Below are 113948 nucleotides of genomic sequence, written 5' to 3'. Positions count from 1 at the left end.
GGACCTGCAGCAGGTCGACACGCAAATTCATGCGCGAGAGGGTCGCCGCGATGTCCTGGCGGCTGCGGCCCGCGTGGACCAGCGAGGCCTGCGCGCCGACGCGCGCGACCAGCCGCTTTTCATAGTCCAGGTAATCGCCGGAGGGTTGCGTGGCGGCCGGCTCCCGGGACAGCGCCAGGATGCCGGCGGCGATAGCCCCCGCCACCGGCGTTGCCAGGATGGCGGTCTCTGCCAGCATGACGATCGAGGCTTCGTTGATCTGCCCCAGCAAGGCGGGCACACGGGCGCCGCCGCGGAAGGCTTCGTTCACATCCTTGCCGTGGTAGGCGCTATCGGGATGGTCTGGGCTTATGGACATGGAACGCTCGCAGGGACAAACGACGGCGACTTTGCCCCTCGGCGCTAAATGCTGTCAAATGAATAGTTTGGCACCTTTCATTCCCTGGAAGGAATACAGGCGGGCCCCATGGCGATGACTTTCCAGCAGTTGGTAAGCCTGCGTGAGCTGGTGGCCAACGGCTTCAACGTGTCCAGGACGGCGGACGCGCTGTTCACCACCCAGCCGGGCGTGAGCAAGATGATCCGCGCGCTGGAGCGGGAACTGGGTGTGGAGGTTTTCCTCAGGCGGGGCAATCGCCTGGTGGGCCTCACAGAAGCGGGCCAGGAGGCCTGGCAACTGGCGCGCCGCATCCTCCAGGACGCCAGCACGCTGCGCCAACTGGGGCAGGGGGAGGGGCACGGCGCGCCCACGCGGGGCACGCTAAGGATAGGCACGACGCACATTCATGCGCGCTACCGTCTGCTGGATGTCACCGAACGCTTCCTGCGTGCCCACCCGTATGTACAGATCGAGTACGTAGTAGGCACCCCCGCAGAGATCCATGCCAGCGTGCGGGACGGCAGCCTGGATATCGGCTTGAGCACCATGCCGGATTCCGTACCGCCCGGCATCCTGGCCCTGAAGGCGTATGACATGAAGCGCTGCCTGGTGGTGCCTACCGGCCACCCGCTGCTGGATGTCGCCGAAATCACGCTGGAGGAATTGGCGCGCTGGCCCTGGATCGTCCACAACGAAAGCCTGACCTCCGGTGCCGTGGTGCAGCGGACGTTCCAGGCGCACGGCCTGCAGCCACGCATCGTCATGCGGGCGATGGATGTGGACGTGATGAAAGCCTATATCGCCCGCGGCATAGGTATCGCCGTACTGCAACAGATGGCGATGGACGGGGACGCATGTCCACGCCTGCGGCGCATCGAAGTGGGGAATCTGTTCCCTTCGTCGGCGGCCATGGTGATCGTCCGCAGCGATCACCTGCTGAAAAAATTCGCCTTCGATTTCGTGCGCATATTGATACCGCGCACCAAGCCGAAGGCGATTGCCGAGGCGTTGAATATGGCAGTGATGCGGCCTTAACGGCGCGACATCAGGGCTCCGGCGACGAACCCGATGGCCAGCGCCGCGGCCAGCGTACCCATCGGATTGCTCCTGGCGCAGTCGCGCACCATGTCGAGCGCTTCGCCATAGGATTGCTGTGCCTGGCCCGCGATCTGGCGGGCCTTGCCTTCAATCTGGGTGCCGGCATCGCCCGTGATGCCGCCGATCGCGTCCTGTGCCTTGCCGGCCATTTTTTGCACGGTACCTTCGGTCTTTTCGAGCATGGTGTTTCTCCTTGGAGGGTGGTGTTTGCCCGCGGCCGACCGGCCGGACGGGCCTGGCGAGCGCAGATTGGAATAGCGTTCAGCAAGCCCTGTGCCCCTCCATCGTCCGGCAGGGAGGCCGCGCCTGCCCCGGCGCTCCGGCATGTCCTTATCGGGGCGCCAAGGAAGAGCAACGCGCGCGAGGTCAGCCCACGGGGCCCGCGCCGGCGCGTCGACGGGCTTCCTGCTTCAGCAGGTCGCGTCCGATGATCAACTGCTGGACTTCGCTTGCGCCCTCATAGATGCGCAAGGCGCGGATTTCGCGATACAGGCGTTCCACCGTGGTCCCGCTGCGCACGCCCAGGCCGCCATGCATCTGTACGGCCGCATCGATGACCGATTGCGCATGTTCGGTGGCCGCCAGCTTGGCCATGGCGGCGGCTCGGGTGACGTTTTCGCCGCGATCGCGCAGCCAGGCCGCCCGGTAGACGAGCAGCGCGGAGGCGTCGATGGCGGTTGCCATGTCGGCAAGCTTTTGCTGCGTCAACTGGAAGTCGGCCAGCTTGCGACCGAACATCGCGCGGCCCGTCGCGCGATCCAGCGCTTCGGCGGCGGCGCGCCGGGCGAAGCCCAGCGCCGCTGCGCCGACCGATGTACGAAAAACGTCCAACGTGCGCATGGCCAGCTTGAACCCTTCCCCCGGCAGTCCCAGCAGGCTTTCCGGCCCCAGCCGGCAATCCGTGAAGCGCAGGCGCGCCAGCGGGTGAGGCGCGATGACGTCGATGCGCTCGGCGATTTCCAGCCCTGGCGTGGCGGCGTCGACGATGAATGCAGAAATACCGCGCGTGCCGGCCTCGCCATCCGTCCTGGCGAACACCACGTAGAAGTCAGCGATGCCACCGTTCGATATCCAGGTTTTTTCGCCTTTGAGAATATAGCCCTCGCCGTCGGCATGGGCTCGGCACTGCAGTGCGGCGACATCCGAGCCGGCTTCCGGCTCGGATAGCGCAAAGGCCGCGATGGCCTCCCCGCGCGCCACGCGCGGCAGGTAGCGCTGGCGCTGTACCGCGCTGCCGTCCAGGGATATGGCACCGGAGCCCAGACCCTGCATGGCGAAGGCGAAGTCGGCCAGGCCGTCGTGCCGGGCCAGGGTCTCGCGGATGAGGCAAATGGCTCGCGTATCGAAACCGCCATCGCCGTGGTCGCCGGTCGGTACGCAATAGCGCAGCCAGCCCCCTTCGGCCAGCAGGGCCACGCGTTCCCGGCATGCTGCGTCGACGGCTTGCGTACCGGAGGGGTGGTCCAACCGGCCGAGGCGGTCGGCGGCCCACCGATCCAGCGATTCGCCCATTGCGCGGTGCGCGTCGTCGAAAAAAGGCCAGTCCAGGTGGGAAGTGTCGGTCATGGCATATTCCGTTCGCGAGCCCGGCCCGCATGCGTTTCGATTTTCATACTACTTGGTAGTATAGTCATGGCATGAGCGGGCGGCGTCGCCATGGGGGCTATCGGCCAGCCGGTACACGCCAATTCCACGGGCTCGTGACGGAAACTGGGAGGCAGCCATGGCTTTGCCGCTGGAGGGGGTGTTGGTCATCGCGGTGGAGCAGGCCGCCGCCGCGCCATTTGCGTCGTCGCGATTGGCCGACGCGGGGGCGCGGGTCATAAAGATCGAGCGAGCGGAAGGCGACTTCGCCCGCGGGTACGACCGTGCGGTACATGGGGACAGCACTTATTTCGTTTGGCTGAACCGCGGCAAGGAATCGGTGATCCTGGACTTCGGCAAGCCTGACGACCTCGCATTGCTCAGGGGCATGATCGCGCAAGCCGATGTCCTCATCCAGAATCTGGGCCCCGGCGCGGCGCAGCGTGCAGGCTTCGGGTGGCAGGAAATGCGCGCCTTGAATCCACGCCTCATCACCTGCGATATCACGGGATATGGCGAAAGCGGGCCCTATGCCGGCAATCGCGCCTACGACCTCCTGGTCCAGGCCGAAACCGGGGTCTGCTCGGTCACCGGCACGGCGGAGGCGCCCGGGCGGGTCGGCGTGTCGGCATGCGACATCGGTACGGGCATGTACGCCCATGCCGCCATCCTCGAAGCGTTGATCGAGCGACAGCGTACCGGCGAGGGCAGCGCGATCCACGTTTCATTGTTCGATGCCATGAGCGATTGGATGAACGTGCCGCTGCTGCACTACGACCACGGCGGCACGGTATGGCCGCGCGTGGGCCTGTCACACCCCACCATCGCGCCGTATGGCGCCTTCCCCGTACGGGACGGTCGCCAGATCCTGGTCGGGGTGCAGAACGATGGCGAATGGAAACGCTTTGCGGCACAGGTGCTGGGCCGCCCGGACTTGCTGGAGGATCCTTCGTATGCCACGAACGGCGATCGCGTACGCAATCGCGCTGCGTTGGATGCGGTGGTGGGCGATGTGCTGGCGACAATGACCCTGGAGCAGGCCCGCGAGCGCCTGGCAGCCGCCAAGGTCGCCTACGCAAGCGTCAACACCGTCGCAGAACTCTCGGCTCACCCGCATTTGCGCCGCGCCACCGTGCAGGCGCCCGGCGGCGAATTCAGCATGGCCGCGCCGCCGCCGCAGTTTCGCGGCAAGCCCCGCAGCTATGGCGCGGTTCCCGCGCTGGGCCAGCACACGGACGCCGTGCGCGCGGAGTTTTCCGGCGGGACGTCGGTACGATAAACTGGCCCGCCCCTCGAAACGCGTATCCAGGACATGCCCAGGAAGAGCCCCATCGCCGCCGTCGCGTCCGACAGTGCCAAACCAGGTCCCAACCAGGGGGCCGAGAAGTTGTCCAGCGCCGACAAGGCCGATGCCATCCTCGATGCCGCCGCGTCCGTCTTCATGGAGATCGGATTCGCGGCCGCCTCGGTCGACGACATCAGCGAAGCCTATGGCGCGACCAAGGGCATTATTTATTACCACTTTCGCAGCAAATCGGCGCTGTTCTTCGGGGTGCAGCGGCGCGCCATGCAGATGACGCGCGAAGCCATCGAGCCGCATGCGCTTTCTGCCCAGCCGGCCGCCACCCGGCTCTACGATATGGCCTATGCCCACACCATGCTGATGATGCGGCAACTTTCGTATCTACGCGTGGCGGCACAGGGCCTGGAATTGCATCTCAGCGGGCGTACCAGCGCGCGCGAGCGGGCGGAGCTGGAAGCCATCATGGCGCTGCGCGACGGCAATGAGACCCTGTACGTCAAAGTGATCGAAGAGGGCGTAAAGAATGGCGAGTTCCGGGCTGTGGACCCGAAGCTGTCCGTCAAGCCGCTGCTGGGCGCGCTGAACTGGACCTCGCGCTGGTATCGCCCACGGCCGAAGGAAACCGACAAGGACCGTGTGCGCATCGCGACGGAAGTCGCGTCCTTCGCGATGCAGGCCCTTCTGGCATAGCCGTCCTACTGCTTCGGTATCTTGAACTGGTCGACCAGCCGGCTCTCGCGCTGTATTTCCTTGCGCTGGAATTCACCGAAGCCCTTGCCGTCGGCGAGGAACAGCACGTAGTTGCTTTGCGCCAGGAAATCGGCGGTGTCCTTGTCGCGGTAAATCTTCAGCAGTGCCTGCTCCAGGCGGGACGTGACGGCCTCGGGGGTCTTCGCGGGCGCGAACATACCCCACCATGCCACCTGGAAGAAATCCTTGTAGCCCAGTTCCTGCACCGTCGGTATTCCCGGTTGCGCAGCGAGCCGCCGGTCCGTGGTGGCGGCCAGCATGCGTATTTTGCCTGCGGCAAGCAGGGCCGTCGCGCCGCTGTAGTCCGCGATGACGAAGTCCACTTGGCCGCCGGCCAGGTCGGTCAAGGCGGGCGCCGCCCCCTTGTAGGAAATTACATTGGCCTTGCCTCCGACCAGGGACATCAGCCATTCGCCGGCGATCTGGTAGGTGGTGCTGCCGCTGCCGTAATTGATGCGGCCGGGCTGCTTGCGGGTCGCCTCGAACAATTCCTCGGCGGTCTTGTACGGCGAGTTGGCCGGCACGAACAAGCCCATCGGGCCGAAAGCCAGCCGCGCCAGCGGCGTGAGATCCTTCACGGGGTCGTAGGGCAGGTGCTGGTACAGCGCGACATTGGTCGACGCCGGACCGTTGGCGGCGAAAAGCAGGGTATAGCCATCCGGCGGCGAAGTGGCCACCAGCTGCGCGGCGATGATCGCATTGCCGCCCGCGCGGTTCTCGACGACCACCGGCTTGCCGAGCTCGCCTTCCATGCGCCGCGCGGTGTAGCGCGCGATGGTGTCGGTGCCGGTGCCGGGCGGGTAGGGGACAATGATGCGTATCGGTTTGTCCGGATACTGCGCCAGTGCGGGAGCGGGCGCCACGGCAAGGCCGGCCAGAAGGGCGCAAAGGGCGCGGAAGAGCGGGGCTTTCATACTTGCTGTCTCCTGATTGGCCGGATCGCGCATGGTGGCGCGTCCGGCGTTTCTGCTTTGAAAATCGCTGCCAGTGGCGTGACGGGCCATGGACGTGTAGGGTGGCCTCAGCCGGGTGGACCTTCAGGGGTTGAGCACCACCCTGCCGATGACCTCGCGCGTTGAGATTGCCGCCAGCGCATCCCTGAACGCATCCAGTGGATAACGGCGCCAGGTATGAGGGCGCAGGCGGCCTTGCGCGGTCCAGGCCAGCATCTCGTCGAAAGCGCCGCGCACTTTGTCGGCCATGCCGTCGGGCCGCGGTTGGCGCGCCCACCCCATGTAGTAGCCCCAATACAGGCCGATGACGGTAATGTTCTTGACCAGCAGGATATTGGCCGGAATCTGCGGGATCTGGCCCCCCGCGAAGCCCATGGGAGCGATGCGGCCTTCCGGCGCGATACAACGCAGCGATTCGTCGAAGGTGCTGCCACCGACCGGATCGAAGATCACGTCGGCGCCGCGATGGGCGGTGCAGGCGAGCACGGCTTCCCGGAAATCCTGCTGCCGATAGTCGATGCCGACGTCTGCCCCATGGTCCAGCGCGGCCTGTACCTTCTCAGGCGATCCGGCCGTGGCGATGACACGGGCGCCGAGGAGTTTGCCGAGCTCCACCGCGGCCAGGCCGCTACCGCCAGCTGCGCCATGCACCAGCAGTGTCTCGCCGGGCCGCAGGGCGGCCCGCCATTTCAGGACGCCATAGGCGGTGGCGTATATGGTGGGAAACTGCACGGCCGCGTCGTAGTCCACGGCGTCGGGCAGCTTGAAGACGGTATCCTCGGGCGCCACCACTTCCTGTGCGTAGCCCCCGGTCCTCACGCCCGCCACCACGCGGTCCCCGGGCCTGAAGCGTCCCGCCGACGGACCGCATTCCAGGACGACGCCCGCCACTTCCGTGCCGGGCGTAAACGGCGGCGCGTGGCGGTTCTGGTGCTTGCCTTCCATCACCAGCAGATTCGCGAAGCTCACTCCCGCGGCATGGACGCGTATCCTGATCTCGTGTTCGCCCGGTACGGGCGCGTCGATATCCTCGACCGCGGCGTGGTCCAGGCCCAGTTGACGGCACACCACGGCCTTCATGACACGACTCCATGCCGTCCTGCCCCATCGGCGAAGCGGCGCGCACCCGCGCCGGCTTCCCGTTCACGCGCCTGGACCGACAGTTGCGCTTCCCGTGCGATGGCCTGCGCCTCGTCCATGCCTTGCTGTTCGTACACCGACTGCCTGTCCGACAACATGGCGATCTGCGGGAAGCCGGCCATCTGCCGCGCCAGTTCTTCCGCCGCCGCGCGGCTTTGCCCGTCCGGCACGACACGGTTGACCAGTCCCATGCGCTCCGCGGCCTGCGCGTCCACCTTGCGGGCGGTCAGCATCATGTCCATCGCGCGGCTCATGCCGATCAGGCGAGGCAAGCGCACGGTGGTGCCGTCGCTCATCGGCACGCCCCAGCGGCGCGACAGTACCGCGAAGGTAGCGCTGTCCTCCGCGACGCGCAGGTCGCACCATAGCGCCAGCCCGAGGCCACCCGCGCAGGCGTAGCCGGCCACCGCCGCGATCACCGGCTTGGCGGCGGGCCGGCCCAGCGGGCCGCCAGCGCTGCCGGCCCAGGGTTTGTAGACGGTGCCCGCGGCCAGCTCCTTCAGATCGGCCCCCGCGCAAAAGGCGCCGCCCGCCCCCCATAGCACCGCGACCTTGGCCGTCTCGTTGCGCTCGAAAGCGGCAATCGCCTGGCCCAGCAGGCGCGTGGCTTCGACGTCCAGGGCGTTGCGGACCTCGGGACGGTTGATGATGATGGTGGTGACGGGACCCGCGGTCTCGACCAGGATTTTTGCTGACATCGTTTTCCTCAACCCAAGCGCGCGATGCGCGCGTCGTCGTACCCTGCCTCGCGTAGCACCGCCTCCGTGTGCTGTCCCAGCCGGGGCGGACCCAGGCGTATGCCGCCGGGCGAATCGGACATGGCGATAGGCACGCCCGCCAGATGCAGCGGGCCCTCGCTTTCATGGTCGAATTCGACGAAAAAGCCGGTGTCGGCCAGGTGCGGATCGTCGCGCAGCGCCTGCAGGTCGTTGGAGGGGGCCGCCGGAATGTCCGCCTGTTCCAGCAATCCAAACCAGGTAGCGGTGTCGCGCTTGCGCAGTTCCGTTTCGACGATCTCGTACAAGGCATCGATGTTCGCCATGCGGCTGCCTATGGACGCGAAGCGTGGGTCCGCGATCAAGTCGGAGCGCTCGAGCAGGACCAGGAAGCGGCTCCACTGCGCGTCCGTGTTGGCTATCACGCAGATGAAGCCGTCCCGCGTCGCCAGCGGACGGTGAAAGCGGCCGAAGACGCGCGCATAGCCGAGTGGCTGCGGCGCCTGTGCCGCAGCGTCAGGCGCCAGCACCGCGTCGGCCATATGGTCGTACAGGTTGAAAGCGGCCATGGACTCGAACATGGGGACCTGCACTTCCTGGCCGCGCCCGGATCGCTCCCGGTGCAGCAGGGCGGCCGCCACCGCATAGGCAAGGAATACGCCGCACAGCTTGTCGGTCATCAGCATCGGGATATACGACGCCGCGCCTGTCATGCGCGCGTTCAACCCGGAGATGCCGCTCAAGCCCTGGATCACGTCGTCATACGCGGGCCTGTCGAAATAGCGGCCGCCCTTGCCGTAGCCCTGGGCGCAGGCGTAGACGAGCGAAGGAAAATCGGCCGCGAGGCGCGCGTAATCGATGCCCAGCTTGACCGCGGCCTGATGCCGCATGTTGTGCACCAGGACATCCGCGGTGCCCAGCAGATGCCGGAAGGCGTCAAGGCCATCCTGCTGCTTCAGGTCCAGCACCACGCTGCGCTTGTTGCGGTTCAGGTTAAGGAAGAAGGAACCCATCAGAGGCCCGCGCGCAGCGCCGATCCGCCGTGTCGGGTCGCCTTCGGGCGGCTCTATTTTGATGACGTCCGCACCCATGTCGCCAAGCAATTGCGTGGTGACGGGGCCGAACACGAAATTGCTGGCGTCCAGGACGCGTATGCCGGTTAGTGGACCACTCATGCTTTGCTCTGTGACGGACGCGGTGAATGCGGATCGTTTGCCGTCTGTGCCGGCGACACCCGCCGCAGCGGATGCCCGCCATCTGCAACCAATGGCCCATGGCGGGACCGCGCAAAAAGATAATACTACGAAGTATTATTTTTATGTGACGAAAGCGTGTTGCGGCACGGCATGCGCCTTGCTTGATCCGGCACCTGGACAGGAACCACGTGCAAGGAGATCGCCATGTCAGGTCAGATTCAGGGCGAAGCAGGGCAGCGGCGCCGCTTGGGCGCCTGGTTGGCCCCGGAGGAGAAGGCGATGGCCGCTTTTCGCGTCGACTTGATGACGCGCGCCCGGGCCCGGCATGGCAAGGTGGAGCCGGCCGGCGTGGTACGGGAATTCGAATCCTTCATCAATCGCGATGCGGTATTGCGGATGAATTTGACGCGCGCCATCGACCAGGCGCGCGATGCCGGCCATGTACTGGGCTACGGATCGGTCGAGGAATTGATGATGGCCCTGGACTATGTCATGACCTACGCGCCGCCGTTCAGCCAGGCCAGCACCATCATCCTGCCGATCAACGGCTTGCTGGAGTGGCTCATGTGCATGCCCAGCGGCTACGCTGTGTTCCGGGATCCGGCTTTCAACCGTCACATGAAGCGCGTCCTGGACTTATGGTGCGGCTTTTTGTGCGGACCGCACTCACGAACCCATTTGAACGATGCATCGCCCAATGGATGGTTCTGTCCCGAGGCGCTGAAGAAGACCGGCATGTCGCAATTCCTGTGCGATCCCGCGGCACCGTATTGGGGATTCGCTTCGTGGAACGACTTCTTCACGCGTCGCTTCAAGCCGGATGCTCGACCGGTCCATGAACCGGGCAATTCGCGGGCGATCGTCAGCGCCTGCGAAGCCTCTCCCTATGCCATAGGGGAAAACGTTCAGCGCCACGACAAGTTCTGGCTCAAGTCCCAGCCATATTCGCTGGGGGAAATCTTCACCGGCCGGGAACCGGAACTGGCCCGTCGTTTCGTCGGCGGCACGATTTACCAGGCATACCTGGGCGCTACCTACTATCACCGCTGGCACGCGCCCGTTGCCGGACGTATCCAGAAGGCGTATCTGGTCGATGGGACCTACTATTCGGACCTCGAGGCCGAGGGCGAGGATCCTCACGGACTGAACGATTCGCAGGGCTACACGACCGCAGTGGCGGCGCGGGCGATTATCGTCATCGAGGCAGACGATCCGGCGGTGGGGCAGGTGGCATGCGTTTTCGTCGGCATGGCCGAAGTGTCGTCCTGCGTTATCGACGCGATGCCGGGCCAGGATGTGGAGAAGGGAGACGAACTGGGGTATTTCCAGTACGGCGGTTCCACCTATTGCCTGATCTTCGAGCCCGGCGTCATCCAGGAGTTCGGACCGCGGCCGCCATTCTCCAGCGATGCGGAGCCCGTCCCGGTGAATGCGTATCTCGCCAGCGCGCGCTAAGCCTGGAGGACGGGTAGCGGCGCGATATGCCCACGTCGGGGGCGATGCGGCGACGGACGATGTCTTGTCGCACCTCCGGCGTGGCTAGGTGCGGCGCTGTTCGCGCTGGGCCACCGCGTCCCTCCGGGCGCTATCCGTGGCTGTGGGAATCGCCCCCGCCCAGCTCATCCATGTGCTACCCTGCCGCACAATCCGGAGACCCTGGGCGCAGCGGGCCATGCCCCGCGTGCCGAAACGCTGCCGCTTTATCGATGCCCGCGTGCTCCGTCCGCATTCCGTTGAAGGAGCATTCCATGAGGTCTGGTATTCGTCGCCGCGCTATGCCGGTGGCAGCATTGCTGAGCGTGGTCCTGGCAACTGGTGCCGGTGTGCAGGCAGAGGAAGCCCCCGCAACGTCCGTGGCCGCGCAAGCCGGCGCAACGCCTGCCGGCGACGTCCAGGCGGAGCAGGGATCGATGCAGGCGGCCGACCGGGCATTGCAATGGCCCCGCACCTTCGATGCCCCGGACGGGATGCGCATCCAGCTGTACCAGCCGCAGATCGACACCTGGAACGGGGACCAGATCGGCGGCCGCATGGCCACCGCGATCGGTCGTCCCGACGGCAATCCCACGTATGGGGTGATCCAGTTTTCGGCGCGTGCCGATGTGAACAAGCCGGCCGGCCTGGTGTACGTGGACCAGATCCGCATCCAGAAAATCGACGTGCCGACCGAGCCCAAGGACGCCGCCGAAGTGCGCAGCGTCGTGGAATCGCACGTCCCGCGCAGCTTGACCGCCCGCCTGGAGGCGCTGCAGACCAGCTACGCGGTATCGCAAAAGCTGGCATCCCTGCCTTCCGTGCCGGTAAAGAACCCGCCACCCGAAATCGTGTTCCGGTCGGTGCCCACCATCCTCGTGCTGGTGGACGGCAAGCCCGCGCTCTACAACGTCGAGGGCGCTAACGGCTGGCAGCGGGTCGCGAATACACGCGCGCTCATGTTGGCGGATTCCGCGGGCTATTTCTACCTGAATGTCACGGGTCACTGGTTCCAGTCATCCGCGCCGACCGGTCCTTGGCAGGTGCTGGAGAGTCCATCGCAGGAGCTGTTGTCGGCCGCCTCGGCCGCGACGCGCAAGGAGAAGGCGGATCCGATGCTGCCGGGCAACGGCAAGCCGTCCACGGTCATTCCCCAGGTCCTGGTGGAAACGCGGCCGGCGGAACTGATCATCACCAGCGGCGCACCGGAGTTCGCCCCGGTGCAGGGCACCAGCCTGCTGTCCATGACGAACGCGGATCACGCGGTGTTCATGAACCCGTCCAACAACCACTATTACGTGCTGATCTCGGGCCGCTGGTTCAGTGCCTCGCAACTGGGCGGACCGTGGGCCTATGTGCCCAGCCGGCAGTTGCCCCGCGATTTCGCGCGCATCGATCCCCACGACCCGTCGGCGGGTGTCCTGGCGTCCGTGCCCGGTACGCCGCAGGCCAAGGAGGCCGTCATCGCGGCGACCATTCCACAGACGGCCACCGTCGCGCGCGACAAGGCGACGCTTAACGTGGCATACCTGAACGGGCCGCCTGATTTCGCCTACATTCCGGGCACGCAGGTCCAGTTCGCGGCCAACAGCCAGACGCCGGTATTCCGCGTCGACGGCAGCTATTACGCCTTGTCCAATGCCATCTGGTTCACCGCATCGTCGCCCACCGGTCCGTGGCGCGTCGCCGACCACGTCGCGCCGGCGCTCTATACCATCCCGGTGTCGTCGCCATTCCACTACGTCACCTATGTGCGGGTTTACACCGCCACGCCTACTTCGGTGGTGTTCGGCTATACCCCGGGCTACATGGGCGTCATGGTGGCGCCGGACGGCACGGTGGTGTATGGCACCGGCTATGCGTATCCGGCCTATGTGGCGGGCCCCGTCTATGTCGGTTACCCGGCCACCTACGGCTATAACGCGGCGTTCGATACCGCCGTCGGCTTCGCCTTCGGGTTCGCGGTCGGTTCCACCTGGGGCGCGCCGGCGCCGTACTGGGGCCCGTACTGGGGGGCGTCATACTGGCGCGGCGTCAATGTGAACAGCGTTGACGTGTACGGCCACTGGGGCGGCACCGGCGTGGTGACGCACTCGGTGGGATGGAACAACTGGAACGGCACGTCGTGGTCAAGCACGCATGCCGAGGGCTACAACCCGGTCACGGGCCGCAGCTTCGAGGGCACGCGCGGCTCCGCCTACAACTGGCAGACCGGCAATTACGCCTCCGGCTATCGCGGTCATTACAACGACCCGGTCAACGGCACGGCGGGCGCGGCGCGTGGCGGCGTCGTGGGCAATGCGGCCGACGGTACAGCGACCGCCGGCGAGCAACGCATCCACACCAACGACAACACCGGCCGCACCATCGCCACTTCGCGCACCGCGACGGCGCAGGCCGGCAAGGGCATCACCAGCTACGACAACAAGGGCGTGGTGCACGACAGCCACACCGGCAATACCGTGGGCTGGAACGATGGCAACGTCTATGGCGACCATGACGGCAACGTCTACCGTCATACCGACCAGGGCTGGCAGCAACACAGCACGTCGGGATGGCAGGCGATGAGCGCGAGCAATACCAGCGCGGCCGACCGTACCTACCTGAACCAGCAGCAGCAGGCCCGCACCATGGCCGACAACTACACCCGCGGGCGCTACGACGATGGCGCCATGCAGGACCGCGGCTGGGGCAATCGTGGCTTCAATGGCTCGGGGTGGGGCGGCGGCGACCGCTTCGGCGGCGGGGGCGAGCGCTTCGGCGGCTTCGGCCGGTTCCGTCGCTGAGCGGCCGCTCAGCGGCCGCGGTCTGCCCGGCGGCCACCGGGCTAGGCCAATGCCCCGCGCAGCCAGATTTTCTGCATGACCGACTCCAGGGCCACGAGCAGGGGCTCGCCGGCCCGGTCGGGCGCCAGGACAAAACCCAGCGTCGCGTCGGCACGGGCGGTGCCCCAGACGACGAAATCGTTGGCGGCGGCGCCCGCCATGGCGATTTCTTCGCGCAGCAGCGCGCAACCGGCGCCGGCGCGCACCAGCGCATCCAGGTTCGCGTGGTCGTCGTTCTGCATGGCCACGCGCGGGGCCAGTCCGTGGCGTTCGAACATGTCGCGCAGCAGCAGATGGGCATGGCTGCCCGCGGGGCCGTCCAGCCACGGTAGTTGCGCCAATTCGCGCCAGCCGCCGTGCCTGACCGCATCCGCCTGTGCGTGCGGAAGCGCGATGCGGTACTGCACGCTGCGCAGGGGCATCCATTGCAGCCCCAGCGGCGGCCGCGTCGCCACCACCAGCGCCGCGGCCAGGCGGCCGGTGGTGACCTGTTCCGTCAGTTGCGTGGCGGGCAGTACGTGCGTCTTCAATTCGATCAGGGGCAAGCGCTGCGTGACCACGGCGGCCAGCTCCCCCAACCGCAGGAAGTCCGGCCGTTCGCTCGGTATGCCCAGGTCCAGCACGCCGTGCAGCTCGCCCTGCAATCCCTGCGCTTCCGATTTCAGTTGATTGCCCAGCGCCAGCAGCGCCTCCGCCGTGGGCAGCAGCGCTTCGCCGGCTTTCGCCAGCGTCAAACGTCCGCCGTTGCGCTCGAACAGCGCGACGCCCAGGCTCTGCTCCAGGGCCTTGATCTGGCCCGTCACGGCAGGCTGCGTCAGGGACAGCGCCTCGGCGGCGCGGGTCAGGTTGCCCAGGCGCGCGACTTTCACGAAGGCGCGTATTTGGTAGATCTCCATTCGGCGGCAGCGGTTCCTCGGGGCGGGCCGCGGCGCTCAGGCGGCCAGCAGGCGGATCTGGCTGGGGGCCACACCCACGGCAACCGGCGCGCCCACCTGGAAGATGGACAAACCGGCCAGGTGGGACTGGTCGGCCGTAATCGTGCGTTCGCCCACCTGCACCTGGTAGCGCGTGAACTCGCCCTGGAACTCGCTGGCCTGCACCACGCCGGGCAGCCAGACATACCGTGCGTCGGTATTGCCGCCGGCCATATCGATCTGCACCACGTGGGGCCTGAAGCTGGCCGCCAGCCGCGCGCCGGCGGGGACTTCCCCATGGATCGCGAGCTGCAGATCGCCCACGCCGTCGACCGCCAGCGTCACGCTATGGCTGGTGCGCTCCTTTACCTTGCCTTCCAGCACGTTCATCGTGCCGACGAAGTTGGCGACGAAACTGTTGACCGGAAAGTCGAACAAGGTATGCGGCGCGCCGATCTGCTGCAGGACGCCGTGGTCCAGCACCGCCATGCGGTCGGCCGTCGTCATGGCTTCTTCCTGGTCATGGGTCACGAATATGGTGGTGATGCCCAGGCGGCGCTGCAGGCTGAGCAGTTCGCGCCGCATCTGCACCCGCAGCTTCCTGTCCAGGTTGGACAGGGGCTCGTCCAGCAGCAGTACCTGGGGTTCGATGACAATGGTGCGGGCCAGCGCGACGCGCTGCTGCTGGCCCCCAGACAGCTCGTTCGGACGGCGCGCGGCGTATTGCGACAGGCCGACCAGGGCCAGCGCCGCGTCGGTGCGCTCGCGGATCTCCGCGCGCGGCACCTTGCGTTCGATCAGGCCGAAGGACACGTTCTCGCGCACCGTCATGTGCGGCCACAGCGCGTAGTTCTGGAACACCATGCCGATATTGCGCCGCCACGGCGGCACCCCGGTCATGTCCTGGCCATCCACCAGCAGCTGGCCGCGCGAATGCTGGTTGAACCCCGCGATGAGCCGCAGCAGCGTCGATTTGCCCGAGCCGGACGGCCCCAGCAGCGCGAAGAATTCGCCAGGTTCGATATGCAGGTTCAGTTCCTTGAGCACCTCGGTCCGGCCATAGGACAGGCAGATCCCGCGGCATTCCACACTGACTTTCTTCATGTCGTCTCCAGGGGCCGCGCCGTGGTGGCGCTTTGGGGGTCCAGCGCCAGGGTTTCATCCATGCGGGCGGGGCCTTGGCGTGTGCCCGCGCGGGCGACCAGCAGGTGGCTGGCGTAGGTGCCGATCGCCACCGCGATGACCGCCAGCACCCCCATGGCGGCACCCGGCCCGCGGCCCGAGGCGCTTTGCATATATAGATAGATGCCGTAGCTCATGGGCGCCTGGCTCTCTCGCGTCACCAGCATGATGGTCGCGGACAATTCGACCGCCGCGGTGATGAAGCTGGTGACGAAGCCCGCCAGCATGCCGCCCGCCATCAGCGGCACGACGACGCGGCGCAGCGTCCGCCAGCGGTTGGCCCCCAGGCATTGCGCCGCCTCTTCCAGCGACACGTTGATCTGCTGCAGCGCCGCCACGCAGGACCTTACGGCATAGGGCAGGCGTCGTACGGAATACGCGATCATGATGATGACCCAGGACGAGGTCAACGTGGCGGCCGCCAGCGGGATCTCGACATTGCGGAAGGTGCGCAGCAGCCCGATGGCCAGCACGATGCCCGGCACCGCCAGGGCGGCGGAAGCAAGCCAGTCCAGCCATTGCCGGCCCGGCAGGCGCGTGCGTAGCATCAGGTACGCGATGGCGGTGCCCAGGATGACATCCACGCCCGCGGCCAGGCCGCAATAGAGCAGGGTGTTGGCGATCATGCCGCCCGAGTCCTGGAACACCGTGGCGTAGTGCGCCAGGGTGTAGCCATCCGGCAGGGGGGCGAAGCTCCAGACGCTGGCGAATGAAAGCAGCAGTACGCCGATGTGCGGCGACAGGACCAGCAGCAGGACCAGGATGATCCAGCCATAGGCGAGCACCGCTTCTCCGTGGCGCAGCCGACGCCTTTGGATGCCCGTGCCGCCTTTCTGCAGGGTGGAGTAGTCCTTGCCCTTCAGGACGCGCGCGGACAACCACAGCGAGGCGATGGAGAAGGCGATGATGATGACGCTGATGACGTAGCCGAGCGGATCCTCCAGGCCGACCTGGGTGATGCGCAAATAGGCCTGGGGCGCCAGCATATTGGTCGTGCCCAGCACCAGCGGCGTGCCCAGGTCGTCGAAGACCTTGACGAACACCAGCGACGCGCCGGCGACATAGCCGGGCAGGGCCAGCGGGAAAATCACCCGCCGGAACAGCCTGAAGCCACGCGCCCCCAGGTTGAACGCCGCTTCCTCCATGGCGCCGTCGATATTGCGCAGCGCGACGACCAGGTTCATCAGGATGAACGGAAAGTAATGCAGCGACTCCACGAAGATGACGCTGTTCAGGCCTTCCATCAGGGGAAGATTGATGTCGAACCATTCTCCCAATAGCAGGTTGACGCTGCCCGACCGGCCGAAGATCAGTTGCATGGCCACCGCGCCCACGAAGGGCGGCATGATCAGGGGCAGAATACCCAGCGTCTGGATCAGCAAGGCGCCACGGAACTCGAAGCGCACCGTGAAGTACGCCAGCGGCACCGCCAGCAGGGAAGCGATGATCGTGGACCACACCGCGACGTAAAGGCTGTTGTAGAAGGCCTCCCGCATAAGCGGCTGGTTGAAGAATGCGCCGAAATGGCCGGCGGTGAAGCTGCCGTCGGCGTTGACGAAGGCCGCGTGGAAGACGGTGGCCACCGGTACGATCAGGAAGGCGGCCAGGAAAGCGATGACGCACAGCGCCACCGCCGCCGGGCCTTTGCTCCAGGCGAATGTGTGGGACACGTGATGCTCCGGAAAACCGCTATTGCGCCGCCTGCTGCGCCAGCCTTACCGCTTCTTCATAGTTGGCGCGCGCCTTGCCGTTCCATTCGCCTTCGAGCTGCGTGATCTTCTGGTTGACCGCGCTGTCGCGCTTGTCGCCCGCGAACAGCTTCAGGAACGTCGCATCGGCGCTTTGCTGCGACGTTACCAGCGGTGCCCAGGCCAGTTTGCGCGCCTGGGCCAGCAGTTCCGCCGGCTTGCCGGCCTTGGCCTTGTCGCCCAGCTTGCGTTCGGCGTCGTAGATGGCCTTCGTGGCCTGCTGCAGTTCCTTAAGCCTGAACGTGATGGTCTGGTCGAACAGGGACTGCACCAGGTAGTAGCGCTGCTGGGACAGGTCCACGTCGAAATGCACGGTGCTGCGCTTGGCGAGTTCCAGCGGGTCAGGGTAGCCGGGCGGGATCTTGCCCTTGAGCTCGCTGTACGGCAGCACCGGCAGGCGCGAGATCTTGGGTTCCAGCAGGATCTCCTGGCCCGCGGTTCCCAGCGCGAACTGGATGAACGTCTTGGCTTCGGCGGGGTTCTTCGCGCCTTCGATCAGCGCGATATTGGCCGGCACGATCGCCGTCTCGGTGGGGTAGACAAAGTCCACCGGAAACTTGGAGAACTTGCTGGACAGGCCGAAGAAGTCGATCACCGGTCCGGCGCCGAATTGCCCGTTGTTGACGCCATCCGGGACGCCGAAGGAACGTTCCGTCACCGCGCTGCTATTGCCCGCCATGCGAAGCAGCGTGTGCCAGCCGCGGTCCCAGCCTTCGCCCTGCAGCACGGTTTCCACCGTCAGGTGCATGGTGCCGGACCGCGACGGGGAGGTGATGCCGACATGGCCGAACCAGTCGGGCGCCAGCAGGTCCGTCCATTGCGTCGGCGGCGCCAGCTTGTGCGCCTTGATGTAGCGCGTGTTGTACATGATGCCGTAGCCCGCCAGCGCCTGGCCGTAATACATGCCGCCCGGGTCATTGATGGGAAAGCTGCCGATCTTGTCCGGCACCTTCGGATTGGCGACGTCCTTGGCGGTGGCCAGCAGCTTGTCACGGTGCAGAACTTCGAAGGCGTCCGGCGCGCTGGCCCAGAAGATGTCGGGCCGCTGGCCCGCCGGGGTTTCGCGTACAAAGGCCAGGCCGGCGACAGTGTTCTTGTTGAGGATCTCCAGCGTAATGCCGGGATGGGCCTTCTCGAAGGCGGTCTTGTAGGCCTGCGTCAAATCCTTCGGAAAAGACGTGATCACCGTGACGGTGCCCGCCTGGACGACGCCACCGGCCAGCGGCACGACCAGGCCGAGCGCCAGCGCGGCCGTGAGACGACGGAATTTCGGCATCTTTGTCTCCTCTTCGTGTGTTGTAGCGGCACGGTAAACCGGTGCCCGATCGGGCGTCCAATCATAAATTCTGATACGGCCCATCAACGGGGCGACGGACCGATCCGGCGCCGGGGCATAGCTGCAACGCGATGCAACCAGATGCGTGGCAACTTCCTAAGTCAATGCTAAGTAATCGGCGCTAAGCTGGCGGCTGCATTTTTCACGGAACGGGAGATTCCCCTTCATGAGAGTCCTGCTGGTGGAAGACGATCCGATGATCGCCTCGGCCGTCCAGATCGCGCTGCGCGATGCGGCATACGCCGTAGACCATGTGGCCGATGGAGAGTCGGCGCTCCTGGCCGCGGCCACGCACGACTATGATTTCATGCTGCTCGATCTGGGGCTGCCCGGGCGCGATGGCCTGGGCGTGCTGGCGGCCCTGCGAAACCGCGGCGACACGCTGCCCGTGGTCGTCATTACCGCGCGCGACGCGCTTGCCGACCGCGTCGCCGGCCTGGACATGGGGGCGGACGACTACATCGCCAAGCCGTTCGAAACGGCGGAACTGCTGGCGCGCATGCGAGCCGTCGTGAGGCGCCACGCCGGCAGCCCGATGCCCGTGCTGACCAACGGCCGTATCAACCTGGATCTGGTGCGCCGCGTGGTTACCGTCGACGGCCTGGAGGCGCGGCTGACGGCCAAGGAATTCGCACTGCTGCAGACCCTGATGCTGCGCCCTGGAGCCATCCTGTCGCGGCATGAGCTGGAAGAGCGCGTCTATGGCTGGAACGAGCAGGTCGAAAGCAACGCGGTCGAGTACCTCATCCACGGCCTGCGGCGCAAGCTGGGCAGCGAATCCATACGCAATGTCAGGGGGCTGGGATGGAGCGTTGCGACCGCGCGATGAAGTGTTCGCTGCAGGTCTATCTGTGCTGCTGGCTGGCGGCGATCGTCGCCATTGTGGCGGTGCTGGCGGGAGGATATTCCTTCTTCGCCGCCATCCACGAGGCCAACGAATACCAGGATGCCCAGCTCCGGCAGATCGCCGCGCTGGTGGACCAGAACGCGCTCGTCCCGGTTTCTCCCGCCATGCGGCCCAACGAAGGCCACGAGGCGCGCAAGCGGGCGGTCGTCATCCAGGTCCTGGACCGGACGCAGCCGCGCACGGCCGCGTGGCCCGGGAGCCTGGACCTGCCGGAGAATCTGCCCGACGGTTTCCTGACGCTGACGGTGAACGACGTACCCTGGCGCTTCTATGTCGTGGCGCTGCAGTCGGGCGATCGCCTGGCTGTCGGCCAGCGCACCGCCGCCCGCGATGAGCTGGCGCGCGGCAGCGGCTGGCGTACCCTGGTGCCGTTCATCATCCTGATTCCCGTGCTGATCGCCACGATCACCCTGATGGTGCGGCGCGGGCTGCTGCCCGTTTCGCGCCTGGCGCGCGGCATCGATGCGCGCATACACCACGATCTGCGTCCGCTCGACGCTACCCAGGTGCCGCGCGAGATCCGCCCCTTCGTGGTGTCGATCAATGGCCTGCTGGGCCGGGTGCGGGAGTCCATGGAAATGCAGCGCCGCTTCGTGGCCGATGCTGCACACGAGCTACGTTCGCCGCTGACGGCGATGTCGGTGCAATTGGACAATGTCTCTGCCGCACAATTGCCGGGGGATGCCGCCGTGCGCCTGGAACAGCTTCGGGGCGGCCTGCGGCGCACCATCGCACTGGCCGAGCAACTGCTGTCCCTGGCGCGCTCCCAGGACGCGGCGGGGCATCCCGTGCAAGCCATCGACGCGAAGCCGGTGATATCGCGCGTGGTCGAGGACCTGCTTCCGCTGGCGCTCTCCCGGTCCACCGACCTGGGTGTGGAGGTGGAGGACGGAGTACGGATCGCCACGACGCCGGTCGACCTGGCCACGGTCGTGCGCAACGTGCTGGATAACGCCATCCGCTATACCCCGGAAGGCGGCCGTGTCGATCTACGGCTGCGCCGCGCGCCGGAAGCCGTAAGCCTGGAAGTCGAGGACAATGGGCCCGGGATTCCGCAGGACGAACGGCACCGTGTATTCGACCGCTTCTACCGGATCGTCGGCAGCCGGCAAAGCGGTTCCGGCCTGGGCCTTTCCATCGTCGCCACCATCGTCAACCGCTGGCAGGGCCGGATCGCCTTGTCCGATGCCCATGCCGGCAGCCCCGCCGGGCTGAGGGTCCGTATCGAAATTCCCCATTCTCCAACCGAGAGGACGCACTGATGCCTATATTCCGTTCGATGCCGTCCCTGTCCGCCCATGCATGCATGCCATTCATAGCCGAACAGGCCCAATTCATTCGCAGCTGGTATCGCGCCCCGCGCACCGTGGGCGCCGTCCTGCCTTCGGGGTCGGCCCTGGCCGAGGCGATCGTGCGCGACGTCGATGTCCGGCACGTGCCGGTGCTGGAGCTGGGCAGCGGCACCGGCGCATTCACCCGCCGGCTGGTCGCGCACGGTATTGCCCTGAACCAGCTGCATCTCGTTGAACTGGACTCGGGCTTCGCCCGCCGCCTGCGCCAGGCCTTCCCCGGCGCCCGGGTGCACGAGTGCGACGCCCGGCGGCTGACGCTGCCCGAAGGGGTGCGTGGGCACATCGGTGCCACCGTATCCGGCTTGCCGCTGCTGAATATGTCGGCCCGGGCGAAGATGGCGCTGCTGCACGGCGTCTTTGCGCAAATGCGCCCCGGCGCCGCGCTGTACGCGTTCTCGTACGGGTGGGGCTGCCCCGTGTCGCAGCGCCTGCTCGACCGGCTGGGGCTGCGGGCGGAATGCGTTGCGACCGTATTGCGCAACGTCCCGCCCGCGCGGGTGTGGAAGATCACCCGGCGGGCGCCGTGCCCGCGTCTGCTGGCGGATGTGGCCTGGGGCGTCGAATGAGGGGGTGAGGCGCCCGCTGGTTCCTCTTGTGTCGTACGGCCGCGCGCTTATGCCGCGATGCCGTCCAGCAGGGGAATGACATCCTCCGGCAACTCGAGCCGGGCCACGGAGAGGTTTTCCCGCAAGTGCGCGACCGAGGTCGTGCCGGGGATAAGCAGGATATTGGGCGACCGGCGCAGCAACCACGCAAGCGCCACCTGCATCGGCGTGGCGCCAAGGCGGCTGGCGACATCCGACAGCGTGGACGATTGCAGCGGAGAGAACCCGCCCAGCGGGAAGAAGGGCACATACGCGATGCCATCCCGCGCCAGGTCGTCGATCAGGGCGTCGTCATGCCGATGCGCGATGTTGTACATGTTCTGCACGCACGCGATGTCGGCGATCTTCCGCGCTTCGGCAACCTGAGTAGACGTCACATTGCTCAGGCCGATATGCCGCACCAATCCTTGCCGCTGCAATTCGACCACGGCCGTCAACGGTTCCTCGATCGAGCCTTCGGCCGGGCCATGCACGTCGAGCATGATGCGCAGATTGACCACGTCCAGCGCGTCGAGCCCAAGATTGCGCAGGTTGTCATGGACCGCCTGCGTCAGTGCCTCGGCCGAGAAGGCAGGTTGCCATGACGCGTCATCGCCACGCCGGGCGCCGATCTTGGTCACGATGGTGAGATCGTCGGCATAGGGGTGCAAGGCCTCGCGGATGATCTGGTTCGTGACGTGCGGGCCATAGTAATCGCTGGTGTCGATATGGTTGACGCCCAGGGCGACTGCCTCGCGCAGCACCGCCAGGGCTGCGTCGCGGTCCTTCGGCGGACCGAACACGTGGGGCCCCGCGAGCTGCATGGCGCCGTAGCCGATCCGCTTCACGGTGCGGCTGCCGAGTTTGTATGTGCCACTGTTTTCGATGGTTGTCATGCCGATCCTTCTTGTCAAAATCCAGTCCAGGAAGTATATGAAGGATCTTTCAGCTTTTGAATTCGCATTCCATGAGCACCGGCAAAACCCCTCTGAAGCCCCGTAAATCCCCGGTCCAGGCGCGTTCCCTCGCCACGGTCGAAGCCCTGCATATGGCAACCATTCAGGTTTTGATGCGGGAAGGACTGAGCCGGTGCACGACAACGCGGGTCGCCGCGCGTGCGGGGATCTCGGTGGGGAGCCTCTATCAGTACTATCCCAACCGCGACGCCTTGCTCGCCGCCGTGCTGAAGAACCATCTGGACGGCATCGCGAGCGTCGTCGACCGGACGTGCCTGGAATACCGGGGCAAACCGGTATCCAAAATGGCTGCAGGGCTGGTTACGGCGTTTCTCGCGGAGAAGCTGCGCAATCCGGAAGAGTCGAAGACGCTCTATGCGGTGGCGGCAGACCGGGGCGGCGCCGAATTGGCCGGCCGCGCCCAGGCCCGCATGGTGGCCTCGATCGCGGCCATGCTGGCCAGCGCGCCGCGCGCGCATTTCGACGATCCGACCGTCACGGCTGTCATTTCGCTGAACGCCTTGGTGGGTCCGGTGCGCGCGGTGCTGGAAGGAAAGACGCCCGCGGGATTTGAAGCGGGCCTGGAACCACAGCTTACGCTGCTCCTGACGGCGTATTTCAAGGCACACCGCAACACCGCCAAGACGGCGCGGGGTCGCACGCCGGCCTAGGGTTGGCGTGTTCGTATAGGGATTGTCCCGCCTTCCCCGGGGCGTACCTCCCGGCCCGGCCCGGCCCGGCCCGGCCCGGTTCGCGCCGCGCCATCTGCATTCCGCCTCCCGCTGCTCCAACATCATTGCCGATGCGCCTCGGATCGGGCGGATTCTTTCCTTAAGTTTCGCAGGAGCTGCCGTAGAGACGAACATACGGTCTTATTAAGACATATACAGCGGCGTGATCAGTAGCCAGGTGATCGAGCAGCCCGTGGCATCGTACGGGGGTAATTCGCCGCTGCCTTCCACGGGCGCCAGTGCGCCGGGCGCAAGCGGCACAGTTGGAACCGCGCGGCCGCCCACCATCACAAGCGTCGCTTTGCCGGGCTCCGGCATCGTGCGCACGGTCACGCCGCCTTCCGGCGTGCCTGGCAGCGCGCTGTACAGCGTGGTGCCTGCCGCGAACTCGCCGTATCTCGTTGTCACCGACCCGCGCTTCACCGGCCAGCGGCCCACCGTGTCCAGCGACTACTTGCTGGAATTGCTGCGTGGCGCCGGTCCCGCCATCGGCAAGACGCCGACGGGCAGCAACGCCATTGCGTCGGCCACGGGTTCGGCACCGGTCGTTGGAGGGCACAAGCCGGTCACCGCTGGCGTGAATGTGGCGGCGACCACGGCGGGCGTGAACGGTGTCGGTGGCGCTGGGGGCACGGTTGGCGCGGGGGCCGGCCTGATCGCCGGCTCCGGCGTCGGCGGAGCAACGGGGCCCGGCGGCTCACTGGCGGGGAATGTCGCAACGGCGGCTGCTGCGGCCGTTGCCGCAGCGAACGGGGTAGCGCCTGGCTCGGCAGGTGGCGGGGCGGCCGGCAACAGCACACCGACCGCGAGCAATCCGTATCTGAACGCCACCGATACGCTCAAGCGCCTGGGCGACGGCTTCTACGAACAGAAGATCGTCTCCGACCAGATCATGGCCGCCACCGGCCAGCGCTTTGTCGGGGACTACACCGACGCGCAAAGCCAATACAAGGACCTGCTCACCGCCGGTGCGGCGTTCGCCCAGCAATACGGCCTGACCATCGGCACCCCGCTGACCGAGGACCAGATGCGCCAGCTCACCACCGACATGGTGTGGCTGGTGGAACAGACGACGACCCTGCCGGATGGCACCACGCAGCAGGTGCTGGTGCCGCAGGTGTACCTGGTCGTGCAGGATGGCGACCTCAAGGGCGACGGCACGCTCATCGCCGGCCGTACGGTCACCTTGCAATCCACCGGCGATATCAATAACACCGGCACCATCGGCTCGCGCGACGCTACGGTGATGGTCGCGGACAACATCCGCAACACGGCCGCGGGAACCGTACAAGGCAGTACTGTCAACCTGATGGCGCGCCAGGACCTGGACAACATCGCCGCCTTGATCAAGGGCGACACCGTGGCCTTGCAGGCCGGCCGGGATATCAACCTGACCACCACTACGGCAAGCTCCACCGGGACCAATACGTGGGGCACCTACATCAGCGGGGTATCCCAGATCGACGCCGGCAGCCTGCGCGTCGATGCAGGACAGAACCTCAACCTGACGGCGGCCTCCCTATCCATACAGAATGACGCGCGGCTGCAGGCTGGCAACGACATCAACCTGGTGACGCTCCAGGAGGTGCAGGGCGAGTCGGTTGTCTTCAAGAAGAAAAACAACACCGAGGTGGAACGCAAGACCGACGTCGGAACGTCCATCAACGCCGGCGGCGACCTGACCCTGGTCGCGGGCCGGGATGTCAACGCCACGGCGGCCAATGTCGAGGCCGGCGGGCAGCTTGCCGTCGGTGCGGGCCGGGACATCAATGTGCTGTCGGGTGTAGCGTCCGGCACGGTGCGCGACGAGCATTACCAGAAGACGTCGGGCAGTTGGGGGTCTTCGTACAGCAAGCACAGCATAGACACGGGTGAGTGGACACAGGCCGAAGGGTCTACTTTCACCGGCGACTCTGCCGTCTTCATGGCCGGACGCGACGTCAACATCGTCGGCTCCAACATAGGAACGAGCAATAGCCTCGTCATCAGCGCGGACCGCAACATCACGATCGCGGCCGCGCAGAACACGTCCAACGATGATCATTACCTGCATGAGAAGAAATCCGGGTTCGGCGCGCTCGGCGGGTTGAGTTCGGGAACCAGTGAAAGTACGGACACGCTGGATGGCACCAAGGTGTTCCATACGGGCAGCACCGTAGGCAGCATCCTGGGCGACGTGCTGATGAATGCGGGCGGCAGCCTGCAAGTCGTGGGCAGCAATGTCCTGGCCCGGGAAGGCGACATCGCCCTGGTCGGGCGCGATGTCACGATCGCCTCGGTCAACGACACCGACAAGGAAAAGGAGTTCCACGAGCTCAAGCAAAGTGGCTTCAGCATCAACTTCGGCAGCCCGGTGGTCGACGCTATTCATACCGTCGACCGCATGAACCATGCGGCCGCCGAGGTCGACAACCCGATCATGAAGGCACTGGCCCTGGGTACCTCGGCACTGACCGTAGCGAACACCGTGGACGGCTTGTTGCGTGACCCGCAGAAGGGCGGATCCGGCGCGGCGACCATCACGCTGAACTACGGAACCAATATCAGTTCCACGACGATCAACCGGGAATCGAGCAGCGTCGTCGGCTCCACTGTCGCGGCAGGCAATGACCTGACGATCGTCTCGCGCGGCGCAGGCAAGGACTCGGACATCAACGTCCTGGGTTCCAGCCTGTCAGCGGGGAACAACGCCGTACTGAAGGCCGACGGCGACATCCTGATGCAGGCCGCGGCCAATACCTCCAGCCAGCACACGGACAGCAAGCACATCGACGGCAGCATCGGTGTCGGCGTCATGGCAGGCATGGACGGCAAGGGCAGCTATGGCTACGGCTTCATCGTCCAGGGCAGCGTGGCCGGCAGCCGCGGCCGCGAGGATGGCAGCGACCTGACATGGACCAATAGCAGCGTCACCGCCGGCAATATCCTGGCGCTGCAATCGGGTGGGAACACGTCGCTGATCGGTGCGACCGGCAAGGCCGACCAGATCCTGGCATCGGTCGGCGGAGACCTGTTGCTGCAAAGTCTGCAGGACAAGAGCACCTACGACTCGAAGAACCAGAACTTCGGCGCCGGCTTCACATACTGCTACGGCTATTGCAGCAGTTCTGCCTATGGCAGCTATGGGCAGAGCGCGATCAACAGCAACCTCGAGACGGTGACCCAGCAGACCGGCCTGTACGCGGGCGACGGCGGCTTCCAGGTCGACGTCAAGAACAACACCACGTTGATCGGCAGCGTAATCGCCAGCAGCGACAAGGCTGTGGCCGACGGGTTGAACCAGCTGGCTACGGGAACGCTGGTCACGCACGGCATTCACAACAAGGCCGAGTACGAGGGCTACCAGGTTGGCATCAGCGGCGGCTACTCGTGGGGCGGCACGCAAATGGTCAACGGGCAATCCGTGCCGACGCAAGGCGGCGCCTCCGCCATGCCGCCGGTCTTTGCGGCCGCAGGCGGCAATGCCAGTTCGACCACGGAAAGCGCCATCAGCGGCGGCAACATCGTTATCCGCGATGGCGAGGGGCAACTGGCGCTGACCGGTAAAACGGTGGACCAGACGCTGGCGTCGCTGAGTCGCGATGTGTCGGATACCTTGAATGGGCTGAGCCCGATATTCGACAAGGACAAGGTCCAGACCGGGTTTGACATTGTCACGACGGCGCAGCAGCAGGTGGGGGCGTTTATTGCCAAGCGTGCGAGCGATATTGCGGCGCTTGAGGAGAAGGCGAACGATCCCAAGGAAACGCAGGCCGAGCGGGACCGGGCCGCTCTCCAGGCAAAGGCATTGAAGGACATCTATGGTCAGGGCACTCCTTACCGCAGGGTCTTGGACGCCTTGATAGCAGGCGTAGCCGGCAATGTCACCGGAACTTCGCTAGCCATGGTGCAGGGCGCGGCGGTCAATTTCCTGCAGGGACTTGCCGCGGGCAAGGTCAAGGAGATTGCGGACTCTCTTGGAACGGGCGCGTCCGCGGACGCTGCCCGGGCCACCTTGCACGCAATCGTGGGATGCGCCGGCGCGGCCGCTACGAATGCGAGTTGCTCCGCGGGAGCATTGGGGGCGGGTGCCAGCTCGCTGATTGCGAGTTTGCTGAAGCTGGACGCCGACGGCATGTCCGAGCAGCAGCGGGAGGACGCCCGGAGCCTGCTCACCAGCATCGTTGGCGGAGTTGCCGGCGCGGTATCCGCCGACGTCGTCGTGAGCGCTACGGCGGCCGCGACAGAGCTCAGCAACAATGCGCTGACGTTGAGCCAGATCAAGCAATTCTCGGAGGAGGCGCAAGCGTGCTCCAAGTTGAAGAATTGCGATCAGGTAAGGGATAAATATCGTCAGATCAGCATGGATCAGTGGGCCGAGGTCATGTCGGTCTGCGCTCAGAATACTGAAATCTGTCGGGCGAAATATGACCAGTACGTTGTCGATCTGAACGACTATTGGAAGGCACTTGGTTCACTAAGCGATTTGAATCTGCCGTCCGATTTCAAAGACGACCTGTTCTTCTACCGGATGCAGATGTACGACGTCACGCAGGCCGTGGGGCTGACCGGGTTTGCGGAGCAGTTGGTCAAGAAGTACAACATAGACCTTAACCCTGAACAGGCAGCGCAGATTGCCAGCGTACTCGCAGCAGCTGTGGGGGGGATAAAAAACCTCGGAGGCACCAACAGTAGGGCCGCGTTGACCGTCGGGGAGAAGATTGGGGTGTTAAGAGAAGCGGGGTCGAAGAGCGGAAATTTTGGTCTTGGGACAGCGACCGCCGCTGAAGCGATAGAATTAGGGCTAGCTTGGGTCGGCCCTGATTACCGAATATCGAGCACGGATGGTAAAACTCTCATCAGCGCGGATGGGCTTCGTCAATTCCGCCCGCCTAGCACGAAACGCAGTCCCTACGCTTCGACCGGAGTCCAAGCCAATTTCGAGTCGAGGCCTAGCCCACGTGGCGATTGGCTCAATAACGGGCACCTTAATATCACTGAACCATGATATTCGCCGAAATTAAAAGAATCTCGTCGCCCGACATCGACCTACTCAGTTTCGAACCCGAAGACGATCGGTGCTTCGGGTTTCTATTGGAGCTAGAGATAGGGACGGCGGACGCCGAAGGTGCCGATATATTCCAATTGATGGTGTGTACACCGCAGTGGATTGAACAGCAGTATGCTGGAGAAGGTTCTATCTGGGGGAGGGGTATGCTCATTGTATTCGGGTACGATATCTCGGAGATTCAGTCCATTGTTCGCAGCCACATTGGCCGCTGCACCGCTCCAACTTGGGAAGAGTTGGCTGTGAAATTGAACCGCATCACAAAGTGGGAGTTTGAAGATTATCGTCCCTAGTGCCTGCACTGATCCGGGGGCTATGGCTGTGGCTGCAGCGGGGGGAGGAAGGAAGGATTTCTAAGGGCGGGATGTGAACATTCAATACGTTGTATTCATGTTTCAACCTCGTTATAGTAGGGCCGCCACGCGTCGATTTTCTCCTTGGCATCGGCAAATGACAAGAACCAATGGCTGTTCAGATATTCCGGCCGGAATCGCTTGTTGAAGGATTCGCACCGCGCTTTATCGGTCCGCTTACCCGGACGGCTGAAGTCGATTGCTACGCCGCTCGTTCGCCCATGTGCCATGGCCTTGGAAATCAACTCGCTGACATTGTCTGCCTTGATAGCGTGCGGTGTGCCGCGTTTCGCAAACACACGACTCAGGTGAATACATAAAAGGATCAAGCGTGTAAAAGACTGGTGCCCAGGTCTGACCCCTAAAAATGCATCAAGAAAAACTTATTGGCATAAGCTCCGTAATTATTCCGCCCATCGTTTCAATCCTCGGTGCAGTTTCTCGACGCCATTAGACTTTGTCGAACGTGCGCCCACATATAGGCCCCACCCACCGGGAACGGAAATGCGAGCCAAAACTTTCGCTTACCAGCCGACAGGCGATATGATCCGCAGCCCTGCGGTCGTTCGGGTATTGGCCTGCGATGGATCGAAGCGAGGGCGAAATGAAACTTAATGACGAAGATATCGAACGGATTTATGACAACTGCGTCGATCTGACCGGTATACAAGCCGTGTACGATGAGATTGGCTGCATGTTTCCCATGTTGTCTCCGGATCAACATCGTGAGGCATTTTTAGAATGCCTAGCGGAGCTGTTGCGCAGAGGTTGGCTAGCGTTTCTAGGAGAATCCCAAGTATTTACCCTGGGGGAGGTGCCTAGGGTGGAGGGGATCCTGCGTCCTGACCTGGCTCCGTTTCGAGATCTCAGCGAAGTCATGAAGAACGGCGGATATTGGCAGGCAAATCCAAAGCAACGCCGCAGGCTGCGCAATGGGCTGATGTTTGACGATGAAGTGTTTCCGGCGGAGGAGGGCGACTTGCGCCTTCCCCATCCCAACACGCCGGATGCGGTAATAAACGTCATGCGACGAAAATGGCCAAGCGAATTGGTGCCCGAGTCCAAGGCGGGCGACGGTGGTTTTAACGCTTTATGGTTCGACAAGTGGTGCTTCGAGTGGCTTGACCGCGATCAACGGCGATGACCTAGCCGCGGAGTTGGACCGCTCAGGAGTAGAGATTTTCGGCTCGTCGGTGTAGTGCTTCGGCCCTCGGTCAAGCGCTGGAGCGTGTATTTGATAGGTGCTCGCCACTTCAGCGCGGAGAGAGGACGGACCTCGTTAAGTCTATACCCATCGGCTCGTGAAGTGGCTTCCTGATATTGTCTGGAGCCAGGTACTTGGACCAGCTTACATTGGGCTATTCGGCATAAACAAAGTCATGACAGCGCCAGCCTACAAAGTCGAGCAACTTGGGCCAGAAACTGTTTACCTGCAACCCAGCAGCTCGTTATTCGACATGCATGAACGCTATGACGAAGTCGACTCGATCCGGTGTGAGGCGAAGCAACACTTGGACGACAACAATTTTTTTTAGTCCCTCCCTCCCTGCAAGCCACGTCTACCGCACGCCTGACTTCCAGTTTTCATGAGGCGCCGCAACGGTATTCTCGTCTGTCGCCACCCAGTGATATTGCTGCCCTTGAAGAGAAGGCGAACGATCCCAAGGAAACGAGACTGAGCAGAACCGGGCCGTTCTCCAGGCAAGGCGTTGAAGGACATCTATGGTCAGGGCACGCCTTACCGCAGGATATTGGGCGCCTTGGTAGCGGGCGCCGCTGGCAATGTCACCGGAACTTCGCTATCCATAGCGCAGGGCGCGGCGAGCCAGCACGCTTCGTCTAGCGTGAGCCATCTCTCCCGCAGCATGATGGGCAGAGGCGGAGTGAACGCAACACGTCCGATGCCGATGGCCACGTCGATGGACAGCATACCCACCAGCACCATGCGCGCGGCGCCGCCGCCGTGAAATGGACCCGACGGTCATACGATGTATCTCCCCGCTTCGTCGGATATTGGGCGGGCCAGGCGCTCGGGAACACCGGTTTCGACGTCCCCCGGCGGCCAGACCAGCTTTCCAGCCTTGCCCTTCTTATAATGGCCCTCAGAAGACCCACGCGAAAACGCGATGGGTGCTAACGAGGAGACCGTTTTGTCAACGGCCATCAAAATCTTCCACGGCCGGTTCGGACGGGTTGCGCTGCTCGACATGGACAAGCCGCTGATACCGCATGCGCATCACCATTGCCATGTGCTCATCAAGGCCAGTGGGGCGGACACGTTCTTCTCGGTACGCGATCGTCTGAACCCTTTGACCGACGATACGGCCGTGCTGGTCAACGCCTGGGAGCTGCACTCCTATGAGCATCCCGGCCCCATGGCGCCCCGCACGGTCATCCTGGCGCTTTACATAGAGCCTTCCTGGCTGGCCGACATCCAGCGCCAGCTTTGGGTTTCCGCCCATCCGCAGTTTTTCCCCAGGCCTTGCGTGGAGATTGCGCCTCGCATCCGCAAACTGGCGGATGACCTTGCCATGGAGATGTACTTTGCCGATCAGATATCGCCGCAGCGGCTGGAGGCGGTCCTGTTCGACTTGATGATCGCCGTCATCGATCCTTTTTCGGAATGGCGCAATCTGCGGGGAATCCCTTATCAGCACGGCGCCAGCGCCATCGACCCGCGCATCCGGCGGGCCATGGCGTATATGCGGGAAAACCTGGGTGCGCCTGTCGATATGGCCGCCCTGGCGACTCGCAGCGGTCTGTCGCGCGCTCATTTCTTCGAGCTGTTCCGTCGCAGCACCAGCCTGACGCCGAACGTTTACGGCAATGTGTTGCGCATGGAGGCCGCGCTGCAGGCGCTGAGCCGGCGGGACACGTCCCTGACCGATCTGTCGTACCGGCTCGGTTTTTCGGCGCCCGGCCATTTCACCCGTTTCTTCCGCCAGCACATCGGCTCGGCTCCCATCGATTACCGTCGGGTCGTGCAAAGCTATGAAAATCAGACTCTAGGGTAAGTTGCCGGATTTCCCGGTAAGACAGCCGGTCCCACTGATGTCTAAGCTGCGCCCATCACACTATTCATTACAAGGGGCGCGGCGGAAACGGCCGGCGTCTGATGGGAAGAGACTTGGATACAGGCCAGCAACGCGCCGGACGGCACGTGGGCGACGCCAGGCAGCGGATCGAGGACGACACGCTGCTGACCGGCAAAGGACGATACGCGGACGATCTGGGCGTCAAGCCCGGTACGCTGTACGCGGCCGTGCTGCGCTCGCCGCACGCTCACGCGCGTCTGGTGCGCGTGGAGGGCGCCGGCGCCCTGGCGCAGCCCGGCGTGCATGCCGTACTCGGTGGCGAAGACGTCCGGCGCTGGACAAGGCCCTTCGTGGTCGGCGTCAAGCAGCCCATGGAGCACTGGTGCCTGGCTGTCGATACGGTGCGCTATGTGGGGGAGCCGGTGGCCGTGGTGGTCGCCGAAAGCCGCGCGCTGGCCGAAGATGCCCTGGAGCACGTACGGGTCGAGTACGAACCGCTCGATCCGGTCGTCGAGATAGAGGCGGCGATTGCCGAGGATGCGCCACTGCTGCATCCCAAGGTGGGCAGCAACATCCCCAGCGACCGCGTGTTCCGCTACGGAGATCCGGAATCCGCCTTCGCGCGGGCGCCCCACTGTGTGCAGTTGAGGGTGCGCTATCCGCGGAATTCGGGCACGCCCATCGAATGCTTTGTCGTCACCGCCGAGCACGTGTCCGCCGACGACGGCTATGAAGTCTTGTCCAATTTCCAGGGGCCGTTTTCTCTGCACGCGGTCATGGCCCTGGCGCTGCAGGTTCCCGCAGCACGGCTGCGGCTGAAGACACCCCCCGATTCGGGCGGCAGCTACGGCGTCAAGCAGGCGGTATTCCCTTATGTCGTGCTGATGTGCCTGGCCGCGCGCAAGGCCGGCGCCCCCGTCAAATGGGTAGAGGACCGGCTGGAGCACCTGGTGGCGGCGACTTCCGCGACGGGCCGCCTGACCACGCTGCGTGCCGCGGTCGAATCGGATGGACGGATCACGGCCCTGGACTATGACCAGTTCGACGACGTCGGCGGCTATCTGCGCGCGCCGGAGCCGGCGACTTTCTACCGCATGCATGGTTGCCTGACTGGCGCCTACGACATTCCCAATCTGAGCGTGCGCAACCGCGTGGTGCTGACCAACAAGACTCCCGCCGGCCTGGTGCGCGGGTTCGGGGGGCCGCAGGTTTACTTCGCGCTGGAGCGGTTGATGCAGCGCATCGCCGTCGAACTGGGTCTGGACCCGCTGGACGTATACCGCCGCAACTTCGTGCATCCGGGCGCATTCCCCTACCGTGCGGCGGCCGGAGCCTTGCTGGATTCCGGGGACTATCCCCAGGCGCTGGCGCTTGCGACCCGGCACGGCGGCCTGGACGAATTGCTGGCGCGGCGCGATGCGGCCCGTCGCGAAGGGCGCCTGTATGGCATCGGCTATGCGGCGATCGTCGAGCCGTCCATCTCGAACATGGGCTATATCACTACGGCCTTGACGCCGGAACAGCGAGCCAAAGCCGGGCCGAAGAACGGCGCGCTGGCCGCCGCGACGGTGGCTATCGACCTGCTGGGCGGGGTCACCGCCATCATCGATTCGACGCCGCAAGGGCAGGGGCACCGCACCGTTGCCGCGCAGATCGTGGCCGATGTGCTGGGCCTGGACCCGTCGGAGATCACCGTCAACGCGGAGCTGGATACCCAGAAGGACGCGTGGTCGGTGGCGGCCGGCAATTACTCCAGCCGTTTTGCCGGCGCGGTCGCCGGTACGCTGCATCTGGCGGCGATGCAGGTGCGTGACAAGCTGGCGCGCATCGCGGCGGGTCAGTTCGGCTGCGCGCCGGGGGACGTGCGGTTCGCGGGCGGCAAGGTCTTTCCGGAAGGTCGCGCGGACCAGGCGCTGCCGTTTGCCCGCCTGTCCAGCGGGGCGCACTGGGCGCCCGCGCTGCTTCCCGAAGGGGAGGATGCCAATCTGCGGGCGACGGTGTTCTGGACGCCGGAGCAACTGACCGCGCCGACCCAGGACGATCGCATCAATACGTCGGCCGCGTACGGATTCGTATTCGATATTTGCGCGGTCGAAGTCGACCGCGCTACGGGCGAGGTCCGCATCGACCGCTACGTCACCTGTCATGACGCGGGCCGCATCCTGAACCCGGCGCTGGCCGATGGACAGATACGCGGGGCGTTCGCGCAGGGTCTGGGCGCCGCCCTGATGGAGGAATTCGTCTACGGGGCCGATGGCAGCTTTCTTTCGGGCACGCTGGCGGACTACACGGTGCCGACGGCCTGTGAAGTGCCCGAGCCCGTGATCGTCCACATGGAAACGCCGTCGCCCTTCACCCCGCTGGGCGCCAAGGGACTGGGCGAGGGCAACAACATGAGCACGCCGGTCTGCATCGCCAATGCGGTCGCCGACGCGCTGGGCGTGGCCGACGTGCGCCTGCCGCTAAGTTCATCCCGGGTCATGGCCCTGGTCGGCATGGCCGATCCCGCGCCTTCCGACGGGGTCGCCGTGAGGTCGGCCGAACCGCCGGCCGCCGCTGCGTCGGCTTCATCCGCTTCCTCCGCTTCCTCCGCCGGCAAGGGCCGCGGCCTGACCGCGCGCGGCGAGATACAACTGCTGGCGCCGCCGCAAGCAGTCTATGACGTGTTCCTCGATCCCAGGGCCCTGGCCCACGTCATTCCCGGCTGCCACGAATTGCAGCCGGACGGACCCAACCGCTATCGCGCGGATGTGACGATCGGCGTGGGCCTGGTCAAGGCGCGCTATGCGGCCGAGATCGAGCTTTCAGAACTGGAGCCGCCGCATCGCCTGCGGCTGTCCGGCTCGGGCATCTCGTCGCTGGGCACCGCGCGCGGGACCGGCAGCGTGGTGCTCGAACCTCAGGGATCGGGCACGCTCCTGCGCTACGACTACCAGGCAGAGGTCAGCGGCAAGGTGGCCGCGGTGGGTGGACGCATGCTGGAAGGCGCAGCCAGGATCGTGCTGGCGCAGCTGTTCGAGAAATTGGGCAGCCAGGCCGGTGGTCAGCCGGTGTCGACGCCGGTGCCCATGCCGGCGTGGCGTCGCCTGCTGCGTTGGCTGGGGATATCCAGATGAAACCTCCCATCTTCGATTACCGCCGTTGCGACACCGTCGACGAGGCGCTGGCCCTGCTGGGCGAGTATGGCGACGACGCTCGCGTACTGGCGGGGGGGCAGTCGCTGATGGCGGTGCTGAACATGCGGCTGGCGCAGCCCAGGGTACTGGTCGATATTTCCCGCGTGCAGGGCCTGGCCTATGTGCGCCCGGAGAACGGCTTCCTGGCGATCGGGGCGTCGGCCACGCAGGCATCCGTCGAATGGCGCGCCACGCTGGCGGAGGAAGTGCCACTGCTGGCGCTGGCCTTCCCGAGGATTTCGCATTTCCCGATCCGCAATCGGGGCACGGTATGCGGTTCGGTGGCGCACGCCGATCCCAGCGCGGAACTGCCGTTGGCGCTGGCCGCATTGGGCGGCAAGGTCAGGCTGCGATCGCGCAAGGAGCGCCGTGAGCTGGAGGCGGAAGCGTTCTTCCAAGGGATGCTGACCACCGCCCGCCGCCATGATGAACTGGTGGAAGACGTGCACTATCCGCTGCACCACCCTGGAACCCGCTACGCCTTTGCCGAAGTCAGCCGCAGGCACGGCGATTTCGCCATTGTGGCCTGCGCCGCCGTGGCCAGCGAACGCGAGATCCGCCTGGCCGTTGGCGGCGTGGCCGATCGCCCGCGCGTGCTGACCTTGCCGCGCCTGCCGGCAAGCGAATTGGCCGGCGCCATCAACGATTTCGCCTGGCAGCTGGATGCCCAGGACGATCCGCATGCCACCGCCGTGTATCGCCGCCACCTGGTGCGCAACCTGGGCCGGCAAGTGATCGAGGAGGCTACCCGATGAAAGCCCTGGACCGGGGACAACGCGACCACATCGTCATCTCCCTGAACGGCAAGGCGCGCACGGGCGCATGCGACAACCGTACGCTCCTGGCGGATTTCCTGCGCCACGAACTGGGCGCGACCGGCACCCACGTCGGCTGCGAACATGGTGTGTGCGGGGCGTGCACGGTGCAGGTGGAAGGCGTCGCGGTGCGGTCCTGCATGATGCTAGCGGTGCAGGCCGAAGGCCTGAGGGTCGACACGGTGGAAGGGCTGGCGCGCAAGCATGCGCCCGCGAGCGCCACGAGCCCTTCGAACGCTGCGAATACCGCGAACGCCACGAATACCACGAGCGCCATGGGCGACCTGCAGGCCGCCTTCAAGCGCCACCACGCGTTGCAATGCGGGTTCTGCACCGCCGGGATCCTCATGGCCTGTGACGACTTCCTTGCCCGCGTGCCGGACCCGACCGAGCAGCAAGTCAGGGAAACCTTGTCCGGACATCTGTGCCGATGCACCGGCTATACCAATATCGTCCTGGCCGTGCTGGAGACCGCGCGCGACCGGCTCACCAAGAAACACGCTGGCGGAGAGGAAGCAAATGCTTGACCTGGGACGCACCTTCCTGCAAAGCGTCGAGCGTAGCCCGGCAGCCACGGCCATCGTCGATGGCGCGGTGCGCCGCAGCTACGGAGAATGGTATGAAGACGTGCGCGCCGCTGCTGCCGGCCTGGCCAGCCTGGGCCTGGGGCGCGGCGACCATCTGATAATGGTGCTGCGCAATCGCTGGGAGATGGCCACCCTGCACTGGGCTTGCCAGTTCCTGGGCGTGATCGCGACGCCGCTGAACTGGCGCGCCAAGGGCGATGAGGTCGAGTACTGCGTACGCGATTCGGCCGCTCGCGCGATCGCCTACGAAGGCGTAAGCGCCGAGGCGGTTGCACTATCGCCCGCCGCGCGCGCCTTGCCGGGCATCGTGGTGGGCGAGGACGCCGGTCCGGGCCTGGCATTCGCCGACCTGTTGCGCGGGGGAGCCGACGCGCCGCGCGCGGATGCGCCGCGGGCAAGCGCTGAAGACATATCGCTCATGCTGTACACCTCGGGCACGACCGGCAAACCGAAGGGCGTGCCGCGCCGGCACCGCCACGAGCGCGCGGCCGCGCTCGCGCACGTCGCGCAGAATACCTACCGGGTCGGCGAGCGTACGCTGGGCGTCATGCCGCTTTATCACACCATGGGTGTGCGCTCGCTGCTCGCCATGGCGCTGGTCGACGGCCTGTTCGTCTGCATTCCCAAATACGATCCCGTGGCCGTGCTGCGCGCCATCCAGGACGAAGCCATTTCCACGTTGTACCTTGTGCCCACGCTGTACCACGACATCCTCGGCCATGAGGACTTCGTGCGCACCGATGTTTCCTCGGTGCGGAAGATAGGATTCGCCGGGGCGCCCATGCACGATGCACTGCTCAAGCGGCTCGATGAAGCCTTCCGGCCCGCCTTATTCGCCAATCACTACGGGTCGTCGGAGGTCTACACCTGCGCGATCAACCAGAACGCACCACACAAGCCCGGCTGCGCAGGCCGCGCCGGCATCAACACCCGCATCCGTGTCGTGCGGCTGGACGCTTCCGGCCCGGACGACCTGGCGCGGCCGGGCGAAGAAGGGCAGATCATCGCCGATCTGGCCGGCGACGAGGCGTTCGAGGGGTATTGGAACCGCCCGGATGCGGATGCCAAGGCCCTGCGCGACGGCTGGTACTTCACCGGGGATACCGGCTATATCGATACCGACGGCGATCTCTACGTGACGGGCCGGGTCGACGACATGATTATTTCCGGCGGCGAGAACATATCGCCCGTGGAGATCGAGTCGCTGCTGTCGCTGCACCCCGCGGTCGACGAGGTCGCCGTGGTGGGATTGCCAGACGAGCGCTGGGGCCAGCGGGTGGTCGCCTTCGTCAAGCGACGCCAGCCGGTCGACGCCCAGGCGCTGGATACCCATTGCCGGCAGTCCGACCTGGTCAACTTCAAGCGCCCGCGCGACTACGTCTTTGTGCAGGGCATTCCCAAATCGCCGGTCGGCAAGATCTTGCGCCGCTGTCTGGTGGCCGGGGAGTTCGAGCGGGATCCTTCCTGATCCCGCCACCGGACCTCAATCATTCATCCAGGAGAGTATTCGTGTCTACCTTGAAGCATCCGGCCCAACACCTGCTTGGCGAACTCGACGGCTTTCGCGTCGAGATCGATGAATCCCGGCAGCGCGCCGACATCGTGCTGGCGCGTCCGTCGTTCAATATCATTTCCATGCCGCAGCGCGATCAGCTGCGCCTGGTGTTCGAAGCACTGGACGAACACGAGGGCGTGCGCGTCATCGTGTTGCGCGCCGAGGGCGAGCATTTCTCCAGCGGTGGCGATATCAAGGGATTCCTGGCGGCCTCGCCGGAACATGTCTCCAAGCTGGCCTGGAATATCGCCGCGCCGGCGCGCTGCGGCAAGCCGGTGATCGCCGCCAACCGGGGCTATTGCTTCGGCGTGGGCTTCGAGATTTCACTGGCCTGCGATTTCCGCATCGTTACCGACACCACGCTCTACGCACTGCCCGAGCAGAAGCTGGGACAGATCCCGGGGTCGGGCGGCTCGGCCCGCTTGCAGAAAATGGTCGGCATCACGCGCACCAAGGATGTCGTCATGCGGTCCCGCCGCATCCCGGGCAGGCAGGCCTATGACTGGGGCATTGCCACGGACTGCGTGCCCGACGCCGAGCTGGAAGCCGCCACCGACCGCCTGGTCGAAGAGCTGATCGGCTTCTCGCCGCTTGCGCAGCGCACGGCCAAGAAATTGTTGAACGACACGGAGGATTCCACGCTGTCGATCGCCATCGAGCTGGAAGGGCATTGCTACAGCCGCCTGCGCAGCTCCGATGATTTCCGCGAAGGGGTAGAAGCCTTTCATGGAAAGCGCGCACCGCATTTCAAGGGCAGTTGAAGCGGCCCGCCTGGCCGCTGGCCCGCATATAACGACAAGGAGACATCGCATGAACACCACACAACGCAAGCCTGCCATGCATCTGGCCGCGGCCACGCTGCTGGTCCTGGGTACCCTGGGCGCCAAGGGCGCGCTCGCGCAAGACTCGCAACCGATACGCGTGGGCGTTGTCACCCCGCTGTCCGGCACCTACGCGCCCATCGGCGCCCAGGTAAAGATGGGCCTGGACCTGGCCTTGGCCGAGATCAACGCCGCCGGCGGCATCATGGGCCGCAAGGTCGAATTGCTGTACGAAGACGAAGAAGCCAATCCCCAGGTGGCCGTGCAGAAAGCCGAAAAGCTGTTCCAGCAAAGCAAGGTCGATTTCCTGACGGGCACGGTGAACTCCGGGTCGACGCTGGCGGTGGGCCAGGTGGCCGAGCGCAACAACAAACTGATCGCCACCACGGTCTCCTTTTCCGACGCCATTACCGGCGACAAGTGTTCACCCAATGTGTTCCGGGTGAACGCGAAGGCAGGCCAGCAGTCGGTCGCACTGGCCGCCTGGCTCGCGAAGGAAAAGCCGGGCGCTACGCTGTTCCTGTTGGGGCCGGACTATGAAATGGGCCGCAGCACGGTAGCGGCTTTCAAGTCCGCCGCGCAACAGCGCGGCATCAAGCCGGTGGGCGACCTGTTCGCGCCGCTGGACAGCAAGGACTACTCCAGCTATTTCGGTCAGATTCGCGCGGCCCGGCCGCAAGTCTTCTATACGTCGACGGCCGGCAACGACACCGTGCGTCTGTTCAGCCAGATGAGCGAATACGGCATGAACAAGAACCTGACGATGGTCGGGGTTTCCGGGGCGGTGACGGCGCAGAACATCAAGGCCATCGGCAAGAACGCGGAAGGCTTCGTCACCGGCGTCGGATACTCGCCGGAGATCTCCACGCCCCAGAACAAGCAGTTCGTCGAGAAGTTCAAGAGCGCGAACAAGGTCCTGCCTGATTTGTACGGCGCGGATTCCTACGGCGTTCTCTACTTCTACAAGGCCGCCGTCGAGAAGGCGCAGAGCACCGACACCGCCCAGGTCCGCAAGGCCATGGAAGGCCTGGAATGGGATACGCCGCAAGGCCGCAAGACCATGCGGGCGGCTGATCACCAGGCGATCCAGGACATGTACGTGGTGCGCATCCAGAACGGCGATTTCACCATCGTCAGCAAGGTCGACGGCAAGGACGCCATCGATGCCAGCGTTTGCAAGCGCTGGTAGGCCTGGTTCGTAAGGAATGCCATGAACGCCTTGTTCGAAAGCCTGCAGTTCGTCTACGCCCCGCAGGTCGTCAACGGCCTGTCGCTGGGGGTGGCCGTGATACTGATGGCGCTGGGATTGACCATCATCTTCGGCCTGCTCGATGTCATCAATATGGCGCACGGCGAGTTCTACGCGCTGGGCGCCTACCTGGGCATGTCGCTGCTGGCGATCGGCGTGGACTTCTGGGTAGCGCTGTTGCTGGTGCCGCTGATCATGCTGCCCATCGGCTACGTGACCGAGCGCGCGCTGATCCAGCGCGTGTTCCATCACAAGGATCGCCACATTCTGACCCTGCTGCTGACCTTCGGCATGGCCATCGTGCTGGAGGATCTGTTCAAGCTGGCCTATGGTCCCAACCCGCTGCGGCCCGATGCGCCTATCGCCGGCGCGACCGAGCTGTTCGGCATGATCTTTCCCACCTACCGCCTGTTCCTGATGGCCGTGGGCGTGGCGATCGTGGCGGCGGTCTGGTGGGTGGTCTACCGCACGCGTCTGGGCGCCATGGTGCGGGCCGCGGCCTACGATCGCAACATGGCCGCGTCGCTGGGTATTCCGGTGCTGCGCGTCTATGCGGCCACCTTCGCCTTCGGCGTCGCGCTCGCCGGATTGGCCGGCGTACTGCTGGCGCCGGTGTATTCGGTGTTTCCGACCATGGGCAAGGATTTCATCCTTATGGCGTTTTCGGTGGTCATCGTCGGCGGGCTGGGCAGCATCAAGGGGGCGATCATCGCCGGCTTGCTCCTGACCCAGGTACAGGCGCTGTCCAGCCTGTATATCTCGCCGGTGTGGTCGGATCCCCTGTTGTTCGGAATCATGGTGCTCGTCTTGATGTTCCGTCCGCAAGGTCTGTTCGGGAGGCTGGGCCATGGCTGACACGATCGCGTTGCAGCGCGCGACGAACCAGCGTACGCGCATGCGTCCCGGGCTGGCCATGGTATTCGTGGTGTTGGCCCTGGCGGGTGGCCTGGCGGGCTGGCTGACCGACAACACCTTTTATCTGCGGCTGGCTACCGAAGCGCTGATCTTTGGCGGTCTCGCCATGGCGGTCGATCTGCTGCTGGGTATCGCCGGCCTGCTTTCACTGGGCCAGGCGCTGTTCTTCGGCTTCGGCGCCTACCTGGCCGGCTTGCTGCTGCGCGACGCGGGTTTTTCCTTCTGGCCCATGTTGGTGGTGGTGGCGGCCAGCGGCGCGCTGGCGGGCCTGGTGGCTGGCGTCATCGCCATTCGGGCGCGCGGGGTGTATTTCGCCCTTATCACTTTCGGCCTGGCGCAGATCGCGGCCAAGGCGGTCTATAACATCCAGGCGCTAGGGGCCTCCGACGGCCTGATGGGTGTGCCCGTGGTGGCCGTGGGGGTGGGCCCGTGGGGCGTCCAGGCGTCGGATCCGCTGGGGTTTTTTCTGGTCGTGCTGGCCATCGTCATGATCATGTACGGCGTGCTGAGCTACCTGTTGAATACGCCCTTCGGGCGCAATATGCAGGCGCTGCGCGCGAACCCTCAGCGCCTTTCCTTTCTGGGTTTCGATCCCTGGCGCTACAAGCTGGCGGCGTTCGTGGTCGCCGCCGTGATCGCGGCGGTGGCGGGCGCGCTGTATCCCGTGCTGCGCGGCTTTGCCTCGCCGGAACTGCTGTATTTCCAGACTTCGGGAAATGCCGTCATCACCGTGGTGCTGGGCGGGGTCGGGACCCTGATCGGCGCCCTCTACGGCAGCGTCATCCTTTTCGGCCTGAAGTCGATCATCGGCACCTATACCGAACATCATCTTATCGTGATCGGCCTGCTGTTCATGATCGCGGTCATCTTCTTTCCCGCCGGGCTGGTCGGGGCATTGCGGAGGCGCAAATGAGCACGACCGACCGAACGGCCCCGGCCGGCGATCCCATCCTGCGAGTCGACCGCCTGAGCGTGCGCTTCGGCGCGCTGCGGGCGGTGGACGAAGTTTCGCTGCAAATCGCGCGCGGCGGCATTACGTCGCTGATCGGCCCCAATGGCGCGGGCAAGAGCACCTTGTTCAACCTCATCAGCGGTGCCTTGCGGCCGACGGCGGGCACGGTGGCATTCGACGGCCGCGACGTCACGGCCTGGACGCCGCATGCGCTGCTGCGCGCCGGCCTCGCGCGCTCGTTCCAGATCACCAATCTGTTCTTCGAACTGCCTGTGGGCGAGAACCTGCGGCTCGCCGCGCAGGTGCTGGACGGTGGCTGGAACGGGCTGCGCCCGCTGTCGGCATCGCGCACGGCGCAGGCCAGGGTGGACGAACTGCTGGAGGAATTCGGGCTACAGGCCAAGGTGGCGGAACCTGCCGGCGCGCTGTCGCACGGCGAGCAGCGGCGCCTGGAGATCGCGGTCGCGCTGGCTTGCAAACCCAGGTTGCTGCTGCTGGACGAGCCCACCCAGGGCATGTCCCATGGCGACACCCAGGAAACCGCCGCGCTGATCAAGCGCCTGGCCGGCGACCTGACGATCCTGCTGGTCGAGCACGACGTCGGGCTGGTCATGGACGTCTCCGACCATGTGATCGTGCTGGCGCAGGGCCGCAAGCTGGCCGAAGGGCGGCCGGCGGAGGTCCGCGCCGATCCCGCGGTGCAGGCCGCTTATTTCGGGGAGTCGGCGCATGCTTGAACTGCGCGACGTACACGTGCATTACGGGCTTAGCCATGTCTTGCAGGGCCTGACGCTGGAAGTCGGCCCGGGCGAGGTCGTAGGCTTGTTCGGCCGCAACGGCGTGGGCAAGACGACGACGATCAAGACAGTGGCGGGGTGGACGGCGCCCAGCAGCGGCGAAATCCGCTTCCGCGGCGAATCGCTGGCCAGCCTGCCGGCCGAGAAGATATGCCGGCGCGGCATCGGGCTGGTGCCCGAAGACCGGCGCATCTTTCCGGGCCTGACCACCGAAGAAAACCTCGCCATGGGGTTCATGCAGCGTCCCCGGCTGGGCCGCGTTGAAGAGCGCGGCCGGCTCGAGCGCATCTATGAGCGATTCCCGCGGCTGGCCGAACGCCGGGCGCAGCCTGGTACCACCTTGTCGGGCGGCGAGCAGCAGATGCTGGCGATCGCCCGCGTGCTGCTGGGCCAGCCGGACTTGCTCTTGATCGACGAGCCGACGGAAGGCCTGGCGCCCCTGATCATCAACGACTTGTTCGACGTCATGGCGCAGGTCAAGGCGGCGGGGCAGTCCATCCTGCTGGTCGAACAGAATGTCCCGCGGGCGCTGACCTTGTGCGACCGGTTCTATGCCCTGGAGCGTGGGCAGGTGGTGATGAGCGGACGCACCGACCGGCCCGAGGACGTGCAGGCGCTGATGCAGGCGATCGCGGTCTGACGTGGCGCATGCCGGTGGCGACCGCCCTCGGCATGCGCCGTCAACCAGACGGCACTATAAGTAGTACTCGCCGGCGTTTCTCACGGTGGAAGGAAAAGGGCATATCAGCGCGCCATGGTCTTCCACGTAGTCAATCACTGCGTCGGGGCCAATGCGACCCTGCGGAGCCGGTACGCGGCGGCGCAGTGCTGCCGCGATGGACGACCTCGATGGGGAACGATTGGAAGGCCTCGTAAGCCTGCCCATTGAGCCGCGCCACCAATTGCGCGGCGGCCGCATGGCCGATTTCGGTGATGGGCGTACGTATGCTCGTCAGCCCCGGCGTCTGCGTCGCCCCAAGGTCCGTGTTGTCCACTCCCGTAATGGATATGTCTTCCGGTATGCGAACCCCAGCCTGACGGCAGGCCATCATGCCGCCGACCGCGAATACGTCATTGGTGGCGACCACGGCGGTAGGCGGCTCGGGCAATGCCAGTAGCCTCGCCATCGCGTCCTGCGCGGCATTCAGCGAGATCGGCGCGTACTGGACACAGGCCTCGTCCAGTTCCAATCCCTGTTCCGCCAGCGCTTGCCGCATGCCGGCGCCGCGCGTCAGGGCGCGGTCATTGCCGGGCAGCGGGGCGCTCAGCAGCCCGAAGCGGCGATGGCCCAGGCCGATCAGGTGTCGGGTGATCGCGTAGGTGGCGGCGTGGTTGTCGAAGCCGATGCTGGGGTGCCGCCGCAAGGGGTCCACGCCCCAGGTCAGCACGTAGGGCCGGCCATAGTCTTCCAGCAGCGCGAACAGCGCCGGGTCGTGATCCAGGCCCACGAAGACGAAGGCATCGACACCGTGCTGTATCAACTGGCTGGCGACGCGTACCTCGGCGGACAGGTCGTAATGCTGCTCCGCCAGCACCAGCGAGTACCCGCGCGCGTCCAGGTATTGATGAATGGCGCTGGTGGTGCGCGCGTAAAGGGCGTAATCGAAGGAGGGCACGACCGCCCCGATCATCTTGCTGCGATGGCTGCGCAGGGATCGCGCGGCGCCGTGCGGCACGTAGCGCAGTTTGGCGGCCGCTTCCAGGACACGCCGGCGGGTGTCGGGGTCGACCTGTTCGGGGTTGTTCAGCGCCCGCGAAACGGTGGCGGTGGATACACCGGCCAGCCGCGCCACATCCCGCGCCGCCGGGCGGCCTTTGGTTTCTTCACGGAGAGGGTCAGGGGGCAGTGCGCGCATGGCCCTGGATTATAGCCAGAATCACCATGGAATCGATTGCATCATAAGCAGAAGTAAGCAGCGCGGCTTCGGGAAATCACCAATGAACATCTATTGTGGTGAGACGCCGTGGCTGATAAATTCAATACGTAATCGATTACATGAAAAGCTCGCCGCACGGCATCATCGTGGCAAAAGGCCAGGGTGAGGACGTCGTCGCAAAAGGGCCCTTGAGGAGACGCGCGTGAAGAAACCTCCAATTCCCGTTCATCCCGATCACGTCAGCCATCCCGCACGCCGCACCGTGCTGAAACAGGCGGCCACGCTGGGCGCCCTCGCACTGGGCGGGTCGGCGATGCTGCCCCTGGCCACCGCCCGCGCGCAGCAGGCGGCGGGCGACATGGGCCCGTACCAGCAGGCCAAGATCAACTGGCGGCAGGCAGAGGGGGAGTCCATCACTGTCGCCGTGATTCCGGCCAGCTATTTCGACAACCTGGTCGACCTGGTCCCGCAGTTCGAGGCGCTGACCGGCGTGAAGGTGCGGGTGGAGAAGGTGCCGCCCGGCCAGATACGCCAGAAGGCCATGCTGGACCTGTCTTCGCGCACCGCCACCTATGCGACGCATGCCGCCGATCCCATGTATTACCCGCTGTATGTGGCGAATAAATGGGTCGAGCCGCTGGACCGCTATCTGGACGATCCCGCGCTGACGGACAAGGCGTGGTTCAACTACGACGATATCTTCAAGGCCTGGCGCGATGCCGATTCCATCGAGGGCAAGCCTTACGGTATTCCCTATGACGGCGAAGTAACGGTGCAGGTCTATCGCAAGGACCTGTACGCGGCCAAGGGCTTGAGGGCGGCGGAAACCTATGACGATCTGCTGGCCAACGCCAAGGCGCTGACGGATCCGTCCGCCCGCATGTACGGTCTGGCGTTGCGGGGTTTCGCGGGCGCCGGGCAGAACATGTATATCTACCCCTCGCTCTTCCGCGGCTTCGGCGGCAACTGGTTCCAGGGGTCCACGTTGAAGGTGGACAGCCCGCAGGCGGTCGAAGCCCTGGAATGGTATGTCAATGCGCTGGGCAAGTATGCCCCGCCGGCCGTGCGCAACTGGAACTGGCCGGATATCGCCGATGCGTTCTCCCAAGGCACGCTGGGCTGCTATATCGACGCCCATTCTTCCGCCGCGGTGATCAACAATCCGGATAAATCGCGCGTCGTCGGCAAGATCGCCTATGCGCGCTGGCCCAAGGGGCCGTCGGGCAAGCGCGTCACCTCGATCTGGAATTGGGGCTTTCCGATCAACGCGGCGCTGAAGCCGCGCGCGCGCACCGCGACCTGGCTCTTCATCACCTGGGCGGCCTCGGCCGAGACCCAGGCGCGCACCTCCTGGAAATTCAACGGACCGGCCAAGCGTTCCGGACTGAATCGGCTGTCGTCCTGGAAGTCGCCGGAGTTCGCCGCCGCCATGTCGGGCGCGGGCGACAACTTCATTCCCGCCGCGCTGGAATCGCTGGAGCACGACACCGACGTCGATTGGCGGCCGCGCGTGCCGCAATGGCCCGCCATCGGCGAGACCATGGCCACCGCCATCCAGTCGGCGCTGGTCGGCCAGAAAACGTCCAAGGAAGCCCTGGCCGAGGCACAGAACCGCATCGCGCAGATCCTGAAGAGCTGAGCGCCGCATGAAGAACGCGGAACACACGGCGCCCGTTGCCAGGACCGCGGCCCTGGCGGCGCCGCGCGCGCCTCGCACACTGGCTGCCCAGGAGTGCCGCTTCGCGCTGGTGCTGCTGGCGCCGGCGCTGCTGTTGCTGCTGGTCATCACCACGGCGCCCCTGGTCTATCTGGTGTGGAACAGCCTGCAGCGCATCGATATGAGCATGCCCTGGCTGTCGGGCTTCGCCGGCCTGGACAACTACGCCAAGATGGGCGGCGATCCGCGCTTCTGGAATTCCTTGTGGCTGACTTTCATCTACACCGGCAGCACGGTGATGTTGCAGATCGTCGTGGGTCTGTCGCTCGCTCTGCTGGTGTTGCGGATTCCGAAGGGGCAAGGCGTGCTAAGGGTGGCGGCCATATTGCCCATCGTACTGGCCCCCGTGGTGGTGGGCCTGTTCTGGCGCACGCTGGTGTTGGCGCCGGACGTCGGGCTGGTCGACATGGTGACGCGGGCCCTGGGGCTGGGCAGTTATAACTGGCTGGGCGATCCGCACATGGCGCTGATTTCAGTGATCGCGATCCATACCTGGCAATGGACGCCCTTTGCCTTCCTGGTGCTGCTGGCCACGCTGAGCACGCTGCCGGAGGACGTCTACGAGGCCGCGCGGCTGGACCGCGCCGGTCCATGGCAGCGTTTCGTGTACATCACGCTGCCCTTGATCCGCCCGGCCATCGTCGTGGTGATGATCATGCGCATGATGACGGCGCTGTCGGCCTTCGCGGCGATTTTCGCGGCCACCGGTGGCGGTCCGGGTTCGGCCACCGAGATACTGAACCTGTATGCCTATCGCACCTCGTTTTCGGAACTGAATATCGGCTATGGATCGGCCCTGGCGGTGGTGCTGATGGCGATTACCTTGGTCATTTCGTATTGCCTGTTCCGCCTGCGGAGGCCGCGATGAGCGCGCCGGCCGCCATGAAGGCCCGGGCGGGCAGGTTCGCGGCATGGCTGGGCGCCGCGCTGCTGCTGACGGTATGGGCGTTTCCCGTGCTGTGGGGACTGCTGACGTCTTTCAAGACCGAACGCGATGTGCTGGCCTATCCGCCGAAATTCATCTTCACCCCCACGCTGGACAACTACCGGGCGGTCATCTCCGGTTCGTCGTCCATTCTTCCCAACCTGTGGTCGAGCATGGTGCTGTCCACCTGGTCCACCGTGTTGACGATGCTGGTTGCGGTGCCGGCCGCCTACGCCCTGGCGCGGCTGCGCTATCCAGGCAAGCGCGTGTCGGGCTTTTACCTGCTGGCGACCCAGATGCTGCCGCCGGTGGGGCTGATCATCCCGTTCTACCTGGTGCTGCAGCGCATCGGCGGGATCGATACCTATAGCGGCCTGACGGCGCTGTACCTGACGTTCTCGCTGCCCTTCGCCATCTGGCTGATGGTCTCCTACTTCGAGGATATTCCCTTCGAAATGGAGGAGGCCGCGCTGCTCGACCGCGCCGGCCGGCTGCGCACGTTCTGGTACGTCATCCTGCCGCAGGTCAAGGGCGGTATCGCGGTGACCACCATCTTCGTGTTCCTGAATGCCTGGAACGAATTCCTGTTCGCCGTCGTATTGGCCGGCAATAACGTGCGACCGGTGACGGTGGCGATGTTCAATTTCATTTCGGTGGAGCAGACGCAATGGGCGCGGCTGGCCGCGGGCGCGATGCTGGCGATGGCGCCGGTCATCCTCATCGGCCTGGCGGCGCAGCGCCATATCGTCAAGGGGCTTACCGTGGGCGCGGTCAAGGGAGGGGGACGTCGATGAGCCAGGTGGGACGCGTGCGCATGCAGGGAATCGTGAAGCGGCATGGCGCGTTCACCGCCCTGCATGGCGTCGATCTCGACATACAGCCCGGCGAGTTCTTCGCGTTGCTGGGGCCATCCGGGTCGGGCAAGACCACGACCTTGCGCATACTGGCCGGACTGGAAGCCGTCAATGCCGGCCATGTGCTGCTGGACGACGCCGACATGACCCACGCGGCGCCGGGCGCGCGCGACGTGGCGATGGTGTTCCAGAGCTATGCCTTATATCCCCATATGACGGTGGCGGAGAACATCGGCTTTCCGTTGAAGATGGTGCGCACGCCGGCCGCCGAGATCGCCCGCGCGGTGCGCGAGGCCGCCGAAAAGGTCGATATCGCGCATCTGCTGGCGCGCCGGCCCGGGCAGTTGTCCGGCGGGCAGCAGCAGCGCTGCGCGCTGGCGCGCGCCATCGTGCGCAAGCCCAAGCTGTTCCTGCTGGATGAACCGCTGTCGAACCTGGACGCAAAGCTGCGCGTGGAGACGCGCGCCGAGCTGCGCCGGCTGCAACGCTCGTTGGGCGTGACGGCGGTCTACGTGACCCACGACCAGGAAGAAGCGATGACCGTCGCGGACCGGATGGCGGTATTCATGGAGGGCAGGGTGGTGCAGGTCGGCACGCCGAAGGAAATCTTCGCGCGGCCCGCGGATGTGAAGGTGGCGGCCTTTATCGGCACGCCGCCGATGAACATGCTGCCTGCCCGCCTGCAAGCCGGGCGGCTGGAGGTCGCCGGGGCGAGTTTCGCCGTGCCGACGCCGGCAGGCGCGCCGGCCGGCGACATCACCGTGGGCGTGCGCCCGGGCGACTTGCGCATCGATGTGGAAGGCGTTGTCCGGGACGGCATCGCGGCGACGGTGGAGTTCGTGGAAGACCTGGGCGATAGCGCCATCGTCAACCTGAAGGTCGGGGACCAGCGTCTGAAGGCACGGCGGGAGAGCGCGGCTGACCTGGCCGAAGGACAGGCGGTGCGCCTGACTTTCGCGCCGTCGGCGCTGCATATGTTCGACCGCGCAACGGGATTGAGGATCTGAACGGGGGCGCCCCGGATGAAGGGCACGGCCAGGTATACGGACTCGTGGCGCAAGGCGCCAGGAGCGATCACATTGCGAGCGAGGCAAGGATGAAAAGCGAAACGCAGCGTAAGCCCAATATCGTGCTGATCCTGAACGACGATATGGGTTATTCCGATATCGGTTGCTATGGGGGCGAGATCGATACGCCGAACCTGGACCGGCTGGCGGCCGGCGGGCTGCGCTTTTCCCAGTTCTACAACACGGCACGCTGCAGCCCGTCGCGCGCTTCCCTGATGACCGGCCTGCATCCGCACCAGACCGGCGTGGGCATCCTGACTTATGACTTCGGACCGGAAGGCTACGCGGGCAACCTGAACAAGCGTTGCGTGACCATTCCGCAGGCGCTGAAGGCCAGCGGCTACCGTTCCTACATGAGCGGCAAGTGGCACGTGGCGAGCAGCCTGGTCAAGCCCACGGACACGTGGCCGCTGCAACGGGGGTTCGACGCCTTCTACGGCACCGTCATCGGCGCCGGCAGCTTCTACGACCCGAATACGCTGACGCGCGGCAACGAGAACATCGAGCACGAAGCGTCGCAGGACAAGGAATTCTTCTACACCGACGCCATCAGCGACCAGGCGGCCGCCTATATCCGCGACCACTGCCGCGAACATCCGGATCGCCCGTTCTTCGAATACGTGGCCTATACCGCGCCGCACTGGCCTCTGCACGCGCATGACGAAGACATCGCCAAATACAAGGGCCGCTTCGACGCCGGCTGGGATGACCTGCGGGTCGAACGCCTGCGGCGCCTGGTGAACAGCGGCATCCTGAAGGACATCTGGAAGCTCACCGACCGCGATCCGACCCAGCCGCCGTGGGACGAAGCCCAGGAGAAGGCGTGGCTGCTGCGCTGCATGGAGGTGTACGCGGCGCAGATCGACCGCATGGACCAGGGCATCGGCCGCATCCTGGCCGCCCTGGAGGAAACCGGAAAACTGGAGAACACGCTGGTCATCTTCCTGGCGGACAACGGCGCCTGCGCCGAGGATATTCCTGAAAACGTGACGGTGGACGAGCTGGTCAACAAGCTCATGATCGCCAAATCCCATACCCGCGACGGCAAGCCGGTACGTTTCGGCAACGAGCCGTCCATCATGCCGGGGCCGGAAGATACTTACCAAAGCTATGGCACGGCCTGGGCCAACCTCTCGAACACGCCGTTCCGGCTGTACAAGCACTGGACCCACGAGGGCGGCATTTCCACGCCCCTGATATGCCACTGGCCGGAGGGTATCGCGGAGAAGGGCGGCATTCGGCATACGCCGGGTTATCTGCCGGACATCATGGCGACCATCCTGGATATCACGGGCGCGGAGTATCCCGCCGAGTGGGAAGGCAACGCCATCGCCCCCCTGGAAGGGACCAGCCTGCGTCCGGCCTTCGACGCCGACGCCGACGCCGACGCGGGCGCCGGCGCCGCCCGGCCGCCCATGTTCTGGGAGCACGAAGGCAATGCGGCGGTTCGCATGGGCAAGTGGAAGCTGGTACGCAAGTATCCCGGGCCCTGGGAGCTGTACGACATGGACGAGGACCGTACCGAGCTGCACGACTTGTCCGCCAGGCATCCGGAGCGCGTCCAGGATATGGCGGCGCGCTACGAGGAATGGGCGCGCCGTTGCGGGGTCATTCCGCGCGAGAAGATCCTGGAGCTGATGAAGCAGCAGACATCGCCGGCCTTCTGGGAAGAGGACTACGAGCATTGATGCCCACAGGGCCGCGGATACGTCCATGAATCATCCGCCCGGGAAATCCTGCTGCATGCCGTCCGGCGCGCCCGGGGCGGCCGACGTCAATGGGGCGGCCCTTTCCGGGGCGCATCAGGGGAATCAGGGGCTTCCCGGCTGCCATGGTGGTCAGGGGCCGCAGGATGCGCCGGATCGCCAGGTTCCCCAGGCTCTCCATCCGCCTCGGCGGCCCGATGCCCATCTTGCCCCCGATTCCCTGGTCCACCTGCCGGGCGGGGCATTCATGATGGGCGGCAACGACCGCGATGGCTTTCCCGGCGACGGGGAGGGACCGGCCCGCGAAGTGGTCATGAGCCCTTTCCGCATTGCGCCCACCGCGGTGACGAACGCCCAATTCCGCGACTTCGTGCGCGCCACGCAATACATCACCGACGCCGAACGCGCCGGCGCGTCCTTTGTGTTTTACCTGCAGGTCGCGCAAGCCGTCCGCGACGCCATCCGGCGCGTGCCCACGGGGTTGCCCTGGTGGCTACCGGTGGAGGGCGCCTGCTGGCAGCGCCCGGAGGGGCCTGGTTCGCATATCCGCGAACGTCTCGATCATCCCGTGGTGCATGTATCCTGGTGCGACGCGCAGGCCTATTGCGCCTGGGCCGGCAAGCGCCTGCCCACGGAGGCGCAGTGGGAATATGCCGCGCGCGGCGGCCTGGTGGGCTGCAAATACCCCTGGGGCGATGAACTGGAACCGGATGGCAAGCCGCGCTGCAATATCTGGCGCGGCGATTTCCCCGGCCGCCCCGCACCGGGATGGCGTCCCGGGACCTTGCCCGTGACGGCTTTCCAGCCGAATGGCCATGGCCTGTACAACATGGCCGGCAATGTATGGGAATGGTGCGAAGACTGGTTCACGCCGGGGTACCACGCCGAAACGGCCACGGTCGATCCGGTCCACGCCCAACCCACCGGACGCCGCGCCATGCGCGGCGGCTCCTTCCTTTGCCACGCCTCGTACTGCAATCGCTATCGCGTCGCCGCGCGCAACAGCAATACGCCGGACAGCACCTCGAGCAACTGCGGGTTCAGGGTGGCGGCGGATTAAGCCTGGCCCGCTTGCCGCCTGCCTGGGCAGGTCTGCACCGCGGGAACGCAGCCGTATCGGGACATGTCATCGCGTCGTCTCCCGGCGGCTTATGCCGCCATGCGTCGCGCCCAGGACAATGCCCGCCAGTATCAAGACCGTCGCCGCCACCAGGGGCGGCGCGATGGATTCACCCAGCGTCAGCGCCGAACACGCCAGTCCGAACGCGGGTACGCCCAGCAGGCCCAGTGAGGTCGTCGTCGCCGGCAGGATGCGGTTGACCGTCGTCACCGCCCAATATGCGAACGCGATGCCGAACACGCCGCCGTACAGCAGCAGGCCCATCAGCCGGGGGTGCCAGTCGATACGCGGTACACCCTCCATCACCAGGGCCAGCGGAACCAGCAGGCATGTCGCCAGCAGGGCTTGCCAGAAGACCAGTTCGAATGGCGGCGTGATCCACCTGTGCGCGCGCACGTAGAGGATGCTGGCCGCCCAGCACAAGGCGGCCAGCAACACGAGTGCGTTGCCCCACACGGCGCGGCCGTCATGCCAGTCGAAGGTGGATGGGTTGAAGATCAGAAGCAGCCCGGACAGCCCGAGCGCGACGCCCGCGACGCGTCGCCGGCTCAGGGTCTCGCCCAGCAAGAGGCGCGCGCCGGGCAGGACCCACAGTGGCGTGGTGTAGGCCAGCACCACGGAGCGTCCCGCGGGCACGAATTGCAGGCCGAGGCTGGCCAACACGGAAAACGCGGTCATGTGCAGTACGCCCACGCTCAGAATCACGGGAATGTCGCCCCGCTTGGGAATGACCAGGCGCCCACGGAGTACACAGATGGCCAGCAAGGCCACGGCGCCCACGGCCGAACGCAAAGCCACCAGCCAGACGGGCGGCAGGTCTTCCAGCATGGCCTTGCCTACCGGCCAATTCAGGCCCCAGACAACGGCCACTGCGACGAGGAGCAGCCACGCGCGCCGGGCAGAGGCCGGCGGCGCCGAACGGCCGCCTATGGCCTTCATGATGCGGCGCAGGCCCTTTGGCGGGGGCACGGCGAGGGGGGCTTTCATGACCATCGCGGGCCTCCTTTGCTTCACGTCGAACGCAGGATAGACAAAACGTGGCACCATTTGTAGGTCCACAATTGCGCAAATTCCTGGGGCCACGATGGACTACGCCGTCCTGCTATCCGCCTTCCGTGACGCTCACGAGCGCAGCGGGGTGAGCGCGAGCTCCATGCGCATGTCCCGGCAGGACATGCTGTACGCCTGCCTGCGCGCGGCCATCCTGGACGGCCGGCTACGGCCCGGGGCGCGCCTGTTGGCGAGCCGGGCGCTTGCCGCCGAACTGCGCATGGCGCGCAATTCCGTGCTGTACGCGTATGAACGATTGGAGGCGGAAGGCTTCGTGGCGGCCAGCCCGCAAGGCACCGTGGTCACGAACGTAGCCCAGCCGCCTCGTGGCCCATCCGACCGCGCCGCCGCAGCTGTACTGTCGCGTCGCGCCGAACATATTGCGTGGCCGGAAGACGGCATGGAAAACGTCCTGGCGTTCGCGCCCGGCACCCCGGCGCTCGATGCCTTTCCGCTGCAGCAATGGCGGCGCAGCGTCGACCGGGCCTGGCGCCACGCCGGGCCCGCGCAGCTCGGCTACATGTCCGTGGCCGGCAGCGCCGCATTGCGCCGCGCCATCGCGGGCTACCTGCGCGTTTCGCGTGGCTTGCGCTGCGAGGCGGAGCAGATACTCATTACCGAGGGGTCGCAAAGCGGCCTGGACCTGTGCGCGCGCAGCCTTGCGGACGCGGGGGACATTGTGTGGATCGAGAACCCGGGCTACCACGGCGCGCGCGCGGCCTTCCAGTTGGCGGGCCTGCGGCTGCGGCCGATACCCGTGGACGCCGACGGTCTCGCGCCCCGGCCGCACGACTGGCGCGAGGCGCCGCCCAAGCTGATCTACATCACGCCTACGCACCAATACCCTCTCGGTGCGGTAATGAGCCTGGAACGCCGGCTTGCGCTGCTGGCCCAGGCGCGCGCCGCGGGCACCTGGATTATCGAAGACGACTACGACAGTGAATTCCGGCATCCCGACATGCCGCTGTCAGCGCTCCAGGGCCTGGCCGAGGACGCGCCGGTGATCTATCTGGGCACCTTCAGCAAGTCGATGTTTCCGGCGCTGCGGCTCGGCTTTATCGTCGTGCCGGCCGTACTTGTCCCGGTCCTGGGCCGGGTCGCCAGGACACTGACCCTGCGCGGACGCGCCACGGAACAGTTGGCGCTCGCCGATTTCATGGAGACGGGGCAGTACAGCCGTCATCTCAGGCGCATGCGCCGCCTGTATCACGAACGCCGCTCCGCCTTGCAGGACGCCCTGGCCCGGCATGCGGACGATGTCCTGACGGTCTCTGCCGGCGCGGGGGGCATGCAACTGTCCGCCCGGCTCGACGTACCGGTTGCCGATACCGCGGTGAGCACGGAGGCCCGCGGGCGCGGGTTGGTATTGCGACCTTTGTCGCGTTTGTGCCTGCCCGGCACGCAGGACGGATACAACGGGCTGCTGCTGGGGTACGGCGCGGTGCCCGTCGAACGTATGGATGGCCTGGCCCGGCGCCTGCGCGACACGGTGGTGTCGGCTTTGCGGACGAAAGCAGCGACCTGAATCGCAGCCTTGGACGTCATCCGCCAAAAAAACATCCGTGCACCATCCAGGTGGATGGTGCTAAGATGGTTGCATGACGCCGAAACCTCCCACCGCCCGACCGCCGAAAGTCCCCGAATCGGAAAAGATCACCATCAACCTGGGATACGTGGACCTGGGCCAGATCGATCTTCTGGTCTCCGAGAGCTTCTACGCCAATCGGACGGATTTCATACGCACCGCCATTCGCAACCAACTGGCCGCGCACGGCGATGCCGTCAAGCAGGTCGTCGCCCGCAAGCTGCTGGTGCTGGGACTGCAGCACTTTTCCGCCGCGGACCTGGAATCCGCGCGCGCGGCCGGGCAGAAGCTGCACATCCGCGTCCTTGGCCTTGCCAGCATCGCCGACGACGTAACGCCGGAGCTGGCGCTGGCCACCATCGAATCCATCACCGTGCTCGGTGCGCTCCAGGCCAGCAGCCGTGTCAAGAGCGCATTGGCCACACGTATCCGCTAGAACACAAGAGAACCCCATGAATGATTTGTTCCGACAGCAGATGGCCGCGGCCACTGCACTGACACGCAGCGGCCGATTGGGCGAGGCGACCCTGGCGATCCAGCACGCGCTACGGAGCGGCACATCGACGCTGTATCGGCCCAACCCCCGTGCGACGCCGCCGCCGGCCGCGCATGGCGGGACCGGAGCGCCGCAAGCAATGGTGCTCGATCGCCTGGACCGTGTGATCGACAGCACGGACGTTACCGAAGTTGTGGAAGCGACCGACGCAGGATCCCCGGCCCCGTCTACAGTGGTGGCCGACGCGCCGGAAGCCGAGCGCTGGATCGACGGCAGCTTCGCGCACCAGGGCCGCAAGCTGACGTATAAGCTCTATCTCCCGCCATCCTCGGCCGCCATGGCGCCCACGCCGCGTCCCATGGTCGTCATGTTGCACGGCTGCACGCAAGGCGCGGCTGATTTCGCAACCGGCACGCGCATGCATGCGCTGGCTCGAGACCTTGGCGTGGTGGTTCTTTATCCCGAACAGGACCGGCGTGCCAATCCGCAGAAATGCTGGAACTGGTTCAAGCCGCAACACCAGCAGCGCGGCCGGGGCGAGCCCGCCGTGCTGGCGGCGCTGACTCAGTCGATCGCGGCCGAATATGGCGTGGACACCGATCGCGTGTTCGTGGCGGGCCTCTCGGCGGGCGGCGCCATGGCGGAAATCGTCGGACGCTGCTATCCGGATGTGTTCGCGGCGGTAGGCGTGCATTCCGGCCTGCCAGCCGGTTCCGCGACAGACGTCATGACCGCGCTTGCCGCCATGCGCGGCGCAAGCGCGGCGCCAACGAAAAGGCAGATCGACGCTGCGGTGCCCCCCACGATTGTTTTCCACGGCGATGCGGACACCGTCGTTCATGTGAACAACGGCGCGGCGATAGTCGAGGCGGCGCGCAAGGCGAACGGAACCGAGGCTGCAGGGCCCGGGCCGGCGAGCCAGGGAGAGGGGCAATCCAGCAGGGGGCAGCGCTACACCCGCAGGGTCTACAACGACGCGGAGGGTCGGGGCAAAACGGAGTATTGGCTGTTGCATGGGGCAGGGCACGCCTGGTCCGGCGGCGATGCGCAGGGAAGCTACACGGACCCGGCCGGCGTCGATGCGAGCGCCGAGATGCTGCGATTTTTTCTGGCGCACCCGCGGCGCCGCTGATCGACGGCAGAGCAGGTTTCGGGCCATGCGTTCGCCGACACGCTATGAAACGGCACGTCACCCGCCGACATCGCGTTTCGGTCCCTGGCCCTTAACATCAGCGTCATTGAAATCGAATAGCATCGGCTGCGGTGTCGAAGCGCGAGCGGGCGCGATACGGCAACGGCGGACCCATGACCATGAAAATTCTCTATACGAATTTCCACTGTGCGAGCGGGGTAGGGGGCCATACGGCTTATGTCGCCCGCCTGGCGTCCGCCTTGGCGCAACGCCATTCCGTCAGCATCGCGGCGCCGAGCGGCAGCGCGCTGCAGCGCATAGGCCGCGGACTGCCTGGCGTCCAGACATACACCCAGGAGTTTCCCAGCCGTCTTTACCGGCTGCCGGCGGCGGTACGCCAACTGAATGGATTGTTGCGGGCGCAGCGGTACGATATCGTGCACGTCAATGGCTCCAGCGACCATCGCCTCGTCCTTCTGGCTTCCCTGACGCTGCGCAAGCGTCCGAAGATCGTGCTGACCAAGCACAACGATCATCGCATCAGCGGGCCCAGCGCATGGGTGCGCATCCTGGCCGGTACTGACCACGTGATTGCAGTCTGCGACCATGTAAAGCGCAAGCTTGCGCGCAGTCCCTATGCCAGGAGGGGCGTCACGCGGGTTTTCAATGGTATCGACACCCGCGGATTCACGCCCGCTGCGGAGGCGACGCGGCCGGCGCTGCGGGTGAAGTATTTCCAGTCGGAAATGCCCGGTCGCATCGTACTGGGGAGCAATGCCGGTACTTCGGACTACAAGGGATGGATGTACATGGTCAGGGCGGTGGCGGGGCTGCCGCCCGCCGAGCGCGATCGTTTCCATGTCGCCGTCGCGGGCGGCCGCCTCTGCGCGGCGGATCTCGACGAGGTGCGGGCCTTGAACATGCAGGAGCACTTTACGTATGTCGGCGATCTTGACGACGTGCGTCCGTTCCTGGCCGCGATCGACGTGGGTTTCGTGCTATCGCATCGGATCGAGACCATTTCGTTTGCCTGCCGCGAAATGATGGCCTGCGGCAAGCCGGTGGTGGTCACATCGCAGTCCGGCCTGCCGGAGAACATCACTGCGGGCATCGACGGCTGGGTCGTGCCGCCCCGCTCGGTTGGGGAAATCACCGAAGTCTTGAAATCCCTGCTATCGGGCGCCAAGGACACTACCCGGATGGGTGCCGCGGCGCGCAGCAAGGCCGTACGTGAATTCGGCATTGAGCCTTTTATCGCGGGCACCGAGCACGTGTATCTGGGCCTGATGAATCCACTGCCCGGCATTTTGCAGCTGTACGATCCGCGCGGCTGACCGCCAGCGAAGAAGCGCAGCGCCGCAAATCCTTCGTATCCCGCATATCGAGGCCAGCGTATCTGTCCGCGCTACAGGGTGCCGCTGCATCAACAGTCGAAATCCCGCGCCAGTTTGCGCGCCGCGCCGGCGAAGAGCAGGATATCCACGCCCGTCGCCACGAAGGTGCAACCCAGTTCCAGGTAGCGCCGCGCCAAGGCCGGATCGGACGTCAACGTACCGGCGGCCTTGCCCGACGCGACGATGATGCGCATGGCGGCTTCTATCGCCGCCTGCACATCCGGGTGGCCCGGGTTGCCGCGATGCCCCATCGAAGCGGCCAGATCGGCGGGCCCGATGAACACCCCATCCACGCCATCGGTGTCGCACAGCGCCCGCAGGTTGTGCAGCGCGGTCGTGGTTTCGGCCTGCACCAGCAGGCATATTTCGTCGTCCGCGACCGACAGGTAATCCTGGCGCAGGCTCCATTGCGACGCGCGCCCCACGGCGCTGCCCACCCCGCGGATGCCGCGAGGCGGATAGCGCGTGGCCGCGACCAGGTTGCGCGCCTGTTCCGCCGTATCGACCATGGGCACCAGCAGCGTGCGCGCGCCGATATCCAGCAGGCGCTTGATGCGGGCCGGGTCGCCGTTGACGACGCGCACCACGGGATGGGCCGGATACGCGGCCACCGCCTGCAGCGCGTGCAAGGTGCTGCGCATATCGTTGGGCGCATGTTCGCCGTCGATCAGCAGCCAGTGGAAGCCGCAAGTCGCCGCCACCTCGGCGAGATAAGGATCGGCCATGGACAGCCATAGGCCGATGCGCGGCGTTCCGGAAGCGAGCGCTTTCTTGAAAGGATTCAGGGCGGGCATGGATGGGCCTCGAATATGACGTTTGGGACAATGCCGCCGGGTCCAGGCGCCGCAGCTGGGCGAGGCGCTGGTGCAGGGCGCGGCGACGCGGAATCAACTGACGATGCCGAGATGCCACGGCACGAACTCGTGGTCGCCCAGCCCCAGGAGCTCGCTTTTCGTACGCCTGCCCGACGCGGCCATCAATATCCGCTCGAAGATGGCCTGCCCCATTTCGGCGACGGTGGATTCGCCATCCAGTACGGGGCCGCAGTCGATATCCATGTCTTCTTCCAGCCGGCGGTACATGGATGAGTTGCTGGCGAGTTTCAAGGTGGGCGCGGGCTTGGAGCCGAACATCGAGCCGCGGCCGGTGGTGAAGCAGATCAGATTCGCGCCACTGGCGATCTGGCCGGTCACCGCGACCGGATCGTAGCCCGGTGAATCCATGAACACCAGGCCCGGCTGCGTGACGGGTTCCGCATATTCGTAGACGGCCTGCAGCGGGGTGCTGCCGCCTTTCATGGCGGAGCCCAGCGACTTCTCGAAGATGTTGGCCAAGCCGCCTTGCTGGTTGCCATGGCCCACCTTGCCGTTGAACTGCGCATTCTGCCCGGCGGTGTAGCGCTCCCACCAGGCCAACCGGGCCAGGAGTTTTTCGCCGACTTCCCGGCTGACCGCGCGCCGGGTCAGCAGATATTCGACGCCATGGATCTCCGGCGTCTCGGAAAGGATGGCCGTGCCGCCGTGCCGTACCAGGATGTCCATCGCGGCGCCCAGCGCCGGGTTGGCGGTGATGCCGGAAAATCCGTCCGAACCGCCGCATTCCAGGCCTACTTTCAGATGCCGCGCCGACACCTCCGTGCGACGGCATCGATCGGCGGCGGGCAGCATGGCCTGGATGGCTTCGATGCCAGCGGCGATAGCCGCGCGCGTGCCGCCCGTATCCTGCATGACCAGGGTGCGCACGCGCGGATCATCCGCCAGGCCGTGCGTATCCACCAGCGCATCCACCTGGTTGCGCTCGCATCCCAGCCCGACGATCAGCACACCCGCCAGGTTGGGATGCCGGGCATAGCCGGCCAAGGTGCGGCGCAGTACGTCGAAGTGCTCGCTGGGCGAGGACATGCCGCATCCGCTCGTGTGCGCGAAGGCCGCCACGCCATCGACGTTGGGGTAGGGCGCGAGCCGTTCGGCATCGAAATGCGCGGCAATCTTCTTAATGACCGTCGCGGAGCAATTCACCGACGAAAGGATACCGATGAAGTTTCGCGTTCCCACCCGGCCGTCCGGACGCACATAACCCATGAAGCGGGCCTGCTGCGCTTCCGGTACATAGACGGGCGGCACGGCGTCCTGGCAAAACGCGGGATCCCGATGGAAGTCGGCCAGGTCGAGGTTGTGCGTGTGTACATGCTCGCCCGGCTCGATATCGCGGCCCGCCACGCCGATGATCACATCGTACTTGCGCACCGCTGTGCCGCGCGGGATAGGGCGCGCAGCGATCTTGTGGCCGGCCGGCACCTGCGCGCGTATCCGCAGATCCAGGCTGGGCACGGATTGCCCCAGCGCCAACGCATGGCGGGCGATCAGTACATTGTCGTTGGGATGCAGGCGGATAAGCGGGGAAGACGTCACGGTTCAGCCTTGCTGCAGCATCGCCTTCAAACGCAGGCGGTCGATGAGTTGTGTTTCCTGGCCATAGACCTGGGCGACGTAGCGTTGGTAGTCCGGCCCGTCCAGATACATGACCGGCGCATCGAGCCGGTCGGCGATCTGCCTGAACTCGGCGCTCGCGACCGCCTTGCGAAAGGCGTCGCGCAATACGTGTTCGACGGCCGGGTCCAGGCCTTTTGGCGCGCCGACTCCGTTGGGCGCCTCGACCACGACGTCGTAGCCCAGGTCTTGCAAGGTGGGACTATTGCTGAAACGCGGCGTGCGCTGGGCGCCCCAGGTGGCCAACAGCCGGAGCTTGCCGGCTTGCACCTGCGGCGCCCAGGAACTGGAGTCGGCCAGCATGTCGATCTGGCCGCCCAGCAGATCCTGCAGCGCCGGGGCGCCGCCTTTATAGGCGATCGCATTGAGCCGGATGCCGGCGGCCATGGCGAACTGCTCCATGCCGACGTGGGTAGCGCCCCCCACGCCGGCATGGCCGTAAGTCACCACGCCGGGATGGTTTTTCGCGAACTGGACCATGTCCGCCAGGCTTTTGAAGCGCGAGTCGGACTTCACCACGATGCCGAATGTCTGCCCCGAGGTCCGCGCGATATATGTGAAGTCCGTACGGGGGTCGGCAGCCAGCATGCCCAATTGCGAGAAGCGGGTCACGGAGATGGGAATCTGCCCGATGGTATAGCCGTCCGGCTTCGCGCTGGCGAGCGCCTTGGCGCCTATCATGCCCGAGGCGCCCGCGCGGTTCTCGACGACGATGGACTGGTCCAGCGCCTTTGCGGCCACCTGGCACAGCACGCGCATCGATTGGTCGGCGGTGCCGCCCACCGGCCATGGGCAGATGAACGTAATGGGACGGTCGGGAAACGCGGCGGCCCGGGCGGCGCGCGGCATGAGGGCCGCGCCGGCGGCGGCCGCCCCGCCGAGGAGTAAGGCGCGCCGCAGCGGTTGGAACGCATGAGGTTGTTTCATCGGTCTCCTCGCATTGTGGTGATCGGCCCGGGTCTGGCGCCCTGGCTTGCCCCGCAATTGTGGCGGCGGCCTACATAACATTCCATTCGAATTTCGGCATTGCTACATAACCGGAAGGTTAAGTAGACTGCGCCCATGGCCCAACTCGACCGTGTCCTGCGCAGCAACATCAAGCTGCGGCATCTGCAGCTTCTGGTGGCGCTCGACCAGTTCCGCCACCTGGGGCGCACCTCCGAACTCTTGTCCGTCAGCCAACCCGCCGTGTCGCGGATGCTGACGGAAATCGAAACCATGCTGGGCCAGGTCCTGTTCCTGCGCTCGACGCGCGGTACGGAGCCCACCCAGGCAGGCGTCGCGATGGTGCGTTTCGCGCGATCGGTGCTGGCGCAGTACGAGCGGACCCGGGACGAGATCGGCGCCCTGGAAAGCGGCGCCGTCGGGCGCGTGCGGGTGGGCGCCATGGGCGTCGCCCTCTCGCCACTGTTGGCCGACGCGGTAGAGCTGCTGAAACACCACTCGGCGCGGGCCACGGTGCTGATCGAAACGGGCGACCTGACGAACCTGTTGCCCAAGCTGCGGCTGAAGGAGATCGACCTGTTCGTGGGCCGGCTGGAGCCAGGGTATGCCTCGCCGGACCTGACGACGGAGCCGCTCTATGCGGAACCCATGGTCGCGGTGGTGGCGGCCGGACATCCCCTGGCGCGGCGCCGCAAGCCTGGCTGGGCCGACCTGGCCGCCATGCCATGCGTGATGCCGCCGCCGTGGGCGTCGCTGCGCGTGAAGCTGGAGCAGCAATTCCATCGCTACGGCGTACAGCCACCCGAAGACATCATCGAATCTTCTTCGTATCGGGCGGTCGAGGTCTTCGTAAGGCGCCGGGGCGCGGCAGGCTTCATGGCGCAAAGCGCGGCGCGGGAGGCCGAGCAGGCAGGCGCATTGTCCGTGCTGCGGCTGCAGGTGGACCTGGACCTGCCCAGCGTCGGCATCATCGCGCTGCGCGACGTCAGGCCCACCCCGGTCGCCATGCAGTTGATGCACTTTCTCAGGCTGGCCGCCGCCGAAAAGCGTCCGAGGCGAAGGGCGGGATAAGGCCTGGCGGTTCAAGCTACGGGCGTCCCGCCAGCGGCCAAGGCGGCGCGTCCGAGCCATGCGGGCGCCGGCAACGAAACAGGCCGGGGCTTCCCTGCACGTCCACGTCCTGGCGCATCAACGCGCTAGCTGCCGGCGGACTTGCGCAACAGCGTGCCCAGCGCGTAAGGTCCCGGGCCGCCCAGCACAAGCGCGATCAGGCAGGCGCCGTACAGCAGGTTGGTTTCGATACCCGGCGGCCCGAACTTTATTCCCTCCGGCGTCACGGAGACCAGCTTGACAGCCGAGAAACCATAAGGCCCGTGCACGGTAACCATGGCCACGATCAGCACGGCCAGCATGGGTATGCTGGCCCAGCGTATCCCGATTCCGAGCAGTACCGCCAGGCCGCCACCGATCTCCGCGAGTATGGTGAGCCATGCCATCGGATGCGGCCCGGGCACGCCCAGGTTGTGCAATACGTTGGCGAAGCCGGCGGGGTTGCCGAGCTTGGCATAGCCGTGCCAGATGAAGCCGTAGCCCACCATCAGGCGCAGGGCCAGTTGGGACCAGGACATGTAGAGCGATGCGTTGGTGACTGCCGCCGGCTGGGGCATGCCAAGAAGCTGGAAAGTGCTGCGCATAAGGTGGGCCTCCCGAGGCGTGGTGTGCGAGCGTTGTAAGTAGGCCGTTGCAAGCGTCCTTGCTTGTCTTTCGCGCCGGGAGGCGTGAAGGTTACAGGCGGCCCGCACATTGCGCGCCGCGCTCGCGACGAATGGTATGCCGGCCAGGTCGCCAGGTTCACCAACGCAACAGACGCGGCCCGAGCAACGCGCCCAGCAGGCCGGCCGCCCCGATGCCGGCCGTATACCAGACCGCGACGAAGGCCGGCGAAAGTTCCGGGCAGGCCAACGAATAGCCCGCCGCACCGAGGGCGCCGGCCAGCAGGCCCCCGCCGAAACCCGCCCTGCGCAACCGGGTCGGGGCCAGGCCGCGCATGGCGTGGATGATGGCGACGAGCGCGGGCAGCGACAGGCACAGGACATAAATCGGGCAAACCATCCAGGTACTCCCCAGCACGGCATGCAGGCGCTCGCCGGCAGGCGCCAGGACCACGACCGCCGCGCCGACCAGCGCCATGGCCCCGACGGCGCATCCCAGCGCTTGGGCCGGAGTGCGGACCCGGGCGGCAGGGCGAGCCAGGCGGGCCGTCAGCAAACCGGTCGTGCCGACCATGATGGCGGCGTAGGCCAGCTTGATCCAGAACCCCGCCTGCAGCAGCATCCAGTGCGGGACGGGACCGATCACGGCCAGGGCCAGCACGCCGCTGCAGAGGATGCCGATGGACGCGGCCGGCCCCAGTCGCCGGGCCACGACCCCTCGCGGCGCCGGCCCGGCGCCTTGCGCCAGCATGTCTATCAAGGAGTCGGTTTTCATCGATGATCGCCTTTGACCATATTGGCCAGTCGTTTCAGCCCACGGTGGACCTGCACCTTGACCGCCGCCGGCGAGCTGCCGGTGCGCTGCGAGGCTTCGGACACCGACAGCCCCTGGACCTTGGTCAGCAGGATGGCCTGGCGCTGGGCCGCGGGCAACAGCGCCATAAGGGCTTGCAGATCGCGTTGGGCGTCGCTCGCGGCGGCGGCGCCGGCATCGTGCGCGAACAGGGACTCGTCCACGTCGTCCAGGTCTTCGTGCCGGGCGCCGGCGCGCGCATGCCGGCGCCAGAAATCGGCCACCTTGTGGCGCGCGATCGCCGTCACCCACGCGCTGACGGCATAGGCCGGGTCGTAGGTACCGCGCTGCAAATGCAGCGCGAGCAGCGTTTCCTGCAGGACGTCTTCGATGTCGTCAGGGTACGGCGACATCCGGCGGCGCAAATAGGCGCGCAGGGCGTCAGCGATACCGCGCAAGGCCTCGCGATAGGCCGCCTCATCGCCGGCTTGCGCGCGTAGCCAGCGCTCCCTCAGGGCCGCCTCGTATGCATACTCGCCACTGTTCGCGCTCATGTTGTTGAATGTGCCGCACGCATACCGGATCGACGCCGACGCAGGGACACCCAGCCGCAGGCGCACCCAGCCATAGGGGCACCCAGCGTAACCAGACCGTGGCCGAGGGAATGTAAATTTTTCGTTATAGGGTTGGTGGCTACCGGCAGAAGCGCCGTACCACCGCGCCGCCCGTTCAGCCCTTGCCGTTGCGGGACCGTCGCGACCCGCACATGGGCGCAACGGCGCCGGCACGTTATGCGATCGGCTTCCCGTAGTGATGCGGGGTAAGCGCCTCGAAAGCCAGGGCGAGCCTGAGCAGATCGGGGTCCTTGCCCAGGGACCCGATGAACTGGATGCCTATCGGAAGGCCGGCGGCATCGAAGCCGTTCGGCAGGCTGATTGCCGGATTACCGGTCATGTTGAAAGGCATCGTCCATGGGAACCAGTTGCTGCGGATACCTTCGATACGGCGACCCGCGATCTCGAAGGGCGAAAACAGATCCTGGTCCAGGGGCAGGGCGGGGCGGAGCAGCGTCGGGGTAACCAGGACGTCCGCATCGCCCAACAGCCTTTCGACATGACGGAACAGGCGCGTGCGGCTGAACATGGCTTCCTGATAGTCCGCCGCCGTGTATTCCCCTGCGGATTCGATCTGGCGGATGAACGTGGCGCTGAAGTCCGCCGGCCGCTCCTGGACCAGCTTGCCGAATCGCGTCCGCCATACGGTGTGATTGATGGTGCGCCAGATCGGCTCGACGTCGAATTCGTCGCCTGCCTCGAACGCCTCGATCCTGGCCCCGGCGTCGGCCATGATGTCCAGCGCCGCGTGGAAAGCCTGTTCGACTGCGGGCTCCACCAGTTTTCCGCGTGGCGCCAGGCAGTACTTGATCCTGCTTCCCTGGAAGGACGGCGCTGTTTCGTTATCGTGAAGCGACGCGGCGCCGCGCGTCATGGACCAGGGATCGCAGCCATGCTCGCCCGCCATCGCGTCCAGCATGAGCACCGTGTCCATGACGGTACGGGACATCGGCGTGACGTAGGTCTGGTTCCCGTAGGCGTCGAGGGCCTGGCTATGCGGCACCACGCCCAGGCTTTGCTTCAGGCCGACGACACCATTGGCCGATGCGGGTATGCGGGTGGAGCCGCCGCCATCCGTGGCGATGCCGATGGCGCCGATGCCGCAGGCGACGGCGACCGCCGCGCCACCGCTCGATCCTCCGCTGGAGCGTTCCGCGCTCCAGGCGTTGCGCGTGTCGCCGAACAGGGGCGAGCGGGTAATCGACTGGCTACCGAATTCCGGTGTCGTCGTTTTGCCGAACAGGATGGCGCCGGCCTGCTTCAACCGCGACACCGCAACGGCATCCTGTTCGGGCACATGGTCCTTGTAGACGACGGTGCCATACGTCGTGCGGATGCCCGCGGTATCGACCAGGTCCTTGGCCGCGTATGGCACTCCGTGCAGCGGTCCGCGGTAGTGGCCCGCCATGATCTCGCGTTCAGCCGCGCGTGCCGCCGCCATGGCCTCGTCCCCGCACAGCGTAATGAAGCAGTTCAGCGATTGCTGGAGGCGTTCGGCGCGATCCAGCGTCGCCCGGGTGACCTCGACCGGGGAGAGCTCCTTGCCCCTGATCAACTTGCCGAGCTCGACGGCTGACAGATAGCTCAAGTCGTTCATATCATCCTCGCATCGAATTGTCCGGTCTGGCGCCGGGTACGCCCGATAGACCCGCGCCTGCCCGGCATGCGCGACGGGCCCGTGCAGCGTTCCGGGCTCGCGCAAAACGCCTGCGCCGCAGTGCGCTTGCCGGGGGTAAGTACCGATGTAGACGCAAGTACGACGCACTTAGTATCCCAGAAATCCATAGGATGCCGATCGAAAAGCGCGGCACGGAGAGGAGGTTCCATGCGAGTGCGGTTCATGACGCAATGTTCCACGACCACGCCGGTGTTGACCGTCGTGGGACTTCCATCCCGTCCATGGACGACGGCCTGGCGCAAGCGCGTCGGGCAGCTCGGGCGCGCGGCGGGGCGAGCCGCCTGCGGCCTGCTGCTCGCAGCGTCCGCCGCGCATGCGCAGCAGGCCGCTCCTTCCAACGGGCTGCCTAATGGACTGATCAAGATCGTAGTGGGGTTCGCGCCGGGTGGCGCCGCCGACCTGACGGCTCGCACGTTTGCCGAGCAATTGTCCAAAGAAGGCGTGAAGGAAGTCATCGTCGAGAACCGCCCGGGGGCTTCCAGCCGGATCGCCAATACCTATGTACAACGTGCGGCGCCGGATGGCCTGACCTTGCTGCTCGCCACCTCGCCCGCCTTCACGATCTATCCGCACACCTACAAGAACCTGGGCTACGACGGCGACAAGGACTTCCGTCCGATCGCGCTGCTGGTCGATATCCCGACCGCCATCGTGACCGGCGCGGACCAGCCGTACAGCAATATGAGCGAATATGTCGCCTGGGCGAAGCAGCATCCCGGCAAGGCCACGCTCGGCCTGGCGGCGCAAGGCAGTTCCGGCCAACTGGGCGCGATCGCGCTGGGCAAGGCGATTGGCGTGGAATTCGCCCCGGTCGTCTACAAGGGCGCGTCCCTCATGCTGCTGGACGTGGTCAGCTCGCGCGTCTCCATGGGCTGGGATGCGGCGGCGAGCATGGTGCCGCTGTACCAGGGCGGCAAGATCAAGTTCCTGGGATTGAGCGGCTCGGAGCGGCTGGCCTCGCTGCCCGGCGTGCCGACCGCCAAGGAGCAGGGCTTCCCGCAGTTCGAAGCGGCCACCAGCTTCTATGCGGTATTCGCGCCTGCCGGCCTGCCGGACAAGACCGCCGCGGCACTGGAGCGTGCTTTCCTGCAGGCCGCCCGGGATCCGGGCCTGGTGAAAAGGCTGCAGGATAACGGCTTGATCGTGAAACCCATGGATCATGCGCAGTTGGCGGCTCGCGTCCGTACCGAGCGTGCGTTCTGGGCGCCCATCGCAAAGGAATCCGGCATTGTGTTCGAGTGAATCGGAGGGCTTGGCCAGGATCCGGCCTGGCCAGCACTGCAAATAAGAATAATTCTTGGTATCATCGGCGGCTATCCGTCGATGGCGGCCTGTTGATGCCGGCGCGCTATCGGCTTTCTTCCTGCTTGTGCCGCAGGAGCGATCCGACATGTCCGCCGCTACGCTTCGAGTTCTCTATGAAGACAACCACGACTGGCTCTGCCAGTGGTTGCGCCGGCGCCTGGGTTGCAGCGACGAAGCGGCGGACCTGGCGCACGATACTTTCCTGCGCGTGCTGCGCAAGCCGGAAGAACTTCCAGGCGTGCGCGAGCCGCGCGCCTACCTGACCACCATCGCGCGCGGCTTGCTGAACGACCATTGGCGGCGCCGCTCGCTGGAACGCGCGTGGCTGGAGGCCGCCGCCGCGCTGCCCGCCGAATTCGCGGTGTCGCCGGAAGCGTTGCTATCGATGCAGCAGGCGCTGCATCGGCTGGACCGCATGCTGGCGAACCTGGCGCCCAAGGCCAGGGAAGTGTTCGTGCTGTCGCAACTGGAAGGCCTGAGCTACGCCCAAATCGCGGCACGCCTGGACCTGTGCGACCGGACCATCAAACGGTACATGGCGCAGGGTTTCGAACTATGCCTGACGCTGATGGAGTAGGCCGCCATGCCGGCTAGCGGTTCTCCGGGGCGCGGCGCCACCGGTCCGGGCGCCATGGACCCCGACGTCATACGGGAAGCCGCCCGCTGGCTGGTCCGGCTGCATTCCGGCGAGGCCGGGCCGGAGGACCATGCCGCCCTGGAGCGCTGGCGGCGCACCGATCCTCGCCATGAACTCGCCTGGCAGCGGGCGGAATGCCTGAGCCGGGAGTTTGGCGCCATCCCGCCCCGGCTGGGCGTCCCGGTGCTTACCCGGCGGTCTGGATTGAACCGGCGGGCGCTGATCAAGACACTGGCCGTACTGGGGACGGCGTTGCCGGTCGGATGGCTGGTCTACCGCGATGCGGCCTGGTTCATGGGCGAGGGCGCTTATCGCACCGCGGTCGGGGAGAGCCGCGACCTGCTGCTTGCCGACGGCAGCCGTATCCAGCTCAATACGTCGACCGACCTTCAAGTCCGGTATTCCGACGCCGCGCGCCTGCTGCAGCTGCGGCGCGGCGAGATCTACATACAGACGGCGGCGGATGCCCAGGCCGCCGCGCGGCCATTCCTGGTCGACACGGCCATGGGACGCCTGCGTGCGCTGGGCACGCGCTTCGTCGTCAAGCAGGTGACGGGCGACGAGACCTGTCTGTCGGTGCTGGAGCATCGGGTGGAAGTCACCCTGCGCTCGGATGGTTCGCGCCGGATCGTGGACCCGGGAAAAGAAATCCGCTTCACGGCCGCCGGCTTCAGGACGCCGCCCGTCGCGCGTCCGTCCACCGATGCCCGGGCCGCGGCGGACCCGCCAGGCTGGACACGTGGTGTGCTCCAGGCCGATGACATGCGGCTGGACGCCTTCCTGGACGAACTATCGCGCTATCGGCGTGGCGTCATCCGCTGCGACCCGGACGTGGCGGCGTTGAAGGTGTCAGGCGTTTTCCGGCTTGCCGATACGGACCATATCCTCGCCGTGGTGGGCCAGACGCTGCCGGTCCGGGTGCTGTGGCACACCCGCTATTGGGTCACGGTGACGACCAAGGCCACTTAGCGTTGAAGCAGAACGGTATTCGTATTAATTTGTTGCACTTTCCCCGGCCTTCGCATGTCCCTTTTCCGTTTGCTCATTCGGCAGACGGCGCATTGATGAACCGCATGCGAGAGGGAACTGAAAAGTGCGAACGGCCTATGAACCTGCCCGAGGCGCCGCGACATTGGCGCGCATCCTGAAGCCCGGGACGGTGCGCATCGCATTGTCGGCATGGGTGGCCTGCGTCGCGGCGGCGGGGGCGCTACACGCGCCGGGCGCCCTGGCGCAGACCGTGCCGCCCGCGGCCGCACGCAGCTTCGACATTCCCGCCGGATCCCTGGCACAGGTGTTGTCCGCCTTCGGCAGGGTGGCGGATGTGACGGTGTCCTTTCGGCCCGAAGACGCCGCCGGCCTGGACAGCGACGGCCTGCAGGGCAACTACACCGTGGCGGATGGCCTGCAACGGTTGCTGCAAGGTACCGGCCTGACGGCCGTGCCGCAGCCTGGCGAGGGTTACGTCGTGCGCGGTCCTGCGCCGGTAGCGGTGAACAGCGGGACGGGCGCCACGGCTTCGGCCGCGGGCGCAGGCGTCGAACACGCCCCCACCGCCACGCTGGAAGCGATCCAGGTCAGCGGCGATTGGCTGGGCACGGGGCTGGAGAACAGCGTGCAGACCTTCGGCGGCGCGCGCACCCTGGTGCAGCGGCAGGAGATCGTCGACAGCGGTGCGACCAATGTCGCCGATGTGCTGCGCCGCGTTCCCGGCGTGCAGATCAGCGGCAGCACCAGCGCGACCGGCAGTTCGGTGGGCTTGCATGTGGGGATACGCGGCCTGAATCCCCGTAATTCCGCTCGTACCACGATGCTGCTGGACGGCATACCGATGGCCATGGCGCCGTATGGGCAGCCCAATCTCGTCATGTCGCCCGTCAGCCTGGGCAATATCGAGTCGATCGACGTGGTGCGCGGCGGCGGCGCGGTGCGCTACGGCCCGCAGAACGTCGGTGGCATCATCAATTTCAAGACGCGCTCGATCCCCGCCGCGAACGCAGGGCTGGTCGCCGATGCCTCCGCACGCTACAACGTCTTCAGCCACGGCGGCGCCAATACCCAATACACGACCTTCCTCGGCACCCAGATGGACAACGGCCTGGGCGTGGCGCTGCTGTACTCGGGCATGGACGGGGAACAGTGGCGTGACGGCAGCCATGACCGCTATAACGACGTGGCCCTGAAGTGGCGCTACGAGATCAGCCCCACGTCCGAGGTGTATGGGAAGTTCGCCCACTACGACGTGAAGTCGATGACCCCCGGCGGGTTGACGGTGGACGAGTACCGGCAGGATCCGTTCCAGAACACCCACCCCACCGACTACTGGAAGGGCCAGCGTGACCAGATCGACATCGGTTACCTGAACACGATTTCCGATACGCAGGAATTCGAAACGCGCATCTACCACTACGACAGCTCGCGCCAGAGTTCGCTGATCAACACGGACCTGAACCGCAACGATTTCCAGCCGCGCAACAACCAGGTCCTGGGCATCGAACCGCGCTACACCCAGCGGGTGGAGTGGGGGTCGACGACGCACGATGTGACGGTGGGCTATCGCTACATCCGCGAAACGGGGCAGGACAGGCGTTATTCGACGTCGTTGGCGACAGGGAATCGCGTGGGGACCACCCAGGTGTTCGACAACGGCACGCGGGCCCATTCCTTCTACCTGGATGACCGCATCGCCTACGGCAATTGGCGTGTCACGCCGGGCATCCGCTACGAGAAAATCGAGAGCGACCGCGAACCGAGCGGCACGGCGGACGACTCGACTTTCCATGTGCGCAACAACAAGGGCCTGCCATCGCTGAATGTCGCCTACCTAGTCAATGACAAGCTGACGCTGTACACCAACTACAGCACGTCTTTTGGCGCCGTCCAGTACACGCAGTTGAACTCGATGTCCGACGCCAATCCCTTGAAGCCGGAAATCGCCAAGACGGTGGAAGCAGGCTTTCGCTACACGGGCGAGCAGACCCACACCGAGCTGACGGTATTCAACCTGCGCTTCGATAACCAGATCCTGTCGATTCCCGGCACCAATCCGGCGGTCTTCCGCAACCTGGGCGCCACCACCCATAACGGCGTGGAATTCGCCATCGACTACGATTTCGACAGGGCGGGCCCCCTGGCGGGCCTGAACCTGTATGCCAACTACACCTATGTGCGCGCCATCCAGAAATCCGGCGAGGACGAAGGCAACGACGTGCCGTTCTACTCGCGCCAGACCGGCACGCTGGGCGGCCGCTACAGCATCCGCAACTGGGCGTTCAATGTCTTCACCACCGCGCAGAGCAGCCAGTACTCGGACACCGCCAACACCGGCCCGGAGACGCCCGACGCGATGGACGGCCGCGTCCCCGGCTTCAGCGTCTGGAACGCGCAACTGAGCTACAAGATCCCGTCTTGGAAAGGGAGCGAGCTTGCGTTGGGAGTAAACAACCTGTTCGACCGGCGCTATTACACCCGCAACACGGATACCAACGGCGGCCGCATGGTCGGCGCGCCGCGCATGGTCTACGTGCAGGCACGCCTGGCCTATTGACGCGCGAACCGCCGATGATGCCTCGCCGCGCCGTCCCGGGCTGAACGCGCCATGCAAGCGCTGCGCACCCTGTGGATCCGATGCCACCGCTGGACCGCCTTGTGCCTGGGGTGGGTACTGGTCATGTCCGGGGTGACGGGCTCGCTGCTGGTCGTGGCACGCCCGTTGGACCGCTGGCTGCACCCGGCGTATTTCGTCGCGGTCACGCCTGCGGGGGAAGCGGATGCGCGGTCGCCGGTGTCGCTCGAAGCGCTGCGCCAGCGCCTGGCAGGCGAGTTCGGCGCGCGCGCGTCCTTTACGTTCGCGCCGCCGCGGGAACCGGGCGACACCCTGCAGGTGCTGGTTCGCGCGGCCTGGCGCGGCACGCTGTACCTGGATCCCGCGACGGGCGCAGAGCAGGGCCGGCGCGGCGCGAACGAGGGTGTGGTGGCGCTGCTGTACGGGTTGCATAGCGCGCTATGGATGGACCAGACCGGCAAGGCCGTACTGGCCTGCGCCGCGCTGTCCTACCTGGTATTGCTCATGACCGGCGCGATTTTGTGGTGGCCGCGCAAGTGGCCGCCGTCCTTGGGCGTGGCGTTCGGCAAGGGATGGACGCGCGCGCTCTTCGATGTGCACCGTACCGGCGGCGTGGTGCTGGGACTGGCGCTGGCGCTCTGCATCGCGACGGGCGCCTACCTGGCATGGCGGCCGATCGGCGGCTGGATCACCTGGCTGAGCGGCGAGCCGCGCACGGCGGCCCCCGCCTTGCCCGCGGCATCCGGGGCGGCGCAGGCCAGCGCGGCAGCGGCGTCCCTGGACGAACTCGCCGCGCGCGCGCAGGCCGCCTTGCCCGAGGGCGCCATAGGCTATTTCCTGTACTCGCCGCGCCTGGATCGGCCGCTGGCGGTGCGTATGCGTGTTCCCGACGATCCTCACCCCAACGGCCGTTCCACGGTCTGGCTTGATCCCCGTAGCGGCGCCGTGCTCGCCATACACCGTTGGAATGAACTGGACCCCGGTACGCGGGTGAACTCCTACATCTACCCGTTGCACACCGGCGAGCTCGGCGGCGTCGCGTGGCAGGCGGCCGTGGCGATGCTGGGCCTCACCCTGGCGGCGCTGGGCGGCAGCGGCATCTGGCTGTGGTGGCGTCGGCGCATGGCGCGACGGCGAACGGGCCGCATGGCGCGTATGGGCAACATGGGGCGTATGGCCGAGTAGGGGGACGTGGACCGATCGCCGCTTGCATAGCTGCTTTGCCGTCCCCGGCATGGCGCCCGAGGCGGGATGGCACCTACCATGCTGCTCACCAGAACAAGCAGAACGCTGAGGAGACAGCATGAGACTGGCACGTGCGCTGGCCATCCTGGGACTGTGCGCCGCTTTGCCCTGGGCCGCCGGGGCAGCGGGTTACCCGGATCACCCCATCCGCCTGGTCGTGCCTTTTCCGGCGGGCGGGGCCACCGATTTGATGGCGCGCGCGCTGGCGCAGGACCTGGGGGCAAGGCTGGGACAGAGCGTGGTGGTGGAGAACCGCGGCGGAGCGGGCGGCGCCATTGGCGCAGAGACCGTCGCCAGCGCCGCCCCGGACGGCTACACCCTGCTGTATTCCACCATGGGCGTGCTGACGATCAACCCATCCCTGTACGCGAAGCTGCGCTATGACCCGCAAAAGAGTTTCGCGCCCATCTCGCTGACCAACCTGACCTCCAACCTGCTGGTGGTCAGCAAGGATCTCCCGGTGAACTCCGTGGCCGAGCTGGCGGCGCTGGCGCGCCAACGCCCCGGTGAGTTGACCTTCAGTTCTTCGGGCAATGGCACGACCAGCCACCTGGCCGGCGAGATGTTCAAGTCGACCGCCGGCGTGGACATCCGGCACATTCCGTACAAGGGCACGTCGGGGGCCATCAACGATTTCCTGGCCGGCCGCATCTCCATGATGATCGACACGTCGTCGAACTTCATCGAGCAGGTCAAGGAAGGAAAGATCAAGGCGCTGGGCGTCACCCGGCGTGAGCGCCTGCCGGTGCTGCCCGATGTGCCCGCGATCTCCGAAACGCCGGGTTTCGAGGGGTATGAGGTCAGCTTGTGGTCAGGGGTACTGGCGCCGGCCGGCACGCCGCGGCCGATCATCGATCGCCTGAACCGCGACATCGCCGCGGTGATGTCGGCGCCCGCCATGACGCAGCGCATGGCAGCCTATGGCATCGAGACCACTCACAGTACGCCCGAGGCGTTCGCCGAGCGTATCCGCAACGACACGCAGAAATGGGCGCGCATCATACGCGACTCCGGCGCACGCGCCGACTGAAGCCGGGAGATGCCATGTTGCGCAAGATTCTGCTGACCCTGGCCACGGCTTTGGCGGCGGTGCACGTGCACGCAGCGCCTTATCCCGAGAGGCCCATCACCCTCGTGAATCCTTACGCGGCGGGCGGGCCGGCGGATGTCGTGGCCCGTGGCCTGGCACGCGGGCTGGAGCAGCGCCTGGGCCAGCCGGTCGTGGTGGAGAGCAAGGTCGGCGGCGGCGCCTCGATCGGGACCGGATTCGTCGCTCGCGCCAAGCCGGACGGCTATACCTTGCTGCTCGGCACCTCGGCCGGGCATGTCGTAACGCCCCTGATGCGCAAGACCAGCTATGACGGCGTCAAGGATTTCGCCTTCTGTTCCGTCGTCGCCGTCCAGCCGATCATGCTGGCCGTCAACCCGACGCGCGGGATCACGACGCTGGCCCAGCTTATCGAGCGTGCCAAGGCCGAGCCCGGCAAGCTGAGTTATGGCTCCGCCGGCGTGGGCGGCGCGACGCATCTGGGCGCCGAGCTGTTTCAGCAGGCCGCCCACATCCAGCTCAATCACATCCCGTATGCAGGCGCCGCGCCAGCCATCAACGACGCGGTGGGTGGGCAGATCGATCTGGTGATGCTGAATCTCTCCGCCAGCCTGGCTTTCATCCGCCAGGGGCGCTTGCTGCCGTTGGGCTACGCCGCCGCGCAGCGGTCCCCGCTGTTGCCCGATGTGCCGACGCTGGACGAAGCCGGCGTCCATGGCGCGCAGTTCGCCACCTGGTACAGCCTGGCCGCGCCGGCCGGCACCCCGCCAGCCATCGTTCAGCGCTTGAGCGATACTGTGCGTGATGTCAACAAGGACCCGGACTATCGCCGCCTGATGCGGGACCAGGCGATAGAGCCGATGGCCCTTTCCCCGCAGGACGCGCAAGCCTATGTCGAGAAGGACCGCGCCGAGATGCGCACGCTGCTGGACCGCCTGGGGCTGGCCGGCCAATGACGACGCTCAGCGGCATGGACGATGCGGGCGTGGCGCCGATGCTGCCGCAGGCCGGCGTGGTGGGATATCAAGGACGGCACGGACGATGAACTTCGACTTCAGCCAACTGGCGCCCGCCGACGCCTTCAAGCTGCTGGCCAGCGTGGTCGTGCCGCGGCCCATTGCCTGGGTGGTGAGCCAGTCCCCGCAAGGGCGCGTGAACGCGGCGCCGTTCTCCTTTTTCAACGTGGTGAGCAGCGATCCGCCCATTGTCGCGCTCGGTATAGGGCCGCGCGGCGGCCAGTTGAAGGACACCGCGCGCAACATCGTGGCCACGGGCGAGTTTGTCGTCAATATGGTGCCGGCCGAATTGGCCGAAGCCATGAACCACACCAGCCTGGACTACGTCGCCGATGTCGACGAGCTGGCGCGCGCCGGGCTGCAGACCGCGCCATCGCGGGTGGTGGCGCCGCCGCGCATCGCGCAGAGCCCGGCGGCGCTGGAGTGCCGTGTGTGGCAGGTGCTGGACGCGGCGCCGCAGCGCGTCATCGTGCTGGCGCGCGTGGTCGCCATGTATGTGCGCGACGAGGCGCTGCTGGACCCCGCCCGGTTTTATGTCGACACCCCCAGCCTGCATTTGCTGGCCCGCATGCACGGCGCGGGCTGGTATGCGCGCACCAGCGATCTTTTCCAGATGCATGCCCCGGACGCCGCCAACGATCTCGCGGTGCGGCCTGCCCAGGGACATTGAGTACCTTATCCAATGGAGTCAAACATGAAGTTGCACTGGTCGCCCCGTTCGCCCTTCGTCCGCAAGGTCATGATCGTGCTGTACGAGGCCGGCATCGATGACCGGGTTACCCTCGTGCGCACGCCCGTCGCCATGGACCAGCCCAACCTGGACCTGGTGCCGGACAACCCCCTGATCAAGCTGCCCACGCTGGTATTGGACGACGGCACGCCGGTCTATGACTCGCGCGTCATTTGCGCCTATCTGAACGAATTGAGCGATGCCGGCCTGATGCCCGCGGAGGCCCGCGCCCGGCTGGTCGCCGAGCGCCGCCAGGCGCTGGGCGATGGCTTGATGGACGCGTTGCTGCTGTACCGCCAGGAGCGCAACAAGCCGCCCGAGCGCCAGACGCCCGCCTGGATCGAGGCTTTCGACCTGAAGGCGCGGGCGGTACTGCACGCCCTGGAGAACGAGGCGCCAGACCTGGCGCGTACGCCCTTCGATCTGGGGCTCATCGCGATCGGCTGCGCATTGTCATACCTGGATTACCGATTCGCCGACATGCCGTGGCGTGACGGGCATCCCGCCCTGGCCGACTGGCACCGCGACTTCTGCGCTCGTCCGTCGGTATCCCGCACCCAGCCCCACGACGCCGCGCCCTGACGCCGCATGAAGGACATCTCCATGAGCCGCATTCCCTTGCCCGCGCCCGAAGACATGAACGAGGCACAGCGGCGCGTCTACGAGCGTGTCGTCGCCGGACCGCGCGGCCGCCTGGTGGGACCCTTGCGCGCCGCCTTGCACAATCCCGAACTGGCCGAGCGCTGGCAGGCGTTCGGCGCCTTGCTGCGTTACGGCACCAGCCTGCCCGCGCGTGTCAGCGAGCTGGCCATCGTCGTGACCGCCAGGCGCTGGAACAGCCAGATCGAATGGCATATCCACGCCGAGGCGGCCGCTGCCGCCGGTATCGCGCCGGACGTGCTCGACGCCATCCGGGCCCGGCGCGCGCCCGTATTCGACGACCCGGCGGACGCGCTGGCCTATGAATACGCGCGGCAGCTGCAGGAGACCGGCCAGGTCGATCCCGCGCTGCATGGGCGGGCCGTCCAGGCCTGGGGCGTGGCGGGCGTCGTGGAGCTGACCGCCGTCATCGGCTACTACACCCTGGTCTCGATGACGCTCAACGCGCATGAAATACCGATGCCGGATGGCGCGCCCGAGCCGCTGGACCTTCCGCGCGAGGACGGCCAGCCGGCCTTGAGCCGGCTGGCGCCGGGCAGGGATGTGCGCGAATGACAGCCTATATTCCCGCCACGGTGGAAACGCCGCGCATGCCGGGGCGGCCGCGCCATGCCTTGCCGCCGTTCGCTTGCGACGCGCACTGCCATGTCTTCGGTCCTTATGACCGATTTCCCTTGCGCCATCCTTCCAGCTATGCGGCGCCGGATGCTCCGGCGGCGCGCCACCTGGCCATGCTCGATACGCTGGGGGCGCAGCGCGGCGTGCTGGTGCAGCCCGCGCCTTATGGCACGGACGCCACCGCCTTGCTGGACGCGTTGGCGCAGGCCGGCGGCCGCCTGCGCGGTGTCGCGGTGGCGGACTCGGAGGTCAGCGATGCGCAGCTCGCGGCCTGGCATGAAGGCGGAGTGCGTGCACTGCGTTTCGTGGAGGCGCGCGATCCCGCCGGCCGGCTGTTCGCCGGCAGCGTGGGATTCGATCGGTTGGCCGCGCTGGCGCCACGCATGAAGCGGCATGGCCTGCATGCCCAGCTCTGGGCGCCTTGCGATGTCTACCTGGCGCATCTTCCCGCCATGGCTCGCCTGGGGTTGCCGCTGGTGATCGACCATATGGGCAGCCTGGCGCCGTCGCGCGGCCCGCGGGATCCCGTGTTCACCCTGCTGCGCGAGCTGTTGGCCGATGGCGCCATCTGGATGAAGCTCACCGTCTGCCGCGTGGGCACGGCGCCGGATTATGAGGACGCGCGCGCGCTGCATGACGCCTTCGTGGCCGCCAACCCGGAGCAGGTGCTGTGGGGCTCGGACTGGCCGTTCGTGCGTATGGGGGAAAAAGCGCCGGCCGCGGATGCCCTGGTGGACCTTGCCTGGGACTGGCTGGGAAGCGACGGCTTGCGCCGTAAAGTCTGGGTGGACAACCCCGCGCGCTTGTATGGGTTCACACCCACGGCCTAAGGCCGGACGTGCCAGACGCCCTCGCCGCCGATCTCGCGCGCCAGCGATTCGATCTGGCCCGCCACTTCCATGACGGTCCGGCCCGGGCCCTTGGCGCGCGCATAGGCCATGGAGATGATGCGCCCCATGGCCGGGTTGCGCAGGGCGGCGATGCTCAGGCGGCCCTCCTGCACCTCCTGCCACACCGCGTGCAGGGGCAGCACCGTGTACATGTGTTCATGTTCGACGATGGACTTCATCAAGGGCAGCGAGTCGGCTTCGATCAGCGGCGCGATGGCGATCTTGCGGGCCCGCGCCAGCCCGTCCAGCGTATTGCGCAGGCCATTGGGTGCGCCCGGCAGGATGAAGGGCAGGCCGTCCAGGTCTTCGAAGTCGACCACCTCCGGGCGCGTGCGCGGGTCGCCCGCGGCCCCGACCAGGTAGGAGTCGACATAGGCCAGCGCGGTTTCACCGGGAGGACACTTCTCGCCATAGCGATACAGGATGGCGATATCGACCCGGCTGTCGGTCAGCCATTCCTCGATCTGCCCGCTGGAGCCTTCCAGGATTTTCAGGTGGACCTTGGGAAACTGCTTGCGCAGGCGTGAAAACAGCCGGCGGATCAAGGGATGCGCGGTCGAGGGCAGCAGGCCAAGGGTCACTTCCCCGGCCGGTTCGCGGGCCTGGCCATTGACTTCCAGTTCCAGGCGCTCGGCATCCTCCAGCAGCGTGCGGACCAGGGGAAACAGGCGCTCGCCCACCTCCGACAGGTCCACGCCTCGTCCGGTGCGGTTGAACAGCCGTGCATTGCATTCGCGTTCGAGCGCATTGATGCGGCGGCTCAATACCGATTGATCCTGGTCCAGATGCAGGGCGGCGCGCGTGATGCTGCCGAGCTCGGCGATGGCGACGAAGGCGCGCCATTTATGCAAGTCGGCGGTCAGGTCCAGGCCGGGGCCCGGGACTTTGGCGTAAGGCATGGTGACGGTGGCATGGGATGGGCGAACACACTATACGGCAAAGCCGGAGGCCTACGCCTATTGCAGTCCGAGCTTGCCGCGCCGTATGACCTCGCCCCATTTCGTCGACTCGGCCGCCATCAGCTGGCGATACGCGTCGGGCGTGGTGGCCTGCGGCACGGCGCCCTGGTCGATCATCTTCTGCCGCAGCTGCGGGTCGCGCAGCGATTCGCCGATAGCCTGCGACATGCGGTTGACGATGTCCGGCGGCGTGCCGGTCGGCGCGATGATGCCGTAGTTGGACTCCACCAGCACACTGGGATAGCCGAGCTCCCTGGCCGTCGGCACGTCGGGCAGGCCCTCGAAGCGGGTACTGCTGCCGACCGCAAGGGCGCGCAGCTTGCCGGCCTTGATGAAAGCCAGCACCGCCGAGGCATCGCCCGGGAACATCTGCACCTCGTTGCCGAGCAGGGCGGTGATCGCGGGCGATGCGCCCTTGTACGGCACGTGCATGATGTCGATATGGGTTTCCTGCTTCAACAGTTCGCCGGCGAGGTGCGGCGTGGTCACGTTGCCGGCGGAACCGTAGTTGTACTTGCCGGGATTCGCCCTGGCCGCGGCGATGAACTCGGGCAGCGTCTTTTCAGGCATGGCCGGATTGACCGTGAACACCATGGGGATACGCGCCACCAGCGAAACATATTGGATGCCGGCCACGTCGTAAGGCATCTTCATCACATGCGGCAGTCCGGATATGGCGCCGGGCACTCCGAAGCCGAACGTGCTGCCATCCGGCGTCGCGCGGACCGTGGCGTCCACACCAATGGTGCCCGAGGCGCCCGCCTTGTTCTCGATCACGATGGGCTGGCCCAGTTTCTGGCCCAGCGTGGGGGCAAGCAGGCGCGCCAGATTGTCCACCGAACCGCCGGCCGGGTAGGGCACGATCAGGCGAATGGGCTGGCTCGGCCACGTGGAAGCGGCGTGGGCCGCCGCCGCGCACAGGGCCAGCATGGCGCCTGCGATGATGCGGATGTTCTTCATGTGTTTGTCTCCTGCGGGATACGAGCCTGGCGACACGTTTTTTCGGGATGGGTCATGCGCCATCCAGGCCCAGGACCTGCTTGGCGTAGACGTTGCGCTGGATTTCGTTGGTGCCGCTGAAGATGGTGGCGGCCAGGGCATTGATGTAGGGGGCCAGGGCATGGACCTTGTCGTGGCCGTCGGCGAGCGCGCCGCCGCCCTGTTCTTCGCAGGCCTGGATCAGCAGGGCGCCCAGCCGCTCATGGGTTTCGGTGGCCCAGATCTTCAGCAGCGAGAGTTCCGGCGGCAGTAATTTGCCGGCGCGCGCCATGTCGGCGAACCCCTCGTACATCGCCGTCAGGTCGGCGGCGTCCAGGCGCAGTTCGGCCAGCCGGTCGTTGAACGCGGCGTCGGCCAGCAGGCCGCGCTGGCGCGCGACGCTGTAGATCTGCTGCAGCGCATGGTTGGCGTGCTTGGGGCTGCCGCTGAACAGGCGTTCGAAACCCAGCAGCGCCTTGGCGATGGTCCAGCCCGAGTTCAGCTCGCCGACCACATTGGCGCGCGGCACGCGCACCTGATCGAAGAAGACCTCGCAGAATTCTTCATGGCCGGACAGTGTGCGGATGGGACGGCGGCTAACGCCGGGGCTGCGCAGGTCCACCAGCAGGAAGCTGATGCCGGCCTGTTTCTTCACCGCTTTGTCCGTGCGGACCAGCATGAACATATGCGTGGCGTCCTGGGCCAGGGTGGACCAGGTCTTCTGGCCTGTGACCACCAGGTCATTGCCGTCGACGATGGCCTCGCAGCGCAGGGCGGCGAGGTCCGAGCCGGCGTCGGGTTCGGAGTAGCCCTGGGCCCAGACATCCTGTCCGGAAAGAATGCCCGGCAGGAAGCGGTCGCGCTGCGCCTGGGTGCCATAGCGGAAAAGGATGGGCCCCAGCATGACCAGCCCCTGGTCCGGCGCCCGGGCCACCCCATAGCGTTCCGCTTCCTCGATGTAGGCGATCAAGCGCGCCGGCGACAGCGCCATGCCGCCGTGTTCGCGCGGCCAGGCCGGAGCGATCCAGCCTTGGCGCGACAAGGTGAAATACCACGCCTTGATCTCGTCCCAGTGCAGGCGCCACGGCACATGGCGCAGATGGGCGGGGTAATGCCGGCGGAAGAAGCGCCGCAGCATGGCGCGGAACTCGGCTTCCGGCATCGCGTTCCAGTCGGCCTCGCGCGGGAAATCCTGCGCCGCACCGGCGTGGCCTTCCTGCTCCGCTTCTGTTTGTTCGGTTGCCGTCGGCTCGGGCGCCAGGGCGGCGAAGCGCTGGCGATGCGCCGTCGCGTTGCCGAGCCAGGACGAATGATGCAGCGCGCTGCGAAAGTACAGGCTGACGTCGCACTCGTCGGTATAGCCGATGGCGCCGTGCAGTTGCACCGCCAGGCGCGCCGCCTGCAGTCCCGCCTGCGCGGCGCGGGCCTTGACCCGGCTGGCGGCGGCGCGGTCGGGTGGCGACTCGGCCAACCCGTCGAGCGCCCCCCGCAGCGCGCTGGCCGCCAGTTCGATCTGCAGTGCGGCGTCCACCATGCGATGCTGCAGCGCCTGGAAGGCCGACAAGGGTTTGTCGAATTGCCGCCGCGTGTTCAGGTAGGCGACCGTATCGGCCAGTACCTGGCGCGCCCCGCCGACCATTTCGGCCGACTGCATCAGCCGGCCGAGATCCAGCGCCGCGTCCAGGGCTTCCTGCACATTGCCGCCCTCGATCACCGCTTGCGGCGTTACCGATTCCAGGCTCAGATGGCAAGCCCGCGTGCCGTCGGCGCGCGCCAGCGGGTCGATCGTGACGCCCGGCGCATCGGCGGCAACGTAGAAAAGCGCCGGCCCCTGCTCGCTGTCGGCCGAGATCAGCCAGCCGTCGGCGTCGGCACCCGGCATCACGTGGCGCTTTTCGCCGTCCAGGACGTGGCGTCCGTCGCGCAGCGTCGCGATCACGCCGAAGGCGCCCGCTGCCTCGCCGGCCTCCAGCTGGCCATCACGTTCCTGCCATGCCAGGCCGACGATGCGCCGGCCCGACGCGATCTCCGCCAGCAGCGGCGAGCTGTCCTCCAGGCGCGCCAGCAGGGCCGTTGGCAGCACGCCCGCGGCCAGCAGCGGCTCGGGCAATTGCGCGCGGCCGGCTTCCTCCAGCACCACCGCCAGGGCATGCCAACGCAGGCCCAAGCCGCCGAGCGCCTCGGGCACGGTCATGCCCAGCCAGCCCATGTCGGCGAGCTCGCGCCAATAGGCGCGGTCCAGCGGTCCGGCCAGGCGCTTGCGCCGGCGTTGGTCGCGGCGGCGAAGGAAGTCGCGCGCGCTGTCGCGTATCTCCTCGATCAATGCCTCGTCGCTCACAGCACGCCCTCCGCCTGCAGCCGGGCGATCTCTTCGGGGCTCAGGCCGAGTTCCTTCAGTATCGCGACGGTGTGCTCGCCGAGCATGGGTGGCGGCAGGCCCGCGCCGATGGGCGTGCCGGAGAAGTGGACCGGGTTGCGGATATAGGGCATCTCCCCCAGCCGGGGATGCGGCATGCGTGCCAGCACTTGCCGATGCCGCACCTGCGGATCCTCGAACACCTGGTCCAATGTATAGATCGGACCGCAAGGCACCTTGGCTTGTTGCAGCACGGTGTTCCATTCCGCGGCGGTGCGCCGTTGCATCGCCGGCTCCAGCAGGGCGGACAGTTCGGCCTGCGCGGCCGCGCGACGCGGATTGGTGCTGAAGCGCGGATCGTCGGCAAGCTCCGGCATGCCCAAGGCCATGCAGAAGCTGCGGAACTGGCTGTCGTTGCCGACCGCCACCATCAGGTGCCCATCCCGGCAGGCAAAGGCCCGGAACGGTGCGGTGATCGGGGATCCCGTCCCCGTGCGCGGGGGCAATTTCCCGCTGGCAAGATAGTTCATCCCGATGTGCGACATCGCGGCGATCTGCGCATCCAGCAGCGCCAGGTCGATATGCTGGCCGCGTCCCGAGACCTGGTCCCGGTGGCGCAGGGCGGCCAGGATGGCGCAGACGGCATAGAACCCGGCCGTCAGGTCCGAAACGGAATAGCCCACCTTGATGGGCCCCGCGCCCGGCTCGCCATCCGGCACGCCTGTCACGCTCATGAGGCCGCTCATGGACTGGAAGAGCGGGTCGTAGCCGGGCAGATGGCTGTAGGGGCCATCCTGGCCGAAACCGGTGATGGAGCAATACACCAGGCGCGGATTGATCGCGGCCAGCGATTCGAAATCCAGGCCGTACCGGCGCAGGTCGCCGGCCTTGAAGTTCTCGATCAGGATGTCCGCTTCCCGCGCCAGGCGGCGTATCACCGACTGGCCTTCCGGGCGCGCGATATCGATGGTCAGCGACCGCTTGCCGCGGTTCATCGCCACGAAGGACGATGTTTCGCTGCCGGGCAGGCCATCCTGCCCGGGCATGGCGTAGCCCTGGTGCCGCACGTCGTCGCCACGTCCCGGCCGTTCCACCTTGATGACGTCGGCGCCGAAGTCGGCCAGCATCTGCGCGGCCCAGGGACCTGAAAACACGCGGCTGAGATCCAGCACCCTCACGCCGTCAAGGGCTCCTGCCATGTTGTCTCCTTATGGATTCGCGCCCGCGCCGCGCCGGCGACGGACCACGCAAGGCGGCGGCTCAACGGCCGTGGAATACCGGGGGCCGCTTCTCCAGGAAAGCGCGCCGCGCTTCCTGCGCGTCCTCGGTCCGGGCGATGGCCGCCGTCATGTCCTGCTCGTAGCGATAACCGTCGCGCAGGCTCATCTCTTCGATGGCGTTGAGCGTCTGCTTGGCCAGCATCGACGCCAGCGGGCTCTTGGCGGCCAGTTCGCGCGCCAGGGCCATCGCTTCGTCCATCAGGGTCGCGGCCGGCACCGCGGCCTCGACGATGCCCAGGCGGTAGAGTTCGGCGCCATCCACCCTCAGGCCGGTCAGCATCATGCGGCGCAGCCGCGAATGGCCGAAGAGCCGCATGCCGTGGCGGCCGCCGCCCAGCAGGCCTACGTTGATCTCCGGCAGGCCCACGCTCGCGTCCGACGCCGCCACCAGGATGTCGCAGGATGCCATCATGGCCAGGCCCGCTCCCAGCGCCGCGCCATTGATCGCGCCCACCACCGGCTTGGCGCATTCGCGGATCGCGTGAAAGCACTCGCGCGTGCGGCGCGAGTGCTGCGGCAGGTCGCCCGGCCCCTTGATGGTCTCGGCGCGGTTCTTCAGGTCGGCTCCCGCGCAGAAATTCCTGCCCTGGCCGGACAGCACCACCGCGCGGACTTCCGGCGTTTCCGAAATGCGATCGAGCACCCACGACAATTCGTTCATCATCGCCGTCGACAAGGCGTTGACCGGCGGGTTGGCCAGCAGGATGACGGCGACGCCAGCGTCCAGGCGCACGTCCAGGGCGGTGTAGGGGCCGATGAGGGCCTCGGGCATACTCATGATGTCTCCCTTGGTATTCAGACGATCTTGCGCCGGCGATAGTCCTCGATCTGTTCGTCGCTCAGGCCCAGTTCGGTCAACACTTGCCGCGTGTGCTCGCCCAGCAGCGGCGGCGCGCGGTCCGCCTGCACCTGGACATCGCCGAAGCGCAGCGGATTCATTACCTGGGGCACCGAGCCCGCGACCGGATGCGGCAGATGCCGCAGCATGCCGCGATGGCGGACCTGCGGGTCCTCCAGGACTTCGGGTACGGTGTTGATGGGGCCCGCCGGCACTCCGGCCTCCTTGAGCCGCGCCAGCCAATGCGCGCGCGGCTGGCCGGCGAAGATTTCGTCAAGGATGGCGTCCAGGCTGTCCTGGTTCTTCACACGCTGGCCGTTGGTCGCATAGCGGGCATCCTGGACCAGCGCGGGTTTGCCGATGACCTCGCACAGGGTTGCGAACTGCGCGTCATTGCCCACGACGATGACGATATCGCCGTCGGCGCAATGGAAGGTGCGCTGTGGCTGGATATTCGGGTGCGCCGTACCGGTGCGGCGCGGTACGCGGTTGCCCAGCAGGAAGTTCATGGCCTGGTTGGCCAGCAGCCCGACCTGGACGTCGAGCATGGCCACATCGATATGCTCGCCCTGTCCGGTCCGGGTACGCCGCAGCAACGCGGCGACGACACCCAGGGCCGCGTAGACGCCGGTGGTCAGGTCGACGATGGGAATGCCTACTTTCTGCGGTCCGCCCCCGGGCTTGTCGTCGCGTTCGCCCGTCACGCTCATCAGGCCGCCCATGGCCTGGATCAGGAAATCGTAGGCCGGCTCGGCGGCGCGCGGCCCGGTCTGGCCGAACCCCGTCACGGAGCAGTACACCAGGCGCGGGTTGACCTTGGACAGGGATGCGTAATCCAGGCCCATCCGCGCGAGCGTGCCCACCTTGTAGTTCTCCAGCACCACATCGGCGTCGCGGCACAGCGCCTTGACCAGGTCCTGGCCTTCGGCAGTCTGCAAATCCACGGTGACCGAGCGCTTGCCGCGATTGGTGGCCATGAAATACGCGCCGTCGGCGGTATCCTGGCCCGCGGCGTCCTTGAGGAAGGGCGGTCCCCATGACCGTGTGTCGTCGCCGCGCCCCGGCCGCTCCACCTTGATGACGTCGGCCCCCATGTCCGCCAGGATCTGGCTGGCCCACGGGCCCGCGAGCACGCGGCTCAGGTCCAGTACCTTGATGTTCGATAACAGCGCCGGCAACGCTTGCTCCCCGATTCGATCTGACATGCCGCAGTCTAGGAACACGGGGGCGAAGGGGCCAGATCCGCGGGCGGCAAAGCTGATATGTGGTTTGGGTCAGGTACGGCCGCACGAAAAGGGCTGCGGGGCGGCCGTCCGGGTGCTTCAATGGGGGCGCCCTTGCAAAGGTTGAACGACGAACCAGGAGACAGTCATGAAGAAAACCATCGCCGCGTGGGCGCTTTGCGCCTCCAGCGCGGTCTCGTGGGCGGGCGCTGCGCAGGCCTCCGGCGAAGACGTGGCGCGGCACCACGTGCTTGTGCAGGTCGCGCCGGATACCCGCATCGATGTGATCGAAGAGGGGCGGGGAAGGCCCCTGGTACTGCTGGCGTCGCGCGGCCGTGGCGCGGAGGACTTCGATGACATTGCGCAGCGCCTGGCCCAGGCCGGCTACCGGGTGCTGCGTCCGCAGCCGCGAGGAATCGGGCAGAGCACCGGCCCCATGACGCACATTACGCTGCACGACCTGGGCAATGACATCGCGGCGGTCATCCGTGAGCAGGCGCGCCAACCGGTGGTCATCATCGGGCACGCCTTCGGCAACTGGGTTGCGCGCGCCACCAGCGTCGATCATCCCGAACTCGTGCGTGGCGTCGTCATCGTGGCGGCTGCCGCGAAGAAGTATCCGCCAGGCTTGAGCGAGCACGTGGATCGCAGCGCTGACCTGTCCCTGCCCGATGCGCAGCGGCTGGAGTCGCTGCGGTTCGCCTTCTTCGCGCCGGGGCACGACGCCCGCGTGTGGCTGCGGGGCTGGTATCCGGACGTGAGCGAAAGCCAGCGCCTGGCGGGCAAGGCGACGAAGCAATCGGACTGGTGGTCGGGCGGCAACGTCCCCATGCTCGACTTGCAGGCCGGCGACGATCCGTTCAAGCCGGCGTCCAGCCGCAACGAAGTCAAGGAGGAGTTCGGGAACCGCGTGACGATGGTGGTCATCCCCGGCGCGGGGCATGCCCTGGTGCCGGAAGCGCCCGGCGCCGTGGTCGCGGCCATCGTGAAGTGGGAAGAATCGCTGCCGCGGGCGCAACCGCGCGGCTGAATGGCCGATGCCGTGCGGCGTGTCGCCGGGGACCAGTCAGCGGGCCCCGGCCGGGCTATCCGGCGCAGCGTTGAAACATGCGCCGGTCAGCGGGATCCTGAGATAGCGCACGCCATTGGCCTCCGCCTGCGGCCAGTCGCGTCCCCGCAGGTTCGTCTGGATGGCCGGCAGCAGCAGCTTTGGAGCCGATAGCGTCGCATCGCGCGCGCGGCGCTGCGCCACGAATTCGGCCTCCGTCACGCCATCGCGCGCGTGTATGTTCAACCTGCGTTGCAGGGCGACGGTCGTTTCCCATGCATAGGCCTGGCGGCCGGGCGCCTTGTAGTCATGGCAGACGAAAACCCGCGTCCGCGGCGCAAGCGCCAGCAATTTGCGTATCGACCGATACAGTACGGCCGCGTCGCCGCCGGGAAAATCCGCCCGCGCCGTCCCGTAATCGGGCATGAACAGCGTGTCGCCCGCGAAGAGCGCGTCGCCCACCAGGTAGGACACGCAGGCGGGCGTATGGCCTGGGGTATGAAGGACCCGGACTTCCAGGCCGCCCACGCGGAAGGTCGGGCCATCGCGGAACAGCGCATCGAATTCCGCCCCGTCGCCGGACAGGTCATCCAGGTTGAAGACCGGACGGAACACCCGCTGCACATCCCGGACGTATTCGCCGATCCCGATGGATGCGCCGGTCAGGCGTTTCAGGTATGGCGCCGCGCTCAGGTGGTCTGCATGGACGTGGGTCTCCAGTATCCATGCGACGTGCAGGCCCCGCCGGTGCGCCGCGGCCAATACCTCATCCGCCGCCTGCGTGCCGGCCGTGCCGGTCGCCGGGTCGTAGTCCAATACCGGATCGACGATCGCCGCCTCCCGCGTTGCCGGATCGGAAACCAGGTAGGTGACGGTGTTCGTCGCCTCGTGGAAGAACGCGTCGATGGATGCAGGCGTGGGCATGGAAGCGGGATCGCTGGAGCGTAGGTTGACTATGCCGAATCGGCGGATGTGCCGCTTTGCGCCGGCAAGGGTGCCGGCACGGGCGGGTCGAACGCCCGAACGGGCGGCAGCGGCCCGTCGTAGCGGCGGACCTGCACCACGGTGAGCTGTCCGGTGCAGCCTTGGGCCAGCGCCGATGTCCCGGCGTCCCGCGTCAGGACATTCGGATTGCCATGCACGCAGAAGGGGCGATGCGACATTTCGTCGTCCTGCGCCGGGTCGTACCAGGCGCCGGTCGGCAATTGGACGACGCCGGGCCGGATGGCTTCGCTCAAGGTTACGCAGGCCAGGCACCTGCCGCGCGCGTTGTAGAGCTCGACGATGTCGCCCTCCGCAATGTCTCGGTGGGCGGCGTCGAGAGGATGCATGGTGCAGACCTCGCGGTCGCGGCGCTTGTTCTCGACGCTGTGTGCGCCGAAGTCCAGTTGGCTGTGCAGGCGGGTGGCCGGCTGGTTGGCGACCAGGTACAGGGGATGGTCCTCCGTCGGCGCGTCGTGCGGCGCCAGCCAGGCGGGATGTCCCGGGCAATCGGCGTATCCGTAGCCTTGCACCACGGGGGAGGACACCTGTATCCGCCCGCTGGGCGTGGGCAGCGGCTTGCCGGCGGGGTCGTCGCGGAAGGCGCGCAGGATGCCGCCGTCATCGGCCTGTTGCGGCAGCAGCATCTCCCCGCGCTCCCAGAAGGTATCGAAGTCGGGCGCTTCCAGGCCGCGCTCGGCCAGGGCGGCGCGGGTGCGTTCGTAGAGATGGCGCAGCCACTGCGCGCTGGTCCGGCCTTCCGTAAAGGCGTCGCGCGTGCCCAGGCGCTCGGCGAGATCGGCGAATATGTCGTAATCGTCCCGCGCCTGGCCGTGCGGCGGCGCGATGCGATGCATGGCCACCATCAGGGGGTCCGTCGGCGCCGCCCCGATGTCTTCCCTTTCCAGTGTCATCGTGCAGGGCAGCACGATATCGGCATGGCGCGCCGTGGCGGTCCAGCCGATCTCGTGGACGACGAAGGTGTCCAGCGTGCGGAATGCCCTTGCCAGCCGCCCCAGGTCCTGATGATGATGGAAAGGATTGCCGCCCGCCCAATACGCCAGCCGGATGTGCGGATACACATGCCGCTTGCCGTTGTAGTCGAACTCCGTACCCGGACGCAGCAGCATGTCGGCGATGCGGGCCACGGGAATGAAGTCCTTTACGCCATTCGTCCCCTGGGGCAGGGCGGCGACCGGCACGGCATTGGTGCGCTTGCCGTAGTGGGCCAGCGTGCCCAGCGCATAGGCGTAGCCGCCGCCCGGCAGGCCGATCTGGCCGAGCAGGGCGGCCAGCACCGCGCCCATCCATACCGGTTGTTCCCCGTGTTCGGCGCGCTGCAGCGCGTGCGCGACCGTTACCAGCACGCGCTTGCCGGCCAGCGAGCGTGCCAGGTCCTGGATGGCCGTGGCGGACAGGCCGCACAGTGCGGCGGCCCACGCCGGCGTCTTGGGCACACCGTCGGCACGCCCCAGCAGGTAGGCTTCGAAGCTTTCCCACCCGTCGCAGTACGTCGCCAGGAAGGCGCGGTCGTGCAAGCCTTTCGTCACCAGTTCATAGGCCAGGCCCAGCATCAGGGCGGTGTCCGTGCCGGGAACGATCGCCATCCATTCGGCGCGCGACTCCGCGGGCATATCGCCGCGCAACGGGCTCACCGACACGAAGCGGCAGCCGCGCGCCGCCGCGCGCGCCATGGACTCGCGCTCGATATGGCGGCTGATGCCGCCGCTGGCCACGCGTGAATTCTTCAGCGCCATGCCGCCGAACGACAGGACCACGTCGGTATGCTCGACGATCTGCTCCCAGGTGACATTGCGGCGCGCCACGTCGTCCATGCTGCCCAGGATATGCGGCAGGATCACCGCCGAGGCCCCGGCGCTGTAGCTGTTCACCGAACGGACATACCCGCCCAGCGCGGTGTTCAGGAAGCGGTGTACCTGGCTTTGTGCGTGGTGGAAACGCCCCGCGCTGGACCAGCCGTAGGATCCGCCGAAAACCGCGCGGGCACCGTAGCGGTCGCGCACCCGCGCCAGTTCGCCGGCCAGGCGATCCAGCACTTCATTCCACGCCATGGGGACGTAGGCGTCGTGGCCGCGGCGTTCGTCGGGACCTGGGCCGCGTTCCAGCCAGCCGCGCCGTACCATCGGCGTGGTCACGCGGGCGCGGTGGTTCAGCGCGGTCGTGAAGTTCCGGATCAGCGGATTGGGATCCGGATCGCCGGGGTGCGGCTGGACTGTCAGCACGCCCTCCTGCCAGCCGGCCCGGAATACGCCCCAATGAGCGCTGTGGGGACGCATGGCGGCCGAGGCCGTGGGGGAGGAAGCAGAGATTGCGGTTTTCATGCGGGCTCGGTCGGGCGTTGATGTCGTCGGTTCAGTCGCCGGCTCCGGTGGCGATGGGCGCGCTGGGTTGCACGCACCACTCGCTCCATGAGCCGGGATACAGTGCGGCGCCCGGCAGGCCGGCGATTTCCATGGCCAGCAGGTTATGGCAGGCCGTGACACCCGAACCGCACTGGTTGATGGTCTGTTCCGGCCGGTACTCGCCCAGCAGCGTTGCGTAGGCGGTGCGCAGGTCTTCCGGCGCGCGGAAGTATCCAAGCGCGGTCAGGTTGTCCCGGAAAAGCCGATTGCGCGCGCCCGGTATGTGACCGCCCACCGGATCGATGGTCTCGTTCTCGCCGCGGAAGCGGTCCGGCGCGCGGGCATCGACGACCAGCCGGGCGCGCGTGGCCAGGTTTCCGCGCACGTCCTGGTGCGACACGGTGCGGACCAGGGCCTCGCGCACGCACAGGCGTCCCGCGCGTGCGGCGGCGGGGGTCGGCGCCTCGGTCATGGGGTAACCCGCCGCCGTCCAGGCATCGAGGCCACCGTCCAGGACCGCGACGGCGCGATGGCCGATCCAACGCATCAGCCACCACAGCCGGGCGGCATACATGCCGCCCGCGCCGTCGTAGGCCAGGATCTGTGTATCGTCGTCCACACCCAGCGCGGCCATGCGGGCGGCGAAGCCTTCGCGGTCGGGAAGCGGGTGGCGGCCGTTGCGGCCGGTGACGGCGCCGCTCAGGTCATCTTCCAGATGCAGATAATGGGCGCCGGGGATATGGGCCTGCCGATACGCGCGTTGTCCCGCCTGTGGATCCATCAGGTCGAAACGGCAATCGACGAGCAGGGGCGCATCCCGCCGCGACAGCAGCTTGGCGAGGTCGGGCGCGGAAATCAGGGTGTCGAACGGCATCTCGGGTCAGCCCTTGGAATCGGTAAGCGCATCCATGGCGCGCAAGGAATACACATAGGCGGCGCCCGCGTTCAAGGCAATGGCGGTCGCCAGCGCCTCGCTCAGTTCGGCTTCCGTCACCCCCGCCTGGCGCGCTGCCGCGGCATGCGCGGCGATGCAGCCATCGCAGCGCGTGGTCACCGCCACGGCCAGCGCGATCAATTCGCGGGTTTTGGCATCCAGCGTACCGGTCGCTCCCTGCGCCTCGTTCAGGCCACGGAAGGCGGCCAGGAGCTTCGGATGGTGCGTGGCCAGGCTACCGGCGGCCTGGCGGTTGTTCGCCAGCACCTGGGTCCAATCGTTCAGCATGCATGACTCCTATGCGTACGCGGCGCTATGCGCCGATCTGTTTCAGCAGGGCGGGGGTGGCCACCGTGCGGTATTGCGCAATGTCGCGCTCGATGTAGGCGGTGAACTGGTCCAGCGGCAGATCGTGTTCGACCGCGGCGTCCCGGCGGATGACCTCGCGCACCTGCGGATCCTTCAATGCCTGGCTCAGGTTGCTCGACAGCACGCGCAGGATATCGGGCGGCGTCCCGGCGGGGGCGGCCAGTCCATACCACTGCGTCAGGGTCATGTCGACACCCAGCTCCTTGAAGGTCGGGATGTCCGGGAGGCCGGGATTACGGCGCTGGCCGGAGACCGCCAGCAGGCGCAGCGCGCCCTGGCGGACCTGCGGCATCAACGGCGACGCGGTGGCGAAGAACATATCCACCTGGCCGCCCAGCAGGTCGGTGATGGCCGGCCCGGAACCGCGATAGGGAATGTGCAGCAATTTCAGTCCGGCAAGCTCCTTGATGCGTTCCATGCCGATATGCGCGGCGCCCCCGGCGCCGGTGGAAGCGAAGGTCATCTCCTTCTTCTTCGCGGTCTCCAGCAGCTCCGCGGCCGTCTTGAACCGCGAATTCGGCGCCACGAACAGCCCGTGCGGCGCTTCCAGGATCAGCCCGATGGGCGCGAAATCGTCGGGCACCTTGTAGGGCAGGCTGCCCGGCTTCAATGCCGGCGACACCGCCAGGTTGCCGCTCATCGCCAGCAGCATCGTGTAGCCGTCGGGCGGGGCCTTGGCGACCAGGCCGGCCGCGATATTGCCGCCGGCGCCGGCCTTGTTCTCGACCACGACCGTCTGCTTCAGCCTGTTGCCCATCGCCGTGGCGATGAGGCGGCCGTAAAGGTCGCCGCCGCCGCCCGGCGGGAATCCCACCGCGAGCGTGATCGGCCGTTCGGGAAAGCCGGTGGCCGCCAGGCTGGCGCGGGGCATCGACAGCCCGCCCGCCAGCATGCCCGCGGCGCCCCACGCGCCGGTCAGCAGCAGGCGGCGACGGGAGGGGGATACGGCTCGATGATCTTGCTCCATGTGTTGTCTCCTCCGTTCTTATGTCGTGGTATCGATGTGGCCGGCAAGGACCACCTCGTGGATTCAGGCCTGCAGCCAGCCCGCTTCTTCCTGCAGCGCCACCAGCCGGTCCACCGATGCGCCGCATTGGCCCAGGTAGCCGGCCGGGTCGGTCAGGCGGCGGATCTCGTCTTCACCGAGGAGACCGGCGAGCTCCTTGTGCCGGCGCATTGCCTCGGCGAAATCCAGTCTGCCGGTGATGCCGTGCATCGACGCCTCGTATATCCATTCATGCGCGGTCTGCTTGCCCACGCGGCTGCTCAGTTCCAGCATGACCCGCTCGGAGAGCAGGTAGCCGCGCATCAGGTCCAGGTTCCTGGCCATGCCGGCGGCATCGACACGCAATCCGGCCAACAGGTTCTTCGCCTGGAACAGCATGGCCCCGGCGATCACGCAGCATTCGGGCAGGGCCTTCCATTCCATCTTCCACGCGATGCCGTCGCGTTCGCCTTCCTGCACCATGCCTTCCAGCATGAGGGCCGCGTTGTAGCGCAACGGGCGCGACAGGCCTGCCAGGTTCTCCGCGGAGGTCGGATTGCGCTTGTGCGGCATGGTGGACGAGCCCAGCTTGCCATCGGAAAACGCTTCCTCCACTTCCGCGATCTCGTTGCGCTGCATATTGAACAGTTCGTTGCCGATCTTCGACAGCGTGGCGCCGATCATGGCCAGCAGCGCGGCGTACTCGGTGAATCGATCCCGCGCCGAGGCCCAGCTGATGGACGGCGTGGACAATCCCAGCCGCTGCAGCGTGCGCGACTCCACCTCCGCGGCCTGCTCGCCCAGCGATGCCTGGCTGCCCACCGCGCCCACCACCATGCCCACCAGGACGCGCGGCTCGCATTCCTTCAGGCGCTGGTAATGGCGTCCCATCTCGTCCAGCCAGATGGCGCATTTGTGGCCGAAGGTGATGGGCAGGGCCTGCACGCCATGGGTGCGGCCGACCATGGGGGTATCCCGGTGCGCGCGCGCCAATCGCGCCAGTTCGCGTCCCACCGCCTGGACATCGCGCAGCGCGACGGCGTGGAATTCCTTCAATTGCAGGGCCACGCCGGTGTCGACCACGTCCTGCGTCGTGGCGCCGTAGTGCACCCATTCGCCATTCTCGGGACTGCAGCAGGCCTGCAGTTGCTTGAGCGCGGGCACCAGCGAATGCTTGATGCGGCGGATCTCGGCGGACATCCTGCCCATGTCGATATTCGCGACCTGGGCCTTTTCCGCAATTTCGCGCGCGGCGGCGGCGGGAATGATGCCCAGCTCCGCCTGCGAGGCGGCCAGCGCGGCTTCGAAATCCAGCCATTTCTGCACGCGATTCTCTTCGGAGAAAATCGCCCGCAGTTCGTCGGTGCTCCATAGATGCTGAAGCGATTGCATGTCGAATACGGAGACTGGCATCGGGACCCTCGCAAGGAAAGGAAAGCGGAAAAAAATGGAAACGGCCGGGGCCTGTGCGGGCCCTAGGATCGGGAAAGCGGGCGCGCCGGCGGCAATACACGTCCCGGGTTGAACACGCCGTCGGGATCGAACGCCGCCTTGACGCGGACCATCAGGTCCAGCGCCACCGGCGCCTTGTGGCGCATGAAGGCATCCTGCTTCAGGCGACCTATGCCATGTTCGGCCGATATGGATCCGTGCAGCCCCGCCGCGATGCCGTGCACGATGTCGTGTATCTCCGGCGCGCGGGCGCGAAAGGACGCGTCGTCCATGCCGGCGGGTTTGCTCTGGTTGTAGTGCAGGTTGCCGTCGCCGACGTGGCCGAAGCAGACGATCCGTATGCCCGGCATCGCCCGGCGCAGCGCCGTGTCCGCGGCTTCGATGAAGGCCGGGATGGAAGCGATCGGTACCGAGATATCGTGCTTCAGGGAAGGGCCTTGCAGGCGCTGCGCTTCGGGCACATGCTCGCGCAGGGACCAGAATTCCTGCGCCTGCCGCCCGGACGCGGCCAGGGCGGCGTCGCTGGCCAGGCCGCGCTCCAGCGCCTCGGCCAGGACTTCTTCGACCGCTTCCGACGGATCGAGGCGGGCCGAGGTCTCCGACACATCGAACAGCACGGCCCAGGGATAGCCGCTGCCGAGCGGATCGCGCATGCCATCGAGCGGATGCGCGAGGACCTGGTCCAGCGCCTCGCGGCCCAGCAGTTCGAAGGCGGTGATACGTTCGCCGACCGCATCGGTCAGCATCGCGAGGAGATCGACGGCGGCCTGCGGACCGGACAGCGCGACCCAGCCGGTTACCGTGTGGCGGGGCAGGGCGTACAGCTTGAACGCCGCGGCGGTGACGATGCCCAAGGTACCCTCCGCGCTGATGAAGAGCTGCTTCAGGTCGTAGCCCGTATTGTCCTTGCGCAAGGTGGTCAGCGCGTCCAGCACGCGGCCATCGGCCAGCACGACTTCCAGCCCCAGGGCCAGTTCCCGCGTATTGCCATAGCGCAGTACCTGTTCGCCTCCGGCATTGGTCGACAGTACGCCCCCGATGGTCGCGCTGCCTTCGGACGCCAGGGACAAGGGGAACAGCTTGCCGCATGCGCGCGCCGCTTCCTGCGCGGCCAGGACGGTGCAGCCCGCTTCGAGCATGATGCTGTTGTCCAGCGGGTCGACGCGGCGCAGGGCCGTCATGCGTCCCAGGCTGACGACGACCTCACGGCCGGAGTCGTCGGGCGTGGAGCCACCCACCAGACCGGTATTGCCGCCCTGTGGAACCAGCGGCACGCCGGCGGCGGCGCACAGGCGGACGACCTCGGATACCTGCGCGGTATTCGCCGGGCGCACGACGGCGCGAGCGATGCCGGGATAATGGCCGCGCCAGTCGGCGACATACGGGGCGATGTCGTCCGGTGCGGTCAGGACATGGGCGTCGCCCACGACGGCCGCGAGCGCGGCGAGCAAGGAGGGATGATCGGTCATGATGGAAAATCTCGCTTCCTCGCGACGGGGATGCCGCGCCGCAAGCGATACTCGTCTCCTTGGGTCGGCGGTCCCGCCTATGGGCAGTCCGTCGTTTCATTGATTAAAATGTGTTTTATTGAACGAAAATATAGGAGCTGAGACCCAACGTGTCAAGCAAAAACACCCCCACGCCGCCGGTCGGCGTGCTCGAACGCGGCATCAGCATCCTGGAAAGCTTCAGCGACGACGCCTTGCGGCTATCGCTGGGCGAACTCGCCGAACGGACGGGGCTGGACAAGGCCACGCTGCTGCGGCTGCTGGGTGTGCTGGTGCGCGCGCGCCTGGTTCATCGTTTCGATAACGGCAACTACGCGATGGGCCCGGCGACATTGCACATGGGGATGCTGTACAGGCAGACATTCGACCTGGGCGCGCGCATACAGCCCGTGCTGCAGAACGTGATGCAGCAGACGGGTGAAACCGTCGCGCTGTACGTGCGCAGCGGCGACGAGCGGATCTGCCTTTATCGGGAGAACACCTTGCAGGAGGTCCGCCACCATGTGGAGGTCGGAACCCGCCTGCCGCTGAGCGCCGGCGGTTCGTCGGCGCATATCCTGCTGGCCTTCACGGGAGGCTCCACGCCTCATGCAAAGACGATCCGCGAGAAGGGCTATGCGATGACGCGAGCCGAACGGGTAGCCGAGATGGCGTCAGTCGCCTTGCCGGTGTTCGAGGCGGACGGTACCTTCATCGGCGCCATGGTCGTGCTGGGCCTGGCCTCGCGCCACAACCAGCAGGCGCAATTGAAGGCCACCGACATCGTGCGGCGCGAACTCATCGCACAGGGCTTCCTGGCGGCCGCGCCGGCGGATTGGCGGCCTCCCGCGGAGACTCCGGGCAAGGCCGCGCGGCGCCAATAGCGCGCCGGCCCGCCAAAGGAACGACAGGGCGCGTACCGCAGCATCCCGTCATCCTGCGCAAGCGTCCCGCAAGCGCGGTATTCGGCGGCTAGGGCGCGGCCTCCGGCTCAGCGCCGGACGCCATCCCAAAGAGCCGCGCTTCCGGCGCGCATGCCGCGGTGTCGTGCGCAGGATCGGCATGGCGTCCGCACCACGCGGCGATCCGCGTCGCCGCATCGTCGTCCATGGCAGGGGCGTACGCACGCATGCGCGCCAGCATGCCGGCCCAATCGTAGGGCTCTTCCGGGTCGCCGCGCCGCAGTTCGCGCAGGGCGGTCAATACCCGCCCATCGCGCAGGACCAGGGTGACGCGGCTGGGACGCTTGCGCGGGAACGCTTGCTGGAAGGCCTCGTCGGTGTCGACCGTGATCCGTTCGGCCAGTTCCAGCAAGGCGGGCGAGGACAGGTCGGGCGTCTCCATGTCCTCGATACCGAGCTTGCCGGTGAGCAGCAGCCGGGCCATGACATAGCGCAGGCAAAAGGCCGCCTCGGCCGGCCTGGACGGCCAGTGCACGCCGGCGATCTTCAACGCATGCGGGAAAATCACCACCTGGACGGAAGCGATCTCCTGGGCCCGGATGGCGTGTGCTTCCAGCAGCCCTCGCGCGGCGTCCAGCGGCGTAAATAGTTGCGCGCAACACGGCCATGCCTTGATGGTCGCAGTGTTGATCCGCTCCGGCCCATCGCGTTCACCGTCCAGGGCGGCGACTGGCCCGTCGCCCGCCAATAGGGCATACATGCCGCGTTTTCCGGTGAAGAACGCGCGAGCGCCCGGCAGGCCGGCCCGCGCGGCATAGGCCGCGGTCAGTCCGTTGCGTACCGCCATGGCGGGATGCAGCGATTTGGATTCGTGCGCGTTGTCGTCCACCAGCTGCCACAGGCCCGCGGCCTGGGTGGCGGCGATCCCAAGGGCGTGATGCAACTGGTCCGGCGGCAGGCGCAGCACCACCGCCGCGGCTGCGGCGGCTCCCAGCACGCCGGCCGTGGCGGTGGCGTGGAAGTTCGCGGCATGGCCCGTTCCCAGCGCCTCGCCGACCCGCAGGGCAACCTCGTATCCCGCGATGATGGCGTCAGCGGCGCGCCGTTGCGTGATGCCTTCCTGTGCAGCCAGCGCCAGCACCGGCGATACCGCGACGATGCCGGGATGCAGCATCGCGGCCCGATGCGCGTCGTCGATTTCCCGCAAATGCGCAATGCCCGCATTGGCGAACGCGGCAGCCATGGCGCCCAGCCGCTCTCCACCGAAGGCCGCCGACGTCCCCGTACCGGGATGGCATAGCACGGCGAGCTGTCGCAATCTCGCCGCGGCGGGCAGTGGCATGCCGGACCAGCCCGCCGTGAACCAGTCCAGCAGCGCCTGCGCCAACCTCTCCCGCGTCGCGGACACGATGGGGCGGGTTTGCAGGGAAACGACGTGCTCGACGAGGCGGTCTTCTGGCAGGGGCGGCATGGGCAACCATTTTCTTAAATGAAATGAATTTCATTGTACGAAATGCAGCCGGGATGCGTCCATACCAAGGCCACGCTACCTTGCCGCCCGCGCGCTGGCGCGCCATGCGGGCCTGGCACCAGCATGTACGAGCTTGTACGCGCGTCCGGGTCCGGCGTCAGCCGGACGCCCGTCCCCAGCGCGAAGTCCCGCCCGCGGGATTGCGGCTAGGACGACACGGCCCCCGGCGTGGCGACCTGCGCGCGGGCGTGATGCCGCAGCATCATCAGCGCCGCCGTGGCGAGCAGCCCCAGGCCGGCCGATACCCACAGCGCCCCCACGCCCCAGTGATCGAGGCTCAGGCCAAAGAGCCACGGCGCCAGCGCCTGGGCGATCCGCGCCGGGACCATCAGCATGCCCTGCTTGGCGCCATAACCCTGCGGCCCGAAAAGCACCAGCGGCAAGGTCCCCTTGGCAATCGTCAGGATGCCGTTGCCCGCGCCATGCAGGATCACGAAGGCAGAGGCGGCCGGGGCGCCGAATGCCAGGAGCGCAACCGCGCCCACCGGGTGGGCGAGGGCGGCCAGGCGCGCCGACAGCAAAGGATGCACCCGCCGCAACAGCCCGAATTCCAGCAGCCGCGCGCCGACCTGGGCCGGCCCGACCAGCGCGCCCGCGGCCACGGCGGCCGCAAAGGTGACGCCGGCGGCCATGAGCAGGCGCGGCAAGTGGGCCGCCATGGCCGTGCTGATGAACCATGTGACGGCGAAGACGACCGCCAGAAGGATGGATGCGCGCCGCGATCCGGCGGTCGCATGGGGCAGCTCGCCCGCGTCGTGTTTGCCCGGCGCGCCGGGGCTTGCGCCAGGCGCGGGCGATGCGAGCAACCAGTTCAGGGGCAATCCAAGGGCCAGATGCAGGCCCGCCCATGCCAGGCAGGCGCCGCGCCAACCGAAGTGCAGTTCCAGGAACGTCGAAACGGGCCATCCCACCGTACTGGCAAATCCCGCGATGAGCGTAATACCGGAGATCGCATTACGCGAGTCACGTCCGTACAGCCGGACCAGCGAGGCGAATGCGGCCTCGTACAGGCCGCTGCCCATCCCGATACCCAACACCAGCCACGCGCCGAACAGGCTCCACAGGTTGTTCGACAAGCCTAGCCACGCGAGCCCGAGCGCGAACAGCGCATTCGTCGCCATGAGGACCGGCCTGCCGCCCCAGCGATCGATGGCACGACCGGCGTAAGGCCCCAGCAGCGCCGAAATGAGCAGGGCGAAGGAAAAGGCCGCGAAGATCGTCGGCGTGCCGACGCCGAGGTCGCGGGCCATGGGCGCGGCGAGCATCGCCGGAAGATAGTAGGACGAGGCCCACGCGAGCGTTTGGGTCGTGCCCAAGGCCAGCACCACGTCGCGGCGCCGTGACAGGCGCATCAGATTGCTCCCTGATTCACGCGCCTTGACGCCTGCTCGGCGCTTTCGCGGCGTTCGCTGTAACGGTCCACGAGGTAGGGCGCGACATCGCGGGTGAGCAGCGTGAACTTGACCAGTTCTTCCATGACATCCACGATCCGGTCGTAGTACGCCGATGGCCTCATGCGGCCGGACTCGTCGAATTCCTGCCAGGCCTTGGCCACCGAGGACTGGTTGGGGATCGTGATCATCCGCATCCATCGGCCCAGCACCCGCATCTGGTTGACGGCATTGAAGGACTGCGAGCCGCCGCTGACCTGCATGACGGCCAGCGTCTTGCCTTGTGTCGGGCGCAACGAGCCCAGCGACAAGGGTATCCAGTCTATCTGCGTCTTCATCAGGCCCGTCATCGCGCCGTGGCGCTCGGGGGAACACCAGACCATGCCTTCGGCCCATTGCGCCGCCTCGCGCAGCTCGACAACCTTGGAATGGGTATCCGGCACGCTGTCCACCAGGGGCAGGCCGGCAGGATCGAACAGCCGTGTTTCGGCGCCCATCGCGCCCAGCAGCCGCGCCGCTTCCTCGGTGGCAAAGCGGCTGAACGATCGTTCGCGCAACGATCCATACAAAAGCAGGATGCGCGGCGCATGCGTGGACCGCGCAACGGGCAGCCGCTGCGCGATGCCGCCGTCGAAGCATTCCGCCTCTAGGTTGGGTAAATCGTCAAGCTTTGCCATGGGAGTATTCAGAGCGCGATCGCGCGTGTCATCGGAATCGTCATGAGCGCTCCGTCCATTGCCGGCACGGCGTCGCGCGCTCGTACCAGTCGCGGCTTCGGTTGACCCAGCGGACCACCAGCAGCATGACCGGCACCTCGATAAGCACGCCCACCACGGTGGCCAGCGCGGCGCCGGACTGGAATCCGAACAGGCTGATCGCCGCCGCGACCGACAGTTCGAAGAAGTTGGAGGCGCCGATCAGCGCGGACGGACATGCGATATTGTGCTGTTCGCCCAGCCTGCGGTTCAGCCAATACGCCAGGCCGGCGTTGAACGACACCTGGATGAGGATCGGCACCGCGAGCAGCGCGATCACCAGCGGCTGATCCAGGATGGCCTGGCCCTGGAAAGCGAACAGAAGCACCAGGGTGGCCAGCAGCGCCACGATGGAGACCTGTCCCAGACCGCTCGCAACTCGCTCGAATACTGCCGCCCCGCGTCGCAGCAACGCACGGCGCAACAGCTGCGCGATAGCCACCGGAATGACGATGTAGAGCACGACCGAGGCCAGCAGGGTATCCCACGGCACGGCGATGGACGATATGCCCAGAAGCAGCCCCACGATGGGGGCGAAGGCGAACACCATGATGGTGTCGTTCAGTGCCACCTGCGACAAGGTGAAAGCGGGGTCTCCGTTCGTCAGGCGGCTCCAGACGAAGACCATTGCCGTGCACGGCGCAGCGGCAAGCAGGATCAGGCCCGCGATGTAGCTGTCCAGTTGCCCGGCCGGCAACCATGGCGCGAACACGTGGCGGATGAAGATCCAGCCCAACAGCGCCATCGAAAACGGCTTGACGGCCCAATTGACGAACAGCGTGACGCCGATGCCCCGCCAGTGGCGACGGACCTGTCCCAGCGCGGCGAAATCGACCTTCATCAGCATCGGGATGATCATTAGCCAGATAAGCAGGCCTACCGGCAGGTTGACCCGCGCGATCTCGACGCGGCCGACCGCCTGGAAAAAGGCCGGCGCAACCTGGCCGACGACCACACCGGCGACGATACAGAGCGCGACCCACAAGGTCAGGTAGCGCTCGAACCCGCTCATGGCGGCTGCCGGGCGAGGCAGGGTACTGGAAGTGTTGGCCATGGCTGGCTTTACGCCTTGCCGATGCCGTGCAATTCCTGGTGCAGCGACATGGCGTCCAATCGATCCATGGGCAGCGACAGGAACAGCTCGATGCGGCGCTTCAGCACCCGCGCCGCGTCCTGGAAGGCCTTCAGCCTGTCCTCGTCGGAACCCGCCACGGCGGCGGGGTCCGGCACTCCCCAGTGCGCCGTCATCGGCTTGCCCGGCCAGATCGGGCAGACCTCCCCGGCGGCGTTGTCGCACACCGTGAAGATGAAGTCCAATTGCGGCGCATCGGGCAAGGTGAATTCATCCCAGCTCTTGCTCCGATAGCCGGTCGCGGGCATGCCCAGCTTCTCCAGGGTTGCCAGCGCCAGGGCGTGCACTTCGCCCTTGGGCTGGCTGCCCGCCGAATACGCCCGGAAACGTCCCTGGGCCAAGCCGTTCAATAGCCCCTCGGCCAGGATGGAGCGCGCCGAATTGCCGGTACAGATGAATAGGGCGTTGTAGACCTTGTCTTGCATGGGTGCCTCAGCAGCAACGGTTGGAAGAAGGGGTAGCGGACGCGACGCAGCGGGCGGCGCGTCCGCGGATACGCGGAGCGTCGGGCATCAACACGCCGGGCAGGCGTCGGAGGTAGTGATTTCGCACTCGCTTCCCTGGCAGCAATGCTCGGTCAGGTAGCCCAGCAAGCCGTTCATCCTGTCGTAGTTCGCCCGGTAGATCAGGTTGCGACCGTGCTGTTCGCTATGGACCAGGCCGGCATGCGCCAGCTCTTTGAGGTGGAAGGAAAGCGCATTGCGGGCCATGCCCAGCTGCTCGGCCAGCACGCTCGGCACCAGCCCCTGCGGTCCGGCGACCACCAGCGCCCGGAACGCCCTGAGGCGCTGGGGATGCGCCAGCGCGGCCAGCGCGAGCACAGCGTCGTTTTCTTCCACACGGCACCTATTCAATGATTCATGTTTTGTTGAACTGTAGCAGGAAAGCGAGTGCCGGCATAGTCCCGCAACGGTATAAATTCATAGCGCTGGATCGCAGCGGCTCCCATAAATGATCTCCGGAGACATCGATATGAAAGGCACTTGCCTGTGCGGCAGCGTGAGCCTGACCGCCGCCGAAGAAAAGCACATCGGCGCTTGTCACTGCGGGTATTGCCGCAAATGGGGAGGCGGCCCCTTGCTGGCGGTCCATTGCGGCCCGGAGGTGGCGTGGGCCGGGCAGGACCAGATTTCGGTGTACCGCTCATCCGAGTGGGCCGAGCGCGCCTTCTGCGCGAAATGCGGCTCGCACCTGTACTACAAGCTCCTGTCCAACGGCCATTATTTCGTGCCGGCCGGCCTATTCGAAGCGACGGATTTCGAACTGGCCAGCCAGGTCTATATCGACAAGAAGCCCGCTTACTACGACTTCGCGAACCAGACGCCGACGATGACGGAGCAGCAGGTCATCGAGGCCTACGCACCGCAGCAATCCGACCCGGCGGGGTAACCCGGCGCCGCGTTGTGTCGGACGTGGATGCCAGGCTTAGCGCAGTGCGCGATCGTCGATGTTGATGCGCTCGGAGAAGAAGTCCAGGAACGTGCGGATCTTCTTCGGCATGCCTTTGCGGCTCAGCACCATGGCCGTGGCATGCATCGAAGGGCTTTCCCAGTTTTCGAGCACGCGCCGTAAGCGGCCGGCGCGCAAGTCGTTGCCGCACATCAGATTCGGCAGCATGCACATGCCGACATGGCCGATGGCCATCTCGCGCGCAATCGAAATATTATTGACCACCACCTTCCCGTGTATGGTGGCGAAGCGGTGGGTCGCCTGGTTGCGCAGCGTCCAGATGCCGTCCAGCCGCTGTTGCGCGGTGATGATGCAGTCGTGGTGGTGCAGATCGTCCACGGCCAAGGGCACGCCGCGGCGTGCAAGATATTCCGGGCTCGCATAAACGCCGCGGGTCAGCGTGGCCAGCCGGCGGTAAATCAGGTCGGTGTCCTTGATCGGGCCGAGCTGTATGGTCAGGTCGTACGGCTCTTCGCGCAGGTCGACGGTGCGGCTGTTGACGTCCACTTCCAGTTCGATTTCCGGATAGGCCTGCACGAACTCGGCAAGCGCCCGGCCTATCCATGACATCCCGAAATCGATCGGGATGCTGACGCGCAGGACGCCGCGCATCTCGCTTTGCAGCGTGATGGAATCGCTGCGCGCCTGCTCCACCTCGTCCACCACCCGGCGGCAATGCTCGTAGAAGCGTGCGCCGATCTCCGTGGTCGTCAGCTTGCGCGGGCCTTTCTTCAACAGGGCCGTTCCCATGTGGCGTTCCAGCTCGCTCAGTTTGCGGCTGATCGACGATTTGGGAAGACCGAGTTCCGTGGCCGCGCGCGAAATGCTCTGCGCGTTCACCACTTCATAGAAAAGACGCAGTGAGTTGAGATCGAGCCTTTCTGCCATAAGCCGGGGAGTGGGAGGGAGGCCAAACAGAGGAAGCCATACGGCCGGCGCGCAGCACGCGAACCGAAAAACCCGTGACCGAACGCGGCGCCCAATGCGGATGAGACCACAAACGGCGCGGCGCCAGCGTTCCACGACTGGAACGCCCGTCCCGATTCCGTAGCTATCCTGGAGCGCGGGCCTATCCTACCATTCACCTCACTCACCGGGCGCCGGCGGCCACGCCGGCGATTGCGGGGGGACAAAAATATAACGGAGACAGGCATGAACGGACGCGCACTATCGCGCCGGGCGCTGCTGCGGACCGCGTCGGCCCTTGGGCCGGCCACCATCCTCGGGATGGGGTCCTTGTTCAGCAGTCCCGCCCGCGCCCAGACGCCCCTCAAATGGGCCAACCTGACCCCAGGTTTCACCACGTTGTTGACGGACTATATCTCGGCCAGGCAACTCGCCAAGGCCAATGGCCTGACCCTGGGTAAACCCACCTCATACACCGCGGTCAGCACGTACTACAACGATTTCGTCGCCGGCAACTATGACGTCTGCATAGGCAGCTGGGACACCTTCGCATCGCGCTACCTGGCCGGCGTGCCGCTGCAATATGTGTGCTCCGTGACGACGGGCAACATGATCAATATCGTGACCCGGGCGGAAGCGGTGCGCAAGCTGCAGGACCTGCAAGGGAAAACCGTGGCCGCGCCGCAGTCAACTGGCACCTACCGGATGATGCGGGCGATCATGCAGGAGATCGACGGCATCGATCTGGAGAAAGTGGCGAAGGTACAGAACGTCGACAATCCGGCGGCGTCGGTCACCCTGGTCATGGCGAACCGCGCCGACGCGGGCCTGACCTGGGAGCCTAATGTCTCGATGGGACTCGAACGCGTGCCGGATATGCGGGTGCTCTATAGCGCCGGCGAGGCCTTCCGCCAGAAGCTGCACCTGGATCTGCCTTATTTCGGCGTGGCCGTGCGCAAGGAGGCGATCGCCCGCGATCCCGGACTGGTTGCGCGTTTGAACCGGGCATTCCAGCAAAGTATCGAGGGCATTACGACGCACACCGACGAGGCGGTCAAGATTGCCGGCGCCAACTCCGGCACGTCGCCCGAGGTGCTGAAGACCGCCATCGATTCAAGGAGGCTGGAGTTCAAGCACACCTCGATGCAGACGGAGGAGGGCAGGCGCTCCATACTCGTCGCCAATGACTTCCTCAAGCGCAGCGGCGCCTTGCCCGCCATCGTCGACAAGGAGTTCTTCGCGTCATGAGCCAGGTCGACATTCCCGCCGGACAAAGCGTGAAACCCGTGGCCCGGCACGCTTCCATGGCCAGCCGCCCGGCCGCCGCCGGGCCCAGGCCGAACAGGCGCGACCGGCGCGACCTGAAGGCCCTGATCTGCGTCGTCGTCCTGCTATTGGTCGCGATGCAGGTCGCGAGCGGCTACGTACCCGACTATGTCATGCCGTCGCCCGAGGCCATCGCGAAGGCGCTGGCCGGACTCTTCGGAACGGACCTGGTCCACGTCGCGATCACTCTGGCGCGACTGGCGGCCGCCATCGTGTTCTCCGCCCTGGCCGGCGTCATCATCGGGTTGCTGATGGGGACGTCCAAGCGCGTCGGTCCTTATTTGAAGGCGGTGGTCATCATCGATACCGGGATACCGGCGCTGTCGTGGATGTTGCTCGCCGTGTTCTGGTTCAAGGACCCGGAGGCCCGGATATTCTTCATCCTGGCGGTCATCCTGCTGCCGTTCTATGCCTTGAATGTGTACGAAGGCGTGCGGGCGCTGTCCGCGGAATGGGTGGACATGCTGGAAAGCTTCCGTCCGTCGCGCTGGCAGATGCTGCGCTTCCTCGTGGCGCCGCACATCATCCCGTACATTTTCCTGACCACGAAGTCGGTCATCGGCTATGCGATCCGCATGGTGATCTTCGCCGAACTCGTGGCCTCGGCCGTCGGCATAGGCTCGCGCATGAGCTTTGCGCAATCCACCTTCCGCATCGACCAGGTGATGGCGTGGACCTTTCTGCTCGTGATGCTGAATCTCGTCTTCCAATGGCTGGCCGGATGGGCCGAGCGCCGCTTCCTGGGCTGGCGCAAAGAGGCACAGGTGCGCTGATGAACGATACCCGGAACACGATCATCGCGCTGCGGGACGTCGTCAAGCGCTTCGGCAGCCATACGGCCATCGACCACCTGACCATGGAAGTCCGGGAAGGCGAAACGGTTGCCTTGCTGGGCCAGACCGGCGCCGGCAAGAGCACGGTCATGTCGCTATTGATGGGAACCGCCATGGCGGATGCCGGCTCCGTGCAGGTCGCCGGCGTGGATCCCGCCCAGGACTTCGAGGCCTTGCGCGGCAAGCTGGCGGTGAGCTTCCAGACGGACCGGTTGCTGCCGTGGCGCACGGCGCAGGAGAACGTCGAGCTCGGCTTGCTGCTGCTGCGCGTGCCGAAGAAACAGGCCCGGCAGCGGGCGCGGGACTGGCTGGCGCGCGTGAAGCTGCAGGACGCCTGCGAAAAATACCCCGTCGAGCTATCGGGCGGAATGCGGCAACGCGTGTCCCTGGCGCGGGCGCTGGCCGTCGATCCCGCCCTGGTCCTGCTGGATGAATCCTTCAGCCAGCTCGATCACGTGACCTCGCAGACCCTGCGCCGCGATTTCGCCGAGATCGTCAGGGAACAGCGCAAGACCTGCGTCTTCGTGACCCACCGCATCGAGGACGCCCTGGAGATCGCGGACCGCGTGCTCGTCCTGGCGGCGCCGGCCCGCGTCTGCCTGGAGTTGTCCATCGATGCCATGCAACGCCGGGATCCGGCATGCATGGCCGATATGCACCGCATGATCGAACGGGCCATCGGCGGCGACTCCGCGTCCCAGCAGGCGGCGTCCGGACGCCTGGCCGACTCCGTGCACTGAAACCGCCATCACTGAATCCATCAGCACAGGAACAGCGAGTATCCGATGAACATGAGCACCGAAGACATTATTGTTGAACGCGTCGAAGGCTGGCTGGAAATAACCCTCAACCGCCCCGAGAAGCTGAATTCCCTGCGCGAGCAGACCGCGCAGGAGATCATGGATGTCCTGAACGAAGCAGAGTCGGCGCGCGACATCGCGGCCGTCATCCTGAAGGGCAGCGAGAAGGCGTTCTGCACCGGCATCGACACCAGCGAGTTCACGATCGCCGATAACCAGTATTTCGACTTCTATCGCAAGCGGCGGCGCCAGCGCAAGGTCAACCGGCTGTTCCGCGAACTTCCCGCGTACTCCAAGCCCCTCATCAGCGCCATCGAAGGGTATGCGCTGGGCGGCGGCCTGGAACTGGCCCTGGTGGGCGATATGGTGGTGGCCGGCGCCAACGCGAAGTTCGGCCTGCCGGAGATCCGCCTGGGCCTGATGCCGGGGGGGGGCGGCACGCAGACCTTGCCGCGCCTGGTCGGTCCCGCGCTCGCCAAGGAGCTGATGTGGACGGGCAGGCGGCTGAGCGCCGCCGAGGCGCGCGAATACCGCCTGGTCAACCACGTGACCGAAGCAGGCCAGGCGCTGGACAAGGCGCGTGAGCTGGCGCGCACGATAGGCGGCAATGCGCCGCTGTCGGTGATGTTCACGAAGGCGATGATAGACCGCGGAATGGACCTGCCCCTGGCCGAAGGCATGGCGGCGGAAGGCGACGTGTCCTTCATGCTGTATTTCACGCGCGACCGCGCGGAAGGCCTGTCGGCCTTCCGCGAAAAAAGAACGCCGGATTTCCGAGGAGAGTGAGAGCATGAAGAAGAGGGATATGGTGATCGCCGGCTATGCGGAAACGCCGGTCGGCTTCAAGACGGGACGCAGCGCCTACGACCTGGCCGGCGAGGCCCTGGACCAGTTGCTCGAACGTACCGGGATCGACAAGGGCGAGATCGACGGGCTGTCCGTCACCACCGCCTTGTCCGAAGCGCAGAACCCTTTTTTCGCCGTCTATATGACCGAGGCGCTGGGGCTGACGCCCAGCTGGCTCAACTACGGCGGCATGGGCGGCTGCTCCGCCACCGGCGGCGTCGCGCGCGCCATGTCGGCGATCCGCGACGGCATGTGCTCGCTGGCCGTGGTGATGTCCGCCGACGCGCCCAGCACCGACTGGCGCTCGAACTACGGCGCGTACCGGGGCGAGTTCCAGGATCCGCCGGGGGTGCAAGGGCCGCCCGCCAGCTTCGGGCTGCTGATGAGCCGCTACATCCACCAGTATGGCCTGGACCCCCGCGCGCTGGGCAAGATCGCCGTTACGCAGCGCGCGCACGCGCTGCACAATCCGAACGCGCTGAAGAAATTCCAGAAGCCGCTATCCATGGAGGAATACATGGACTCGCGGGTGATTGCCGATCCGCTGAGGGTGCTGGACAGCGTGATGTTCTGCGACGGCGCGAACGCGTTCATCGTGACCAGCGAGGCGAACGCCAGGCGGCTGGGATTGAAGAACATGGTTTATCCGGTGGCGTACGGCGAAGTCACCAACTTCAACGGCGCCGACCCGCTGGCCGACATCACCCATACGGGATTCAGCAAGATCGGGCCCGAGGTGTTACGCAAGGCGGAGCTGGCCCCGAAGGACGTGCGCATGTTCCAACCGTACGACGACTTCACCATCGCCGTCATGATGCAGTTCGAGGCCTTCGGCTTCTGCGAACGCGGGGAGGGCGCTGCCTATACCTTGCGCACCGACCTGTCCTTCGACGGCGATCTGCCCTTGAATACGGGCGGAGGCCAGATCTCCGCCGGCCAGCCGGGCCTGGCCAGCGGTGGTTTGAACCTGGCCGAGGCCGTGCGCCAGATGTTCGGCGAAGGCGGCAGCCGCCAGGTGAAGGATGCGCGCAACGCATTGGTCACCGGCATCGGCGTGATTCCCTACGGCCGCAACTGGGGCACCAGTTCGGCCATGGTCCTGGAGGCGTGAACACCATGAACGACAAGATAGCGGCGAGCTCGTCCGCCCGTCCCATACCCAAACAGGGCGTCTACGTGGACACCCGGCCGTTCTGGGACGGCATCGCGCAAGGCAAGCTGGTGCTGCAATACTGCACCGTCGCCGGGCGTTTCCAGCACTATCCGAAGCCGGTCAGCAGCTATACGGGCCGGCGCGCCCTGGAATGGCGCGAGGTCTCGGGCAAGGGCGTCATCTATGCCGCCACGGTGGTACGCATCCCGGGACCGGGCGTGGAGGGACGCATCCCCTTGTGCGTCGCGACCGTGGAGCTGGACGAAGGCGTGCGCATCATCGCCAATATCCTGAATTGCGAGCCGGCCGAGCTGGCGGTGGGCAAGCGTGTCAGGCTGGCCGTGGACCACCTGGCGCCCGAGCATCCCTATCCGGCGTTCGAATTGGAATAAGGCAACCTATGCGGCTCGAACAATTCCTGGCAGCGCATGCGCTGCGCTTTCCCACGAAGACGGCGGTGAAATGCGGCAGCCGGTCCCTGACTTACGCCGAACTGCTTGCCACCTCGCGGTCGCTGGCCGCGGGCATGCGGCGCTCGGGGGTAGGGCCGGGCGACCGCGTGGTGGTTTACCTGCCCAACTGTGTCGAGATCGCCCAGGTCCTGTACGCGGCCTTCTGGCTGGGGGCGCTGGCCATTCCGGTGAACACGCGCAACACGCCTCGCGAGCTGGCTTATTTCGCGCAGGACAGCCAGGCGCGGATGCTCGTCTTCCATGCCAGCGACGCGCCCGGCCTCGATGCCGTCGGCGACGAGTTCAAGGGCATGCGGCGCGTCGTCGTGGGCGGCGCGGCCCACGACGCGGAAGCCCTGGCCACGCTGATGCGGCCCTCCGACGAACGCCTGCCCGATGCACCGCTGCATCCGGACGACGCCATGATCCTATATACCTCGGGCACGACGGGCCAGCCCAAGGGCGCGATCCTCACGCATGCGAATTTCGTAATCGGCAACGCCTTCGTCAATGCGGTGGAATGGGGCATTACGGCAGAGGACGTGTTCCTCGTCACGACGCCGCTGGCGCACCGCACCGGCCTGGCGCGGTTGATGAACTCCATGGGCCTGGGCGCGACGCTCGTCGTGATGGAACGTTTCGATGCGCAGCAGGCCGTCGACACCATCGAACGCGAACGTGTCACGGCCGCGGGCATGGTGCCCACGGTCGCCCGCATGTTGATGCCGGTCCTGGAAGAGCAGGCATCGCGCTGCGCCAGCCTGCGCCACATCATTGTCACGGGCGAGGCGTTTCCGATCGAACTCAAGCGCCGGATGATCGAAAAGCTGCCCCACGCGCGGCTGCATTCCTTCTTCGCCATGACCGAGGTCGGATCGGTCACCGTCCTCAATCACGAGGAACAGTTCACCCATCCCGCGTCGGTGGGACGCGTGACGCCCGGCGTGGAGGTCAAGCTGGTCGACGAGCGCGGACAGCAGGTGTCCGTCGATGACGTCGGCGAGATACTGGTCCGCGCCGGCGAAGCCGGGCGCTTCACGACCATGCGAGGCTACTTCGGACGCCCGGAGGCCACGGCGGAAACCATCGTCGACGGCTGGGTGCATACCGGCGACATGGGCCGCTTCGACAGCGACGGCTATCTGTATATCGTCGATCGCAAGAAGGATATGGTGCTGAGCGGCGGCTTCAACATCTACACCAAAGAGGTCGAGCAGGCGCTGGCCGAACATCCCGGCGTGGCCGATGTGGCCGTGGTCGGCGTGCCGGATCCGATCTACGGCGAGGCCGTGGCCGCCTTCATCGAATTGCGCCCGGGCGCGACGCTCAGCGCGGAGGCGGTCCAGGCCCATGCGCGGGAAAGAATCGCCAGCTACAAGAAGCCCAAGCACGTCTTCTTCGTCGAGACGCTGCCGCGCAGCGGCGTCGGCAAGGTGCTGAAACGCGATTTGCGGGAGATCGCCGTGTCCAGGATGGTGCAAGCCGCATGACCCTCAGAAACGAGTCCGATGCAGAGGCCGCCTTCCGTCTTGAGGTGCGAACCTGGTTGCGCGAGCATGTGCCGCCATCCTTGCGCCACGCGACGTTTCGTCCGTCCCCCGAACAGGCGATGCAATGGTACAGGACGCTGTCGCGGCGCGGCTGGATCGCGCCACATTGGCCACGCGAGTACGGCGGCATGGGCGCCACCCCGATGGAGCAGTTGATCCTGATGGAAGAGATGGCCGCGGCGGGAACGCCCGACATCCCCACCCAGGGTTTGAACCACATCGGGCCCTTGCTGATCGCGCGCGGCACGCCTGCCCAGCGTGAACGGCACCTTCCGGCGATCCTCGCCGGCGAGACGATCTGGTGCCAGGGCTATTCCGAACCCGGTGCGGGCTCGGACCTGGCCAGGCTCTCCACGCGGGGCGAGGTGCGCGACGGACACCTGGTCATCAACGGCCACAAGATATGGACGACGTGGGGGCATCATGCGGACTGGATGTTCGCGCTGGTGCGCACCTCCACTGAAGGCAAGCCGCGCGACGGGATCACCTTTGTCCTCATACCCATGAGCACGTTCGGCATCCGGCGCCGTCCCATACGCACCATCGCCGGCGATGACGAGTTCGCGGAGGTTTTCCTGGACGACGTTGCCGTGCCGCTGGACAACGTCGTCGGCGACGTGGACCGGGGCTGGGACGTGGCAACCGCGGTTCTCAGCGAAGAGCGCCTGCGGATCGGGTCGCCGGCACAGGCGCTGCGGGCCCGTGAACGCCTGCGCATGATGCTGCGCGCGACGCCGGCGGAACAGCTATCGGCCAGCGTGCGTGAAGAGGCGGTGTTGGCCGAGGTCGAGGTGCAGGCCTTGTGCGCAGCCTACCTGGAGGCGGCCGAGGCCGGGCCCGGCGACACGCGGGGAGGGGGGGTGGAAAGCGCCTACCTGAAGCTGCTGGCCACGGACACCATGCACCTGCTCCTGGACCTGGTGCGGCGTGCGGCGGGTCCGGCGGCGGCGTTGCGCGAGCCCGTGCGCCACGGCGACGACCTGCTGGATGCCACGGAGATGTTCCTGCAGGCGCGCCGGCTGGGGATCTACGGCGGCAGCAGCGAGGTGCAGCGCGGCATTATCGCGACGCGGGTCCTGGGTCTGCCGGCCGCGGGCAACAAGGGGTGACCATGGAGTACGCCGCGCAGTTGCGCATGATCGGCGAGAGCGCCGCGCATTTCGCCGCCAGCCAGGGGGGACCCGCGGCGGCGCGGGCCGTCCATGAAGGCGGCAGGGCCTGGGATATGCAGGCCTGGAAAGGCATCGCCGACCTGGGCTGGTTCGGCATTGCCGTGCAGGAAGAGCGAGGCGGGTTGGGCCTGTTCGCACCCGCGGCGGTGGTGGTCGCCGAGGAGGCAGGCCGGGCTTTGCTGATGCCGCCGGTGGCCATGGGAATGGCGTCGGCAGCCGTCCTCGCGCATGGCGACGATGCGTCGGCGTCCGCCTTGCAGGCGGTGCTGGCCGGCGATGCGCTGGTCGCGCTGGCTCCGGTCACGGCAGTCGAAGGCTCGGGCCACGCCGCCGCGCTGGTCCCGGATGCAGCGGCGGCGACCCACTGGTTGCTGGGCACAGGCACGGGAACCTCTTTCGAGGCACGGCTGGTGCCCAAGGGCGCATCCGGAACGCACTATGAGACCCGCCTTGCGGTCGACGGCAGCGGGTTGGCGGATATCCGCATCGGCGCATCCGCCTGGCGGGACGCGGCGGTGGTGCTCCAGGGCAACCGGGGCCTGCGGGCGTGGCGGCAGGGCCGCCACCTGCTATGGCTGCTGGATGCGGCTTACCTCGGCGGGCTGGCGGACGAGGCGCTCAGGCTCGCACTGGAATATATGCGGCTGCGCCGGCAGTTCGGCGTGCCCATAGGCAGCTTCCAGGCCTTGCAGCATCGCGCGGCGATGTGCCATGTGGACAGCAAGGCCAGCCGAGCGCTGGTCCGCGAGGCCGCGCGGGCATGGGGCGGCTTACGGCAGGGCTGGGCGGCTGCGGCGGCCCAGCATCGCGCCGCGGCATGCGCCCTGCGCGTGACCAAGGAAGTCATCCAATTCCATGGCGCCATCGGTTTTGCGGATGAACACGATGCCGGGCTGTATCTGAAGCGCGCGATGACCGTGGGCGCGCGCCATGGGCGGGAGGTTCACCAGGAACTGATTGCCGTTGTGGCGTAGCGCGATCGGGGGCGCGCGGCATACCTGCGTGCCGGCGACGAGGATTGTGCGACCAAGCTGTTCGATGGTCTACTTGGCGCTCCCACAGGAGGAGAAAATAATGAGAAAACGCCAATTCATGTCGTCGTGCCTGGGCCTGCTCGCATTGGCCCTGGCTCCGGGCATGGGCCAGGCCCAGGACAAGGCTTTCCCGCCCTTCAAGACCGCCACCATCGTCGTAGGTTTCGCGGCCGGCGGTGCGTCCGACGCTGCCGCGCGCATCATCGCCAAGAAGCTTTCCGACGACCTGGGTATCACCGTGGTCGTGGAGAACAAGCCGGGCGCCGGGGGCAATATCGCTCACCAGTACGTCGCTCACCAGGGGCCCACGGATGGCAGCACCATCCTCTTCGGCTCCGTCGGCCCCCTGGCCATCGCGCCACACTTCATGACCTTGTCGTATGACCCGGTCAAGGATCTCGCCCCCATCACCATGGGTGTGAACTTCCCCAATGTGCTGGTGGTCAACAGCGGTCTGCCCATCAAGACCTTTGCCCAATTCATGGAGTACGCCAAGGCCAACCCGGGCAAGATCGACTTTGCGTCCACGGGGCACGGATCGGCCTCCCACATGGCGGGCGAACTGCTCATCGACATGGCTAAGGTCGATATCGTGCATATCCCCTACAAGGGCGGCGCGCCGGCTTTCCAGGACCTGATGGGCGGCCGCGTCGCTTCCTATTTCTCGACCCTGGCGACGGCCCAGCCCGGCATCGATGCCGGCAAGCTGGTGCCGCTGGCAACGACGGGCCTCAAGCGCATGGCCGCCTTGCCCGACCTGCCGACCATCGCGGAGACTTACCCGGGCTACAACGCCACCAACTGGTATGCCTTCGTCGCATCGTCGAAGGTGCCCGCGCCCATCCTGGATGGCTGGAACGCCGCGTTGGTCAAGGTGCTGAAGTCGCCCGATGTGGTGGCGGCCCTGGACAAGCACGGCCTGCCGCCCGCACCCGGTACCCGGCAGGAGCTTGCGGATGAGATCGCCCGCGAGTCCGCCATGTGGGGCCGCGTCATCCGCGACCGCAACATCAAGCCGGGTTGAAGACACGAATCGCCGTAGACGTCGATCCGGGGCAACGGCGTGGTCGGCGGCCCCGGCTTGCCGGCCTCGCCTTGCGATGCTGGACTTGCAGGCCTTGGCGCTGCCGACGGCGCCTCAGGCGCGGTTTCGCGCATCGATGAACCGCAGGCCCTGGTACAGCGCCTCCACCTTCGGCATGTCCACACCGGCGTCGCGCGCGGCCCGGATAGGCGCGTCGTAGATCGCCTGCAGCTCCATGGGCCGGCGATGGCGATGGTCGTACACCATGCTGGGATGGTAATTTTGCTCGAATGAGCTCAGCGCCATCGTCTGGACCACGGCATCAGCGGGCAGCGGATGGCCGCAGCTTGCTGCCGCGCCCGCGACTTCTTCCATCATGCCCCTTGCCAACGCATAGGTATCGGCGTGCCCGACGAGATCCGTGATGCCGCAGTCCAGCAGTACGCTAAGGCCATTGAACGGAATGTTCCACAGCAATTTCCGCCAGCGCGCAGCCGTCAGGTCAGCGACCGCCATCGCGGCGATGCCCGTCTCCGCGAAAAGCGCCACGCCTTCCTCCAGGACGGCGGCACGCCGGGCTGGCGTGGCCGCGGGCCCCGAGTGATAGCCCAGGTGCAGTCCGCTGTAGGCGATATGGCGCAAGTGCCCCGCTGCGAGGTGCTCTACGGCGGTGTAGCACAGGCCGCCGACCACATGAAGGTCGGGCGGCAGCCGCTTGTGCAATTCATCTTCCACACCCAGTCCGTTCTGCATGACGATCAGCCGGGCGCCCGGGGCGGCGATGCGGGCCAGCGTGGGCGCCACTTCGGTGTTGGAAACCGCCTTGGTCCCCAGCAGCAGCCAATCGCAGGGCGGCATCTCGTCCGGGCTGCGATGGGCGTGTACCCGATCCAGGTGGACGTCGCCGTGCTCCTTGCTTTCGATCCGTATGCCTTCCGTGGCAACGGCGGAATACTCGCTACGCAATAGAAAATGCACCTCTCGGCCGCGGCGGGCCAAAAGTCCGCCGTAGAAGCCACCGATGGCCCCGGCACCGATAACGCCGATACGCGGCTTAGCGTTCTCCATCACGACTCTCCGGTATGTGCAACGTAGTCAGAACGCGCCGGGAGCCGGGTTTATTCCATCGCTATCCCTGCAGG

General features: G+C 66.4%; 102 protein-coding genes and 1 pseudogene (2 of these 103 running past the window's edge). 58 read left to right on the top strand and 45 right to left on the bottom strand.

Annotation, left to right across the window (positions count from 1 at the left end; genetic code table 11):
* Positions 1–358: the beginning of a lyase family protein gene (locus BAU07_RS13455; RefSeq protein WP_066658520.1), read on the bottom strand. Its footprint begins 1109 nt before the window's first position; 358 of the gene's 1467 nt are visible here — the first part of the coding sequence; it begins with the start codon at positions 356–358; the stop codon falls past the left edge of the window.
* A 108-nt stretch (positions 359–466) separates the two neighbouring features.
* Here BAU07_RS13455 and BAU07_RS13450 point away from each other — a divergent pair, with 108 nt between their 5' ends.
* A complete protein-coding gene (locus tag BAU07_RS13450) occupies positions 467–1414 on the top strand; it encodes a LysR substrate-binding domain-containing protein (protein WP_232338124.1) in 948 nt (315 codons plus the stop codon).
* Here BAU07_RS13450 and BAU07_RS13445 read toward each other — a convergent pair.
* A complete protein-coding gene (locus tag BAU07_RS13445; RefSeq protein WP_066658517.1) occupies positions 1411–1659 on the bottom strand; it encodes a CsbD family protein in 249 nt (82 codons plus the stop codon). The two genes, BAU07_RS13450 and BAU07_RS13445, sit on opposite strands and share 4 nt — an antisense overlap.
* Before the next feature lie 184 nt (positions 1660–1843).
* On the bottom strand, positions 1844–3043 hold the full coding sequence (locus BAU07_RS13440; protein ID WP_066658514.1) for an acyl-CoA dehydrogenase family protein: 1200 nt from the start codon (positions 3041–3043) through the stop codon (positions 1844–1846).
* A 157-nt stretch (positions 3044–3200) separates the two neighbouring features.
* Between BAU07_RS13440 and BAU07_RS13435 the strand changes: the two genes are divergently transcribed.
* Positions 3201–4340, top strand: a complete 1140-nt coding sequence (locus BAU07_RS13435) for a CaiB/BaiF CoA transferase family protein (protein WP_066658511.1) — start codon at positions 3201–3203, stop codon at positions 4338–4340.
* Between the two features lie 33 nt (positions 4341–4373).
* Positions 4374–5054 (top strand): TetR/AcrR family transcriptional regulator, encoded by a 681-nt coding sequence (locus BAU07_RS13430; RefSeq protein WP_084025717.1) that lies wholly within the window; start codon positions 4374–4376, stop codon positions 5052–5054.
* 5 nt (positions 5055–5059) lie between these two features.
* Here the strand turns inward: BAU07_RS13430 and BAU07_RS13425 are convergent, their stop codons facing one another.
* The 4 genes from BAU07_RS13425 to BAU07_RS13410 all read right to left on the bottom strand — a co-directional run bounded on the left by BAU07_RS13425 (position 5060) and on the right by BAU07_RS13410 (position 9098).
* Positions 5060–6028: a Bug family tripartite tricarboxylate transporter substrate binding protein gene (locus BAU07_RS13425; RefSeq protein ID WP_066658509.1), complete on the bottom strand. Its 969-nt coding sequence runs from the start codon at positions 6026–6028 to the stop codon at positions 5060–5062.
* Positions 6029–6151: 123 nt separating this feature from the next.
* Positions 6152–7147, bottom strand: coding sequence for an NADPH:quinone oxidoreductase family protein (locus BAU07_RS13420; RefSeq protein ID WP_066658507.1), 996 nt, complete (start codon positions 7145–7147; stop codon positions 6152–6154).
* A complete protein-coding gene (locus BAU07_RS13415; RefSeq protein ID WP_066658505.1) occupies positions 7144–7905 on the bottom strand; it encodes a crotonase/enoyl-CoA hydratase family protein in 762 nt (253 codons plus the stop codon). Before BAU07_RS13415 ends, BAU07_RS13420 begins: the two co-directional genes overlap by 4 nt.
* 8 nt (positions 7906–7913) lie before the next feature.
* A complete protein-coding gene (locus tag BAU07_RS13410) occupies positions 7914–9098 on the bottom strand; it encodes a CaiB/BaiF CoA transferase family protein (RefSeq protein WP_066658502.1) in 1185 nt (394 codons plus the stop codon).
* A 225-nt stretch (positions 9099–9323) separates the two neighbouring features.
* Between BAU07_RS13410 and BAU07_RS13405 the strand changes: the two genes are divergently transcribed.
* A complete protein-coding gene (locus tag BAU07_RS13405; protein ID WP_066658499.1) occupies positions 9324–10574 on the top strand; it encodes a phosphatidylserine decarboxylase family protein in 1251 nt (416 codons plus the stop codon).
* Between the two features lie 293 nt (positions 10575–10867).
* On the top strand, positions 10868–13378 hold the full coding sequence (locus BAU07_RS13400) for a carbohydrate-binding family V/XII (RefSeq protein WP_157122224.1): 2511 nt from the start codon (positions 10868–10870) through the stop codon (positions 13376–13378).
* 41 nt (positions 13379–13419) lie between these two features.
* Here BAU07_RS13400 and BAU07_RS13395 read toward each other — a convergent pair whose 3' ends face one another.
* From BAU07_RS13395 to BAU07_RS13380, 4 genes are read right to left on the bottom strand one after another with little or no spacing between them, the layout of a single operon-like run.
* Complete coding sequence (locus tag BAU07_RS13395; RefSeq protein WP_066658496.1) at positions 13420–14313, bottom strand: LysR family transcriptional regulator; 894 nt, start codon at positions 14311–14313, stop codon at positions 13420–13422.
* Positions 14314–14349: 36 nt separating this feature from the next.
* A complete protein-coding gene (locus BAU07_RS13390; RefSeq protein ID WP_066658493.1) occupies positions 14350–15435 on the bottom strand; it encodes an ABC transporter ATP-binding protein in 1086 nt (361 codons plus the stop codon).
* Entirely contained in the window at positions 15432–17183 is a 1752-nt protein-coding gene (locus BAU07_RS13385) for an ABC transporter permease (protein WP_066658491.1), read from the bottom strand. Before BAU07_RS13385 ends, BAU07_RS13390 begins: the two co-directional genes overlap by 4 nt.
* Before the next feature lie 19 nt (positions 17184–17202).
* Positions 17203–18537, bottom strand: coding sequence for an ABC transporter substrate-binding protein (locus BAU07_RS13380; protein ID WP_066658489.1), 1335 nt, complete (start codon positions 18535–18537; stop codon positions 17203–17205).
* 226 nt (positions 18538–18763) lie between these two features.
* Between BAU07_RS13380 and BAU07_RS13375 the strand changes: the two genes are divergently transcribed.
* From BAU07_RS13375 to BAU07_RS13365, 3 genes are read left to right on the top strand one after another with little or no spacing between them, the layout of a single operon-like run.
* Entirely contained in the window at positions 18764–19426 is a 663-nt protein-coding gene (locus tag BAU07_RS13375; RefSeq protein ID WP_066658487.1) for a response regulator, read from the top strand.
* Positions 19423–20766 carry an ATP-binding protein gene (locus tag BAU07_RS13370; RefSeq protein ID WP_232338123.1) on the top strand — a complete coding sequence of 448 codons (1344 nt, stop codon included), beginning with the start codon at positions 19423–19425 and terminating at the stop codon, positions 20764–20766. The genes BAU07_RS13375 and BAU07_RS13370 overlap by 4 nt, the downstream gene beginning before the upstream one ends.
* Positions 20766–21422 carry a class I SAM-dependent methyltransferase gene (locus BAU07_RS13365; RefSeq protein WP_232338122.1) on the top strand — a complete coding sequence of 219 codons (657 nt, stop codon included), beginning with the start codon at positions 20766–20768 and terminating at the stop codon, positions 21420–21422. The genes BAU07_RS13370 and BAU07_RS13365 overlap by 1 nt, the downstream gene beginning before the upstream one ends.
* 47 nt (positions 21423–21469) lie before the next feature.
* On the opposite strand, the gene BAU07_RS13360 is transcribed toward BAU07_RS13365, so the two are convergent.
* Positions 21470–22336, bottom strand: a complete 867-nt coding sequence (locus BAU07_RS13360) for an aldo/keto reductase family oxidoreductase (protein ID WP_066658479.1) — start codon at positions 22334–22336, stop codon at positions 21470–21472.
* Positions 22337–22407: 71 nt separating this feature from the next.
* Here BAU07_RS13360 and BAU07_RS13355 point away from each other — a divergent pair, with 71 nt between their 5' ends.
* The 3 genes from BAU07_RS13355 to BAU07_RS13345 all read left to right on the top strand — a co-directional run bounded on the left by BAU07_RS13355 (position 22408) and on the right by BAU07_RS13345 (position 28467).
* Positions 22408–23067, top strand: coding sequence for a TetR/AcrR family transcriptional regulator (locus tag BAU07_RS13355; RefSeq protein ID WP_066658476.1), 660 nt, complete (start codon positions 22408–22410; stop codon positions 23065–23067).
* A gap of 238 nt (positions 23068–23305) precedes the next feature.
* Positions 23306–28114 carry a hemagglutinin repeat-containing protein gene (locus BAU07_RS13350; RefSeq protein ID WP_157122222.1) on the top strand — a complete coding sequence of 1603 codons (4809 nt, stop codon included), beginning with the start codon at positions 23306–23308 and terminating at the stop codon, positions 28112–28114.
* Positions 28111–28467 (top strand): immunity 8 family protein, encoded by a 357-nt coding sequence (locus tag BAU07_RS13345; protein WP_084025715.1) that lies wholly within the window; start codon positions 28111–28113, stop codon positions 28465–28467. Before BAU07_RS13350 ends, BAU07_RS13345 begins: the two co-directional genes overlap by 4 nt.
* Before the next feature lie 107 nt (positions 28468–28574).
* Here the strand turns inward: BAU07_RS13345 and BAU07_RS27560 are convergent.
* Positions 28575–28736 (bottom strand): annotated as a pseudogene (locus BAU07_RS27560) (integrase core domain-containing protein); the annotation flags it as partial.
* Positions 28737–29131: 395 nt separating this feature from the next.
* Between BAU07_RS27560 and BAU07_RS13335 the strand changes: the two are divergent.
* Complete coding sequence (locus tag BAU07_RS13335; RefSeq protein WP_157122219.1) at positions 29132–29671, top strand: hypothetical protein; 540 nt, start codon at positions 29132–29134, stop codon at positions 29669–29671.
* A gap of 594 nt (positions 29672–30265) precedes the next feature.
* Here BAU07_RS13335 and BAU07_RS27805 read toward each other — a convergent pair.
* A complete protein-coding gene (locus tag BAU07_RS27805; RefSeq protein WP_415830238.1) occupies positions 30266–30457 on the bottom strand; it encodes a YbfB/YjiJ family MFS transporter in 192 nt (63 codons plus the stop codon).
* Between the two features lie 220 nt (positions 30458–30677).
* Between BAU07_RS27805 and BAU07_RS13325 the strand changes: the two genes are divergently transcribed.
* The 11 genes from BAU07_RS13325 to BAU07_RS13275 all read left to right on the top strand — a co-directional run bounded on the left by BAU07_RS13325 (position 30678) and on the right by BAU07_RS13275 (position 43069).
* Positions 30678–31541, top strand: a complete 864-nt coding sequence (locus tag BAU07_RS13325; protein WP_066658466.1) for an AraC family transcriptional regulator — start codon at positions 30678–30680, stop codon at positions 31539–31541.
* 101 nt (positions 31542–31642) lie between these two features.
* The gene (locus tag BAU07_RS13320) at positions 31643–34678 is read left to right on the top strand and encodes a xanthine dehydrogenase family protein molybdopterin-binding subunit (RefSeq protein ID WP_066658464.1); all 3036 of its coding nucleotides are present in this window, start codon (positions 31643–31645) and stop codon (positions 34676–34678) included.
* Positions 34675–35493, top strand: coding sequence for an FAD binding domain-containing protein (locus BAU07_RS13315; protein WP_066658461.1), 819 nt, complete (start codon positions 34675–34677; stop codon positions 35491–35493). The genes BAU07_RS13320 and BAU07_RS13315 overlap by 4 nt, the downstream gene beginning before the upstream one ends.
* Positions 35490–36080, top strand: a complete 591-nt coding sequence (locus BAU07_RS13310; RefSeq protein ID WP_066658458.1) for a (2Fe-2S)-binding protein — start codon at positions 35490–35492, stop codon at positions 36078–36080. The genes BAU07_RS13315 and BAU07_RS13310 overlap by 4 nt, the downstream gene beginning before the upstream one ends.
* Positions 36073–37608: an AMP-binding protein gene (locus BAU07_RS13305; protein WP_066658455.1), complete on the top strand. Its 1536-nt coding sequence runs from the start codon at positions 36073–36075 to the stop codon at positions 37606–37608. Before BAU07_RS13310 ends, BAU07_RS13305 begins: the two co-directional genes overlap by 8 nt.
* A 41-nt stretch (positions 37609–37649) precedes the next feature.
* Positions 37650–38456, top strand: a complete 807-nt coding sequence (locus BAU07_RS13300) for an enoyl-CoA hydratase/isomerase family protein (protein ID WP_066658452.1) — start codon at positions 37650–37652, stop codon at positions 38454–38456.
* Positions 38457–38505: 49 nt separating this feature from the next.
* On the top strand, positions 38506–39705 hold the full coding sequence (locus BAU07_RS13295; RefSeq protein ID WP_066658450.1) for an ABC transporter substrate-binding protein: 1200 nt from the start codon (positions 38506–38508) through the stop codon (positions 39703–39705).
* Between the two features lie 21 nt (positions 39706–39726).
* The gene (locus tag BAU07_RS13290; RefSeq protein ID WP_066658448.1) at positions 39727–40620 is read left to right on the top strand and encodes a branched-chain amino acid ABC transporter permease; all 894 of its coding nucleotides are present in this window, start codon (positions 39727–39729) and stop codon (positions 40618–40620) included.
* Positions 40613–41593 carry a branched-chain amino acid ABC transporter permease gene (locus tag BAU07_RS13285; RefSeq protein WP_157122217.1) on the top strand — a complete coding sequence of 327 codons (981 nt, stop codon included), beginning with the start codon at positions 40613–40615 and terminating at the stop codon, positions 41591–41593. The genes BAU07_RS13290 and BAU07_RS13285 overlap by 8 nt, the downstream gene beginning before the upstream one ends.
* Positions 41590–42369 (top strand): ABC transporter ATP-binding protein, encoded by a 780-nt coding sequence (locus BAU07_RS13280; RefSeq protein ID WP_066658444.1) that lies wholly within the window; start codon positions 41590–41592, stop codon positions 42367–42369. The genes BAU07_RS13285 and BAU07_RS13280 overlap by 4 nt, the downstream gene beginning before the upstream one ends.
* Positions 42362–43069 (top strand): ABC transporter ATP-binding protein, encoded by a 708-nt coding sequence (locus BAU07_RS13275; RefSeq protein WP_066658443.1) that lies wholly within the window; start codon positions 42362–42364, stop codon positions 43067–43069. The genes BAU07_RS13280 and BAU07_RS13275 overlap by 8 nt, the downstream gene beginning before the upstream one ends.
* Before the next feature lie 130 nt (positions 43070–43199).
* On the opposite strand, the gene BAU07_RS13270 is transcribed toward BAU07_RS13275, so the two are convergent.
* Positions 43200–44285: a LacI family DNA-binding transcriptional regulator gene (locus BAU07_RS13270; RefSeq protein ID WP_066658442.1), complete on the bottom strand. Its 1086-nt coding sequence runs from the start codon at positions 44283–44285 to the stop codon at positions 43200–43202.
* A gap of 223 nt (positions 44286–44508) precedes the next feature.
* Between BAU07_RS13270 and BAU07_RS13265 the strand changes: the two genes are divergently transcribed.
* From BAU07_RS13265 to BAU07_RS13240, 6 genes are all read left to right on the top strand, one after another.
* On the top strand, positions 44509–45945 hold the full coding sequence (locus BAU07_RS13265; protein WP_066658435.1) for an ABC transporter substrate-binding protein: 1437 nt from the start codon (positions 44509–44511) through the stop codon (positions 45943–45945).
* 7 nt (positions 45946–45952) lie between these two features.
* Positions 45953–46891, top strand: a complete 939-nt coding sequence (locus tag BAU07_RS13260) for a carbohydrate ABC transporter permease (RefSeq protein ID WP_084025713.1) — start codon at positions 45953–45955, stop codon at positions 46889–46891.
* Complete coding sequence (locus BAU07_RS13255; protein ID WP_084025711.1) at positions 46888–47742, top strand: carbohydrate ABC transporter permease; 855 nt, start codon at positions 46888–46890, stop codon at positions 47740–47742. Before BAU07_RS13260 ends, BAU07_RS13255 begins: the two co-directional genes overlap by 4 nt.
* Positions 47739–48809, top strand: coding sequence for an ABC transporter ATP-binding protein (locus BAU07_RS13250; protein ID WP_066658433.1), 1071 nt, complete (start codon positions 47739–47741; stop codon positions 48807–48809). The genes BAU07_RS13255 and BAU07_RS13250 overlap by 4 nt, the downstream gene beginning before the upstream one ends.
* Before the next feature lie 89 nt (positions 48810–48898).
* Complete coding sequence (locus tag BAU07_RS13245; RefSeq protein ID WP_066658431.1) at positions 48899–50557, top strand: arylsulfatase; 1659 nt, start codon at positions 48899–48901, stop codon at positions 50555–50557.
* A gap of 25 nt (positions 50558–50582) precedes the next feature.
* Positions 50583–51635 carry a formylglycine-generating enzyme family protein gene (locus BAU07_RS13240; protein ID WP_198168794.1) on the top strand — a complete coding sequence of 351 codons (1053 nt, stop codon included), beginning with the start codon at positions 50583–50585 and terminating at the stop codon, positions 51633–51635.
* 66 nt (positions 51636–51701) lie between these two features.
* Here the strand turns inward: BAU07_RS13240 and BAU07_RS13235 are convergent, their stop codons facing one another.
* Positions 51702–52682: a DMT family transporter gene (locus BAU07_RS13235; protein ID WP_335617511.1), complete on the bottom strand. Its 981-nt coding sequence runs from the start codon at positions 52680–52682 to the stop codon at positions 51702–51704.
* A 97-nt stretch (positions 52683–52779) separates the two neighbouring features.
* Here BAU07_RS13235 and pdxR point away from each other — a divergent pair, with 97 nt between their 5' ends.
* The 4 genes from pdxR to BAU07_RS13215 all read left to right on the top strand — a co-directional run bounded on the left by pdxR (position 52780) and on the right by BAU07_RS13215 (position 57292).
* Positions 52780–54270, top strand: a complete 1491-nt coding sequence (gene pdxR, locus BAU07_RS13230) for a MocR-like pyridoxine biosynthesis transcription factor PdxR (RefSeq protein ID WP_066658429.1) — start codon at positions 52780–52782, stop codon at positions 54268–54270.
* A gap of 73 nt (positions 54271–54343) precedes the next feature.
* Positions 54344–54766 carry a CopG family transcriptional regulator gene (locus BAU07_RS13225; RefSeq protein WP_066658426.1) on the top strand — a complete coding sequence of 141 codons (423 nt, stop codon included), beginning with the start codon at positions 54344–54346 and terminating at the stop codon, positions 54764–54766.
* Positions 54767–54782: 16 nt separating this feature from the next.
* Complete coding sequence (locus BAU07_RS13220) at positions 54783–55958, top strand: extracellular catalytic domain type 1 short-chain-length polyhydroxyalkanoate depolymerase (protein ID WP_066658423.1); 1176 nt, start codon at positions 54783–54785, stop codon at positions 55956–55958.
* A gap of 173 nt (positions 55959–56131) precedes the next feature.
* Entirely contained in the window at positions 56132–57292 is a 1161-nt protein-coding gene (locus tag BAU07_RS13215; protein ID WP_232338120.1) for a glycosyltransferase family 4 protein, read from the top strand.
* A gap of 89 nt (positions 57293–57381) precedes the next feature.
* Here BAU07_RS13215 and BAU07_RS13210 read toward each other — a convergent pair whose 3' ends face one another.
* The 3 genes from BAU07_RS13210 to BAU07_RS13200 all read right to left on the bottom strand — a co-directional run bounded on the left by BAU07_RS13210 (position 57382) and on the right by BAU07_RS13200 (position 60768).
* A complete protein-coding gene (locus BAU07_RS13210; RefSeq protein WP_066658420.1) occupies positions 57382–58146 on the bottom strand; it encodes an aldolase/citrate lyase family protein in 765 nt (254 codons plus the stop codon).
* A gap of 93 nt (positions 58147–58239) precedes the next feature.
* Positions 58240–59763, bottom strand: coding sequence for a UxaA family hydrolase (locus tag BAU07_RS13205; RefSeq protein WP_066658410.1), 1524 nt, complete (start codon positions 59761–59763; stop codon positions 58240–58242).
* 3 nt (positions 59764–59766) lie between these two features.
* A complete protein-coding gene (locus BAU07_RS13200; protein ID WP_066658408.1) occupies positions 59767–60768 on the bottom strand; it encodes a tripartite tricarboxylate transporter substrate binding protein in 1002 nt (333 codons plus the stop codon).
* Positions 60769–60903: 135 nt separating this feature from the next.
* Here BAU07_RS13200 and BAU07_RS13195 point away from each other — a divergent pair, with 135 nt between their 5' ends.
* Positions 60904–61857: a LysR substrate-binding domain-containing protein gene (locus tag BAU07_RS13195; RefSeq protein WP_066658406.1), complete on the top strand. Its 954-nt coding sequence runs from the start codon at positions 60904–60906 to the stop codon at positions 61855–61857.
* Between the two features lie 125 nt (positions 61858–61982).
* On the opposite strand, the gene BAU07_RS13190 is transcribed toward BAU07_RS13195, so the two are convergent.
* From BAU07_RS13190 to BAU07_RS13175, 4 genes are all read right to left on the bottom strand, one after another.
* Complete coding sequence (locus BAU07_RS13190; RefSeq protein ID WP_198168793.1) at positions 61983–62480, bottom strand: DoxX family protein; 498 nt, start codon at positions 62478–62480, stop codon at positions 61983–61985.
* Positions 62481–62637: 157 nt separating this feature from the next.
* Entirely contained in the window at positions 62638–63273 is a 636-nt protein-coding gene (locus BAU07_RS13185; protein ID WP_066658404.1) for a DUF1109 domain-containing protein, read from the bottom strand.
* On the bottom strand, positions 63270–63845 hold the full coding sequence (locus BAU07_RS13180; RefSeq protein WP_066658398.1) for a sigma-70 family RNA polymerase sigma factor: 576 nt from the start codon (positions 63843–63845) through the stop codon (positions 63270–63272). Before BAU07_RS13180 ends, BAU07_RS13185 begins: the two co-directional genes overlap by 4 nt.
* A gap of 235 nt (positions 63846–64080) precedes the next feature.
* Positions 64081–65502, bottom strand: a complete 1422-nt coding sequence (locus BAU07_RS13175) for an amidase (protein ID WP_066658395.1) — start codon at positions 65500–65502, stop codon at positions 64081–64083.
* A gap of 228 nt (positions 65503–65730) precedes the next feature.
* Between BAU07_RS13175 and BAU07_RS13170 the strand changes: the two genes are divergently transcribed.
* The 11 genes from BAU07_RS13170 to BAU07_RS13120 all read left to right on the top strand — a co-directional run bounded on the left by BAU07_RS13170 (position 65731) and on the right by BAU07_RS13120 (position 77237).
* Positions 65731–66825, top strand: a complete 1095-nt coding sequence (locus BAU07_RS13170) for a Bug family tripartite tricarboxylate transporter substrate binding protein (RefSeq protein WP_198168792.1) — start codon at positions 65731–65733, stop codon at positions 66823–66825.
* A gap of 148 nt (positions 66826–66973) precedes the next feature.
* The gene (locus BAU07_RS13165) at positions 66974–67465 is read left to right on the top strand and encodes a sigma-70 family RNA polymerase sigma factor (protein WP_066658393.1); all 492 of its coding nucleotides are present in this window, start codon (positions 66974–66976) and stop codon (positions 67463–67465) included.
* Between the two features lie 6 nt (positions 67466–67471).
* Positions 67472–68494 (top strand): FecR domain-containing protein, encoded by a 1023-nt coding sequence (locus tag BAU07_RS13160; RefSeq protein WP_084025706.1) that lies wholly within the window; start codon positions 67472–67474, stop codon positions 68492–68494.
* A gap of 124 nt (positions 68495–68618) precedes the next feature.
* Positions 68619–71072, top strand: coding sequence for a TonB-dependent siderophore receptor (locus BAU07_RS13155; protein WP_415830231.1), 2454 nt, complete (start codon positions 68619–68621; stop codon positions 71070–71072).
* Between the two features lie 51 nt (positions 71073–71123).
* Positions 71124–72275 carry a PepSY-associated TM helix domain-containing protein gene (locus BAU07_RS13150; RefSeq protein WP_066658391.1) on the top strand — a complete coding sequence of 384 codons (1152 nt, stop codon included), beginning with the start codon at positions 71124–71126 and terminating at the stop codon, positions 72273–72275.
* A 118-nt stretch (positions 72276–72393) separates the two neighbouring features.
* Positions 72394–73365, top strand: coding sequence for a tripartite tricarboxylate transporter substrate binding protein (locus tag BAU07_RS13145; RefSeq protein WP_066658388.1), 972 nt, complete (start codon positions 72394–72396; stop codon positions 73363–73365).
* Between the two features lie 14 nt (positions 73366–73379).
* Positions 73380–74339 (top strand): Bug family tripartite tricarboxylate transporter substrate binding protein, encoded by a 960-nt coding sequence (locus BAU07_RS13140; RefSeq protein ID WP_066658385.1) that lies wholly within the window; start codon positions 73380–73382, stop codon positions 74337–74339.
* Between the two features lie 85 nt (positions 74340–74424).
* Positions 74425–75069, top strand: coding sequence for a flavin reductase family protein (locus BAU07_RS13135; RefSeq protein ID WP_066658383.1), 645 nt, complete (start codon positions 74425–74427; stop codon positions 75067–75069).
* A gap of 24 nt (positions 75070–75093) precedes the next feature.
* Positions 75094–75711 carry a glutathione S-transferase family protein gene (locus BAU07_RS13130; protein ID WP_066658376.1) on the top strand — a complete coding sequence of 206 codons (618 nt, stop codon included), beginning with the start codon at positions 75094–75096 and terminating at the stop codon, positions 75709–75711.
* Between the two features lie 21 nt (positions 75712–75732).
* Positions 75733–76344, top strand: coding sequence for a carboxymuconolactone decarboxylase family protein (locus BAU07_RS13125; protein ID WP_066658374.1), 612 nt, complete (start codon positions 75733–75735; stop codon positions 76342–76344).
* Positions 76341–77237, top strand: coding sequence for an amidohydrolase family protein (locus BAU07_RS13120; protein ID WP_066658368.1), 897 nt, complete (start codon positions 76341–76343; stop codon positions 77235–77237). The genes BAU07_RS13125 and BAU07_RS13120 overlap by 4 nt, the downstream gene beginning before the upstream one ends.
* On the opposite strand, the gene BAU07_RS13115 is transcribed toward BAU07_RS13120, so the two are convergent.
* The 6 genes from BAU07_RS13115 to BAU07_RS13090 form a co-directional block, all read right to left on the bottom strand.
* Positions 77234–78196: a LysR family transcriptional regulator gene (locus tag BAU07_RS13115; RefSeq protein ID WP_066658365.1), complete on the bottom strand. Its 963-nt coding sequence runs from the start codon at positions 78194–78196 to the stop codon at positions 77234–77236. The two genes, BAU07_RS13120 and BAU07_RS13115, sit on opposite strands and share 4 nt — an antisense overlap.
* Before the next feature lie 57 nt (positions 78197–78253).
* On the bottom strand, positions 78254–79216 hold the full coding sequence (locus tag BAU07_RS13110; RefSeq protein WP_066658362.1) for a Bug family tripartite tricarboxylate transporter substrate binding protein: 963 nt from the start codon (positions 79214–79216) through the stop codon (positions 78254–78256).
* Positions 79217–79268: 52 nt separating this feature from the next.
* Positions 79269–81572: an acyl-CoA dehydrogenase gene (locus BAU07_RS13105; protein ID WP_084025702.1), complete on the bottom strand. Its 2304-nt coding sequence runs from the start codon at positions 81570–81572 to the stop codon at positions 79269–79271.
* Entirely contained in the window at positions 81569–82789 is a 1221-nt protein-coding gene (locus BAU07_RS13100) for a CaiB/BaiF CoA transferase family protein (protein WP_066658359.1), read from the bottom strand. Before BAU07_RS13100 ends, BAU07_RS13105 begins: the two co-directional genes overlap by 4 nt.
* A 61-nt stretch (positions 82790–82850) precedes the next feature.
* A complete protein-coding gene (locus tag BAU07_RS13095) occupies positions 82851–83648 on the bottom strand; it encodes an enoyl-CoA hydratase/isomerase family protein (protein WP_157122213.1) in 798 nt (265 codons plus the stop codon).
* A 17-nt stretch (positions 83649–83665) separates the two neighbouring features.
* Positions 83666–84886 (bottom strand): CaiB/BaiF CoA transferase family protein, encoded by a 1221-nt coding sequence (locus BAU07_RS13090; RefSeq protein WP_157122513.1) that lies wholly within the window; start codon positions 84884–84886, stop codon positions 83666–83668.
* A 193-nt stretch (positions 84887–85079) separates the two neighbouring features.
* Between BAU07_RS13090 and BAU07_RS13085 the strand changes: the two genes are divergently transcribed.
* On the top strand, positions 85080–85961 hold the full coding sequence (locus tag BAU07_RS13085) for an alpha/beta fold hydrolase (protein ID WP_084025700.1): 882 nt from the start codon (positions 85080–85082) through the stop codon (positions 85959–85961).
* Between the two features lie 36 nt (positions 85962–85997).
* Here BAU07_RS13085 and BAU07_RS13080 read toward each other — a convergent pair whose 3' ends face one another.
* The 7 genes from BAU07_RS13080 to BAU07_RS13050 all read right to left on the bottom strand — a co-directional run bounded on the left by BAU07_RS13080 (position 85998) and on the right by BAU07_RS13050 (position 94532).
* Positions 85998–86903: an MBL fold metallo-hydrolase gene (locus tag BAU07_RS13080; RefSeq protein WP_066658354.1), complete on the bottom strand. Its 906-nt coding sequence runs from the start codon at positions 86901–86903 to the stop codon at positions 85998–86000.
* 29 nt (positions 86904–86932) lie between these two features.
* Entirely contained in the window at positions 86933–89302 is a 2370-nt protein-coding gene (locus tag BAU07_RS13075; protein WP_066658347.1) for a molybdopterin guanine dinucleotide-containing S/N-oxide reductase, read from the bottom strand.
* Between the two features lie 31 nt (positions 89303–89333).
* Positions 89334–90197, bottom strand: a complete 864-nt coding sequence (locus BAU07_RS13070) for a sulfurtransferase (protein ID WP_066658344.1) — start codon at positions 90195–90197, stop codon at positions 89334–89336.
* Between the two features lie 6 nt (positions 90198–90203).
* Positions 90204–90545 (bottom strand): carboxymuconolactone decarboxylase family protein, encoded by a 342-nt coding sequence (locus BAU07_RS13065; RefSeq protein ID WP_066658341.1) that lies wholly within the window; start codon positions 90543–90545, stop codon positions 90204–90206.
* Between the two features lie 25 nt (positions 90546–90570).
* Entirely contained in the window at positions 90571–91593 is a 1023-nt protein-coding gene (locus tag BAU07_RS13060) for a Bug family tripartite tricarboxylate transporter substrate binding protein (protein ID WP_084025698.1), read from the bottom strand.
* Between the two features lie 63 nt (positions 91594–91656).
* Positions 91657–93024, bottom strand: coding sequence for an adenylosuccinate lyase (gene purB / locus BAU07_RS13055; protein ID WP_066658338.1), 1368 nt, complete (start codon positions 93022–93024; stop codon positions 91657–91659).
* 62 nt (positions 93025–93086) lie between these two features.
* On the bottom strand, positions 93087–94532 hold the full coding sequence (locus tag BAU07_RS13050) for an FAD-binding oxidoreductase (RefSeq protein WP_066658329.1): 1446 nt from the start codon (positions 94530–94532) through the stop codon (positions 93087–93089).
* A gap of 149 nt (positions 94533–94681) precedes the next feature.
* On the opposite strand from BAU07_RS13050, the gene BAU07_RS13045 reads away from it, so the two are divergent.
* Positions 94682–95434, top strand: coding sequence for an IclR family transcriptional regulator (locus tag BAU07_RS13045; protein WP_232338119.1), 753 nt, complete (start codon positions 94682–94684; stop codon positions 95432–95434).
* An 88-nt stretch (positions 95435–95522) separates the two neighbouring features.
* Here the strand turns inward: BAU07_RS13045 and BAU07_RS13040 are convergent, their stop codons facing one another.
* The 6 genes from BAU07_RS13040 to BAU07_RS13015 form a co-directional block, all read right to left on the bottom strand.
* Positions 95523–96923 (bottom strand): MmgE/PrpD family protein, encoded by a 1401-nt coding sequence (locus tag BAU07_RS13040; protein ID WP_066658326.1) that lies wholly within the window; start codon positions 96921–96923, stop codon positions 95523–95525.
* A 206-nt stretch (positions 96924–97129) separates the two neighbouring features.
* Complete coding sequence (locus BAU07_RS13035) at positions 97130–98335, bottom strand: MFS transporter (protein ID WP_066658314.1); 1206 nt, start codon at positions 98333–98335, stop codon at positions 97130–97132.
* Complete coding sequence (gene arsH, locus BAU07_RS13030) at positions 98335–99051, bottom strand: arsenical resistance protein ArsH (RefSeq protein ID WP_066658311.1); 717 nt, start codon at positions 99049–99051, stop codon at positions 98335–98337. The genes BAU07_RS13035 and arsH overlap by 1 nt, the downstream gene beginning before the upstream one ends.
* 40 nt (positions 99052–99091) lie before the next feature.
* Positions 99092–100183: an ACR3 family arsenite efflux transporter gene (gene arsB / locus BAU07_RS13025; protein ID WP_066658308.1), complete on the bottom strand. Its 1092-nt coding sequence runs from the start codon at positions 100181–100183 to the stop codon at positions 99092–99094.
* An 8-nt stretch (positions 100184–100191) separates the two neighbouring features.
* Complete coding sequence (locus BAU07_RS13020) at positions 100192–100686, bottom strand: arsenate reductase ArsC (protein WP_066658305.1); 495 nt, start codon at positions 100684–100686, stop codon at positions 100192–100194.
* 87 nt (positions 100687–100773) lie between these two features.
* Positions 100774–101100, bottom strand: coding sequence for an ArsR/SmtB family transcription factor (locus BAU07_RS13015; RefSeq protein ID WP_066658302.1), 327 nt, complete (start codon positions 101098–101100; stop codon positions 100774–100776).
* Positions 101101–101233: 133 nt separating this feature from the next.
* On the opposite strand from BAU07_RS13015, the gene BAU07_RS13010 reads away from it, so the two are divergent.
* On the top strand, positions 101234–101650 hold the full coding sequence (locus tag BAU07_RS13010; protein WP_066658299.1) for a GFA family protein: 417 nt from the start codon (positions 101234–101236) through the stop codon (positions 101648–101650).
* 36 nt (positions 101651–101686) lie between these two features.
* On the opposite strand, the gene BAU07_RS13005 is transcribed toward BAU07_RS13010, so the two are convergent.
* Positions 101687–102598 (bottom strand): LysR family transcriptional regulator, encoded by a 912-nt coding sequence (locus tag BAU07_RS13005; RefSeq protein WP_066658296.1) that lies wholly within the window; start codon positions 102596–102598, stop codon positions 101687–101689.
* Between the two features lie 264 nt (positions 102599–102862).
* On the opposite strand from BAU07_RS13005, the gene BAU07_RS13000 reads away from it, so the two are divergent.
* The 10 genes from BAU07_RS13000 to BAU07_RS12955 all read left to right on the top strand — a co-directional run bounded on the left by BAU07_RS13000 (position 102863) and on the right by BAU07_RS12955 (position 112806).
* A complete protein-coding gene (locus tag BAU07_RS13000) occupies positions 102863–103864 on the top strand; it encodes an ABC transporter substrate-binding protein (protein ID WP_066658293.1) in 1002 nt (333 codons plus the stop codon).
* Positions 103861–104715: an ABC transporter permease gene (locus BAU07_RS12995; protein WP_066658290.1), complete on the top strand. Its 855-nt coding sequence runs from the start codon at positions 103861–103863 to the stop codon at positions 104713–104715. Before BAU07_RS13000 ends, BAU07_RS12995 begins: the two co-directional genes overlap by 4 nt.
* A complete protein-coding gene (locus BAU07_RS12990; RefSeq protein ID WP_066658288.1) occupies positions 104715–105515 on the top strand; it encodes an ABC transporter ATP-binding protein in 801 nt (266 codons plus the stop codon). Before BAU07_RS12995 ends, BAU07_RS12990 begins: the two co-directional genes overlap by 1 nt.
* Positions 105516–105566: 51 nt before the next feature.
* Positions 105567–106361, top strand: coding sequence for an enoyl-CoA hydratase/isomerase family protein (locus BAU07_RS12985; protein WP_066665410.1), 795 nt, complete (start codon positions 105567–105569; stop codon positions 106359–106361).
* 4 nt (positions 106362–106365) lie between these two features.
* Entirely contained in the window at positions 106366–107532 is a 1167-nt protein-coding gene (locus BAU07_RS12980) for a thiolase family protein (RefSeq protein WP_066658286.1), read from the top strand.
* Positions 107533–107537: 5 nt separating this feature from the next.
* Complete coding sequence (locus tag BAU07_RS12975; RefSeq protein ID WP_198168791.1) at positions 107538–107966, top strand: Zn-ribbon domain-containing OB-fold protein; 429 nt, start codon at positions 107538–107540, stop codon at positions 107964–107966.
* Positions 107967–107974: 8 nt separating this feature from the next.
* Positions 107975–109516 (top strand): class I adenylate-forming enzyme family protein, encoded by a 1542-nt coding sequence (locus BAU07_RS12970; RefSeq protein ID WP_066658284.1) that lies wholly within the window; start codon positions 107975–107977, stop codon positions 109514–109516.
* Positions 109513–110685 carry an acyl-CoA dehydrogenase family protein gene (locus BAU07_RS12965; RefSeq protein ID WP_066658282.1) on the top strand — a complete coding sequence of 391 codons (1173 nt, stop codon included), beginning with the start codon at positions 109513–109515 and terminating at the stop codon, positions 110683–110685. Before BAU07_RS12970 ends, BAU07_RS12965 begins: the two co-directional genes overlap by 4 nt.
* A gap of 2 nt (positions 110686–110687) precedes the next feature.
* The gene (locus BAU07_RS12960) at positions 110688–111722 is read left to right on the top strand and encodes an acyl-CoA dehydrogenase family protein (protein ID WP_066658280.1); all 1035 of its coding nucleotides are present in this window, start codon (positions 110688–110690) and stop codon (positions 111720–111722) included.
* A gap of 100 nt (positions 111723–111822) precedes the next feature.
* Complete coding sequence (locus tag BAU07_RS12955; RefSeq protein WP_066658278.1) at positions 111823–112806, top strand: Bug family tripartite tricarboxylate transporter substrate binding protein; 984 nt, start codon at positions 111823–111825, stop codon at positions 112804–112806.
* A 114-nt stretch (positions 112807–112920) separates the two neighbouring features.
* Here BAU07_RS12955 and BAU07_RS12950 read toward each other — a convergent pair whose 3' ends face one another.
* Both BAU07_RS12950 and BAU07_RS12945 read right to left on the bottom strand, forming a co-directional pair.
* Complete coding sequence (locus BAU07_RS12950; RefSeq protein ID WP_066658275.1) at positions 112921–113874, bottom strand: putative 2-dehydropantoate 2-reductase; 954 nt, start codon at positions 113872–113874, stop codon at positions 112921–112923.
* Between the two features lie 61 nt (positions 113875–113935).
* Positions 113936–113948, bottom strand: partial view of an EamA family transporter gene (locus BAU07_RS12945; protein ID WP_066658272.1) — the 3' end only. Its footprint extends 872 nt past the window's final position; 13 of the gene's 885 nt are visible here — the last part of the coding sequence; its start codon lies off the right edge, out of view; its stop codon occupies positions 113936–113938.

The organism is Bordetella flabilis, assembly GCF_001676725.1.
Taxonomy (GTDB): Bacteria; Pseudomonadota; Gammaproteobacteria; order Burkholderiales; family Burkholderiaceae_B; genus Bordetella_C; species Bordetella_C flabilis.
Note: the sequence above shows the minus strand (reverse complement) of the source record. Positions and strands in the feature narration are given on the sequence as shown.

Excerpts from the sequence above, each read along its gene's own strand:
- BAU07_RS13450 (WP_232338124.1), top strand. The coding sequence starts at position 467 with ATGGCGATGACTTTCCAGCAGTTGGTAAGCCTGCGTGAGCTGGTGGCC.
- BAU07_RS13445 (WP_066658517.1), bottom strand. The coding sequence starts at position 1,659 with ATGCTCGAAAAGACCGAAGGTACCGTGCAAAAAATGGCCGGCAAGGCA.
- BAU07_RS13440 (WP_066658514.1), bottom strand. The coding sequence starts at position 3,043 with ATGACCGACACTTCCCACCTGGACTGGCCTTTTTTCGACGACGCGCAC.
- BAU07_RS13435 (WP_066658511.1), top strand. The coding sequence starts at position 3,201 with ATGGCTTTGCCGCTGGAGGGGGTGTTGGTCATCGCGGTGGAGCAGGCC.
- BAU07_RS13430 (WP_084025717.1), top strand. The coding sequence starts at position 4,374 with ATGCCCAGGAAGAGCCCCATCGCCGCCGTCGCGTCCGACAGTGCCAAA.
- BAU07_RS13425 (WP_066658509.1), bottom strand. The coding sequence starts at position 6,028 with ATGAAAGCCCCGCTCTTCCGCGCCCTTTGCGCCCTTCTGGCCGGCCTT.
- BAU07_RS13420 (WP_066658507.1), bottom strand. The coding sequence starts at position 7,147 with ATGAAGGCCGTGGTGTGCCGTCAACTGGGCCTGGACCACGCCGCGGTC.
- BAU07_RS13415 (WP_066658505.1), bottom strand. The coding sequence starts at position 7,905 with ATGTCAGCAAAAATCCTGGTCGAGACCGCGGGTCCCGTCACCACCATC.
- BAU07_RS13410 (WP_066658502.1), bottom strand. The coding sequence starts at position 9,098 with ATGAGTGGTCCACTAACCGGCATACGCGTCCTGGACGCCAGCAATTTC.
- BAU07_RS13405 (WP_066658499.1), top strand. The coding sequence starts at position 9,324 with ATGTCAGGTCAGATTCAGGGCGAAGCAGGGCAGCGGCGCCGCTTGGGC.
- BAU07_RS13400 (WP_157122224.1), top strand. The coding sequence starts at position 10,868 with ATGAGGTCTGGTATTCGTCGCCGCGCTATGCCGGTGGCAGCATTGCTG.
- BAU07_RS13395 (WP_066658496.1), bottom strand. The coding sequence starts at position 14,313 with ATGGAGATCTACCAAATACGCGCCTTCGTGAAAGTCGCGCGCCTGGGC.
- BAU07_RS13390 (WP_066658493.1), bottom strand. The coding sequence starts at position 15,435 with ATGAAGAAAGTCAGTGTGGAATGCCGCGGGATCTGCCTGTCCTATGGC.
- BAU07_RS13380 (WP_066658489.1), bottom strand. The coding sequence starts at position 18,537 with ATGCCGAAATTCCGTCGTCTCACGGCCGCGCTGGCGCTCGGCCTGGTC.
- BAU07_RS13375 (WP_066658487.1), top strand. The coding sequence starts at position 18,764 with ATGAGAGTCCTGCTGGTGGAAGACGATCCGATGATCGCCTCGGCCGTC.
- BAU07_RS13370 (WP_232338123.1), top strand. The coding sequence starts at position 19,423 with ATGAAGTGTTCGCTGCAGGTCTATCTGTGCTGCTGGCTGGCGGCGATC.
- BAU07_RS13365 (WP_232338122.1), top strand. The coding sequence starts at position 20,766 with ATGCCTATATTCCGTTCGATGCCGTCCCTGTCCGCCCATGCATGCATG.
- BAU07_RS13360 (WP_066658479.1), bottom strand. The coding sequence starts at position 22,336 with ATGACAACCATCGAAAACAGTGGCACATACAAACTCGGCAGCCGCACC.
- BAU07_RS13355 (WP_066658476.1), top strand. The coding sequence starts at position 22,408 with ATGAGCACCGGCAAAACCCCTCTGAAGCCCCGTAAATCCCCGGTCCAG.
- BAU07_RS13345 (WP_084025715.1), top strand. The coding sequence starts at position 28,111 with ATGATATTCGCCGAAATTAAAAGAATCTCGTCGCCCGACATCGACCTA.
- BAU07_RS13335 (WP_157122219.1), top strand. The coding sequence starts at position 29,132 with ATGAAACTTAATGACGAAGATATCGAACGGATTTATGACAACTGCGTC.
- BAU07_RS27805 (WP_415830238.1), bottom strand. The coding sequence starts at position 30,457 with ATGCTGTCCATCGACGTGGCCATCGGCATCGGACGTGTTGCGTTCACT.
- BAU07_RS13320 (WP_066658464.1), top strand. The coding sequence starts at position 31,643 with ATGGGAAGAGACTTGGATACAGGCCAGCAACGCGCCGGACGGCACGTG.
- BAU07_RS13315 (WP_066658461.1), top strand. The coding sequence starts at position 34,675 with ATGAAACCTCCCATCTTCGATTACCGCCGTTGCGACACCGTCGACGAG.
- BAU07_RS13310 (WP_066658458.1), top strand. The coding sequence starts at position 35,490 with ATGAAAGCCCTGGACCGGGGACAACGCGACCACATCGTCATCTCCCTG.
- BAU07_RS13305 (WP_066658455.1), top strand. The coding sequence starts at position 36,073 with ATGCTTGACCTGGGACGCACCTTCCTGCAAAGCGTCGAGCGTAGCCCG.
- BAU07_RS13295 (WP_066658450.1), top strand. The coding sequence starts at position 38,506 with ATGAACACCACACAACGCAAGCCTGCCATGCATCTGGCCGCGGCCACG.
- BAU07_RS13290 (WP_066658448.1), top strand. The coding sequence starts at position 39,727 with ATGAACGCCTTGTTCGAAAGCCTGCAGTTCGTCTACGCCCCGCAGGTC.
- BAU07_RS13285 (WP_157122217.1), top strand. The coding sequence starts at position 40,613 with ATGGCTGACACGATCGCGTTGCAGCGCGCGACGAACCAGCGTACGCGC.
- BAU07_RS13280 (WP_066658444.1), top strand. The coding sequence starts at position 41,590 with ATGAGCACGACCGACCGAACGGCCCCGGCCGGCGATCCCATCCTGCGA.
- BAU07_RS13275 (WP_066658443.1), top strand. The coding sequence starts at position 42,362 with ATGCTTGAACTGCGCGACGTACACGTGCATTACGGGCTTAGCCATGTC.
- BAU07_RS13270 (WP_066658442.1), bottom strand. The coding sequence starts at position 44,285 with ATGCGCGCACTGCCCCCTGACCCTCTCCGTGAAGAAACCAAAGGCCGC.
- BAU07_RS13260 (WP_084025713.1), top strand. The coding sequence starts at position 45,953 with ATGAAGAACGCGGAACACACGGCGCCCGTTGCCAGGACCGCGGCCCTG.
- BAU07_RS13255 (WP_084025711.1), top strand. The coding sequence starts at position 46,888 with ATGAGCGCGCCGGCCGCCATGAAGGCCCGGGCGGGCAGGTTCGCGGCA.
- BAU07_RS13250 (WP_066658433.1), top strand. The coding sequence starts at position 47,739 with ATGAGCCAGGTGGGACGCGTGCGCATGCAGGGAATCGTGAAGCGGCAT.
- BAU07_RS13245 (WP_066658431.1), top strand. The coding sequence starts at position 48,899 with ATGAAAAGCGAAACGCAGCGTAAGCCCAATATCGTGCTGATCCTGAAC.
- BAU07_RS13240 (WP_198168794.1), top strand. The coding sequence starts at position 50,583 with ATGAATCATCCGCCCGGGAAATCCTGCTGCATGCCGTCCGGCGCGCCC.
- BAU07_RS13235 (WP_335617511.1), bottom strand. The coding sequence starts at position 52,682 with ATGAAAGCCCCCCTCGCCGTGCCCCCGCCAAAGGGCCTGCGCCGCATC.
- pdxR (WP_066658429.1), top strand. The coding sequence starts at position 52,780 with ATGGACTACGCCGTCCTGCTATCCGCCTTCCGTGACGCTCACGAGCGC.
- BAU07_RS13225 (WP_066658426.1), top strand. The coding sequence starts at position 54,344 with ATGACGCCGAAACCTCCCACCGCCCGACCGCCGAAAGTCCCCGAATCG.
- BAU07_RS13220 (WP_066658423.1), top strand. The coding sequence starts at position 54,783 with ATGAATGATTTGTTCCGACAGCAGATGGCCGCGGCCACTGCACTGACA.
- BAU07_RS13215 (WP_232338120.1), top strand. The coding sequence starts at position 56,132 with ATGACCATGAAAATTCTCTATACGAATTTCCACTGTGCGAGCGGGGTA.
- BAU07_RS13210 (WP_066658420.1), bottom strand. The coding sequence starts at position 58,146 with ATGCCCGCCCTGAATCCTTTCAAGAAAGCGCTCGCTTCCGGAACGCCG.
- BAU07_RS13200 (WP_066658408.1), bottom strand. The coding sequence starts at position 60,768 with ATGAAACAACCTCATGCGTTCCAACCGCTGCGGCGCGCCTTACTCCTC.
- BAU07_RS13195 (WP_066658406.1), top strand. The coding sequence starts at position 60,904 with ATGGCCCAACTCGACCGTGTCCTGCGCAGCAACATCAAGCTGCGGCAT.
- BAU07_RS13190 (WP_198168793.1), bottom strand. The coding sequence starts at position 62,480 with ATGCGCAGCACTTTCCAGCTTCTTGGCATGCCCCAGCCGGCGGCAGTC.
- BAU07_RS13185 (WP_066658404.1), bottom strand. The coding sequence starts at position 63,273 with ATGAAAACCGACTCCTTGATAGACATGCTGGCGCAAGGCGCCGGGCCG.
- BAU07_RS13180 (WP_066658398.1), bottom strand. The coding sequence starts at position 63,845 with ATGAGCGCGAACAGTGGCGAGTATGCATACGAGGCGGCCCTGAGGGAG.
- BAU07_RS13175 (WP_066658395.1), bottom strand. The coding sequence starts at position 65,502 with ATGAACGACTTGAGCTATCTGTCAGCCGTCGAGCTCGGCAAGTTGATC.
- BAU07_RS13170 (WP_198168792.1), top strand. The coding sequence starts at position 65,731 with ATGCGAGTGCGGTTCATGACGCAATGTTCCACGACCACGCCGGTGTTG.
- BAU07_RS13165 (WP_066658393.1), top strand. The coding sequence starts at position 66,974 with ATGTCCGCCGCTACGCTTCGAGTTCTCTATGAAGACAACCACGACTGG.
- BAU07_RS13160 (WP_084025706.1), top strand. The coding sequence starts at position 67,472 with ATGCCGGCTAGCGGTTCTCCGGGGCGCGGCGCCACCGGTCCGGGCGCC.
- BAU07_RS13150 (WP_066658391.1), top strand. The coding sequence starts at position 71,124 with ATGCAAGCGCTGCGCACCCTGTGGATCCGATGCCACCGCTGGACCGCC.
- BAU07_RS13145 (WP_066658388.1), top strand. The coding sequence starts at position 72,394 with ATGAGACTGGCACGTGCGCTGGCCATCCTGGGACTGTGCGCCGCTTTG.
- BAU07_RS13140 (WP_066658385.1), top strand. The coding sequence starts at position 73,380 with ATGTTGCGCAAGATTCTGCTGACCCTGGCCACGGCTTTGGCGGCGGTG.
- BAU07_RS13135 (WP_066658383.1), top strand. The coding sequence starts at position 74,425 with ATGAACTTCGACTTCAGCCAACTGGCGCCCGCCGACGCCTTCAAGCTG.
- BAU07_RS13130 (WP_066658376.1), top strand. The coding sequence starts at position 75,094 with ATGAAGTTGCACTGGTCGCCCCGTTCGCCCTTCGTCCGCAAGGTCATG.
- BAU07_RS13125 (WP_066658374.1), top strand. The coding sequence starts at position 75,733 with ATGAGCCGCATTCCCTTGCCCGCGCCCGAAGACATGAACGAGGCACAG.
- BAU07_RS13120 (WP_066658368.1), top strand. The coding sequence starts at position 76,341 with ATGACAGCCTATATTCCCGCCACGGTGGAAACGCCGCGCATGCCGGGG.
- BAU07_RS13115 (WP_066658365.1), bottom strand. The coding sequence starts at position 78,196 with ATGCCTTACGCCAAAGTCCCGGGCCCCGGCCTGGACCTGACCGCCGAC.
- BAU07_RS13110 (WP_066658362.1), bottom strand. The coding sequence starts at position 79,216 with ATGAAGAACATCCGCATCATCGCAGGCGCCATGCTGGCCCTGTGCGCG.
- BAU07_RS13100 (WP_066658359.1), bottom strand. The coding sequence starts at position 82,789 with ATGGCAGGAGCCCTTGACGGCGTGAGGGTGCTGGATCTCAGCCGCGTG.
- BAU07_RS13095 (WP_157122213.1), bottom strand. The coding sequence starts at position 83,648 with ATGAGTATGCCCGAGGCCCTCATCGGCCCCTACACCGCCCTGGACGTG.
- BAU07_RS13085 (WP_084025700.1), top strand. The coding sequence starts at position 85,080 with ATGAAGAAAACCATCGCCGCGTGGGCGCTTTGCGCCTCCAGCGCGGTC.
- BAU07_RS13080 (WP_066658354.1), bottom strand. The coding sequence starts at position 86,903 with ATGCCCACGCCTGCATCCATCGACGCGTTCTTCCACGAGGCGACGAAC.
- BAU07_RS13075 (WP_066658347.1), bottom strand. The coding sequence starts at position 89,302 with ATGAAAACCGCAATCTCTGCTTCCTCCCCCACGGCCTCGGCCGCCATG.
- BAU07_RS13070 (WP_066658344.1), bottom strand. The coding sequence starts at position 90,197 with ATGCCGTTCGACACCCTGATTTCCGCGCCCGACCTCGCCAAGCTGCTG.
- BAU07_RS13065 (WP_066658341.1), bottom strand. The coding sequence starts at position 90,545 with ATGCTGAACGATTGGACCCAGGTGCTGGCGAACAACCGCCAGGCCGCC.
- BAU07_RS13060 (WP_084025698.1), bottom strand. The coding sequence starts at position 91,593 with ATGGAGCAAGATCATCGAGCCGTATCCCCCTCCCGTCGCCGCCTGCTG.
- purB (WP_066658338.1), bottom strand. The coding sequence starts at position 93,024 with ATGCCAGTCTCCGTATTCGACATGCAATCGCTTCAGCATCTATGGAGC.
- BAU07_RS13050 (WP_066658329.1), bottom strand. The coding sequence starts at position 94,532 with ATGACCGATCATCCCTCCTTGCTCGCCGCGCTCGCGGCCGTCGTGGGC.
- BAU07_RS13040 (WP_066658326.1), bottom strand. The coding sequence starts at position 96,923 with ATGCCGCCCCTGCCAGAAGACCGCCTCGTCGAGCACGTCGTTTCCCTG.
- BAU07_RS13035 (WP_066658314.1), bottom strand. The coding sequence starts at position 98,335 with ATGCGCCTGTCACGGCGCCGCGACGTGGTGCTGGCCTTGGGCACGACC.
- arsH (WP_066658311.1), bottom strand. The coding sequence starts at position 99,051 with ATGGCAAAGCTTGACGATTTACCCAACCTAGAGGCGGAATGCTTCGAC.
- arsB (WP_066658308.1), bottom strand. The coding sequence starts at position 100,183 with ATGGCCAACACTTCCAGTACCCTGCCTCGCCCGGCAGCCGCCATGAGC.
- BAU07_RS13020 (WP_066658305.1), bottom strand. The coding sequence starts at position 100,686 with ATGCAAGACAAGGTCTACAACGCCCTATTCATCTGTACCGGCAATTCG.
- BAU07_RS13010 (WP_066658299.1), top strand. The coding sequence starts at position 101,234 with ATGAAAGGCACTTGCCTGTGCGGCAGCGTGAGCCTGACCGCCGCCGAA.
- BAU07_RS13005 (WP_066658296.1), bottom strand. The coding sequence starts at position 102,598 with ATGGCAGAAAGGCTCGATCTCAACTCACTGCGTCTTTTCTATGAAGTG.
- BAU07_RS13000 (WP_066658293.1), top strand. The coding sequence starts at position 102,863 with ATGAACGGACGCGCACTATCGCGCCGGGCGCTGCTGCGGACCGCGTCG.
- BAU07_RS12995 (WP_066658290.1), top strand. The coding sequence starts at position 103,861 with ATGAGCCAGGTCGACATTCCCGCCGGACAAAGCGTGAAACCCGTGGCC.
- BAU07_RS12990 (WP_066658288.1), top strand. The coding sequence starts at position 104,715 with ATGAACGATACCCGGAACACGATCATCGCGCTGCGGGACGTCGTCAAG.
- BAU07_RS12985 (WP_066665410.1), top strand. The coding sequence starts at position 105,567 with ATGAGCACCGAAGACATTATTGTTGAACGCGTCGAAGGCTGGCTGGAA.
- BAU07_RS12980 (WP_066658286.1), top strand. The coding sequence starts at position 106,366 with ATGAAGAAGAGGGATATGGTGATCGCCGGCTATGCGGAAACGCCGGTC.
- BAU07_RS12975 (WP_198168791.1), top strand. The coding sequence starts at position 107,538 with ATGAACGACAAGATAGCGGCGAGCTCGTCCGCCCGTCCCATACCCAAA.
- BAU07_RS12970 (WP_066658284.1), top strand. The coding sequence starts at position 107,975 with ATGCGGCTCGAACAATTCCTGGCAGCGCATGCGCTGCGCTTTCCCACG.
- BAU07_RS12965 (WP_066658282.1), top strand. The coding sequence starts at position 109,513 with ATGACCCTCAGAAACGAGTCCGATGCAGAGGCCGCCTTCCGTCTTGAG.
- BAU07_RS12960 (WP_066658280.1), top strand. The coding sequence starts at position 110,688 with ATGGAGTACGCCGCGCAGTTGCGCATGATCGGCGAGAGCGCCGCGCAT.
- BAU07_RS12955 (WP_066658278.1), top strand. The coding sequence starts at position 111,823 with ATGAGAAAACGCCAATTCATGTCGTCGTGCCTGGGCCTGCTCGCATTG.
- BAU07_RS12950 (WP_066658275.1), bottom strand. The coding sequence starts at position 113,874 with ATGGAGAACGCTAAGCCGCGTATCGGCGTTATCGGTGCCGGGGCCATC.